The organism is Salmonella sp. NW884, assembly GCF_051700745.1.
GTDB lineage: Bacteria > Pseudomonadota > Gammaproteobacteria > Enterobacterales > Enterobacteriaceae > Salmonella > Salmonella enterica.
Genome location: NZ_JAMMDE010000002.1, coordinates 265,441 through 380,783 on the forward strand (window position 1 = coordinate 265,441; position 115,343 = coordinate 380,783).

Sequence of the window (115,343 nt, forward strand, 5' to 3'; positions counted from 1 at the left end):
GACGATATTGATGCCGATGTGGTGATCATTGGCGGTGGCTTTTCAGGCATCAATACCGCGCTGGAACTGGCGGAGCAGGGGATCACTAATGTTGTCGTTCTGGAAGCCCGCCATCTTGGGTATGGCGGCACCGGGCGAAACGGCGGTCAGGTGATGGCCGGTATAGGTCACGACATCGAAGCCGTTAAAAAATATGTAGGCGCAGCGGGAATGGAGACGCTGTTTAAAATCTCGAACCTCGGCGCAGGCATTATTCGGGAGCGAATTCGTAAATACCATATTGATGCTGATTTTGTCCCCGGATATGGTTATCTGGCCTACAACCAGCGGCAGTTAAAAACGCTGCAACAATGGGAAAAAGAATTCAAAGCCGCTACGCCGGAAGACGATATTGAACTCTATACCGGTAAAGACGTGCAGCAGGTTATCGGTTCCGACGTCTACTGCGGTGTTCTCAAGCATATGGGGGGAGGGCATGTCCACTCGCTGAATTTATTGCTGGGCTCCGCTCAGGCTGCGAATTCGCTGGGGGTGAAGATATTCGAATATTCACCTGTGGTTGAGGTCAGTTACGGTAAAACTGTGCGGGTACGTACTGCGATGGGCAGCGTAAAAGCGGCCAAATTGCTGTGGGCCTGTGATAGTTTTCTCAATAATCTGGAACCAGAAATTTATAAGAAAACGCTGGTTACTTATTCTTATCAGGTCTCTACAGAACCTCTCTCCAGCGAGCTTGTTGAGCGGATCAGTCCCTTGCGCGGGGCTTTTAGTGATATCCGCCCGGTGATAAATTACTACCGTCTCACAAAAGAAAACCGTCTGCTGTTTGGTAGCGCCACAAGGTTTCTTGAATATACCCCGCACGATTTTGCTGCCTGGAACCGCACTCTGTTGACGGAGGTCTTCCCTTATTTGAAAGACGTTAAAATCGATTTTGCCTGGGGCGGACCGATGGCCTGTAGCGCGAATCTGTTTCCGCAGATTGGCACGCTTCGTGAACACAATAATGTTTTTTATGTTCAGGGTTATTCCGGATTTGGCGTCACGCCTTCCCATATTGTATGCAAAATCCTGGCCGAAGGAATAAATGGCGGTTCCGAGCGGTATCGTCTGATGAGTAGCATTCCCCACGCGACAATTTATGGTCGCGACAGTCTACGTCTATTACTGGTCAGTGCGGGAAAACTGATACATCAAACAGCCGGTTTCTGGAAAGGCCGGAATTAACCAGGAGAACATTAATGCACGCTTTTAAACTCAATCAACCTGTTCCTGAATTACAGCCAGTCGGGAGTGTCAGCCTGTTGGGGGCGTTGCCAACAGAAGGCGATCCCCAGGTCGCCGTTGCGATGATTTACGGTAAACCTGAGGACGTATTTACCTGTGGACTGTTTTCATCGACCCGAGGCGGTTTCACGATGATTTATCCCTTTACCGAGCACGCAACCGTGCTGGAAGGGGAAGTGGAACTCACTGTTGCGGGTCAGGAACCGATACGTTTTTCCCCAGGCGATAGTTGGTTTGTTGAACAGGGAACCGAAGTGGCATGGAAAGTTTTAACGCCCCGTTTTGTAAAACATTATCTGGCAAAAGTTGAAAGCCATAAGCAGGGTTGAATCCTTTAATTGTTCGTCAGTAGCGTTGGCATCAGTGGGGGGAATAACACGCTCCCCACTTGCTATTAGCGCGTGCGGGGACGGCGTCACAAATTTATTTACCGTTATCCCTCTTCAGGACGATACCCGCTGGATGGGATGCCTGCCATAAATAAACGTTATTCCGGAGCGGTAATTTATTGTTGTAATAATAGTGAAGAGGTTGACCATGTTTAAAAACAGACTTGCCAGCCATCTTGAACGTGGCGTTATTGGTTTCCCCACGACGCTTGCCAGCTCCGTCGGGCTGATTATGGCAAGCCCGGTGATCCTGACCGTGACCAATGGTTTTGGCTCAGGGGGAGATACCTTTGCCCTTGCGGTATTACTGGCATTTATTATGATGCAAGCGCAGATTACCACCTTTGCCGAAGCGGCAACGCTTATTCCCACGACTGGCTCCGTCTACGACTATATTTCCTGCGGGATGGGGCGTTTTTTCGCTATCACCGGTGCGCTTTGCGCTTACCTGATCGTACACATTTTTGCCGGCACGGCAGAAACGATTCTCGCTGGCGTCATGGCGCTGGTGAACTTTGAGTCCGTTAGCGAACACGTGGCCATGCAGCACAATACCTGGATGGTTGGCGTCGGCATGGTAGTGGTTTTCGGGTTATTGAATGCCATTGGTGTTGAAGTATTTGGCAAGGTGGAAGTGTTTCTTACATTCGGTATGTGGACTACCCTGACCATCTTCGGTTTATGCGGGATCCTGTTATCCCCGGTCACTCATCATTCCGGGTGGTTTGGCGCACCGCTTGATGTCAGTAATCTTTCTGGTCTGTTTGGTTATATTGGCATGGCGATGTTTATGTTCGTCGGTTGTGAACTGGTCACGCCAATGGCGCCGGAAATTAAAAAAGCGCATCGTACGATTCCCAGAGCGATGGCGCTTGGCCTTTTAGCGGTGGCAGGTTGTATGTTCCTCTATGGCGCTGCGATTAACCGGCAGGTAAATAATGTGGTGGTCGATGCGGCAAACCATATCTTTTTACTGGATACGCCGATGGCTATTCCCGCCTTTGCCAATCGTGTCATGGGACATGCCGGGCAATACTGGCTGGGCGTGGGGTTGTTGTTAGCGGGATGTGCGACGATTAATACGCTAATGGCGGCAGTACCGCGTATTATATACGGCATGGCGCTGGACGGCGCTTTGCCGCGGTTTCTGACCTGGTTGCACCCCCGCTTTAAAACACCGGTCATCGCCATCGCATTCGGTGTTGCGATTCCCTGTTTACATGCCTGGTATCTGAACGGTGATATCGACCACATTGTTCCGCTGATCCTCGCTGCGGTCTGCGCCTGGGGAGTAGCTTATCTGCTGGTAACGTTATCGGTCGTTATCTTACGTATTCGGCGCCCCGATTTGCCCCGCGCTTACCGGGCCCCTTGGTTTCCCTTACCTCAGATTATTTCGAGCGTGGGTATTATTATCGCCATTATTAATATCGCGCCTCCAGGAATGAACAGTCGGGATGTACTTATACCATTCGGTATTATGCTTGGATTGACTGCCGCCTATGCCTTATTCTGGACATTATGTGTGCAACGGGTTAATCCTTTCCTCCCGCTTCCGGTAGAAGAGGTCGTGGAACGGGCGATGGGCAATTATGAAAAGCGAAACAATGAAGAGATGACGCCAGATGTCCTCCGTCCCCTGGTTTAAGAACGCATTAATGAATATGGTGTTACGTGATTTGAGCGGCTGGCGTTGTGAAAAATTGACCGAACATAGCGCCGTGCTGCATCTGAATGCATTTACCCAGGTTATCTGCCATGTTCAGCAAAAACGGTTATTCATGGCCAGTATTCACAGTTGTGAATTCAGGGTGAAAGGCACAATCAATTATCCTTTGCAGGGCAAAATTCGCGCTCATCAGCCCGGATGGCTGAAACGTTATCCCGTCATTTTTACTGGCAGTAAAAGTACCGCCGGGCTGATTAGCTATCTTAATCGTTTCCCCAATTTACAACAGGCTCTGAGTGAACTGGATTATCGTCGGTTTACTCTGGTTTTACATCATAAGGAATGGTATTGCGGCATTGAGCTATGGGCTGCTAGCGAAGTGGTTTGTAAAATGCCGCCGCTGCGCCGTTATCTGCGGCTTGAGCGGCACCAGCGTGTTCTTCTGCTTAGTGTGATAAATATGATCAATCAGGCCATGAATCAATGGCTGCAACAGGATGCCGACGCCAGATAATATGACATTTTATTGCGGCATCAGCTCAGAGGGTTGTATTAATTCAGGCATATATGACATATGGGGAAAAGACCCGCAATTGACGCGGGTTAAAAAGAACGCTTTCACATATTCAGTGAATCTTGTACCGAGGACATTCTGGTTCGGGAAACCAGTTCCGTGCGATTTATCACTTCTGTTTTAGCAAAAATATTACGTAAATGCGTTTTCACTGTTGAGAGAGAAATATTCAACTGACGGGCAATCAATTTGTTGCTGGCCCCTTCGCAGACCATTCCCACAATTTCACGCTCTTTGGCGGTCAATATTGACGTCAGATTGTTGTCTTCCTGAAGAGAATCATGAATTGCCAGTCCCAGTAATGGTTGTACTGCCTGGGCTCGCAAACGCTCTTCGCTGGAAAAAGGTATATCGCGCATTAATGAAATGCCCGCGATAATACGATGGCCCCGACGAATAAAGATCTCAATCATGTCGCACACATGATTAGGTAGCATAAATTCATGATAATAATGGCGATGACGGGCACAGATACCGGGCGTCATCGTCGCTACGGTAACAACCTGTTGGCCGAACCGGGAAGGCGATAGCGGGTCTAATGGTTGAAAATGCTCCAGATATTGTTGGTGTGTACTATTAGAAATGTTATGTAAAACATAGGCTTCTGGCTTTAAATAAGCATTAACACGATAAAAAACCGCCGACGACAGAGGAATGAGTTGCGCAATGCTCTGTAAGCAATGGAGAGTGATCCCGTCATTATGGCCAGTAGTTGATAAGGCTGACATGTTATCTCCTTCCATCCGGATGAGCGCGCCGGGACGCAGTAAAATAGTGGTATGTTGAAACATACAATTTACATTAAGTTAACACAATCATTCACATGTTAATAATGTGACGCGTGTTGCGGTATTTTTTATAACTATTTGAAATAAAACAATTTTAATTTAAATTATCTCTAGTTTTATAAAAAATAATTAAAAATTATTAATATAATTTTTTTTCTGTCGCGGTTGACTCATCTCCTGAAAATGCCGTGGGTTCTCGTCCTTCAGGACGATATTCTTTTGAGACGCCTGTTCTATGATTTTCTGTAATAGCGCAGGTTAACAGAGACTTAATTTCTGGTTCAGACAGGATTTGCTAAATAACGTTTCAATAGCGTCATGCGCTATGCAGAAAACCGGCGTTTTTACCCACAAAAAGCGGTGGCTGCCAGTATATTTTAATGAACAGTAGTGAACATGAATAGCGGAGTAACCTGTTGATTTTATAAATAAAAACGGACGACATAGGGCGTCCGCATCTGAATGGTTGGTGCCCGGACTCGGAGAAGTCCTTTGGGCTAATGGACTGTTAAAGCTATTTTTGACCGTTTATCAAGACCACCACAAAACTAACCCTTACAGAATTATCTACGTGATTTGCCTGGTGTGGGTTCGATTCCTGCTACTGTCTGATAATTGTTAAACCAGTTCTTCTATATAGGGTATCAGCAGAGCAGACTTTCGAAATTTGACACCCAGTGAGAATCGGTGTGAGGCACTCACGGTTTTTTCCTGCCGTCTATTCATCATTGAAAAATGATAGTATTTTTATGAGAATAAGAGCCAAAAATATAGAGGCGCCTATATAAATCCCTCGTTCTGTCCAGGTATCCAGACGAAATAACCAATAGACACATAAAAAAACAAGTAGCCCACCAATAATTGACGCGAGAGCGCCAATGATTTTTTTTGAGCATATATTTAAAAGTACCTTCATTATATTCCATGGTTTTTCTTTTTGTGTCGCCACTTAAAAAGTCTGATAATACGTTTCACCATTTGATAGAATACATATATAAATAGTAAAGGGCATAAAAATACAGAAAAACGCGCAATTATATTTCTAATGGGTTTTTCTGCTACCTGATAGCAAACCGGCTCTCTTAGGATAGTATCATTTTGGGGTGGCCGTTTTCTGTGACCAATGTTGAAAATGTAATCTCATTAGTGTTTAAACTATTGTGTATATTTTTTACTTCCCCAGATATAGGCAAGCACTGGAAACCATAATTATCATATGGTGGTTCACCATTAATAGCATCAATTCTATCATATACCATTAATCTTTTCCCGCATTAAGTGCGGGGGGATGGTAATCTGTGAACTCATCAAAAGTTCGATTTATTCAACAAAGCCGAAGATAACCCGTCTTTATCGATCATTACGTAGTAATGGAAACGGTGTGGAGGGACGCGACCTCTTTTTCATATCTAAGGGACGCCGCAGTGGCGCCCCTTAATTATTTACATAATCCCTTTTCTGACCAGAGGAGTATTAACCCACTCATGAGCTTCTTTACTTATCTCAACATCCGGAGCGCATTGTGCCAGTAGTCCGGAAAATGAATTACAGGGCTATTTCTGAGATTCGGTTTCTTCGATTTGTTGTAAACCAATGCCGAGGTGGCCTGCGAAAAATATGTATATGAATTTTCTCATCAATAATTAACGCATATTAAAACGATCATAATGAAAGGCTTTCTCTGATATCCCGTACTTTTGTAGTCCGGATAATAGACTTTTCGCAAAGCCTGCGGGTCCGCAAAACCAGACGTGAACGTTTTGGCTATTATCGCTTTCCATCATAATATGTTTGGCTTCCAGTTTCATCCCGGCATCGATACGGTGTAAAGTCACACCTGCCGCTGTACATAACAAATCGAGATTTACAGGGTACTGCAAATCATCATGCTGACCAACGCAATACCATAAATCAATAGGGCAGAGTGGGTGGCCTGAGTATTTTAAATATTCCAGCTGAGATATAAAAGGAGTGATACCGATCCCTCCCGCAACCCAGACCTGACGCTCAGATTGAATATTAAAGTCTAAATAACCCCAGGGGCCCTCAACAATCACGTCCTGTCCAATTTTTAATTCTTTCTTTAGTGAATGTGTATGATCCCCTAATGCTTTAATGGCAAAACGCAAGTGTTTTTTATCCTGGTAATAAGAGGCGATAGTGAATGGGTGTGCCTCTGCATCATGTTGAAATGTTAAAAATGAAAACTGCCCTGGTGTATGCAATAGAGGGGTGTCAGTATGTAGAGTTATTTCTATAATATCATTTGGGTAATAGTCGATGTTTGTGATGATCGCAACGCGTTTGTTTTTATAAGCAATCATATTAAATAGCGAAAGGCCGGCAGCATAAATACCAGGGATACTCACTATTACCAGCAGAATGCCCGCAGGTGAATTCCACCAATATGTTTTAAATAGAACGGTAAAAATATGGAAAGCAGTAGCCAGGTAAAAAACAGGAAACAGACGATGTATAAAATGGAAAATGTTATAAGGGATTTTTTTTACAAGAGAAACCAGCACCAACCCTATCATCAGGTATGCAGACCATTCAGCAGCTAACAATCCTGCATAGATCAGTTGAGATTGCCATGAGCTTATCTGAACACTTCCCAGTGATCCTGGATGAGCAAGCCAGCCATTTTGCACCAGCCAGTGAGGTATTTTTTCGTCCAGCCAGTGCGCCAGCGTAAAGACTGTTGCGATAATACCAGCTTGTTTGTGTAAACCCCATGATTTATCCAGACCTTTCAGGATTCGATTCAACCAGGGTGAACGCAAAATCAGACACATAGCTAATGTCATAAAACACCATGCGATGCACCCACTAAAAAAGAGAAAATTTTGCTGAAACAGCCAAAAGATTTTAGATGTTTCAGCGTGGAATATTTCACCTGATAAGACAAAAATAAGACTTGCTGTGAGTAATGTTAAGCTACTCACAAAATACGTTATTTTCATAATGGCCTGTTTTTTTAGCAGGCACGGGCAATTACCCGTGTCCTGGATAATAATTACGATTGATTGTAATTGTGATTATTTATAAAGAATAGCGGTGGCGTGTGATTGATTATCGATATGAAATGAAGTGATTCGATAATAATGAGCACCTGACGCTTCAGTTTTATTCTGAAGGAGTTGTATGATGCTTTCAGGATTTGTATTTATGGATGATACACTAACATGAGCAACTTCTTTCATGTCTGTTTCTGGATGACTAATTTCTGTTGCAGCAATGGATGTCTGCCCAAATAAAGAGAGTAAGAAAAAAGAGGTGACAATTTTTTTACTGATATTCATAAGAATTCCTTTCATATTAATAAACCTATCGATTAAAAGCATGAGCCAGCATATAGGGAATTTGCGCCAGCGAGTTTTTTTCTGCCAGAGATCTGCCTGGTACGGTTTTATCCACTCCTTCGGTGGGCAATATATGGACGTTAGTGATCCCCATCAAATTTAACGTTGACCGCAGATAGCTTTCCTGATGATCTAATTCCCGATGCCTGGTATCTGAATAAATTCCACCACGCGTGGAGACAATAAATGCTGGCCTGTCGGTCAGTAATCCCGTTGCACCCGCAGAGGTAAAACGAAATGTCAGACCAGCCTGGCAAACCTGATCTATCCAGGTTTTCAGACCCGAGGAGACAGAGTGGTTAATCATTGGTGCACCTATTACTAATATATCGCAGAGGCTCAACTCCGCGATCGCGTTTCTGATACCCTCCACTTCACTTTGCGTTTGTGCGTCTGTAGACATTAACTTTCCCCCAAGCACCAGAAATGTCTCTTCGCGTAAGTGGGGTGGCGGTGTCCGTCCGAGATCGCGGTATGTCACGCTGGCATTCGGAAAGCGCTGGCAGATAGCTTTTGTCAGCGCCAGGCTCAGCTTTCGTGAGCTGGAGTTGCAGAGCATAGGGCTGCTGTCAATGTGGAGGATCTTCATGGTGTTCGTCTCATTTAAAACGTGTGGCTAGTTTAACCGTTCTTAAAATGGTGTTTAAATAGACGAAATTGAACTTCATTGTTGCGATAAAAGAACAATCATGATTGACTGGAATGATTACTGGTATTTTGCCCTGATTGCAGAAGAAGGAAGCTACAGCCGGGCGGCAATACGTGCGCAAGTGTCCAAATCGGTGCTAAGTCGACGGATGTCGGCATTAGAGGAACAGCTTGGTGTACATCTGATTCAGCGGACAACCCGACGCCTTGCGCTGACCAAAGTCGGCGAGCAATTTGCGCAGGAGTGTCAGGCGCTGGTAAATCAAAGTGAGCGAGCCCGCGCTGTTGTTCAGGCGGTACAGGAGTATCCACAGGGGACATTACGGATCAGTGCCCCGGTATTCATGGCAGAAACGTGGCTGGGAGCACTCATCAACGAATTTATTGCCCGTTGGCCGCTGGCAAATGTGCAACTCCTTGCTGTCAATCGCCCGGTGGATATGATTGCAGAAGGTATTGATATTGCGCTATCAGTAAGTTCAGGGGCATTGCCTGATTCTTCATTGCACTACAAAAAAATCAATACGCTATACGATATTCTGGTTGCCAGCCCCCAGTGGGTCGAGCAACATCCTGATTTAAAGACCATTGGAGATCTTCACAGGGCTCCGGCAATGGTGAGACTGGCCGACGGTCGTATGCAATCGTGGCATTTAATCAATGGGAGTCAGGAAATCACCCTGTCACTTTCCCCCCGTTTGTATTCCAATAATCTGCGGGTTCTGTTACAGGCAGTCGCTGGCGGCAATGGTGTGGCTTTGTTACCGTTTCCGGCCTGCAAGGAAGAATTGCAAAACGGGGGACTGGTACAACTTTTCCCCGAGTGGTCTGGCCAGCCAAGACAGATTTATGCACTATTCCCAGCGAACAAAGGAATGCCCGCAGTTGCACGCTATTTTATGGACGAGTTAACCATGCGGCAGGAGAAACTAAATTCAGGACATCAAAAAGGTTAATTCACAGCGGCAGGAAACTGTCGCCGTGTTGATGTAACAAATGACCAGACATGACTGTGGCAGATAATCCCGGCTTAGACATTCTGCAATCAGTTCATAAGTCTTAAATATACGCTATGTTGCCGGGCATAAATATAGGGCGCAACGTCCCCATCGCGGCTCACGTCCAGATAATCTGACCAACACTGCATCATCTCCATACGCGCCTCCATGTACATACGCCGCCCGCACGCCGTTGCGCTCCTTGACGCTCACTGGCATCAGAGAAGGGCAGATACCCGATACCAGCAGCTTACGCGCGGCATCGTGCTTTTCGCGGGCTTTTGCCAGCGTAACCTGCGGATAGGGGCCGAAAGTCAGACGATTTTCTTTACCGCCGAAGCGATAGCGGAAATACCATAGCTTAGAGCCGTCAGGTACAGAATTTGTGAATCGGTGATTTTTGTAGGGTTTTTCGAGGGGCGCGGCGCAGATCTTGCTATCAGTTAATATGAGGGTCTCTTCGTTCATCGAACTGAATGAACCCTTAATCTGACCCACAATTTTCCGGATATGTAGGGATAAATCAAAACGCACCTGAAAAGATTTCCACGCTAACTCATTGAATTAAAAACACAAGGGGATTTATCAGGAAGCATAAAAAAAGAAAGGTGGTGCCCGGACTCGGAATCGAACCAAGGACACGGGGATTTTCAATCCCCTGCTCTACCGACTGAGCTATCCGGGCAACGAGGCGCATTAAACCGTAATCGCCTCGCTTCGTCAACGAAATTTCTTCAAATCAACGTAGACTGCACAATCTATCACCACTTTGTTGTTATTGCACGCAGAATCAGGCAAAAAACATCGCCCATGCGGCGGAGATCGGCATCGCCAGCAACAGCGCCGGAAGCATATTCACTACCGGAAACATTTTGATTCCACATACACGCAAGCCGGTTGCCACCAGCAGCAGTCCGCCCACAGCGCTAAAGTCGCCCATCATTGCCGGCGTGGTCAGCGGAAGAATGAGAGTGGCGCAGGCGGCAAGCGTTAACTGGATAATCAACATCGGTGCGCAAATCGCCGAAACGGCGATGCCAAGCGAACAGGCGAAAATAATGGCAGTGAAAAAATCCAGAAAAGATTTAGCGATCAAAATGTTTGGATCGCCGGTCATCCCTTCATGCATCGCGCCGAAAATACCGGTGCCGCTGGCGCAAAAAAGTACAATGATAGCGACGTAACTTTGAATAAATGAGTCGTGTGTTGGCTTCTTACCCGATGCCATAAATAATTGTTGGATTTTCGCAACTGCGCCATTAATGCCTTTTTCCAGCAAACAAAACTCGCCGATAAGCGCGCCGACCAGCGTCGCCAGCACCATCACCGGAAGATTAGCGCACTTCATCACCAGCAGAATGCCAATTCCCAGAGAGCACAGACCAAAAATAGACGTCATTGAGACGCGAATCCGTTCTGGCAGACGCTGACTTAACAGCGCGCCAATAACGCCGCCGAATAAAATTGCGCCAGCGTTAATAAAAGGTCCAATTACCACAATGACTCCTGTTATTTGTCTTTCAAATTGCCTTATTATCACGCGATTAAGCTGTTAATAGCTTGATTATCTGTGACGTATAGAGCGCTGATTTTACCTTGCGCCGTCTGGTGAAAGGTGCCATGATTGCGCGAAATTTCTCCTGCCAGCATGGGGCTCGCCGGGATGAACATAGCGCCTTTATATTGTCTTCACTGTCGCCTGACTGCGCGAGGTTTGCCCCTTTCTTTCCTTTTTTTTGTCATCCCCGCTATGCGGTGAGGGCAGCGCACGCTCACTGCAGGACAACAGTAAAATCAGAAACAGTCTGTTTTTACTGATGTCTGGCGGTCGGAGCTGGTATCCAGTTTGACCCGGCATCTCGTTGGGCAAGGCATCGGGCCTTGTCCGGGGTTACTCTACTCCCGAAACGGGTATTTGCGCTTATGAAATCAATGAATATTGCCGCCAGCGGTGAACTCATCCCCCGTCTATCCACCCACCGAAACGTAGTGGCGCTGGACAGTACCGACTTTACCGATGTGGCCGCAGTCGTCATTACCACTGCCGACAGCCGTAGCGGTATTCTGGCGTTGCTTAAACGCACCGGTTTTCACCTGCCGGTGTTTATGCTTGCGGATGAACCCGTCAGCGCGCCTGTCGGCGTTACGGCGGTAATAGTCGGGAACGCGCAGGAATGGCTGGAGTTGGAAAACGCCGCCAGTCGCTACGAAGCGGAACTTCTGCCGCCCTTTTATGACACCCTGACCCAATATGTCGACATGGGGAATAGTACCTTTGCTTGTCCGGGGCACCAGCATGGCGAGTTTTTTAGAAAACATCCCGCAGGCCGCCATTTTTATGACTTTTTTGGTGAAAACCTGTTTCGTGCGGATATGTGTAACGCCGATGTGAAACTTGGCGATCTGCTAATACATGAAGGTTCTGCCAAACACGCGCAGAAATTTGCGGCAAAAGTGTTTAATGCGGATAAAACCTACTTTGTGCTGAATGGAACTTCGGCGGCGAATAAAGTGGTCACCAACGCCCTGCTGACGCGCGGCGATCTGGTGCTGTTTGATCGTAATAATCACAAATCCAACCACCACGGCGCCCTGATTCAGGCCGGGGCGACGCCAGTCTATCTTGAAGCGGCGCGTAACCCGTTTGGTTTTATCGGTGGCATTGATGCGCACTGTTTTGATGAAACGTACCTGCGCGACCAGATTCGTGACGTGATGCCGGAAAGCGCCGATGCGCTGCGTCCGTTCCGCCTGGCGATCATTCAACTGGGTACCTATGACGGCACTATTTACAACGCCCGTCAGGTGGTGGATAAAATCGGGCATCTCTGCGATTACATTCTGTTTGACTCCGCGTGGGTAGGCTATGAGCAGTTTATCAATATGATGGCGGATACCTCGCCGTTGCGGCTGGAGCTTAATGAAAACGACCCTGGGATCTTTGTGACCCAATCGGTACATAAGCAACAGGCGGGGTTCTCACAAACCTCGCAGATCCACAAAAAAGATAACCATATTCGCGGCCAGGCGCGTTTTTGCCCGCACAAACGCCTGAACAACGCCTTCATGTTGCACGCCTCGACCAGTCCGTTCTACCCGCTGTTTGCGGCGCTGGATATCAATGCCAAAATCCACGAAGGGGAGAGCGGTCGCCGCCTGTGGGCGGAGTGCGTTGCGCTGGGTATTGACGCGCGTAAAGCCATTCTCGCCCGTTGCAAACTGCTTCAGCCCTTTATCCCACTGGTGGTTGACGGCAAGCCGTGGCAGGCATATCCGACGGAGACCATTGCCAGCAATCGTCGTTTCTTCAGTTTTGAGCCCGGGGCGAAATGGCATGGCTTTGAGGGCTATGCGGATGACCAGTATTTTGTCGACCCCTGTAAACTGTTACTGACCACGCCAGGTATTGATGCCGATAGTGGGCGATACACCGAATTCGGCATCCCGGCGACCATTCTCGCCCACTATCTGCGTGAGAACGGTATTGTGCCTGAGAAGTGCGATCTCAACTCGATTCTGTTCTTGCTGACACCCGCCGAGAGCGAAGAGAAACTGGCGCGGCTGGTCGCGATGCTGGCGCAATTTGAACGGCACATTGAAGACGATACGCCGCTTGCGGATGTATTGCCGACGGTTTTTCAGAAATACCCGGTGCGCTACCGCGATTACACCCTGCGTGAGCTATGTCAGGAGATGCACAACCTGTACGTTAGCTTTGACGTTAAGGATCTGCAAAAAGCGATGTTCCGCAAAGAAAGCCTGCCGCATGTGGCGATGAACCCACAGGACGCCAACAGCGCCTTTATTCGCGGCGATGTAGAGCTGGTGCGTATCAGCGAGGCGGACGGGCGTATTGCTGCCGAGGGGGCATTGCCATACCCGCCGGGCGTACTGTGCGTGGTGCCGGGGGAGATTTGGGGCGGCGCGGCGCAGCGTTATTTTTTGGCGCTGGAAGAGGGCATCAATCTGTTGCCCGGTTTTTCGCCGGAATTGCAGGGAGTGTATAGCGAGACCGATGCCGATGGAATTCAACGCTTGTATGGATATGTTTTAAAGTAACGTTGCCTGCAGGCCGGATAAGGCATTTACGCCTTATCCGGCCTGCGAAACAGGGCAAGGATTAATGTGCAACGGGTTGCGAACTTGCCGGAACGCGAACGTGTTTGTATTTGAACAAGGCTACGAACGCAAAGGCCAGCACCAGCGAGTAGCCTGCGAAGATGAGCCACACGGTCTGCCAGTCGGTAATGCCGTTTTGAGTGTAATACTCCACCACTTTACCGCTCACAATGCCGCCAAGGATACAGCCGAAGCCATTGGTCATCATCAGGAACATCCCCTGCGCGCTGGCGCGGATTTCCGGGCGTACTTCTTTTTCGACAAACACCGAGCCAGAAATATTGAAGAAGTCGAAGGCGCAGCCGTACACAATCATCGACAATACCAGCAGAACGGTACCGAACGGCGTCGGGTCGCCATAAGCGAACAGGCCGAAACGCAGCATCCACGCCACAATACTGATAAGCATAACGTTCTTAATACCATAACGGCTCAGGAAGAACGGAATGGTCAGGATGAATAACGTTTCAGAAATCTGCGAAATCGACATCATCACCGAGGCGTGCTGCACGATAAAGCTACTGGCGAATAGCGGATCTTTATCAAAGCTATGCAGGAAGGTGTTGCCAAACATGTTGGTGATCTGCAGTTCCGCGCCCAGCATCATGGAGAAGATGAAGAAAATCGCCATCCGCTTATTTTTAAACAGCGCAAAAGCGTCAAGGCCCAGCATTGATGTCCAGCTCTGGTTTTTCTGTTGGTTCGCCACCGGAATGTGCGGCAGGGTAAAGGTAAACAGTACCAGCAGAACGGAAAGCGTCGCGCCGATATAAAGCTGCATATGGCTCAGCTCGAAACCGGAGAAACTCACGCCCCACATCGCCAGAATAAAGCCAATGGTGCCCCAGATACGGATAGGCGGAAAGTCAGTCACAATATCCATGCCGGCAGACTGCAGGCGGTAATACGATATAGTATTGATCAAGCCCAACGTCGGCATATAGGCCAACGAGTTAAGCAGGATCACAAAGAACATCGCCCCAGGCGTAGTGACTTCCGCGGCCATGAATAGCGTGATGGCGCCGACGACATGACACAGGGCATAGACCCATTTCGCGCTCAGCCATTTGTCAGCCACAATGCCTAACAAGGTCGGCATAAAGACGGCGGCAATCCCCAGTGAACTATAAACTGCGCCAATAGATGCGCCGTCAAATTTTAAGGTGACGAACATATACGAGCCCAGGGTAGTGAGCCAGCTTCCCCACAGACAGAACTGCAGAAAAGAGAGTATTTTAAGCTGCAGCTTAAGATTCATGTTAATTTCCTCACACCTGAGAGCGGATGAATGTTTTAAAAGGCACATTTGCCGTTGTGATTTGGTGTGATTCTATCAATGAGAGGCGGGCTTTTTTTGTTACCTGTGACAAATATTTGCAAACAATTTCTGATTGCAAAGCAAAAGGGTGACGGAGTTAACACTTTTGCCTTTCCCGCCTCTGTCATTTGCCAGCCAGAGGCGGGATGCGATGGTTTATCGGCGGCGATACGATCGCTGGGCGGAATTCACCTTATACAGATAGCGGCGCGACTCCGCAGATGGATGTCGGGTGGTTAATATCTGGTACACATCCCCCGGTGACATGCGGTTAATCATATTCGCGGCCTGAATCTTATCGTTCGAGAATACGCGTAATACACTGCCTGCGCCGCCATTGTAGGCGGTAATGACCGCATAGCGCCGCGACGTCGGATTCTCAATACCGCTCAGATAGACATTATTCAACATCGCCAGATACGCTGTGCCGGTATCGATATTGCTGGCGGGGTCGAACAGGAAGTTACGGCTTGGCGTGCCGGACTTACCCTGAGAACGGAAAACATCTTTCCCGGCGCTGTGTTGCACCACCTGCATCAGGCCCAGCGCATCCGCATGGCTGACCGCATACGGGTTAAACGAGGACTCCGTTTGCATAATCGCCAGAATCAGCGACTCGTCAACGCCGTATTTACGGGAGGCCTGGCGTACCATGCCAATGTATTTATGCGCGCGTTTATCAAGGTGGTTCGGCACCAGATTAATGGTGACGCTGTAAATAATACGCAGGCCGTTACTGCGGCTTTTGAGCCGCGTTTTCAGCAAGTAATCCGCGAATGTCGTGGCGCGGCCTTCCCAGCGAATAGGCTGGCCGGTATTGTCGAGGACCTGACCATACAGAAAGGGTTCTTTAGAAATTTTTATGTCATCGACATCGGAGTAAAGATCGACGGAGGTTGGGTCGTCACCCATGAGCAACGTTTTAATAATGGCCCGGCGCAGATGTGCGGTAGGTTCCGTCCCGGCGATGGTTTCAACGGTAATGGTCCCATCATCAAAGTTGATGTGGCTACGGGTCTGGAACTGATCGGTATATTTGACGTAGTCTTTCGGCCCGGCGATCAGGACTTCCTTATATCCCCACAGATTTTCAATATTGTTGGCAAATTGCCCCATCAAAATATCAAAGCCGTTGGTATCCTTGACCCAGGCTTCATTATACGTCTCGCCTTTTTTGGTCGAACTGGAGCAGGAGATGAGCAACGGCGCAATAACAGCAAGCGCGAGTAATTTTTTCATCATTCCGGGAGTGCATGTTGTGTTGTCGTTATGCCATGTTGCCGGGCAGCGGCGCTAAGGGCTTATCCGGCATAACTCACAGGCCGAATAAGCGCAGCCTCATTCAGCAACGGGCCTATTTTTTATCTTCCGGCGTATAACCTTCGATATGAACGTCTTTGCCTTCGAACAGGAAGCTCACCATCTCCTGTTCCAGCAGCTTACGGTGCTCGGCGTTCATCATGTTGAGCTTTTTCTCGTTAATCAACATGGTCTGCTTATGCTGCCACTGCGCCCACGCGTCCTTAGAGATCTCGTTATAGATACGTTTTCCCAGTTCGCCAGGGTAGAGCTGAAAATCTTGCCCTTCAGCGTCGCGTTGCAGGTAAGTACAAAAAATCGTTCTGCTCATAAGTCATCCTCTTCATCGACCGGGGCGTTAAACTGGCGCTCCGGTACGTAACTGCTGTAACAAGCGCTCCACGGGGGCCGCCAGTCCGACTGACGGCGGTTGCGCTAAGTTATACCAGAGCGCGCTGCCTTCATCCATGCAGGCGTCCAGTGACGACACGGGAAGCCACATAGGCACAATATCCAGGTGGAAATGGCTAAATGTGTGGCGAAACGCGTTAAGCTGGGTCAAATTATCAGCGTTAACATGCCGTTGCGCCAGCCATTCACGTAATTCAGCTTCGCTGGCGAACTGCGGAAAGCAGTAGAGTCCGCCCCATAAACCGCTGGGAGGGCGCTGCGCCAGGAAAATCTCCTGATTATGCTGTAACAATAAAAAGTAACCCGTCCGCTCCGGCAACGTCTGTTTCGGTTTCTTGCCCGGATAGCGTGACCAGCTTTCATGCGCAGCGGCGATACAACCGTTTTGCAGCGGACACAGGGTGCACTTTGGCTTTGAACGCGTACAAACCATCGCGCCCAGATCCATCATCGCCTGATTAAAACGCTCCACGCCGCGTGCGGGCGTCACTTGCTCGCTCAGCGTCCACAGCGTATTCTCCACCTCTTTTTTTCCAGGCCAGCCGCTAACAGCATAACAGCGAGCCAGCACACGTTTAACGTTTCCATCAAGAATCGGATAATGTTTACCTAACGCGAGGGAGAGAATCGCGCCGGCGGTTGAACGCCCGACGCCGGGGAGCGCGGCGATTTCGGCAAAAGTTTGCGGGAATTCTCCACCGTGAAGCGTCGCCACCTGTTGCGCCGCTTTATGCAAATTACGCGCGCGGGCGTAATAGCCGAGCCCGGTCCATAAATGGAGTACTTCATCCAGCGGCGCATTCGCTAAATCCGTCACTGTGGGAAAGCGCGCCATAAATCGCTCAAAGTAAGGAATCACCGTCGTCACCTGCGTTTGTTGCAACATGACTTCCGAGAGCCATACTTTGTAAGGCGTCTTGTTAATTTGCCAGGGCAGCGTTTTCCGCCCGTATTTGTCGTACCAGTCCAGAACCTGGGCTGAAAATTGAGACGCTTGCATGGAAACTCATTCATTATTGCCGGGGGCAAGATTGCAGCACAGAGGCCGCAGGGTGTAAACCGGAACTTTCCGCAGTGCGCTTCATGCTTGCATCCGGCAACTAACTTTGGATAATGCCCGTTTTCAGAACTCAAACACAGCAGACTACACTTTTATGAAAAACGACGTCATTTCACCGGAATTTGATGAAAACGGTCGCCCGCTGCGCCGTATTCGTAGTTTTGTTCGTCGCCAGGGGCGACTGACAAAGGGGCAAGAGCACGCGCTGGAAAACTACTGGCCGGTGATGGGCGTCGAGTTCAGCGAAGCGCCGGTAGATTTCGCCACGTTGTTTGGTCGCGAAGCGCCGGTGACGCTGGAGATTGGTTTTGGCATGGGGGCGTCTCTCGTGGCGATGGCGAAAGCGCGCCCGGAGCAGAATTTCCTCGGCATTGAAGTGCATTCACCCGGTGTCGGCGCGTGTCTGGCGTCCGCTCATGAAGAGGGCGTTGAAAACCTGCGCGTCATGTGCCACGACGCGGTAGAAGTGTTGCATAAAATGATTCCTGACAATTCTTTATCGATGGTTCAGCTCTTTTTCCCTGACCCGTGGCATAAAGCGCGTCATAATAAACGCCGTATCGTTCAGGTGCCGTTTGCTGAACTGGTATTGAGCAAGCTGAAATTGGGCGGCGTTTTCCATATGGCGACCGACTGGGAAGCGTATGCGGAACACATGCTTGAAGTCATGTCTTCTATCGACGGGTACAAAAATCTGTCAGAGAGCAATGATTATGTACCGCGCCCGGAATCGCGCCCGGTAACGAAATTTGAACAACGTGGCCATCGTCTTGGTCATGGCGTATGGGACTTAATGTTCGAGAGGGTGAAATAATGGCAAAGAACCGTAGTCGTCGTCTGCGTAAAAAAATGCACATTGACGAATTCCAGGAATTAGGATTTTCGGTGGCATGGCGTTTTCCGGAAGGTACATCTGAAGAGCAGATCGATAAGACTGTTGATGACTTTATTAATGACGTTATTGAGCCTAATAAACTGGCGTTTGACGGCAGCGGCTACCTGGCCTGGGAAGGGCTGATTTGTATGCAGGAAATCGGTAAATGTACCGAAGAACATCAGGCGATTGTGCGTAAGTGGCTGGAAGCGCGCAACCTTGAAGAAGTCCGAACCAGCGAACTTTTCGACGTTTGGTGGGACTAATAAGTACAGGGTCGGCAAATGCCGGCCCGCTTTGTCTTGAGGGAAAGTTATGATGCGCAAAACGCTGCTGGCGGCAGTGCTAACGTTTACGGCGATGGCCGCTCATGCAGATTACAAATGCAGCGTCACGCCGCGTGACGATGTGATCCTGAGTCCACAAACGGTGCAGGTGAAAGGTGAAAACGGCAACCTGGTGATCACGCCGGACGGCAATGTGATGTACAACGGTAAGCAGTACACCCTTAGCGCCGCGCAGCGCGAGCAGGCGAAAGATTACCAGGCGGAACTGCGAAGCGCGCTGCCGTGGATTGATGAGGGCGCCCGATCGCGCGTCGAAAAAGGCCGCGTGGCGCTGGATAAAATCATCGCTAAAGAGGTGGGCGAAAGCAGCAACATGCGTAGCCGTCTGACGAAGCTTGATGCGCAATTAAAAGCGCAAATGAACCGCATTATCGAACATCGTACGGACGGCCTGACGTTCCACTATAAGGCTATCGACCAGGTGCGTGCCGACGGTCAGCAGTTGGTGAATCAGGCGATGGGCGGTATTTTGCAGGACAGCATTAACGAAATGGGCGCCAAAGCAGTGCTTAAAGGCGGCGGCAATCCTTTACAGGGTGTGATGGGCAGCCTCGGTGGTTTGCAAACCGCTATCCAGAACGAATGGAAAAATCAGGAGAAAGATTTCCAGCAGTTTGGCAAAGATGTCTGTAGCCGCGTAGTGACCTTAGAAGATAGCCGCAAAGCGCTGGTTGGCAGCCTGAAGTAATCTTTCCTTTTTAAACAATGGCGTAGATCGTATCTGCGCCTTTTTATTCTGTTTTTTCCTGCATTTTGTTATCCATCTCTAAAAAATACTCTCTGTTGGATATATATCGCTGGTTAATCGTATGACATCACATTATTCGTCTGCAATATAGAGATAATGCGACCAGTTGACATAACTGGAGATATAACATGGAGTTTTTCAGGAAAACGGCATTAGCTGCTCTGGTAATGGGTTTCAGCGGCGCAGCGTTCGCTTTACCGAATATCACCATCTTAGCGACCGGCGGAACGATCGCTGGCGGCGGTGATTCAGCAACAAAATCAAATTATACGGCAGGTAAAGTCGGCGTCGAAAATCTGGTGGATGCCGTTCCTCAATTGAAGGACATTGCGGTAGTGAAAGGCGAGCAGGTCGTTAACATTGGCTCGCAGGATATGAACGATGAAGTCTGGCTCACGCTGGCGAAAAAAATCAATACCGAGTGCGACAGCACCGACGGTTTCGTGATCACCCACGGTACTGATACGATGGAAGAAACCGCTTATTTCCTCGATCTGACCGTGAAATGCAATAAACCGGTGGTACTGGTCGGCGCGATGCGTCCCTCCACGTCAATGAGCGCAGATGGCCCGTTCAACCTCTATAATGCGGTAGTAACAGCGGCTGATAAACAGTCTGCCAACCGCGGCGTGCTGGTGGTAATGAATGATACCGTCATGGACGGACGCGACGTCACTAAGACCAATACGACTGACGTGGCGACGTTTAAAGCGGTTAACTACGGCCCGCTGGGTTATATCCACAACGGTAAAATTGACTACCAGCGTACGCCAGAGCGTAAACATACCACCTCCACCCCGTTCGACGTGTCGAAGCTGACCGCGTTGCCGAAAGTCGGTATCGTTTATAACTATGCGAATGCGTCCGATCTGCCGGCAAAAGCGCTGGTAGACGCGGGTTATGACGGGATCGTGAGCGCAGGCGTGGGTAACGGCAACCTGTATAAAACGGTCTTTGATACCCTGGCGACCGCCGCGCACAACGGTACGGTAGTGGTGCGTTCTTCACGTGTGCCGACTGGCGCAACCACGCAGGATGCGGAAGTTGACGATGCAAAATACGGCTTTGTCGCTTCCGGCACGCTGAACCCGCAAAAAGCGCGTGTCTTACTGCAACTGGCGTTAACCCAGACTAAAGATCCAAAACAGATCCAGACGATGTTCAATCAGTATTAAAGATAATGCCCCGGTCGGAAGGCCGGGGCCATCTTTGGAAGACCTCTCGCACAACCAAAACTATTATCTTGCTAATTATCATCCTGGTTATGATAATTGTGGGCGTCATGTCTCTGGACGGGAGGTCCACAAGTGGTTCGACAATGGATTGCTGGCGCAGCGCTGTTTGCCCTGATTTCAGGCTATAGTTGGGCAGAGGTTGCTCAACCCTCCGATAACATCTTAAAAGAACAGTTTAGTAAGCAGTACCACGGCATACTTAAACTGGATTCCATTACCTTAAAAAATCTTGATTCGACGGGCAATCAGGCCACCTGGTCTGCCGAAGGGGATATTTCTTCCCGTGAAGATATGTATACCGGCGTTGGTATGGCGGCAGATTATTATTTTGTTGAAAAAACCTGGACCAAAGATCATCCCGTTAAATTTTCTGCCATGTTAACCAGCAAAGGGACGCCAGCCTCTGGCTGGACGGTGAGCTATTACTCATTACAAATGGCAGCCAGCGATCAGGGCCGGGCTATTGACGACATTAAAACGAATGATAAATACCTGATCGTCAACAGTGATGACTTTAACTATCGGTTTGGCAACATTGAAGCCTCCTGGCGTGCGCAGAAAGCGTCGATCCCCGGTCTTGAAGAACAACTCTCTGCCCTGGATAAGAAAATAGCGGTAGCTAAAAAAGAAGCGGACGCATATTGGGGAAAAGGCGCTGATGGGAAACCGTTGACCCGCGCCGAGGCGTTTAAAAAGACGTTAAAAGAGCGCGATGATTATGTAAAAGCCAACGATAGCAGCGTATATGCCGAGAAATACGAAAAAGAGGTCTATCAACCGGCATTAGACGCGTGCCGTAAGCAGAGTGAGCCGTGCAATGAAGCGGCTATTCAGCAGAAAAGAGATTTAGACATACACGAGCAACGGCGGCAGGTATTTTTGAAATCAGAAGAGCTGCGTCGAAAAGCGCAGAATGACTGGATATCGTTAGAGAAAGGACAATATCCGCTGAATATAGCGGTACAGAAACTTCAGATGCAACAGAGTGATATCCGCATGAAAATCACGGATATTAATGACGGTTACGAGCGCTGGAAAAAAGATACCGACGATTTGCGTCGTAAAGGCGTTATTAAATAATGCGCTTGCCAGCGGCGCATTAACCGCCACAGGTCGGTAAGCGTCGCGCCATCAGGTATTTTACCCGCTGGCGCGACAGGCTTATCCTTGTTATTCCGCGAGAAACAACTCAAGAAGAGAGTTTAAAAACAGTTTACCGTGCCGGGTAATCTGCCAGTATTGCTCGCATTCGGTCAGGTAGCCCTGGGCAATAGCCTCGTCGATTGGCTGACGAATAACCGCTTCCGTAAGCCCGGTATAGTCGACAAATTCGGCGCGAGGCGCGCGCTCCAGCAACCGAAAACGGTTCATAAAGAACTCAAAGGGTTTATCGTCATCACTCACGTCACGCTGGCTTTCCAGGTAACGTCCCTGCATATAACCGCGTGGGTGACGGGTTTTGGTGGTGCGCAGGATCCTGCCGCCCGGGAAGGTGACTTTACCGTGGGCGCCGCAGCCAATACCCAGATAGTCGCCAAAGCGCCAGTAGTTCAGATTATGCTGGCACTGATAACCGGGTTTGGCATAGGCCGACGTTTCGTATTGCTGATAGCCAGCGGCGGTTAATAACTGGTGGCCCTGCTCAAAGATATCCCACAGAGCGTCATCGTCCGGTAAAACCGGCGGACGCGAACCGAACAGAGTGTTGGGTTCAATCGTCAATTGATACCATGAGAGATGCGGCGGATTAAGCGCAATCGCCTGTCGCAAATCATTCAGCGCCTCTTCCAGCGTTTGATCCGGCAATCCATGCATCAAGTCGAGGTTAAAGCTGCGTAGTCCAAGCCCATTTGCCAGTCTTGCTGCCCGCATCGCCTCTTGTGGACCGTGAATACGGCCAAGACGTTTCAGCTTAGGCTCACTAAAGCTCTGTACGCCAATGGAGATCCGGTTTACGCCGGCGCGCTGATAGTCGATGAAGCGGTCGGCTTCGACCGTGCCGGGGTTCGCTTCCATAGTAATTTCCGCATCCGCCGCCAGGTTCAGGCGCGTGCGCACGCCGTCCAGCAGCGTTTGCATCGCCGGCCCGGAAAGCAGGCTTGGCGTACCGCCGCCAATAAAGATGGTCTTTACTTCACGCCCTTGCGCCCAGGCGACGTCGGCATCCAGATCGCTTAACAGATGCTGGACGTAGTCGTCATGCGGCACCTCGCCCTTCAACGCATGGGAATTGAAGTCGCAATATGGACATTTTTGTACACACCAGGGAATATGAATATAAAGACTGAGCGGCGGTAGTTTAGCCATTGCGTAACGCATCCAGCAGCAGCTTGAGCGCTTGTCCACGGTGGGAAATCGCGCTTTTTTCTTCACGGGTCAGTTCTGCGGCGGTTTTGCCTTCAGACGGTACGAAGAAAATGGGATCATAGCCAAATCCGCCATTTCCGGCCGCCTGGCGAGTAATGACGCCAGGCCAGCTACCGTGACAGACTATCGGTGTGGGATCTTCGGCATGACGCAAATAAACCAGTACACAATGGAATCGCGCCTGGCGTTTGTCGTCCGGAACATCTCGTAGAGTATGCAGCAGTTTTTCCAGATTTTGCTGATCTGTCGCGTTTTCGCCAGAATAGCGCGCGGAATAGATACCCGGCGCGCCGCCTAAAACGTCAACGGCCAGACCGGAGTCATCGGCAATGGCGGGCAGACCGGTCATTTTGGCGGCATGGCGCGCTTTGAGAATCGCGTTTTCAATAAACGTCAGGCCGGTTTCTTCCGCGGAATCGACGCCCAGTTCCGTTTGCGCTACCACATCAAGCCCAAAATCGCTTAACAGCGACGCGAGCTCGCGCACTTTACCGGCATTGCCGGTTGCGAGAACAACTTTTTGCATGGAATACCTACTCAGTTAACGCCGCAATTTCCGGCGGGATCTGTTGCGGGTGAATAATTTTTACCTGTTTGTGACGGCCCAGCTCGCCTTTTTCGATGACGATCTGACTTTTCGCCACGCGAAACTGTTTACCAAGAAACTTGGTCAGATGGCTGTTTGCCTGACCATCAACCGGCGGGGCGGTAATGGCGACTTTCACCTCGTCGCCATGTAAGCCCACAATACTGTCGCGGCTGGCTTTCGGCTGAATATAAAGCCGTAACACCAGACCGTCTTCGCAGCGAGTCACAGCACTCATAACGCCATCCACAGCCCCGGCAGCAACATGTTGCCTGTCGCTTGTAAGACTTCAGCAATCCCCATATTAACGACATACAGCAGCAGTACCAGAACCATCGGCGAGAAGTCGATGCCGCCCATCGCAGGCAGTATACGGCGAATCGGGCTGAGCAGCGGCTCGGCAAGCTGAATCAATACATATTCAATCGGGCTACGACCCTGGCTCACCCAGCTCATGATAGCCATGACCAGCAACACCCAGAAGATCAGCAGGCCGATTGTTTTAAGCAAGATAAGCACCGCGGCAATCCAGATAATCGCCTGAAACGTAATTACCTTAAACAGCACTATCGCCTTAATCACGCTAAGAATAAACGCCACCAGCAGGGAAGCGCTGTCAATCGGCCCCATTGGCGGGATAATACGACGCAGCGGTCCGATGATGGGCTGCGTAATTTTCACCACGAACTGGGAAAAAGGGTTGTAAAAGTCACAGCGGGCCCACTGCATCCACACGCGCAATAATAGCACCATGGTATACAGCTCAATTACCGTTGAGAGCAGGAAGGTCAACGTATTCATGGCGTTCCTCAGTTTTCCTTAATTTTTTGTGTAATCACGAGCACCAAAGATAGCGGTGCCGATGCGCACCATTGTGCTACCTGCCGCAATCGCGGCTTCCATATCGTCGCTCATACCCAGAGATAGGGTATCAACGTCAGGGTAGCGCGCTTTCAGCCCGGCAAATGCTACAGCCATTTGACGTGCGACTTCAAACTGCCTTACATAATCTGACTCTGGCGCCGGGATCGCCATCAGTCCGCGAAGCCGCAGACGCGGCAGTGTAGCCACCGCCGCGGCCAGCTCATCCAGTTCCGCCAGCGGAATGCCTGATTTGCTGTTTTCATCGCTGATATTAATTTGGATCAGAACATTTAGCGCCGGCAGATTATCCGGGCGCTGTTCGCTCAGCCGCGAGGCGATACGCAGGCGATCGATGGTATGACACCAGTCAAAATGCTCGGCCACCAGCCGACTTTTGTTGGACTGTAAAGGGCCAATAAAGTGCCAGTGCAGGCCTTCCACTTTCGCTTCCTGAAAGTGGCGGATTTTTTCCACCCCCTCTTGTACATAATTTTCACCAAATGCCCGTTGTCCGGCGGCAATGGCTTCTGCGATGTCGCTCGCAGGTTTGGTTTTACTCACTGCAAGCAACGTAACTTCTTCTGAAGAGCGGCCACAACGTGTCGCCGCGGCGGAGATTTTGTCCCGGATGTATGCCAGGTTATGCGCGATATCGTTCATTTTCCGAGGATGTTTATATGAATATGGAAGAAATTGTGACGCTTAGTGTAAAGCATAACGTCTCGGATCTACACCTGTGTAACGCCTGGCCTGCGCGATGGCGCAAACAAGGACGCATGGAGAACGCGCCTTTTACCGCGCCTGATGTCGACAGGCTTCTGCTTGATTGGCTTAATGACGCGCAACAATATCAGTGGCGAAAGCACGGCCAGCTTGATTTCGCCGTCTCGCTGTCTGGCACGCGGCGCTTGCGCGCCAGTGCGTTCAAACATCAACAGGGAACGTCGCTGGCGCTACGGCTATTGCCCGAGCGTTGTCCTGATCTGGCGGAAATCCAGACGCCGCCGATAGTACCCGCACTGCTTGCCAGCGAGAACGGACTGATTCTGGTCACTGGCGCCACTGGCTGCGGGAAATCCACTACGCTGGCGGCGATGGTGGGACATCTTAATCAACATGCCGATAAACACATCCTGACGCTGGAAGATCCTATTGAGTACCGTTACACCAGCAAGCGTTGCCTGATACAGCAGCGGGAAATCGGCCAGCATTGCGCCACTTTTGCCGCCGGGCTGCGCGCGGCGTTGCGTGAAGATCCCGATGTCATTTTACTGGGAGAGCTGCGTGACAGCGAGACCATTCGCCTGGCGCTGACGGCGGCGGAAACGGGGCATCTGGTACTGGCAACCCTGCATACTCGTGGCGCGGCGCAGGCGGTGGAAAGATTAGTGGATAGTTTTCCGGCGCAGGAAAAAGAACCGGTACGCAGTCAACTGGCGGGTAGTCTGCGCGCTGTACTATCGCAAAAACTGGAGGTCGACAGACAAGATGGGCGCGTGGCGTTGTTTGAATTACTGATTAATACGCCAGCCACAGGGAATTTGATCCGTGAAGGCAAACTCCATCAGTTGGCCCACGTGATACAAACCGGGCAGCAGCAGGGGATGATGACATTCGCCCAGAGCGCGCAATGGCGTCAGGCGCAGGGACGACTGTAGCGAAGATGGCGGCGTAGGGGCGTTGTAAAGTGTTGGCTGGCGCGGTGGATTGAACGGCATGCAGGCTTGTATCCTGGCGAACCGGCGTTAAAATCGCAGCTTTGTTAAAACCACAGCGAAGCCATTTAACGATGTCATCACAACCGAATCAAAGCCTGATAGATGGCATTCGCTGTCTGCAATATCTGGTCTCCAGCGACCGTGCTATCGGATGTCGCGAGCTTGCCCGGCTGATGGATATTAATACCACGCGCGTTAATCGCCTGTTAATGACGATGGCCTCTATTGGACTCACGATGCAGGATGAGCACCGACGCTATTTACCCGGGCCAGGCATTCATGCTTTGGCGGCGCAGGCGATTCGCGGTTCAGCGCTGTTCTCCCATGCGTTGCCTATCCTTGAACGACATGCGCCCAAAGACATCGTGGTGGCATTAGGCGTGCTATGGGAAGACCAGATTATCTATATTTATCACTCTACGCCGGGTTCGCAGGGAAGTCAGGCGTTGGCGGGGTTTCGTATGTGCCCGGCCTGGCAGTCGGTAACAGGAGTGGCGTTACTGGCGGCAGAAAGCGACGAGGCGCTAATGCAGCGTTTTACTCCGGAGCAGTGGCGCAATCTGGCGCCGCATGTGGCGCAGCAGCGCCAGCGGGGATACGTGCTGTGGCATCACGCTGATGGTGAAGTTTCTATGGCGCAACCGCTAGGCAAGCACGCCGCAGCGCTGGCCTTTGCGGGAATGTGGCGGATTGATGAGGCGGAGGCGGCTGCGCGTTTACAGGCGTTGAAGGCATTAAACCAGCTTATTGCCCAGTAAGCCTGGCAACCATGACCGCGTTATCCGCCTGCTGACAAAAACGGCTTTAATACCCCTGTTCAAAATAGCTTTCGAGGATAATCACGGCGGAGGCCGAGTCCACTTTGCCTTTGTTCAGCGCGCGATACCCACCTCGTTCAAACAGACCGGAGCGTGCTTCAACGGTGCTGAGTCGTTCATCGTGCAGCGTGACAGTTACCCCGAAGCGCCCATGAATACGGTTGGCGAATTTACGTGCGCGCGCCGTCAGCGGTTGTTCAGTGCCATCCATGTTGAGCGGTAGCCCGACAATAATTTCGTCCGGCTGCCACTCTTTCAGCAAACGTTCAATGAGCGTCCAGTCGGGCGTGCCGTCCTGTGCTTTGATTGCCGGAAGCGGACGGGCGGTGCCGGTAATGCGTTGTCCTATTGCAACGCCGATGCTTTTTGTGCCGAAGTCAAAGGCCAGTAAGGTGTCGCTCATCAGGCGTGCCCCGCAACGCCAGGCATGGTCAGAATATCAATGCCAATAAGTTTTGCCGCTTCGCGCCAGCGCTCGGCAATGGGCGTTTTGAACAAAATATTGAGATCGGCGGGCGCGGTAAGCCAGGCGTTATCAAGCAACTCTTGTTCAAGCTGGCCTTTATCCCAGGAGGCGTAGCCCAGCGCGACCAGCACATCGGAAGGCTGTTGTTGGGTACCTAACGTTTCCAGCACATCGCGGGAGGTGGTAATCACGGTATTGTCTGAGATACGAATGCTGGAGGCGAAACGTGACGGCGGAGTATGGAGAATAAATCCGCGATCTTCCGCCAGCGGGCCGCCGAGCATCACGGCTTTATCAAGACGAATTGCCGAATCGCGCGGTTCCGGCGTAATTTTTAGTTTTTCCAGAATCCCTTCAATTTGCAGATTTTCCAAAGGCTTATTAACAATAATCCCCATAGCGCCGTCCTGGTTGTGCTCGCAAATATACACCACGGAACGGCGGAAAATCGGGTCCTGGAGCGCAGGCATGGCAATAAGAAAGTGATGCTGTAAATTCATTGTCAGAGGTTCTGTTTCCTGGTTCAAAAAAACGACAGCGTTCAGTATGTGGGGAAAGCGGACGGTTGTCACTCATATAAGCCGTCTTTTGCCAAAGGACGGCGGCCTTATCGGGCAATAGACTGCCGGATGGCGATGCTGATGCGCCGCCTTATCCGACCGGGGCGGCGTGATTGCTCAGGCCCGGTAAGCGCACGCCACCGGGCAATAAACGTTTACTTCGCCAGACGCGCTTCGATGGCATCCATCAACATCCCGGTGATAGAGATCGGGTATTCCGCTTCAATTTCACGCACGCAGGTTGGGCTGGTCACGTTAATTTCCGTTAAGCGGTCGCCGATAATATCCAGACCGACGAAAATAAGCCCTTTGGCTTTAAGCGTCGGCCCAACGCGGCGGGCAATTTCCCAGTCGCTTTCGCTCAACGGACGGGGTTCGCCGCGACCACCAGCCGCCAGGTTGCCGCGGGTTTCGCCGCCCTGCGGAATACGCGCCAGGCAGTAAGGCACCGGCTCGCCGTCGACGACCAGGACGCGCTTATCGCCATCTTTGATCGCGGGCAAATAGTTCTGCGCCATGCAGTAGCGGTTGCCCAGCTCGGTCAGCGTTTCGGCAATAACGCCTATGTTAGGATCGCCTTCCTTAACGCGGAAAATGGACGCGCCGCCCATACCGTCCAGCGGTTTCATAATGATATCGCCGTGCTTTTCCCAAAACGCTTTGAGCTGCGCTTTATTGCGCGTTACCAGCGTTTCCGGCGTCAGATCGGCAAACCAGGCGGTATACAGTTTTTCATTACAGTCGCGCAGGCTTTGCGGTTTGTTGACGATCAGCGTCCCTTCCTCTTCAGCGCGTTCCAGAATATAGGTCGCATAAATAAACTCGGTATCAAACGGCGGATCTTTACGCATCAAAATGACGTCCAGATCGGCGAGTTTAATCTCCTGCTCGCTGCCGAACTCGTACCATTTATCGTAATTTTGCTCCACGCTCAACGTTCGCGTGCGGGCGCGGGCTTCGCCGTTAATCAGATAAAGGTCGGCCATCTCCATATAATGAAGTTCATAACCACGACGTTGGGCTTCCAGCAGCATAGCGAAACTGGTGTCTTTCTTGATGTTGATGTGTGCGATGGGGTCCATCACGATGCCGAGCTTGATCATTATTTTCTCCGTTAACGCTTCATCCTAAGTCGCCAAAACGCACCTGTAGCGCGGTAATGGCGGTGAGCGCGGTTGTCTCAGTACGCAGAACGCGAGGTCCTAACAGAATATCAGTAAACTGATAGCGCGCGGTCATCGCGATTTCGTCCGCCGACAGCCCGCCTTCCGGGCCGATCAGCAGTCGGACGCGTTCAACCGGCAGCGGCAGAGTGTTGATGCTGGCATGGGCGCGCGGATGAAGATTGAGCTTCAGCCCGGAATCTTGCTCGGCGCACCAGGCTTCCAGCGCCATCGGCGGGCGAATTTCCGGCACCCGGTTACGCCCGCATTGTTCGCAGGCGGCGATGGCGATCTTTTGCCACTGCTGGCGCTTTTTGTTCAGACGTTCATTATCCAGTTTAACGCCGCAGCGCTCAGAGAACAGTGGCGTAATGAGGCTTACACCCAGTTCGATCGATTTCTGGATAGTAAATTCCATTTTTTCACCGCGCGACATCACCTGGCCCAGATGGATATGCAGCGGCGATTCACGATCGTCGATTTCGCCTTTCATCACTTGCACTTCAACGCTTTTCTTACTGGCGCTAATGATTTCAGCATCGAATACCTGATTACTGCCGTCAAACAGCTGTAACGCTTGTCCCGGTCCCATGCGCAGTACACGACCAATATGGTTGGCCGCATCTTCGCATAACGAAATCTGCGTACCGGACGTCAACAATTCAGGGTGATAAATGCGGGGAATACGCATAATAAAAAAATCCGCGTCATGGCCCCGGCGTTTGGCTATCCAGGGCATGGGTTAACAATAATCCCGCTAGTGTAGGTTAGCTCTTTCGCGCCTGGCAAGCGCGTTGCACATAGGGATTATGATTACCCTGGACCTTCGCGATACGCGCATCGCGCTCGCACTCCCAGGCGGTAACGGGGTACTGCTTATCCCAGACGTTAAAAAGCTGCGTTTGTTGGCGGGAAAGTTTCAGTTGGTATTGGTCGCGCATATAAAAATAAGTGCGGGCGATTGCGCCACGGGCGCGGGCGGGCGGCTCGGCGAGCTTCGCTTTGAAATCCACTTTCATGGCGCACTGCCCGTACTGACCTTCGCCGCCGTTCCACTGGCTATACATAAAGTTGCCGCGATCGCCATTCACTTCGCCAATCGCGGGTTGCAGGTTATGCATATCGCTTTCCATTTTGCGGTAGACCGGGTCTTTAGCGCAGTTTTTTCGCCCGCCGTCCTGCCAGCACTGGCGCTGATGACCGAATTGCCAGGCGGGGACAACGTGCTCCCACTCAATGCGTCTGGCGCGATTCTCGTTTTTACGCACCTTATAGCCGCAGGACTCCAGGTCTACGACGCCTTTTTTACCCTGCCAGCGGATTTGGCACCCGCAGTAAAAGCTGCCGGGCGCGTCGGCATTGACTTTGACGCTCGCCGCTTTGGCCTGAGAAAAATTGTTAATGCCATCGGCCAATGCATGGCCTGAAAACGCTGCGGCCAGCAACGCAGCGGCAAAAGAAAAATTACGGTACATTGCACACTCCATAGCAAAACGAGCCCGCAACGTAACGAAAGTTGTGTCTGTATGCAATCAGTCCGCTCAGGAAAGTTCCCGGACGTTTCGGGAACTACCCGGCGACCAGTGGTTCGCCGCAGTGAACGCAACGATAAACCGCTTCGCCGCGTACTACCCGATTATGACGGCGGACGGTGAGTTGATGTTGCTGGCATTGGCAATGGTAGGGAAAGGTATTGCGCCGTACGGATTGCAGCGCAAATTGATGAGTACGTCTGGCCGGAACGCCCAGCACGCTTTCCATCATCCACTTCCATTCCTTGCCATGCGGAGCCTTGCGTCCGAAGTGCTTCCACACCAACAGATGCGCCAGTTCATGCGGCACGACCTCTGCTATAAAGGTGTCGATGTTTTCCAGCAGTAACACCGGGTTGAGGCGGATTTCGTAGCTCTCCAGCCAGGCGGTGCCCGCCGAGGTGCCGCGTTGCGTATACACCAGTTTCGGCTCCGGATAATGTCTATCGAGCTTGAGGTTCGCCTGGGCGAGATTTTCCCGCAGACGGCGTATCACGGCCTGCTGGATAGCGATAGGGAGACGAGGGGTTTTCATAGCGGCAGAGAATAGTGCGACGGAAGAGGGACTGCAAGAAAAACGCTTCCTCCTGTGGCAGGAGGAAGCGTGGAGGGATTAGTCGTGGGCGCCGATTTCGCGCAGTTTACGACCTTTCATCAGGTTACGTTCAATGTGTTCCAGCGAAACGTGTTTGGTTTCCGGCACCAGCCACAGGGTCAGCAGGATAAACAGCACGTTCAGGCCAGCGTAGACCCAGAAGGTGTTGGCGTTACCCAGATTGTTCAGCATGGTCAGGAACGTTGCGCCGACGATCATATTGGCGATCCAGTTGGTCGCGGTGGAGCAGGTGATGCCGAAATCGCGGCCTTTGAGCGGCTGGATTTCGGAGCACAGTACCCAAATCAGCGGACCAGCGCTCATCGCAAATCCAATGATGAACATCAGCAGCATAGCGATAGCGAAGTATTGCGCAGACGGTGAATGGATGCCGATGTGCATCATCGTACCCAGAATCCCCATACCAATCGCCATGACCAGGAAGCCCAGCGTCAGGGTCGGCTTGCGGCCCCAGCGGTCAACCAGGCCGATAGCGATGAAGGTTGCCAGCACGTTAGTCAGACCAACAATAACGGTGCCCCACATCTGCTCCGTGGTATTCGTGTACCCCGCCAGTTCGAAGATTTTCGGCGCGTAATACATGATGACGTTCATCCCGGTAAATTGCTGCATGACCTGCAACAAAATGCCAAGAAACACGGCGCGGCGGAAGTTGCTGTTCTCTTTGAACAACGCCCAACCGCTCTGTTTAACCTGCAAACTTTCGCGAATTTCATCGAGCTCACGTTTTGCTTCCGCACTGGTGTCACGCAGGCGCAACAGGACGCGTTCAGCATCATGGAAACGGCGTTTCGCCGCAAACCAGCGCGGGCTGTCCGGCAGGAAGAAGACGCCGATCAGCAGCAGAATGGCCGGGATGATGATCACGCCGAGCATCCAGCGCCATGCGCCGCTGTAGCTGAACGCGGTGTCGGACAGATAAGCGCCCAGAATCCCGATGGTGATCATGAGTTGGTACATTGAGATCATACTGCCGCGAATTTTTTCCGGCGCGATCTCGGACAGGTACAACGGTGCAGTGTAGGAAGCGACGCCGACGGCCAGACCCAGCAGCACGCGAGAAATAATCAGGACTTCAACGTTAGGCGCCGCAGCGGAGAACAGCGAACCGGCGACGAACAGGATAGCGCCGATCATCAGGCTTTTTTTACGACCCAGCTTAAAGGAGAGCCAGCCGCTGCCGACAGCGCCGACGGCCGCGCCAAACATCATGGAGCTGACCACCCATTCCTGAGTGTGTGCGGTAATCTGAAACTCGTCGGTAATGAAGGGTAAAGCACCGGCGATAACGCCGATATCCAGGCCAAAAAGTAATCCTGCCAGGGCTGCAAGAAAGCAGACAAAAAATGTCATGGCCTTGTTGGAACGCCCTTGTTTTTTATTGTCAGGCATTATGCCCTCCGGTTGGGTTAGCAATTTTATCGATGTTAAGAGTAGGTGAGTACGCCGTAAAAAGATGTGAGGCTAATCACAATGGTGTAATCGTTTACACTACTATTTATCTCGGTGATTATTTAATTATCTGAAAAATAATAGTTTTAATAATCTTATAACCCTATCAATCGCCTGGTATTCAGACAAAGCTGAAAAACTATGTAACATTTTCATCGCAGAGTTAGCATACCGACAGTGAGGTGGTCAGTTCTCAATGAAAATGAATGTAACCGCTTTCATAGCTGCTGAAACTGAATGATGAAAAGTGTAGTCGAAGAAACGAAAGGGGAGAGCGGATTGTGCTGCGCATCACAAAAAGGTCAGTATAAATACACGCTGGAACATCTGATAACGTTGCGTGTATCAGCAATGATAAAGGCCAGCAGGGCGCTGGCCTTGATAAGTACGGTATGGTTTACCTGACTGAAAAACAGCGTCAGGCGCGGGCGATTATTTCAGACCGGCAGCATCGCGCAGCAGTTGCGCTTTGTCGGTTTTTTCCCATGGGAAGTTTTCGCGACCGAAGTGGCCGTAAGCCGCAGTTTCTTTGTAGATCGGGTGCAGCAGATCCAGCATCTGAATCAAGCCGTACGGGCGCAGGTCGAAGAATTCGCGCACCAGCAGAATCAACTGTTCAGCAGGCACTTTTTCAGTACCGAACGTTTCCACCATGATGGACGTCGGCTCCGCTACGCCGATAGCGTAGGAGACCTGGATTTCACAGCGATCCGCCAGACCTGCCGCCACGATGTTTTTCGCGACATAACGCGCAGCGTAAGCTGCAGAACGGTCAACTTTAGACGGATCTTTACCGGAGAAGGCGCCGCCGCCGTGACGCGCCATACCGCCGTAGGTATCAACGATGATCTTACGACCGGTCAGACCACAATCGCCCATCGGGCCGCCGATAACAAAACGCCCGGTTGGGTTGATAAAAAACTTAGTGGACGTATTTAACCATTCAGACGGCAGAATGGGTTTGATGATCTCTTCCATCACCGCTTCTTGCAGCGATTTTTGGTCGATATCTTCTGCGTGCTGCGTAGAGAGAACCACGGCGTCGATACCGACGATTTTGCCGTCGTCATACTGGAAAGTGACCTGGCTTTTTGCATCCGGACGCAACCATGGCAGGGTGTCATTTTTACGCACTTCAGCCTGACGCTGTACCAGACGGTGCGCGTAGGTGATTGGCGCAGGCATCAGTACGTCGGTTTCATTTGTCGCGTAGCCAAACATCAGGCCCTGGTCGCCCGCGCCTTGTTCCAGCGGGTCTGCGCGGTCAACGCCCTGGTTGATATCCGGAGACTGTTTGCCAATTGCGCTCAGTACCGCGCAAGAGTTGGCGTCAAAGCCCATGTCGGAATGCACATAGCCAATTTCGCGCACCGTATTACGGGTAATCTCTTCGATATCGACCCAGGCGCTGGTGGTGATCTCACCGCCAACTAAAACCATGCCGGTTTTAACGTAGGTTTCACAGGCGACGCGTGCTTTCGGATCCTGTTGCAGGATTGCGTCCAACACGGCATCAGAGATTTGGTCTGCGATTTTGTCAGGATGCCCTTCTGATACGGACTCAGACGTAAAAAGGTGTTTTGCCATATTTAATTTCACCTAAGGAGAATTTAGTTAGCTCAAACTGTTGTGCGGAATAGTCATGACAGAAGATTCTACCATGAGTCTGAAGGTCGCTGACACTGGCAGTCTGAGTGTTAATCAGTATGGATGGATTAACATCTGGACGGCTATTTTAGGTCACTTCTTCGCCCAATTTCCAGCTTTTTTTGAAGGCCGTCGCAATGTCGGTCAAAATCAGGCGGTAAACGTTTCTGATAATGCTGACATTATGCGCATTTATGCTTTGCTTTTTTTCTGCGTTCTGGGTATAAAACGCGACGCGCGGCTCATACAAAAGCACACGACGTTTTCTTCGTGTCGCCACTTCCAGCCGGGTTAAAACGTTGCTTTGGCTTGTGGGTTCGTCTTACGAGGCGGCCGTGGAGGTGATACGAGATAATGAACCGTTGTATTCTGCTGAATCTGTCGCATCGTTCTGGTGCGCGCATGTCCCCCGCAATCTGCATCTCTGCTTTGCATACCTGCCGATGTTATACCCATCTCGGCGCTTCTCAGGATTCCAGAGCCGGCAATGGCGCTGAAGACTGAACAAGGGCGCTCTTGTTAACGCAAGAGTTTTCTCGTGGTTTCGCCGAACCGTTATCTGTGAGTTCGGTTACGTGTTTACAATGATATGAAAAAGAAACCGGTCGCGCAGGCGGAGCATCAGCGCTATCTGCTGGAAAATCCGCTTGTCTATGGGTTGTTATCGCGTCTTCGGATTGCGATAGTAGTCAACTGTTTTACACTTGCTAATAAAAATTGAGGTTCGCTATGTCTGACGACATGTCTATGGGTTCGCCTTCGTCAGCAGGCGAACAGGGTGTACTACGCTCCATGCAGGAGGTTGCAATGAGCTCCCAGGAAGCCAGCAAGATGCTGCGCACTTACAATATTGCCTGGTGGGGCAATAACTACTACGACGTCAACGAGCTGGGCCATATTAGCGTATGCCCCGATCCCGACGTACCGGAAGCGCGTGTCGATCTTGCCAAACTGGTGAAAGCGCGCGAAGCGCAAGGCCAGCGTCTGCCGGCGCTGTTCTGCTTCCCGCAGATCCTGCAACACCGTTTGCGTTCAATTAACGCGGCGTTTAAGCGTGCGCGTGAATCTTACGGTTATAACGGCGACTACTTCCTCGTTTATCCGATTAAGGTCAATCAGCATCGCCGCGTGATCGAGTCCCTTATCCATTCCGGTGAACCGTTGGGGCTGGAAGCGGGGTCGAAAGCGGAATTGATGGCGGTGCTGGCGCATGCCGGCATGACCCGTAGCGTGATCGTCTGTAATGGTTATAAAGACCGTGAATATATTCGGCTGGCGCTGATTGGCGAGAAGATGGGCCATAAGGTTTATCTGGTCATCGAAAAGATGTCTGAAATCGCGATTGTGCTGGAAGAGGCCGAGCGCCTGAACGTGGTTCCTCGCCTGGGCGTGCGTGCGCGTCTGGCCTCTCAGGGGTCCGGTAAGTGGCAATCCTCCGGCGGCGAAAAATCAAAATTCGGCCTGGCGGCGACGCAGGTGCTGCAACTGGTGGAGACCCTGCGTGACGCTGGGCGTCTGGACAGTCTGCAACTGTTGCACTTCCACCTGGGATCGCAGATGGCGAACATTCGCGATATCGCGACCGGCGTGCGCGAGTCCGCGCGTTTCTATGTTGAGCTGCATAAGCTGGGCGTGAATATTCAGTGTTTCGACGTGGGCGGCGGTCTGGGCGTGGATTATGAAGGTACCCGCTCGCAGTCCGACTGTTCGGTGAACTATGGCCTGAACGAATATGCCAATAACATCATCTGGGCGATTGGCGATGCCTGCGAAGAGCATGGTTTACCGCATCCGACGGTGATTACCGAGTCTGGCCGCGCCGTCACTGCGCACCATACGGTACTGGTCTCTAACATTATCGGCGTGGAGCGTAACGAATACACGGATCCGACTGCCCCTGCTGAAGATGCGCCGCGCGCGCTGCAAAATCTGTGGGAAACCTGGCAGGAGATGCATAAGCCTGGCACTCGCCGCTCGCTGCGTGAGTGGTTGCATGATAGCCAAATGGATCTGCACGATATTCATATCGGCTACTCTTCCGGCGCGTTTAGTTTGCAGGAGCGCGCCTGGGCGGAGCAACTTTATCTCAGCATGTGCCATGAAGTGCAGAAGCAACTGGACCCGCAAAACCGTGCGCATCGTCCGATTATCGACGAACTGCAAGAGCGGATGGCGGACAAAATGTACGTCAACTTCTCGCTGTTCCAGTCAATGCCGGACGCGTGGGGAATCGATCAGCTCTTCCCGGTGCTGCCGCTGGAAGGGTTAGATCAGGTACCGGAACGTCGCGCCGTGCTGCTGGATATTACCTGTGATTCCGATGGCGCTATCGACCACTATATCGATGGCGACGGTATCGCCACGACGATGCCGATGCCGGAATACGATCCAGAGAATCCGCCGATGCTCGGCTTCTTTATGGTCGGCGCCTATCAGGAGATCCTCGGTAACATGCACAACCTGTTTGGCGATACTGAAGCGGTTGACGTGTTTGTCTTCCCGGATGGTAGCGTCGAGGTTGAGCTGTCGGACGAAGGCGATACCGTTGCGGATATGCTGCAATATGTGCAACTGGATCCAAAAACGCTGTTAACGCATTTCCGCGACCAGGTAAAACAGACGGATCTGGACGATGCGTTGCAGCAGCAGTTCCTTGAGGAATTTGAAGCGGGACTGTACGGTTATACTTATCTTGAAGATGAGTAGCCGTTGATGCCCGGTGGCGCTGTGCTTACCGGGCCTACGAATGCAGGCTGGATAAGGTAAAGCCGCCACCCGGCAGAATGCTATACTCACTTGAACCCGTATGAATTAACGGCGATAATTCGCCGCAATAGCGATTTACAAATCAATCCCTTCCTCGTCGGGTTTAACGACGCGGAGGGGATTTTTTTTCATCTGTTTTAATGCAACGACTCTAAAAGAGGTCAGGACATGAGCACCTTAGGTCATCAGTACGATAACTCACTGGTTTCTAATGCGTTTGGTTTTTTACGTCTGCCAATGAACTTCCAGCCGTATGACAGCGATGCCGACTGGGTGATCACTGGCGTACCGTTTGATATGGCAACGTCCGGTCGCGCTGGCGGCCGTCATGGCCCGGCGGCGATCCGTCAGGTGTCGACCAACCTCGCCTGGGAACATCACCGTTTCCCGTGGAATTTTGACATGCGCGAGCGCCTGAACGTCGTGGACTGCGGCGATTTGGTGTATGCGTTTGGCGATGCCCGTGAAATGAGCGAAAAATTACAGGCGCACGCTGAAAAACTGCTGTCTGCAGGCAAGCGTATGCTCTCTTTCGGCGGCGACCACTTCGTCACGCTGCCGCTGCTGCGCGCCCACGCGAAACATTTTGGCAAAATGGCGCTGGTACATTTTGACGCGCATACCGATACCTACGCTAACGGCTGCGAATTCGATCACGGCACGATGTTCTACACCGCGCCGAAAGAAGGCCTGATCGATCCGCATCATTCGGTACAGATCGGTATTCGCACTGAGTTTGACAAAGACAATGGCTTTACCGTGCTGGATGCCTGCCAGGTCAACGATCGTGGCGTGGATGATATTCTCGCTCAGGTGAAACAGATCGTCGGCGATATGCCGGTCTATCTGACCTTTGATATCGACTGTCTGGACCCGGCGTTTGCGCCTGGCACCGGTACGCCGGTGATCGGCGGTTTGACCTCCGATCGCGCCATTAAACTGGTACGCGGTCTGAAAGATCTGAACATTGTCGGTATGGATGTAGTGGAAGTCGCGCCGGCTTACGATCAGTCGGAGATCACCGCTCTGGCGGCCGCGACGCTGGCATTAGAAATGCTCTATATCCAGGCGGCGAAGAAGGGCGAGTAAGTTGTTTTGCCGGATGGCACTGCGCTTATCCGGCCTACGCTTACCGGGCCTGTGTAGGCCGGATAAGGCGTTCACGCCGCCATCCGGCACTGTTCGGGGATTATTTGATCCCGTCCGCGCTCATACGATCGCGCACATGCTGTGCGCGTGCGGCGGACGCCGGGTGATCGTCGAACATTGAGCTTTGACGACCCGCTTCCAGTTTTGCCAGTTTCTCAAAGCTGGTGGCGAGTCCTGCCGGACTGATACCGCGTTTGCGCAACAGATCGTAAGAATAATCATCCGCTTCGGACTCCTGACGCTGAGAGAACTGCGAGTTCACCAGTTTTTCGCCAAGATCGCCAAGCTGTGATTGCGACAGGCTGCCGACAACGCCTCCTGCCGATGCCGCCGCAACTCGCACGGCGTTAGTGCCCAGCGCGACCTGCATCCCTTTCTTTACATGACCCAGAGCGACATGGCCCATTTCATGACCGATCACGGCTTCAACTTCGTTGTCGGTCATCATATCCATCAGTCCGCTGTAGACGCGGATACAACCGTTCGCCATGGCAAACGCGTTGACGTCTTTCGTCTCGTAAACCTTATAGTTCACCGGCTGGCCGTTAATGTTATCCCCCAGCGCGGCGGCAATTTTTGTCAGTCGTTTAGCGTATTCGCTGCTCGCCGGCGCGATTTTCGCTTTGCTGTCGAGCTCTTGACAGGATTGATCGCTCAACGCTTTTACCTGCGCATCGCTTAACGTATAGGCCTGAAAAGCTTCAGCGCCCGAAGAAAGCAGTCCATTAGAGTCCATATTCTGGCAACCGGTCAGCACCGTCGCCATGCCCAAAGCAAGCAGTAAAGCGCGAATTTTCATTTTTCTCTTCCATACGAATTAATATTATTTTGAAATGCGCCCGTTGCAGATGAATTAGCGCCTGGGTTAAGTATAAAGAAAAGCGTGGCAGGCAAGTTAGCTAATTGCGCAACATGCGAGCACGATCCGGAGATTTCTGAAGCGGTAAAAGGATGTTCCATGTACATGACGCGCGGCTTGGGGTAAATTGTTGGCAAATTTTCCGGCGTAGCCCAAAACGCGCTGTCGTCAAGTCGTTACGGGCATGGCCTTTCAACATCCGATCTGGAGTCAAAATGTCCTCACGTAAAGAGCTTGCCAATGCTATTCGTGCGCTGAGCATGGACGCAGTACAGAAAGCCAAATCCGGTCACCCGGGTGCCCCGATGGGTATGGCTGACATTGCCGAAGTCCTGTGGCGTGATTTCCTGAACCACAACCCGACCAACCCGTCCTGGGCCGACCGCGACCGCTTTGTGCTGTCCAATGGCCACGGCTCAATGCTGATTTACAGCCTGCTGCACCTCACCGGCTATGACCTGCCGATGTCCGAACTGCAGAATTTCCGTCAGCTACATTCAAAAACCCCGGGTCATCCGGAAGTGGGCTACACCGCTGGTGTTGAAACCACTACTGGCCCGCTGGGGCAGGGTATTGCCAACGCCGTCGGGATGGCGATTGCCGAGAAAACTCTGGCGGCGCAGTTTAACCGTCCTGGCCACGACATCGTTGACCACTTCACCTACGTCTTTATGGGCGACGGCTGCATGATGGAAGGCATTTCTCACGAAGTGTGCTCTCTGGCTGGTACTCTGAAACTGGGCAAACTGATCGCGTTCTATGATGACAACGGTATCTCTATCGATGGTCATGTTGAAGGCTGGTTCACCGATGACACCGCGAAACGTTTTGAAGCCTACGGCTGGCATGTTATCCGTGGCATTGACGGTCACGATGCCGACGCCATTAAACGCGCCACGGAAGAAGCTCGCGCCGTGACTGACAAACCGTCCCTGCTGATGTGCAAAACCATCATCGGTTTCGGTTCGCCGAACAAACAGGGGACCCACGATTCCCACGGCGCGCCGCTGGGCGACGCGGAAATCGCGCTGACCCGCGAACAGTTGGGCTGGAAATACGCGCCGTTCGAAATCCCGTCTGAAATCTACGCCCAGTGGGATGCGAAAGAAGCTGGCCAGGCGAAAGAGTCTGCATGGAATGAGAAATTCGCGGCTTATGAGAAAGCCTTCCCGCAGGAAGCTGCTGAATTCACTCGTCGTATGAAAGGCGACATGCCGGCTGACTTCGATGCGAAAGCGAATGAGTTCATCGCTAAACTGCAGGCGAATCCATCCAAAATCGCCAGCCGTAAAGCGTCCCAGAATGCCATCGAAGCCTTCGGTCCGCTGTTGCCGGAATTCCTCGGCGGCTCCGCTGACCTGGCACCGTCTAACCTGACCCTGTGGTCCGGTTCGAAAGCGATTAACGAAGATGCCGCAGGTAACTACATTCATTACGGTGTGCGCGAATTCGGTATGACCGCTATCGCCAACGGTATCGCCCTGCACGGCGGTTTCCTGCCGTACACCTCCACCTTCCTGATGTTCGTCGAATATGCCCGTAACGCAGTGCGTATGGCAGCGTTGATGAAACAACGTCAGGTGATGGTGTACACCCACGACTCCATCGGTCTGGGCGAAGATGGCCCGACGCACCAGCCGGTCGAGCAGGTGGCAAGCCTGCGCGTAACGCCGAACATGTCCACATGGCGTCCGTGCGACCAGGTGGAATCCGCGGTGGCGTGGAAATATGGCGTAGAGCGTCAGGATGGCCCAACCGCGCTGATCCTCTCCCGTCAGAACCTGGCGCAGCAGGAACGTACTGAAGAGCAACTGGCGAATATCGCCCGCGGTGGTTACGTACTGAAAGATTGTGCGGGCCAGCCGCAGATTATCTTCATTGCGACCGGTTCAGAGGTTGAGCTGGCGGTTGCCGCTTACGAAAAACTGACTGCCGAAGGCGTGAAGGCGCGCGTGGTTTCCATGCCGTCCACCGACGCGTTCGACAAGCAGGATGCGGCTTACCGTGAATCCGTGCTGCCGAAAGCGGTCTCTGCGCGTGTGGCGATTGAAGCGGGTATCGCTGACTACTGGTTCAAATACGTCGGCCTGAACGGCGCTATTGTCGGGATGACCACCTTCGGTGAGTCTGCTCCGGCAGAGCTGCTGTTTGAAGAGTTTGGCTTCACGGTGGACAACGTGATCGCCAAAGCGAAAGCGCTGCTGTAATCCTTAATACGGCATAAAACGGGTCGCTTCGGCGACCCGTTTTTATTTTTAGATACATTTATTTTTAGCTAACAAGGTTTTATTTGGGATTTTTATCACAATTTTGATATTTTTTTATTTATTGAATTTGCAATGTATATCACAAAATGAAACTTGCTTTTTATTTTTATAACTATAACAGGTTGTTTTATAGATAAATTATAATCATGTCATTTTAAGCGCTCGCTTTTTCGCTTGGATTGATTTCATTTTGCCGCCCGCGTATTTTATTTTTAACGACAGGTTGTACCCTAAAAATAAAATAAGGATAGTTTATGCGGTTAATAGATTATTTTCCTGAAGCATCTATTACAATAAGACCATTGGCACAAAATTGGCAGGAAGCTGTTGATTTTTCCATGTCATCCCTTTTGGCTAATCGTTATATAAATGAAAATTATATTCAGGCTATCAAAGATTCAACAATCAGTAATGGTCCTTACTATATTCTGGCACCTGGTGTCGCGATGCCTCATGCTCGCCCCGAATGCGGCGCGTTAAAAACCGGGATGTCATTAACATTGCTCAGGCAGGATGTGCAGTTTACCGACGAGGATGACGGCATAAAATTATTAATCGGCCTGTCAGCAGCAGATTCAGATTCACATATTGGCGCTATCCAGGCGTTAAGCGAACTATTATGTGAAGAGGATGTTTTAGCGGCGTTATTAGCTGCGAAATCAGAAAAAGAGCTGGCGGATATTATAGCTCGCGCATAATTATTCTCTCCTTTACAGGATATTAATATGGAACACAAGTCTGCTCGTGCAAAGGTCCAGGCTTTTGGGGGCTTTTTGACCGCGATGGTCATTCCCAATATCGGCGCTTTTATTGCCTGGGGTTTTATCACTGCATTATTTATTCCAACCGGGTGGATGCCAAATGAGCATTTCGCCAAAATTGTCGGCCCAATGATTACTTATTTACTGCCGGTAATGATTGGTTCTACCGGTGGACATCTGGTCGGTGGAAAGCGTGGCGCCGTGATGGGGGGAATTGGCACCATTGGCGTTATCATCGGCGCTGATATCCCCATGTTTCTTGGCTCAATGATTATGGGGCCTCTCGGCGGTCTGGTCATTAAATATATTGATCGATTGCTGGAAAAGCGGATTCCCGCCGGTTTTGAGATGGTGATTAATAACTTCTCGCTGGGTATCGCCGGGATGATTTTGTGCCTGCTGGGTTTTGAAGTGATTGGTCCGGCGGTACTTATTGCCAATAACTTTGTGAAGGAGTGTATTGAATCATTGGTACATGCGGGCTATCTGCCGCTGTTGTCTTTAATCAATGAACCGGCAAAAATCCTCTTTTTGAACAATGCCATCGATCAGGGCGTTTATTATCCGTTGGGAATGCAACAGGCGTCGGAAACCGGAAAGTCCATTTTCTTTATGGTGGCCTCTAACCCGGGGCCTGGCTTAGGTTTGCTGCTTGCCTTTACGCTATTCGGCAAAGGAATGGCAAAGAAATCTGCGCCTGGCGCCATGATTATCCATTTCCTCGGTGGGATTCATGAGCTCTATTTCCCCTATGTGCTGATGAAGCCATTAACACTCATCGCCATGATTGCCGGCGGGATGAGCGGAACATGGGTGTTTAACCTGCTGGATGGCGGCCTGGTTGCAGGGCCAAGCCCGGGTTCAATTTTCGCTTACCTGGCGCTGACGCCGAAAGGTTCTTTCCTTGCTACGATTGCTGGCGTAACGGCGGGAACGGCAGTGACCTTTATTATTACCGCTTTCATTTTGAAAATGGAAAAAAGTAGCGAAGCCGACAGCGAAGATACTTTTAGCGATTCCGCTAAAGCGGTGAAAGCCATGAAGCAAGAAGGCAAATTTTCATATCGCGACGTGAAACGCATCGCCTTTGTCTGCGATGCGGGGATGGGCTCCAGCGCAATGGGCGCCACAACGTTCCGCCGACGTCTGGAAAAGGCGGGCCTGACTATCGACGTTAAACATTATGCTATCGAAAATGTACCGGATGATGCCGATATTATCGTTACCCACGCCAGCCTTGAAGGACGGGTTAAGCGAGTCAGCGATAAACCCTTAATACTTATTAAAAACTATATTGGCGATCCGTGCCTTGATGATTTATTTAACCATTTGACATCGAATTAATATTTCAGGTTTCTGGAGTAAATATGAAAACGAAAGTAGCTGCTATATATGGCAAGCGGGATGTCCGTATCCGTGAGTTTGAATTACCCGACATTACGGAGAATGAACTGCTCGTAAGCGTAATTTCCGACAGCGTATGTCTCTCTACCTGGAAAGCCGCTTTATTAGGCAGTGAACATAAACGAGTGCCAGATGACCTGGAAAATCATCCAGTCATTACGGGTCATGAATGTGCTGGAATTATCGTCGAAGTAGGAAAAAATCTGACTGATAAATATAAAAAAGGACAGCGTTTTGTTTTACAACCGGCGATGGGCCTGCCGAGCGGTTATTCTGCTGGCTACAGTTACGAATATTTTGGCGGTAACGCCACGTACATGATAATCCCGGAAGTAGCGATTAATCTGGGCTGTGTTTTACCGTATCACGGCTCATATTTTGCCGCGGCATCGCTGGCGGAACCGATGTGCTGCATTATTGGCGCTTATAACGCCAATTACCATACAACACCTTATGTTTATGAACATCGGATGGGAGTCAAACCCGGCGGTAATATCGCGCTTTTGGCCTGTGCCGGACCGATGGGCATTGGCGCGATTGATTATGCCATTAACGGCGGGATCCAGCCGGCGCGAATTGTGGTGGTAGATATCGATGAAGCCCGCCTGGCGCAGGCGAAAAAACTGCTGCCGGTCAAACAGGCCGCCGAGAAAGGCATTGAGCTTATCTATGTGAATACCGCGGGCATGGCTGATCCTGCTGCGCAACTTCGGACATTAACCGATGGCGCAGGATTTGATGATGTCTTTGTTTATGCCGCCGTTCCGTCCGTCGTTGAAATGGCTGACGATCTTCTCGCCGAAGACGGTTGCCTGAATTTCTTTGCCGGGCCGACAGATAGCCAGTTCAAGGTACCGTTTAATTTTTACAATGTGCATTACAACAGTACCCATGTCGTAGGGACATCCGGCGGCTCCACAGATGATATGAAAGAGGCTATTACGTTAAGCGCAACAGGACAGCTTCAACCTTCATTCATGGTGACGCATATTGGTGGGCTGGATGCAGTACCGGACACCGTACTCAACCTGCCGGATATTCCCGGCGGTAAAAAGCTTATCTATAACGGCGTCACCATGCCGCTGACGGCGATTACTGATTTCGCCGAAAAAGGAAAAACGGATCCGTTGTTCAGGGAGCTGGCGCGTCTGGTTGAAGAGACGCACGGCATCTGGAACGAAAAAGCGGAAAGATACCTGCTGGCGCAATTTGGCGTGGATATCGGGGAGGCGGCATGATGTCTCTGGCATGGCCGCTATTTCGCATTACGGAGCAGGCAGCACTGGCTGCCTGGCCGCAAACCGGATGCGGCGATAAGAACAGAATTGATGGGCTGGCTGTTACCGCGATGCGACAGGCATTGAATGATATCGCCATCCGTGGGCGGATCGTCATCGGCGAGGGGGAAATCGATCATGCGCCCATGCTGTGGATTGGCGAGGAGGTGGGTAACGGCGAGGGGCCTGAGGTGGATATCGCCGTCGATCCTATAGAAGGCACCCGAATGGTCGCGATGGGACAAAGTAATGCGCTGGCCGTCATGGCGTTTGCGCCCCGGGGCAGCTTGTTACATGCGCCCGATATGTATATGAAAAAGCTGGTTGTAAATCGGCAGGCGAAAGGCGTGATCAATCTGGCGTTATCGTTAACCGATAATCTGCGAAATGTCGCCAGGGCGCTAAATAAGCCGCTGGAGGATCTGCGTATGGTCACGTTAGATAAACCGCGGCTGAAACCGGCCATTACACAGGCGACGCAACTTGGGGTTAAGGTATTCGCTCTCCCCGATGGTGATGTGGCGGCCAGCGTCCTGACCTGTTTGCAGGATAACCCTTATGATCTGATGTATACCATTGGCGGCGCGCCTGAAGGCGTAATTTCCGCCTGTGCGGTAAAAGCGCTGGGCGGTGATATGCAGGCGGAGCTGCTCGACTTTTGTGAAGCGAAAGGGGACAACGCTGACAACCGCCTGGTGGCGCAACAGGAGCGTCAACGCTGCGAAGAAATGGGCGTTGCGGTTAACCGCGTCTACTCCCTTGACGAGCTGGCTGCCGGTAACGACATTTTCTTTAGCGCGACGGGCGTTACGGGCGGCGATCTGGTTAACGGGATCCAACGGGTTGCGAACGGTGTGCGCACGCAAACTTTACTGATCGGTAGCGCAGATCGAACGTGTAATATTATAGACTCTCTGCATTCATGGTGACTTATCCCCGTCATTCTTCACGTTGCAAGTACGTTGGCGACGCGCGTTCACACCAGTCACTTACTCATGTAAGCTCCTGGTGGTTCTCTCTCTTGCCGCTTGTCTGCAACTCGAATTATTTAGGGTATATACTCTGGGCTTTTCAGGATAAAGGACGGTGGCAAGTCCACGTCCACCTGTAGCTTGAAAGACGATGAGTATATCGGGACACAAATGACGACGCTGACAGAAGACGATGTGCTTGAGCAACTGGATGCTCAAAATAATTTACTTTCGTTTATGACGACGGCACATAACATTTTGCTCCAGGGCATTAAGCGCTTTCTGCCGTCGCTATTTGTCGATAATGATGAAGAAATTGTGGAATATGCAGTGAAGCCGTTACTCGCCCAAAGCGGGCCGCTTGACGATATCGACGTTGCATTACGTCTGATTTATGCGCTGGGGAAAATGGATAAATGGCTCTACGCTGACATCACCCATTTTTCTCAGTTTTATCAGTACCTGCATGAACAAGACGCGATTCCCGGTTTTGCCGACGACATTACCTGGGACTTCATCAGTAACGTTAACTGTATTACCCGTAATGCGCCCTTATATGGCGCGCTGGAGTCGATGAAGTTTGCCGACTTCGCCGCGTGGTCTGAGGTGCGCTTTACCGGTATGGTCAAAACGGCGATGGCGCTGGCGGTAACGACAATTTTAAAGGAATTAACGCCGTGAAAATCGCATTAACGGTTAATGGGCTGCACGTTGAAGCACATTATCATGATGATGAAATAGAGAAGGTTCACAAGCCCTTACTGCAACAACTGGCTAAAATACATGCCGCTAAACCTGAGCGCCGTACCATCGTTTTTCTTAGCGCGCCGCCCGGCACAGGCAAATCCACGCTGACCACCTTCTGGGAATATCTCTCTCGTCAGGATGCTGGCCTGCCGGAAATTCAAACGCTTCCCATGGATGGCTTTCATTACTATAACCGCTGGCTGGAGGCGCATCATTTACGTGCCTGTAAAGGCGCGCCGGAAACCTTTGACGTCGATAAGCTGGCGGAAAATCTGCGTCTGGTGCGGGCTGGCGAAGCGACCTGGCCGCAGTACGACCGACAGCGGCACGACCCGGTGGAACACGCTGTTGTGGTCACGGCGCCGATCGTGATTGTGGAAGGAAACTGGCTCCTGCAGGATGACGAGAGATGGCGCGCGTTAGCGGCGTTTTGCGATTTCTCATTATTTATTCGCGCCCCGGCGGAAACCTTACGCGCCCGGTTGATTGGACGTAAACTGGCGGGAGGATTATCACAGGCGGAGGCGGAAACCTTTTATGAACGCACCGACGGCCCAAATGTGCGCCGGGTGCTGGAAAGTAGCCTGCCAGCCGATCTCATGCTGGAAATGACCTCTACGGGCGAATATCGGATGGCGTGTCCTTAATGATGTTACGCGGCGTTATCGCGCCATTATGCAGCCGTACCACCCGTGAAAAATGACGCCGGGTAAACGCAGCGTCATGGCTAATCGCCACGACGCTGGTTCCCCGTGCCCGGCATGTCGCCAGCCAGTGTTCAAATACGGTTAGCCAGTGGGCGTCAAAATCCCGGCTGGGTTCATCCAGCAATAACACAGGCGGCGCCATCGCCTCCAGACTGGCGACCGCCACCATCCGGCGCTGCGCGGCGTGCAGATCAAGCGGGTGCGCCTCGGCGACGTCCGTTAGCTGGCATAACCGCAGCGCGGCCTGCGTGCGCCGTGAAATTTCCTCCGCCGATAAGCGTTGTAGTTTCAGCCCAAAAGCGACCTCTTGTGCGACATTGCTGTGGAAAATCTGGTTTTCCGCTTCCTGAAAGAGTACGCCGATAGCGGCGGCGCGTTGACGATTTTTAAGCTGCGCAATCGGCTCTCCATTAAGCGTTACCGAGCCGGAAGTGGGGGAAAGCAGGCCGGCCATAATCCGTAACAGTGTTGATTTTCCCGCGCCGTTATCGCCGGTCAACGCCAGCCATTCGCCGTCACGAAGTTCAAGCGAGATGGCGTGCAGACAGTCTGCTGCGGCATCCGGCCAGCGATAAGCGACCTGATTTAACGTCAACATAATGGGGTTAGCGCTCCGTCGCGCAATTGCCATACCCGCTGGCATCGCGTCAGAAAGGGGAAATGATTACGCTCAAAAAGCACAATAAGAGAATGACGTTCCAGCGCCCACTGTTGTAGCCGTTCCAGCAGTGTCCCGGTGGCCGCTGAGGTCAGTCGACTGAAGGCTTCATCAAGAACTAATAGCCTGGGCTGCATGGCAAGCGCGCTGGCAATCACTACCCGCTGCGTTTCGCCGCCGGAGAGCGTGCCGGGATGGCGATGGCGTAACGACTGGCAGTTTGTCAGAGTCAGCGCCTCGTCAATGCGCCGTAGAATTTCTGCTTCATGGAGGCCGAGATTCTCCGGGCCAAACGCCACCTCTTCCTCTACGCTAAAGGTACAGCCGGAAAGCTGTAAATATGGCGATTGCTGCACCAACTGGATGGTGGGCGACTGTTCTACCAGCGGGAGCCGCCCGATAGGGACGCCAAGCAGTAAGCCTGTGCCGTTAATATCGCCGGGGAGATAATCCGGATACCAGCCAGCCATCAGTTGCGCCAGCGTACTTTTTCCGCTGCCGTTATCGCCGACTATCGCCACTATTCCGGGTGTTGAATAGTGGAAATCAAAACATGCCGGCGGGCGTGTCGCATCGGACGGAAGATAACGAAACTGCTCTAACGTAACCATATCCATACTCCCGCTTCCGCCACTATTAGCAGTACCATGCCATACCGCGCAACCCGTTGTAACATGCTATCTTTCGGCGCCCACAGCGTGGTTCGGGCTCGATGCAGCCGAAACCCCCGCATATCCAACGCCGCGCCGCGTATTGTCAGATCGTTAAGCGCATTTTGCGTAAGCGGCACGATCAGCGCAGGCATAGCCCGTAGCCGCTGATACCAGCCTTCATCCAGCGGTACGCCGCGCGCGCGCTGGGCTTCATGAACGATCGTCAGTTGTCGTTTGAGCTGTTCGACGACCAGCAGCGGGCCAGCGAACAGGTAAGCGATGCCGGGCGGCAGACGTGAAGCGAACAGGGCGCGAATAAACCGCTGAACCGGCACATACTGCATCCATAGCTGCGACGTCGACACGATCGCCAGCAGACGTAGCCATAGCGTAACGGCATATACCCAGCGCTGCGGATCGCGAGGCTGCCCGCTTATCCATTCTGTTAGCCAACCGCCATGTACCAGCCATAGCCCAAACCCTAAAGACAGCATCAGCCAGGCGACATACTTCGCCCGCCGCCGCGTTGATTTCAGCGCCAGCAGACAGAGGAAGGCCGCCGCGCTATAAATCGGGAGCACGGTCTGCGCAGGGAGTAGCAGCGTGGTGCAGGCCGCCAGCGCCCATAAGGTTAACGAGGTAAACGGATGCATTTAGCGTACAGCTGACATCGCAGGAAAATGCCGTGTCGTACGTAACGGTAGCTGACGCAACAGCACCCAAACGATGATCGCCGTCAGAATTTTATCGACCAGATTAGCGCCTATGACGGTAATCGCGACCGACTCCACCAGGTTTTGGCCCATTGAATGCATCCAGGCGACGAATAAATCAGCGCCGCTGCCGGTAACGCCGCCAAAAAGCGCGGTACGAAGCGGTACAGCGACCAGCGTCACCGCTAACGTAATGACGACCCCGCTGACGATCACTTTGGGCAGGGTACGAAACCAGCCTGCGCGCGCCAGCCACCCGGCGACCAGACCGATAACCATCGCTACCGGGGCAAACGCGGCAGCGATAGGATCGGTAAGCAGCCCCCACAGCAAGTTGGTCAGAAGCCCAGTCAACATGCCGATGAACGGCCCTAACAGTACCGCGCTAATTAAGGTGCCGATCGAGTCGAGAAAAATAGGCAGCTTCAACATGCTAATAAGCTGTCCGCCAATCATATTGATGGCAATAGCGATGACAATCAGCACCAGAGACTGGCTGGAAAACGGGCGACGCGCCATAAAGTACCTCTTAAAGAGTCGTCAATTAACGGGAAGAAATATGCAGTTCGTCATAACCGGAAATGGCGCACGGTTGACGGCTGAACGTCAGCGCTGGCAGCTCGCCGATAACCAGCTCCAGCGTGGTACGCACGGTACACCCTGGCATCATATGGCCGCCGAGCATGGCCCCGTAGGGATCCGATACCGCGAGATGCAGATGCTCGCCGGTCAATTCAAGCGTGCCGTTTAGCGAGATAACTTCAAACGTGCCGGTGAGCGATGTGGTCGCCTCTTGCCCGGCATAACGCAGCGCAACGTCGGTCAGACTGCCAGTACACCCTGCAATCCAGGCAGCATGTAATTGGTTCTGTTGCACAAAGGCGTGTAATTGGGAAAACACTTCCTGGCCGGGAAGCAGACGAAGCGCGTAAAAGCGCGCTGTAGAGGCGTTGTGGTGAGATACAGTCATCGTTACAGGACTCCGAGACTCGGACGTGGCGCTGATAATATAGACGCTGGCGGCAGCGCTTTCTGATATAAATCAGTATTTGTGACGCGACGATGAAAAGATCTGACGGATGTACTGGTGATTCTTAAATATGGAATAAATTGCAGCGTAAGCGGCCATGAAATGTGATGCAGGTCAGATAACTGTCTTCTTCGACTGGACAAACATTCCTTTTATTCCCCGTTTCGCTTATTCTAGCTGAAGCGTTTCAGTTAATTAAATGTTCGACAATTAACCAATCAGTCGCAGTTTGCGACAGGTGAGGTTTTACTCGACGATGAGCTGCATTACTCTGTCAGCCTCATCTGAATCGGGATAGCCTTGCAGGAGACCTATGACCGTACGCATAGCGATTAATGGCTTTGGTCGCATCGGACGTAACGTGGTTCGTGCTTTGTATGAATCCGGACGTCGGGCGGAAATTACCGTGGTGGCCATCAACGAGCTGGCGGATGCCGCAGGCATGGCGCATTTGTTGAAATACGATACCAGCCACGGGCGTTTTGCATGGGAGGTTCGCCACGAGCGCGAGCAGCTTTTTGTCGGCGACGATGTCATTCGTATTCTGCATGAACGAACGCTGGCGGATCTGCCGTGGCGCGAACTGGGCGTGGATGTCGTGTTGGATTGTACGGGCGTATATGGCAACCGGGAGCATGGCGAGGCGCATATTGCCGCTGGCGCGAAGAAAGTGCTCTTTTCTCATCCGGGCAGCAACGATCTTGACGCCACCGTCGTTTTTGGCGTGAACCAGAATCAACTGCGTGCGGAACATCGTATTGTCTCAAACGCATCCTGTACCACGAATTGCATAATTCCCGTCATTAAATTGTTGGATGATGCTTACGGCATCGAGTCTGGTACCGTCACGACGATCCACTCCGCGATGAACGATCAGCAGGTGATCGACGCGTATCACTCCGATCTGCGGCGCACGCGCGCGGCCAGCCAGTCGATTATCCCGGTAGATACAAAACTGGCGGCAGGCATTACGCGTATATTCCCGCAGTTTAACGACCGTTTTGAGGCGATTGCCGTGCGCGTTCCAACCATTAATGTGACGGCGATCGATTTAAGCGTGACGGTGAAAAAACCAGTAAAAGCCAGTGAAGTCAACCAGTTGCTGCAAAAAGCAGCACAAGGTGCATTTCATGGTATAGTTGACTATACGGAATCACCGTTGGTCTCGATAGATTTTAACCACGACCCGCACAGCGCCATTGTTGATGGCACGCAAACCCGGGTCAGTGGCGCCCACCTGATCAAGACGCTGGTCTGGTGCGATAATGAATGGGGCTTTGCTAACCGGATGCTCGACACCACGTTAGCGATGGCCGCAGTTGGTTTCAGGCTCGACGCGTCAGCGTCGACAAAACTTTAAGCATCATTGAGAGGATTCACCATGTCTGTAATTAAGATGACCGATCTGGATCTGGCCGGGAAACGCGTTTTTATCCGTGCGGATCTGAACGTACCTGTTAAAGAAGGGAAAGTGACCAGCGACGCGCGTATCCGCGCCTCTCTGCCGACCATCGAACTGGCTCTGAAACAGGGCGCGAAAGTGATGGTAACTTCCCACCTGGGTCGTCCTACCGAAGGCGAGTACAACGAAGAATTCTCTCTGCTGCCGGTTGTTAACTACCTGAAAGACAAACTGTCTAACCCGGTTCGCCTGGTCAAAGATTACCTGGACGGCGTTGACGTGGCCGAAGGTGAGCTGGTGGTTCTGGAAAACGTTCGCTTTAACAAAGGCGAAAAGAAAGACGACGAAGCGCTGTCTAAAAAATATGCCGCCCTGTGTGACGTATTCGTGATGGACGCCTTTGGTACTGCGCACCGCGCGCAGGCTTCTACCCACGGTATCGGCAAATTTGCTGACGTCGCGTGCGCAGGCCCGCTGCTGGCCGCTGAACTGGATGCGCTGGGTAAAGCGCTGAAAGAGCCGGCTCGTCCGATGGTGGCTATCGTTGGTGGTTCTAAAGTATCTACCAAACTGACTGTTCTGGATTCCCTGTCTAAAATCGCTGACCAGCTGATTGTCGGCGGCGGTATCGCCAACACCTTCGTTGCCGCTCAGGGCCACAGCGTCGGTAAATCCCTGTACGAAGCTGACCTGGTTGACGAAGCAAAACGTCTGCTGACCACTTGCGATATCCCGGTTCCGACCGATGTTCGCGTTGCCACCGAGTTCTCCGAAACCGCACCAGCGACTCTGAAATCCGTTAACGACGTGAAAGAAGACGAGCAGATCCTGGATATCGGCGATGCTTCCGCTCAGCAGCTGGCTGAAATCCTCAAGAATGCCAAAACCATTCTGTGGAACGGCCCGGTTGGCGTGTTTGAGTTCCCGAACTTCCGTAAAGGGACTGAAATCGTGGCGAATGCCATCGCTGATAGCGAAGCGTTTTCCATCGCTGGCGGCGGCGACACCCTGGCGGCAATCGACCTGTTCGGCATTGCTGACAAAATCTCCTACATTTCTACTGGCGGCGGCGCATTCCTCGAATTCGTGGAAGGTAAAGTTCTGCCAGCCGTAGCGATGCTCGAAGAGCGCGCTAAGAAGTAATCGTTACGGGCAGGGATTCCTGCCCGTTGATTTATCGCCGATCTGACATTCAGGGCGGCCCGTGTTTTTTCCCAAAGCCCGACGATACAGGACAACGAAACATGTCTAAAATTTTTGATTTCGTAAAACCAGGCGTGATCACTGGTGATGACGTACAGAAAGTGTTCCAGGTAGCAAAAGAAAACAATTTTGCTCTGCCGGCAGTTAACTGCGTGGGCACTGATTCCATCAACGCTGTTCTGGAAACCGCTGCAAAAGTTAAAGCGCCGGTCATCGTTCAGTTCTCCAACGGCGGCGCGTCCTTCATCGCGGGTAAAGGCGTGAAAACTGACGTACCTCAGGGCGCGGCAATCCTGGGCGCTATCTCTGGCGCGCATCACGTTCACCAGATGGCTGAACATTATGGCGTTCCGGTTATCCTGCACACTGACCACTGCGCCAAGAAACTGCTGCCGTGGATCGACGGTCTGCTGGACGCGGGTGAAAAACACTTCGCAGCGACCGGTAAACCGCTGTTCTCTTCTCACATGATCGACCTGTCTGAAGAGTCTCTGCACGAAAACATCGAAATCTGCTCCAAATACCTGGCGCGCATGTCCAAAATTGGCATGACTCTGGAAATCGAACTGGGTTGCACCGGTGGCGAAGAAGACGGCGTGGACAACAGCCACATGGACGCTTCTGCCCTGTACACCCAGCCGGAAGACGTTGATTACGCGTACACTGAGCTGAGCAAAATCAGCCCGCGTTTCACTATTGCCGCTTCCTTCGGTAACGTACACGGCGTTTACAAGCCGGGTAACGTGGTTCTGACCCCGACCATTCTGCGTGATTCTCAGGACTATGTTTCTAAGAAACACAACCTGCCGCACAACAGCCTGAACTTCGTTTTCCACGGCGGTTCCGGTTCTACTGCTCAGGAAATCAAAGACTCCGTAAGCTACGGCGTAGTGAAAATGAACATCGATACCGATACCCAATGGGCAACCTGGGAAGGTGTTCTGAACTACTACAAAGAAAACGAAGCGTATCTGCAAGGTCAGCTGGGCAACCCGAAAGGCGAAGATCAGCCGAACAAGAAATACTATGACCCGCGCGTATGGCTGCGTGCTGGCCAGACTTCGATGATCGCTCGTCTGGAAAAAGCATTTAAAGAACTGAACGCGATTGACGTTCTGTAATATAGTCTGCTGATTGAAATGGCTTCCCTCGGGAAGCCATTTTTTTATCGTTATTTCCGGAGAGCGGCGTTAGTTAGCGCTTTCATCCGGCCAACTCACAGTGTACCTGCCTTTTTTGGTTTTGGGATGATGCCGAAAAATGGCATATTCCTCTGTTTTTGTTTACCTTTAAAAAGTTCTTTTCGTGAGAATGATCTCATTTGCTTGTTTTGCTATGACCAAGGAATATTGAATGGAAGATTTGAATGTTGTCGACAGCATAAATGGTGCGGGCACCTGGCTGGTACGCAACCAGGCGTTATTGCTCAGCTATGCTGTGAATATTGTTGCGGCTATCGCTATTATCATCATCGGCTTGATTGTAGCGCGCGTGATTTCCAATACGGTAAATCGTCTGATGCGTGCGCGTCATATTGATGCGACAGTGGCCGACTTTCTTTCTGCGCTGGTGCGCTATGGGGTTATCGCTTTTACGCTGATTGCGGCTCTGGGTCGCGTGGGGGTTCAAACCGCCTCGGTTATTGCCGTACTGGGCGCCGCTGGTTTAGCCGTTGGCCTGGCATTACAGGGATCGCTTTCTAACCTTGCGGCTGGGGTATTGCTGGTTATGTTCCGTCCGTTCCGCGCCGGTGAGTATGTCGATTTGGGCGGCGTTGCCGGTACGGTACTGAACGTGCAAATCTTTTCCACGACAATGCGCGCGGTAGACGGCAAAATTATTGTGATTCCGAATGGCAAAATTATCGCGGGAAATATCATCAACTATTCTCGTGAGCCGGTTCGCCGTAACGAATTCATTATTGGTGTGGCCTACGATTCGGATATCGATCAGGTGAAACAGCTGCTAACGACGATTATCGAGTCCGACGATCGTATTTTAAAAGATCGCGAAATGACGGTGCGTTTGAATGAGCTGGGCGCCTCATCGATTAATTTTGTGGTGCGTGTCTGGAGTAAAAGCAGCGACCTGCAAAATGTCTACTGGGACGTGCTGGAACGTATTAAACGTGAATTTGACGCCGCTGGTATTAGCTTCCCGTACCCGCAGATGGACGTCAATTTTAAACGCGTGAAAGATAACGCCGCGGAGTAATTTTCCTCCCGTGCTGCCTGCCGGTGCTGCGCTTATCCGCCTCCAGTATTCTCTGGTTATTGAGCGGATAAGCGTAGCCGCCATCCGTTATTCAGTCTCTTTATTAGCTTTTCTTATTAGTGATTAAAATTATCAATTTCCGCTAATAATATTCCCGCGCTATAGTCTGCCTTTAAGAAAAACAGCTCAGGGTAGTTAACGTGATATCTTATTATTTTCAAGGGTTTGCCCTTGGCGCCGCCATGATCCTTCCGCTTGGCCCGCAAAATGCGTTTGTGATGAATCAGGGAATTCGTCGCCAGTACCACCTCATGATAGCGCTGCTTTGCGCGTTAAGTGATTTAGTCCTGATTAGCGCCGGTATTTTTGGCGGTAGCGCGTTGCTGATGCAGTCGCCGTGGCTGCTGGCGCTGGTCACATGGGGCGGGGTTGCGTTCTTGTTATGGTACGGTTTTGGCGCGCTGAAAACGGCAATGAGCAGTAATCTGGAGCTGGCCAGCGCCGAGGTTATGAAGCAGGGGCGCTGGAAAATTATTGCTACGATGCTGGCGGTAACGTGGCTGAATCCGCACGTTTATCTGGATACGTTTGTCGTGTTGGGCAGTCTCGGCGGGCAACTGGCTATGGAGCCAAAGCGCTGGTTCGCCCTCGGCACGATTAGCGCGTCGTTCTTGTGGTTTTTTGGGTTAGCGCTACTGGCGGCCTGGCTTGCGCCTCGACTGCGTACGGCGAAAGCTCAACGTATTATCAACATTCTGGTTGGGGTGGTGATGTGGCTTATCGCTTTCCAACTGGCGCGGGAAGGCGTCGCGCATATGCACGCGCTTTTCAACTAAGCGTTGTCTGATGGACAACAGGCCGATATCCGCTAAGCTTGCCTGCATGCGCCCTGTATATCAGGGCAATGACTGCAATATGGAGGAGAGACTGTGAAGTTCAAAGTGATGGCCCTGGCGGCATTAGTGGGTTTAAGTGCAATGTCGGCGCAGGCAAGCGAATTGCCGGAAGGCCCGCACATCGTGACTTCCGGTACGGCAAGCGTCGATGCTGTGCCTGATATCGCCACCTTAGCGATTGAAGTGAACGTCGCGGCGAAGGATGCGGCGACGGCGAAGAAGCAGGCCGATGAGCGCGTGGCGCAATATCTTTCCTTCCTTGAGCAAAATCAGATTGCGAAAAAAGACATTAGCGCGGCGAATCTGCGCACGCAGCCGGATTATGATTACCAAAACGGTAAAAGCATTCTGAAAGGGTATCGTGCGGTGCGAACCGTTGAGGTGACGCTGCGTCAGTTAGATAAACTTAATTCTCTGCTGGACGGCGCGCTGAAGGCGGGTCTGAACGAGATTCGTTCGGTATCGCTGGGCGTGGCGCAACCGGACGCCTATAAAGACAAGGCCCGCAAAGCCGCCATCGATGACGCGATTCATCAGGCGCAAGCGCTGGCAGCCGGTTTTAACAGCAAATTGGGGCCGGTTTACAGCATTCGTTACCATGTCTCTAATTATCAGCCGAGTCCGGTGGTGCGAATGATGAAAGCCGCGGATGCTGCGCCGGTATCTGCGCAGGAAACTTACGAGCAGCCGACCATTCAGTTCGACGATCAGGTCGATGTGGTCTTCCAGCTTGAACCTGGAACAGGGCAGACGTCGACAACGGCCGCCAGCACGCAGTAATCTCGCCCGGCCTGGGCGCTTCCAGGCCGCGTTTTCTCCCGGTGTTCTCATTTTTTGCTCCGTATTACGCAATGAAATGAAGATTTGCTAATACGGTGTGAGCGTTTTGAATCGTCTTGTCGCCAGCAAAAAATAGCCAATGGCGCGTCGTTTTTTGCCGCCTGAACGCAATGATTTTGTGATCAATTTCAAAGAAACGATGGGGGAATAATGGGTCATGCAGGCCGGATAAGACGTTCACGCCGCCATCCGGCATTCATAGAGAGGCTAATCCTGACGCAGCACCTTGTGCCCGTACTCCAGCAGCGCGTCGGTCACTTTGCGCATCATCCGGCTTTCCGGGGCAAAGCGGTGCCAGTAAAGCATCCGGCGCTGTAGCAAACCAGGCGTTAAGTTGATCAACTCGCCGCTTTCCAGCTCTTTCTCAATCTGCAGGTGAGGGATCATGCAGCAGGTCGTGCCCTGACGCGCAAGCTGTACAAACGCTTCGGATGAATTAACGATATGGCACGGCACGCTGCCGGGCGGTAGATCGAAATTCTGTTGCAAAAAGGCCTGATGCATATCATCCAGATGGTCGAACGCGACGGCGGGCGCTTTCAGCAGCGACGACCGGGTAACGCCATTGGGGAAATAGCGCTCGGCAAACGGCTTTGACGCGACAAACAGATAGTCGAGCGCGCCAAGTTTGTCTACCAGGCAACTGGGCAGCGCCTGATGCTGGATACTCACCGCGCCCACCACCTCGCCGCGACGCAGACGTTCTTGCGTGCGCGTTTCATCTTCCACCTGTAAATTGAGACGGATAGGGGAGTCCGCCAGCACCGGCGCCAGCGCCGGAAGCAGCCAGGTCGCCAGACTGTCGGCGTTAACCGCCAGCGACAGCAGCAGCGGCGTAGAGCCGGTTTGTTCATCGCCCAGCCACTCTTCTTCCAGCAGTTCAACCTGACGCAGCAGAGCCAGTAATTTTTGCCCTTGCTCCGTGGGGCGAGGAGGAACGGTACGCACCAACAAAGGTTGTCCGAACATATTCTCAAGCTGTTTTATGCGCTGTGAGACGGCGGATTGCGTGATGCACAGCTTCTGGGCGGCGCGCTCGAATCCTCGTTCACGTATAACGGCATCCAGCGCCTGTAGTGTTCTGTAGTCCGGACGTTTCATTGTTGTGTCATGCTCCTGTTATTTTTTTCCGCACTATGACATAAATTTGCCGTCGGTACAGATGAAATCCGTAGCCTGTGTACGGACACGGAGATTTTTCCCGACAATGTTCTATAATGCGGCTGTATTTTCACACCACAGGCGAAACGATCTATGACGCAGGATGAACTGAAAAAAGCGGTAGGATGGGCGGCACTTCAGTATGTACAGCCCGGCACCATTGTGGGCGTTGGTACAGGCTCAACGGCCGCACACTTTATTGATGCGCTGGGCACAATGAAAGGCCAGATTGAAGGCGCGGTCTCCAGCTCGGACGCCTCGACTGAAAAACTCAAAGGCCTCGGTATTCATGTGTTTGATCTCAACGAAGTGGATAGCCTGGGTATCTATGTCGATGGCGCGGACGAAATCAACGGTCATATGCAGATGATCAAAGGCGGCGGCGCGGCACTAACCCGTGAGAAAATTATTGCTTCCGTGGCGGAGAAATTTATCTGTATTGCGGATGCCTCTAAACAGGTGGATATTCTTGGCAAATTCCCGTTGCCGGTCGAAGTGATTCCGATGGCGCGCAGCGCGGTCGCTCGTCAACTGGTGAAGCTGGGCGGGCGTCCGGAGTACCGTCAGAACGTGGTCACGGATAACGGCAACGTGATTCTGGATGTTTATGGGATGGAAATCCTTGATCCCATCGCGCTGGAAAACGCCATTAACGCGATTCCGGGCGTCGTGACCGTAGGGTTGTTCGCCAACCGTGGCGCCGATGTCGCACTGATCGGCACGCCGGACGGGGTGAAAACCATCGTAAAATGATCCCGCCAGGCGAATTTCCTGCCGCGTAAAAAATTCGGTCAGGGCAAATTTGGTGACATGTATCACGTTTAATCGTTTGCCCTGCCGATCCCTCCAAAGAAAAAGTTATTCCCGGTATTTTCATCTGCTATTTCCCGCTGTATGCGATTCCTTCACGACGCTGGCGCAAACGTTCATATTGCCGTGATAATTTTTTTTGATATGTTGAAGGACGGATGCAAATCCACACACAACATCAGATGGCAAAAAAAGACAGGATCGGGGAAATGGCAAAGGTATCGCTGGAGAAAGATAAAATTAAATTTCTGCTGGTTGAAGGGGTGCATCAAAAGGCGCTGGAAAGCCTTCGTGCGGCAGGTTACACCAACATTGAATATCACAAGGGCGCGCTGGACGCTGAACAGTTGAAAGCGTCCATCCGCGATGCCCACTTCATCGGTCTGCGATCCCGTACTCATCTGACAGAAGAAGTGATTAACGCCGCAGAGAAGCTGGTGGCGATTGGCTGTTTTTGCATCGGCACCAACCAGGTGGATTTAAATGCGGCGGCAAAACGCGGTATTCCGGTCTTTAACGCGCCATTCTCGAATACCCGTTCCGTGGCGGAGCTGGTGATTGGCGAGCTATTGCTGCTGCTGCGCGGCGTGCCGGAAGCGAACGCCAAAGCGCACCGCGGCGTATGGAATAAACTGGCGGCGGGATCGTTCGAAGCGCGCGGTAAAAAGCTTGGCATTATCGGTTACGGCCATATCGGAACGCAGTTGGGCATTCTGGCGGAATCGCTGGGGATGCATGTCTATTTCTATGATATTGAAAATAAACTGCCGCTCGGTAATGCAACTCAGGTGCAGCATCTGTCTGAATTGCTGAATATGAGCGATGTGGTCAGTCTGCACGTACCTGAAAACGCCTCCACCAAAAACATGATGGGCGCAAAAGAGATTGCCCTGATGAAGCCGGGTTCGCTGCTGATTAACGCCGCGCGCGGTACGGTAGTGGATATCCCGGCTTTGTGCGACGCGCTGGCGACGAAACATCTGGCGGGGGCGGCTATCGACGTCTTCCCGACGGAACCGGCCACTAATAGCGATCCGTTTACCTCTCCGCTGTGCGAATTCGATAACGTGATCCTGACGCCGCATATCGGCGGCTCGACGCAGGAGGCGCAAGAAAACATCGGTCTGGAAGTCGCAGGAAAACTGATTAAGTACTCGGATAACGGCTCGACGCTGTCCGCCGTGAACTTCCCGGAAGTGTCGCTGCCGCTGCACGGCGGTCGTCGCCTGATGCACATCCACGAAAACCGCCCGGGCGTATTGACCGCGCTTAACCAGATCTTTGCCGAGCAGGGCGTTAACATTGCCGCACAGTATTTGCAAACCTCCGCCCGAATGGGGTATGTGGTAATTGATATAGAAGCCGATGGCGATGTGGCGGAGAAAGCGCTGCTGGCGATGAAGGCGATTCCGGGCACCATTCGCGCCCGTCTGCTGTACTGATCGCCCGGAGTGCCCGGTGGCGCTAACGCTTACCGGGCCTACACGAATTTTGAACCGTAGGCGGGTAAGGCGTTAATTCACCATTCCCACACTTTTGACGGCGTCACCACCGCAGGCAGAGGGATATCCCACTCTTCAACCGGCAGCTTTTCTACTAACTGGCAATCATGCGCGTAGCCCACAGGCTGGATCTTATGCTGCTGCCAGTTTTGCAACGTACGGTCATAAAATCCGCCGCCCATCCCCAGGCGCTGCCCGTCTTCGTCAAACGCGACTAACGGCGTTACCAGCACATCCAGCTTTGCCAGCGGTAATACGTCGCGGACATCAAGCCGTGGCTCCTGGATCTTTAAGCGGTTGGTCACCAGCGCACTCTGCGGATGATAGTGCAGGAACAGGAGGTTGCCAGGGCTAAAGGGATGAAGAACCGGAAGGTAGACGCGCTTGCCCGCTTGCCATAGCTGTTCTATCAGCGGCTGGGTGTCGAGTTCGCCATCAAAGGAGAGAAACACGGCGACAGTGTGCGCCATCACGACGGGAGGAAAGCTGAGCATTCGGGCGGCGGCCTGTTGACCAAAGCGGCTTTGCTGCTCTGGCGTCAGCGCACGGCGACGTTGCCGAATCATTCGGCGGATTTCTTGTCGTGATAAAGAGAGTTCGGGAAGTTGCGTCATGGCTGTCGCCAGTCAGAAGGGGAATCTCCGAGATGCCGCCGCAGGCTGTAACCCTTGAACCCTTGGTTCAAGGTGAATGTGTCGTCACAGTTTTAAGGCTTCTCGGACGAACCGAGCATGCTCACCAACCGCGGAGCGCCACATTCTTGTGGTATGAAATATCGGCTCAGGGGACTGGCCCGCTTGCAAACATCTCAGAGAAATTCTGTTTTCACAATCACTTTACCATAGTAAAGCGAAAAGTGTTATTCAAAGTTTTGGCCCGTTTTTTCGGTTATGCGACCTTGATCAAGCAACGCCTGTTCGATGGTCTGTTGTAGCATCCGAATACGTTGTTCCATGCTCGCCGCGTAATCGCGGGTCTTCGCTTTTTCCTGAGTTAACTCATAGCTGATATTCAATGCGGCAATGAAAACCAACTGCTCAGTATTTGTGACTCTAGTGCGAACTTTCAGATCTTGCAACCGCTGATTCAGATCGTCCGCAGCCTGATTCAACGCATCCCTTTGGTCAGGCGGGCAATTCACTCGCAGTGAACGGCCAAATATTTGGATATCGACGGGTTGTGCAGACATGCCACCTTCCTGCTGATTGACTGCGCTGCCTTCGTCTCCAGACCCAGGGTCCGCGAAGGGGCGACACTATAGCTACCCTGGTGTGAAGATACAAGCCCTTTTCTGGTTCACCAGGGTCCAAAGTGGTAGCATATCATGAATATCCTCCCTTTGATGACGAATGCTTATGTCTATACAGAACGAAATGCCTGGTTACAACGAAATGAACCGGTTTTTGAATCAACAAGGGGCCGGTCTGACCCCGGCTGAAATGCATGGTTTAATCAGCGGGATGATTTGCGGCGGCAACAACGACAGCTCATGGCAGCCGCTGTTGCACGACCTGACGAACGAAGGTCTGGCCTTCGGGCATGAGCTTGCTCAGGCGCTGCGCAAAATGCACGCGGCGACCAGCGACGCGCTGGAAGACGACGGCTTTCTTTTTCAGCTTTATCTGCCTGAAGGCGACGATGTCAGCGTATTCGATCGCGCAGATGCCTTAGCCGGGTGGGTTAACCACTTTTTGCTTGGCCTCGGCGTAACGCAGCCTAAACTTGATAAAGTCACCGGCGAAACGGGTGAAGCGATTGACGACCTGCGTAATATTGCGCAGCTTGGTTATGATGAGAGCGAAGATCAGGAAGAGCTGGAGATGTCGCTCGAAGAGATCATCGAATATGTCCGTGTTGCGGCGCTGTTATGTCATGACACTTTCACGCGCCAACAGCCGACCGCGCCGGAAGTGCGTAAACCGACGCTACACTAAGAAAAAACGAAATGGAGGCCATGTCATGACTCAGCAGGAATACCAACGCCGTCGCCAGGCATTACTGGCGCAAATGCAGCCCGGCAGCGCCGCGCTGATCTTTGCCGCGCCGGAGGCGACGCGCAGCGCAGACAGTGAATATCCGTATCGCCAGAGTAGCGACTTCTGGTATTTCACCGGTTTTAACGAACCGGAAGCCGTGCTGGTACTGATTAAGAGTGATGACACCCACAACCACAGCGTTTTGTTCAACCGCGTTCGCGACCTGACGGCGGAAATCTGGTTTGGTCGCCGTTTGGGACAGGATGCCGCGCCGGAAAAACTGGGCGTTGACCGGGCGCTGGCGTTTAGCGAAATCAACCAGCAACTCTTTCAGTTGCTTAATGGTCTGGATGTGGTGTACCACGCGCAGGGCGAATATGCGTATGCCGACGAGATTGTTCTGGCTGCGCTGGAGAAGCTGCGTAAAGGCTCCCGCCAGAATCTGACCGCGCCGGCCACCATGACTGACTGGCGACCGATCGTCCATGAGATGCGCCTGTTCAAATCGCCGGAAGAGATTGCGGTCATGCGCCGCGCCGGGGAAATTAGCGCTCTGGCGCATATCCGCGCGATGGAAAAATGCCGTCCGGGGATGTTTGAGTATCAACTGGAGGGTGAAATTCACCACGAATTTAATCGCCATGGCGCGCGCTATCCCTCCTATAACACCATTGTCGGCAGCGGCGAAAATGGCTGTATCCTGCATTACACTGAAAACGAAAGTGAAATGCGCGACGGCGATTTAGTGCTTATCGACGCGGGCTGTGAATATAAAGGTTACGCGGGCGACATCACGCGTACTTTCCCGGTGAACGGGAAATTCACGCCAGCTCAGCGTGAAATTTATGACATCGTTCTGGAATCGCTGGAGACCAGCCTGCGACTGTTCCGTCCTGGTACCTCTATTCAGCAGGTGACCGGCGAAGTCGTGCGCATCATGATAACCGGGCTGGTGAAGTTGGGGATTTTGCAAGGAGAGGTTGATCAACTGATTGCCGAGAATGCGCATCGTCCTTTCTTTATGCATGGCTTGAGCCACTGGCTGGGGCTGGATGTTCATGATGTCGGCGTTTATGGGCCGGATCGCTCCCGCATCCTGGAGCCGGGCATGGTGCTGACCGTAGAGCCAGGCCTCTATATCGCGCCGGATGCAGACGTGCCGGAAGCGTATCGTGGCATTGGCGTTCGAATTGAAGATGACATTGTCATTACCGAAACCGGTAATGAAAACCTGACCGCTGGCGTTGTGAAGAAGGCGGATGACATTGAAGCATTAATGGCGGCGGCGCGGCAGCAATGAGCGTCATTATCGTTGGCGGCGGCATGGCAGGCGCGACGCTGGCGCTGGCCATCTCTCAGTTCAGTCATGGGACGTTGCCGGTACACCTGATTGAAGCGAAAGCGCCTGAAGCCGACGGTCATCCCGGCTTTGACGCCAGAGCGATTGCGCTGGCGGCGGGCACTTGCCAGCAACTGGCGCGAATTGGCGTCTGGCAGGCGATTTCCGATTGCGCAACGGCAATCAACACCGTACACGTCAGCGATCGCGGTCATGCCGGATTTGTGACTCTCGACGCGCAGGATTACAGTCTGGCAGCGTTGGGTCACGTTGCGGAGCTGCATGATATCGGGCTGCGTCTGTTTGCGCTCTTGCGTAAAGCGCCAGGCGTTACGCTGCACTGCCCGGAGCGCGTAGCCAGCGTGTCGCGTACCCAACAGCAGGTTAACGTCACTCTGGAAAACGGCAATGTGATAGCTGGCAGCGTGCTGGTGGCGGCTAACGGTACCCACTCCGCGCTGGCATCAGCCTGCGGCGTTGACTGGCATCAGGAGCCTTACGAACAGTTAGCGGTGATAGCGAATGTCGCGACCGCTATCCCGCATCAGGGACGCGCCTTTGAACGTTTTACTCCCAATGGCCCGCTGGCGATGTTGCCGATGTCGCATGGCCGATGTTCGCTGGTTTGGTGTCACCCGCTCGACCAGCGTGATGAGGTGCTGAGCTGGTCCGACGCGCAGTTCTGTCATGCGTTGCAGGCCGCGTTCGGCTGGCGGCTGGGGCGAATTACTCAGGCGGGTAAGCGCAGCGCGTATCCGCTTGCCCTGACTACGGCGGCGAAAGTGTTTACTCACCGGACTGTCGTGGTCGGCAATGCGGCGCAGACGTTGCATCCTATCGCCGGACAAGGGTTTAATCTCGGTCTGCGCGATGTCATGAGCCTGGCGGAAACGCTGGTCGCGGCACAGGACGCGGGCGAGGATATTGGCGCCTGGCACGTGTTATCGCGCTATCAGCAGCGTCGTCAGGTTGACCGGGATACGACGATTGGCGTAACGAACGGTCTGGTCCATCTGTTTGCAAATCGTTGGGCGCCGCTGGTTATTGGGCGCAATATCGGTTTAATGGCGATGGAATTATTACCGCCTGCGCGCGATGCGCTGGCACAGCGGACCTTAGGTTGGGTTGCGCGTTAAGCAGATCTGTAGGCCGGATAAGGCATTTACGCCGCCATCCGGCATCGTGTTCGTAAAAATGCCGGATGGCGGCTTCGCCTTATCCGGCCTACGGTTTTGATTGTTCCGGTTTCCAGGAGTAAATAGTGCAAAGTGTTGATGTAGCAATAGTTGGCGGAGGCATGGTGGGGCTGGCTGTCGCCTGCGGCTTGCAGGGGAGCGGTTTGCGCGTTGCGGTACTGGATCACGTTGTTCCCCAGCAGTTGGCGAACGATGCGCCGCCTCAGCTTCGGGTGTCGGCGATTAATGCCGCCAGCGAAAAACTGCTTACCCGTCTTGGCGTATGGTCAAACATTGTGGCGCGACGGGCAAGTTGCTACCACGGTATGGAAGTCTGGGATAAAGACAGCTTTGGCCGTATTACGTTTGATGACGCAAGCATGGGATATAGCCATCTGGGGCATATTGTTGAAAACAGCGTCATTCACTATGCACTGTGGCAAAAAGCGCAGCAAGCGGCGGATATCACCTTAATGGCGCCAGCGGAGTTACAGCAGGTCGCCTGGGGAGAGAACGACGCCTTCCTGACTTTAAAAGACGGCGCGATGTTAACCGCGCGTCTGGTGATTGCCGCGGATGGCGCCAACTCCTGGCTGCGTAACAAAGCGGATATTCCCTTAACTTTCTGGGACTACCGTCACCATGCGCTGGTAGCGACTATCCGCACCGAAGAGCCGCACGGCGCGGTTGCTCGCCAGGTGTTTCATGGTGAAGGTATTCTGGCGTTTTTGCCGTTAAGCGATCCGCATCTGTGTTCCATTGTCTGGTCTCTTTCTCCGCAGGATGCGGAGCGTATGCAACAGAGCGGCGACGAGGCGTTTAACCAGGCGTTGACTATCGCCTTCGATAATCGGCTGGGCTTATGCCGCCTGGAAAGCGAACGGCAGGTTTTTCCGCTGACGGGCCGCTATGCTCGCCAGTTTGCCGCGCATCGTCTGGCGTTGGTCGGCGATGCCGCGCACACCATCCATCCGCTGGCAGGGCAAGGCGTCAACCTCGGTTTTATGGACGCGGCCGAACTGGTGGACGATCTGCGCCGGCTTCAGCGCCAGGGCAAAGACATTGGTCAACATCTTTATCTTCGTCGTTATGAGCGTAGTCGTAAACATAGCGCGGCGATGATGCTTGCCGGGATGCAAGGTTTTCGTGACCTGTTTGCCGGCGAAAACCCGGCAAAAAAATTGCTGCGCGACATCGGACTGAAACTGGCGGACACGCTCCCCGGCGTCAAACCCCAACTGCTTCGCCAGGCAATGGGGCTAAACGACCTTCCGCAATGGCTTCGTTAAGCGTCTGACTGCACGCCAGCAAGAGTTTGAAACCCGTCACACTTTGCTTTCCCGGCTATCGCGCCGGGGGGCTTTCCTCGTTTGAAATAATCTAATTTCACCGCCTATTTCGCATTATATTTTCTAATGCCACTATTTTTGGCGAACGCGATTTTCGACATTTTTTCCGCATTTAATATTAATTTATGTTGTGATAAATCGTATCAGCTTCATTTTTATGGAAGTTATTTAGCGTAATAGTGGTTTTTTGTGCTAATGGGGTTTTGGCGTTTTTTAGTCATAAGCTAATGTGATGGTAAATTCAGCCTTATGGTTTAGCGCCTGGTTCGGTGGTAAGTTCAGGAGCAAGAGAACGTTTGCGTCGGCGCAGGAAAAAGGGCGTCGATGCCAGGTTTCGTGGCGAAGATTTCCCATGAAAATGGTTGTTAGCCCCCGCTAATTCAACGAGGAAAAGATGGCCCAACAGACGCCTTTGTACGAACAACACACGCTATGCGGCGCCCGCATGGTCGATTTTCATGGCTGGATGATGCCCCTGCATTACGGCTCTCAGCTTGATGAACACCACGCTGTGCGCACCGATGCCGGGATGTTTGATGTATCGCATATGACCATTGTCGATCTTCATGGTAGCCGCACACGAGAGTTTCTACGTTATCTGCTGGCCAACGACGTCGCGAAGCTAACGAAGACGGGTAAAGCCCTCTACTCCGGTATGCTTAACGCATCGGGCGGCGTGATTGATGACCTTATCGTCTACTACTTCACTGAAGATTTCTTCCGTCTCGTTGTTAACTCCGCCACCCGCGAAAAAGACCTCTCCTGGATTACCCAACACGCTGAACCTTATGCCATAGACATTACCGTTCGTGACGACCTGTCGCTGATTGCGGTACAGGGGCCGAATGCGCAGGAAAAAGCGGCGACTCTGTTTACTGACCAACAGCGCCATGCAGTAGAAGGTATGAAGCCGTTCTTCGGCGTTCAGGCGGGCGATCTGTTTATCGCCACCACCGGTTATACCGGCGAAGCGGGATATGAAATCGCCATGCCGAATGAAAAAGCGGCGGATTTCTGGCGTGCGCTGGTGGAGGCGGGCGTGAAGCCGTGCGGTCTTGGCGCGCGCGACACGCTGCGTCTGGAAGCAGGCATGAACCTGTACGGTCAGGAGATGGATGAAGGTATCTCTCCGCTGGCGGCTAATATGGGATGGACTATCGCCTGGGAACCTGCTGACCGCGACTTTATTGGCCGTGAGGCGCTGGAGATGCAGCGTGAAAAAGGCCATGAGCAGCTTGTCGGTCTGGTGATGACCGAGAAAGGCGTATTGCGTAATGAACTGCCGGTGCGTTTTACCGATGCGCAGGGCAACCAGCAAGAAGGCATTATCACCAGCGGGACGTTTTCCCCAACGTTGGGCTACAGCATTGCGCTGGCGCGCGTTCCGGCGGGCATCGGCGAGACGGCGATTGTACAAATTCGTAACCGTGAAATGCCGGTAAAAGTGACTAAACCTGTTTTTGTGCGTAACGGCAAAGCCGTCGCGTGATTCATCCTTTTTTGGAGATTAATTGATGAGCAACGTACCCGCAGAACTGAAATACAGCAAAGAACACGAATGGCTGCGTAAAGAAGCGGATGGCACTTACACCGTTGGCATTACTGAACACGCTCAGGAGCTGTTGGGCGATATGGTTTTTGTTGATCTGCCGGAAGTCGGCGCGACCGTAAGCGCGGGCGACGACTGCGCCGTGGCGGAGTCCGTAAAAGCGGCGTCCGACATTTATGCGCCGGTAAGCGGCGAGATCGTAGCGGTAAACGATGCGCTGAGCGACTCCCCGGAGCTGGTGAACAGCGAACCGTATGCCAGTGGCTGGATCTTTAAAATCAAAGCCAGCGATGAAAGCGAACTTGAATCGCTGCTGGATGCCACCGCGTATGAGGCATTGTTAGAAGACGAATAATGTTGTGCCGGATGGCGCTAATGCTTATCCGGCCTACTCACTGCAACGCGAATGATTTTGCGTATTCGTTTTCGCACGCGTAGGTCCGGTAAGCGTCAGCGCCACCGGGCAATTGAGTTAGAGACAATCACGATTCACTGCACGTTTCAGGAACCATCGCCCATGACACAGACGTTAAGCCAGCTTGAAAACCGCGGCGCTTTCATTGAACGCCACATCGGACCGGACGCCGCGCAGCAGCAAGAGATGCTGAATGCGGTTGGCGCCGAGTCGTTAAACGCGCTGACAGGTCAGATTGTGCCGAAAGACATTCAGCTCGCGACTCCGCCGCAGGTTGGCGAGGCGGCAACCGAATATGCCGCACTGGCGGAATTAAAAGCCATCGCCGGGCGTAACAAGCGCTTCACGTCGTACATTGGCATGGGCTACACCGCCGTGCAGCTACCGCCGGTTATCCTGCGCAACATGCTGGAAAATCCGGGCTGGTACACCGCCTACACCCCTTATCAGCCGGAAGTCTCTCAGGGGCGCCTGGAAGCGCTGCTCAACTTCCAACAGGTCACGCTGGATCTGACCGGACTGGATATGGCTTCGGCTTCTCTTCTTGACGAAGCCACCGCTGCCGCCGAAGCAATGGCGATGGCAAAGCGCGTCAGCAAACTGAAAAATGCCAACCGTTTCTTTGTCGCCTCTGATGTCCATCCGCAAACTCTGGACGTCGTGCGTACTCGCGCCGAAACCTTTGGCTTTGACGTCATTGTGGATGACGCGGCGAAAGCATTGGATCACCAGGATGTGTTTGGCGTGCTGTTACAACAGGTAGGCACCACGGGCGAAATTCACGACTACAGCGCACTGATTACTGAGCTGAAATCCCGTAAAGTTGTGGTCAGCGTCGCCGCCGATTTTATGGCGCTGGTGCTGCTGACGGCTCCGGGCAAACAGGGCGCGGACATTGTTTTCGGCTCTGCGCAACGCTTCGGCGTACCGATGGGGTACGGTGGCCCGCATGCGGCGTTCTTTGCCGCCAAAGACGAATTTAAACGCTCCATGCCAGGCCGTATTATCGGCGTCTCAAAAGATGCGGCGGGCAATACCGCACTGCGCATGGCGATGCAGACTCGCGAGCAGCATATCCGTCGTGAGAAAGCGAACTCCAACATTTGTACCTCGCAGGTACTGCTGGCTAACATCGCCAGTCTGTATGCCGTTTACCATGGTCCGGTCGGTCTGAAGCGCATTGCTCAGCGCATTCACCGCCTGACCGATATTCTGGCGGCTGGTCTGCAACAAAAAGGACTGAAGCTGCGTCATGCGCACTACTTCGACACCCTGTGCGTGGAAGTGGTCGATAAAGCTGCGGTACTGGCGCGTGCGGAAGCGGCAGAGATCAATCTGCGCAGCGATATTCATAACGCGGTTGGTATTACCCTTGATGAAACCACCACCCGTGAGAATGTGGCACAGTTGTTCAATGTTTTGCTGGGCGACAGTCACGGTCTGAACATTGAAACACTGGATAAAGACGTGGCGCTTGATAGCCGTTCTATTCAGCAAAGTATGCTGCGCGACGATGCGATTCTGACGCATCCGGTATTTAACCGTTACCACAGCGAAACCGAGATGATGCGCTATATGCACTCGCTGGAGCGTAAAGATCTGGCGCTGAACCAGGCGATGATCCCGCTGGGTTCCTGCACCATGAAGCTGAACGCCGCCGCCGAGATGATTCCTATCACCTGGCCGGAATTCGCTGAACTGCATCCGTTCTGCCCGCCGGAACAGGCGGAAGGATATCATCAGATGATTAGCCAGCTTTCGGACTGGTTGGTGAAACTCACCGGGTACGACGCCGTCTGTATGCAGCCGAACTCCGGAGCACAGGGGGAATACGCGGGGCTGCTGGCGATTCGTCACTATCACGAAAGCCGCAACGAAGGGCATCGCGATATCTGCCTGATCCCGGCTTCTGCTCACGGCACTAACCCTGCTTCTGCACATATGGCAGGAATGCAGGTGGTGGTTGTGGCGTGTGATAAAAATGGCAACATTGATCTGACTGATCTGCGCGCGAAAGCCGAACAGGCGGGTGATAATCTCTCCTGCATCATGGTGACCTATCCGTCCACCCACGGCGTCTATGAAGAAACGATCCGCGAAGTGTGTGAAGTTGTGCACCAGTTCGGCGGTCAGGTTTACCTTGATGGCGCGAACATGAACGCCCAGGTCGGCATCACCTCACCGGGCTTTATTGGCGCGGACGTTTCGCACCTCAATTTGCATAAAACTTTTTGCATTCCGCACGGCGGCGGCGGCCCAGGCATGGGACCGATCGGCGTGAAAGCGCATCTGGCACCGTTTGTACCGGGTCATAGCGTGGTGCAAATCGAAGGCATGTTAACCCGTCAGGGCGCGGTGTCTGCGGCGCCGTTCGGCAGCGCATCCATTCTACCAATCAGCTGGATGTACATCCGCATGATGGGCGCAGAAGGCCTGAAGCAGGCAAGCCAGGTCGCGATTCTTAACGCTAACTACATTGCCAGCCGTCTGAAAGACGCGTACCCGGTACTGTATACCGGTCGCGATGGCCGTGTGGCGCACGAATGTATTCTTGATATTCGCCCATTGAAAGAAGAAACCGGCATCAGCGAGCTGGATATTGCCAAGCGTCTGATCGACTACGGTTTCCATGCGCCAACCATGTCGTTCCCGGTGGCGGGCACGCTGATGGTTGAACCGACGGAATCTGAAGGTAAGGCTGAGCTGGATCGCTTTATCGATGCGATGCTGGCTATTCGCGCAGAGATTGACCAGGTGAAAGCCGGTGTCTGGCCGCTGGAAGATAACCCGCTGGTGAACGCGCCGCACATTCAGAGCGAACTGGTCGCCGAGTGGGCGCATCCGTACAGCCGTGAAGTTGCCGTATTCCCGGCAGGCGTGGCAGACAAATACTGGCCGACGGTGAAACGTCTGGATGATGTTTATGGCGACCGCAACCTGTTCTGCTCCTGCGTACCGATTAGCGACTACCAGTAATTTACTGATTCGACTGTTTTCTAAAGGCGCTTCGGCGCCTTTTCAGCTTGTTAATAAAGTGCGTTTTGTTTATGTCGGATGCAGTGTGAGCACCTTATTCAGGCTACAAAGTGTTACTAATTCAATATATTACAGTAAATCGTTGGCTCCTGGCAGGCAACCTGGCGTTTGTATCAGTGTATTAGCCAGAATTAAATTACCGGTTTTTTAGAGCCTAATGATTCATTGTGCATCATTTTTACCTTGCTGTTATTTAATCAAAACAACACAGTATATTTACATATAGTTACAAATAGTTTCTCTCCGGAATCGTTATTTACCTCTCAATATAGTTACAAAAATTTCCGTATATTAAATTCATCAAGCTATTAATTTAAATTATAAATTAAAAATAAGCATAAATAACGTAAATATTTATTAACTTAGCGCTTTGTTTTTTATACCTGGAGGGAATAATGAAACGATTTATATTTCTGCCATTAATGACATATTTTCTATTAATGAATGCAATGGCAGCTAACGGAGAAAATAATCCCAGTAATCTATTAGGTGCACCAGTTAATACCGCTATTTCTGGTGGTTCAGTATTGCCGGAAGGAAAGTTATTAACCGCCGTGAATAGCTCATTTCGCGATAAAGATCATCAAATCGAGGGGCACGGAAGTCCGGATGTTTACTCCCAGATATGGTTATTGAAGATTCGTTACGGTTTGACCGACAGACTGGAATTATCAACAGTGGGTTCCTATATCAATAACAAACGAGACAATCTGTCTCCTGAGCACATAGAGGGAATGGGCGACCAATCGGTGGGGGTCAATTATGCTTTAATGAGCCAGCGAAGAGGTGATCCGTTTTGGGTTACGGTAGGTGGGGCATTATTACTACCCACCGGGCAAGATGGAGATAATCATTTGCCTGGGAATAGCGCCTGGGGAGGAAGAGTAACACTCACTTTAACAAAATTATTCACTCCTAACATTAAAGGGGATATGGGTTTTGTATATCAGGGACCATTTGAGCGCGGTAACCAGGACGTGAAACGAGGTAACGAATTCCAGTGGAATACCCAGGTGCGGTATATGTTTAGCGATTTACCGCTGGATCTTGGTCTGGAAAGTGCCTACAGCAATAATGCCTCTGGAACGAAAAAACTGTCTAATGGCAGCGTAATTAATAACCATTCTGGAACTACCGAATGGGTTGTTGGTCCGTCATTTAATATTGCCGTCGATTCACTGAAATTATGGTTTGGTGCCGGAGCCTTCTTCCCGGTAATGCAGGAAGCGAAGTCGCCAACCAAAATGGAAGATGTACGCTGGGAATTTAAAATAGGTAAGACCTGGTAAGACTCGTTCAAAGTGTTACCCGCCGACTGGCGGGTAACGTGCAGGAGTTAAAGCTTCTCGCCGTTGCTGGCAATCACCTCTTTGTACCAGTTAAAGCTCTTCTTACGTGAACGCGACATATCGCCAGTACCGTCGTCATGTTTATTCACATAGATAAAGCCGTAGCGTTTGCTGTACTGCCCGGTGGTGAACGACACGCAGTCGATGCAGCCCCACGGCGTGTAGCCCATCAGGTCGACACCATCGTAAGTCACCGCTTTTTTCATCTCTTCAATATGGGCGCGCAGGTAGTCAATTCGGTAGTCGTCGTTGATGCTGCCATCTTCTTCTACTTTGTCGTAAGCACCAAAACCGTTTTCGACAATAAACAGCGGCTTTTGATAGCGTTCGTACAGTTCACACAATGAATAACGCAGGCCCACCGGGTCAATCTGCCAGCCCCAGTCAGAGGCTTTAACATAGGGGTTCGGTACGCTGCCTTCAAAACCGGAAATCGCATCGCCGCTACCGCCTTCGGCTTTGACCGCGTTGGTCATGTAATAACTGAAACCAAGATAATCGCAGGTGCCTTCGCGCAGCACTTCAAGATCGCCATCGTCCATTTTGATGTTAAATCCGCGGCGCTCCCACTCGTTCAACACATAGGACGGGTAGTAGCCGCGCAACTGCACATCAGTAAAGACATAGCGTTCACGCATCGACTCCTGAGCAAACATCACATCTTCTGGTTTACAGGAGAAAGGATACAGCGCGACCATCGCCAGCATACAACCAACTTTCATCTGCGGGTTAATGCGACGTGCCGCTTTTACCGCCAGCGCGCTGGCGACAAACTGATGATGTAAGACCTGATACATGGTTTCTTCTGGATTCTCATGCTCGGTATACACTACGCCGGAACAGCAGTAGCCAAACAGCGGCGCGCGCCAGTTTCGCTGATTGTTGATTTCATTGAAGGTCATCCAGTATTTGACCTTATGTTTGTAGCGTTCAAACACGACTTCAGCAAAACGGACAAAGAAATCAACGACCTTACGATTGGTCCAGCCGCCGTAGTGCTGTACCAGATGTAATGGCATTTCAAAGTGAGAAAGGGTAATGACCGGTTCGATGTTGTATTTGAGTAACTCATCAAACATGTCGTCGTAGAATTTCAGACCGGCCTCGTTTGGCTGGGATTCGTCGCCATTCGGGAAGATACGCGTCCAGGCAATAGAGGTACGGAAGCATTTGAACCCCATTTCGGCGAAAAGACGGATGTCTTCTTTGTAATGTCCGTAAAAATCCACCGCCTCGTGGTTCGGATAGTATTTGCCAGCAACGACATTCTGGGTGATTTCGCGTGGCACGCCGTGTGCGCCGCCGGTTAGCACGTCGCAGATGCTGGGGCCTTTACCGTCTTTATTCCAGCCGCCTTCAACCTGGTGTGCAGCAACCGCGCCGCCCCATAAAAAATCTTTTGGCAGGGTGAGTTTTCTCATTGTTGCATAATCTCAATTTATTTAGTCTGTTATCATTCATTCTGCACCAAATGGCATGTAAAGCGTACGCAAAATTCCAGGATGCTCGCGTGTCGGGACAAGAACACATTCAGATCGTAACATCCACTTCAAGGGGCCATATTCAGGGGATAACCACATGCAGCCAAACGACATTACTTTCTTTCAACGTTTCCAGAATGACATTCTGGCAGGGCGTAAAACCATCACTATTCGTGATGCCTCCGAGTCCCACTTTAAAGCAGGCGATGTGCTACGCGTGGGACGGTTCGAAGATGATGGCTATTTTTGCACAATCGAAGTGACAGGAACGTCAACTGTGACGCTGGATACGCTGAACGAAAAACATGCGCAACAGGAAAATATGTCGCTTGATGAGCTGAAACGGGTCATTGCTGAAATCTATCCCAACCAGACGCAATTTTATGTGATTGATTTTAAATGCCTTTGATAAATATGAACGCGTGTTAGTTGAGTTTTTGTAATTAACTTATTGAATGATAAAGAAAATTTAATTTTGCGAATTTATTTTAGCTAACATGTGTTCACTGGAACCATTCTCAGTTACGCTAGAGGCGCAGTTCATCGTTATGAACGTTTCTCCGGAGTAAGTTATGGTGCAAAAACCATTAATGACGCAGGGATATTCGCTGGCTGAGGAAATCGCCAACAGTATTAGCCACGGCATTGGATTGGTATTTGGTATTGTCGGCCTGGTGCTGTTGTTGGTTCAGGCGGTAGAGGCGAATGCGGGTATGACGGCTATCGCCAGCTACAGTTTATATGGCGGGAGCATGATCCTGCTTTTTCTTGCCTCAACGCTTTATCATGCCATTCCTCATCAGCGGGCAAAAATCTGGTTAAAGAAATTTGATCACTGCGCTATCTATCTGCTCATTGCCGGAACCTATACGCCATTTCTGCTGGTAGGTCTGGATTCGCCGCTGGCGCGCGGACTAATGATTGTGATCTGGAGCCTGGCGCTATTCGGTATCCTCTTCAAGTTGACGATTGCGCACCGATTTAAAGTGCTTTCACTGGTTACGTATCTGGCAATGGGCTGGCTGTCGCTGATAGTGGTTTATCAGTTGGCGATTAAGCTGGCGATAGGCGGCGTGACGCTGCTGGCGGTAGGTGGCGTCGTTTACTCGCTGGGCGTAATTTTCTATGTTTGCAAACGCATACCTTATAACCACGCCATCTGGCATGGCTTTGTGCTGGGCGGCAGCGTGTGCCACTTCCTGGCTATCTATTTGTATGTGGGACAGGCGTAATTCCCGGATGCCCGTGCCGGATGGCGGCGCTGTCGTACCTTATCCGGCCTACGAGAGCAGCACGTGCGAGCCTGATGGCGTTGCGCTATCAGGCTATCCGGATTTTAACGTGATATCACTCTTCCAGCGAGTAAGGCAGCGGGACGATATGCAGGGTGTTGGCATCGTCGCGAACGCGGAAGACGCTTTCGGCTTCTAAATCGTTATTCATGACGGCCTGAACCAGTAACTGACCATCGTCCAACTGCGTCGCCGCCAGAATAGCGCCGGTACGACGCCAGTTCTCGCCCATCTGTAGCTCCAGATCTTCTCCTGCTTCCGGTACCCGGCTGGCTTTGCCCGCCAGCAACCAAAGCGCGCGTTTATTGGCGCCGCGGAATTTTGCCCGTGCGACCATCTCCTGCCCGGTGTAGCAGCCTTTCTTGAAGCTGATGCCGCCCAGCGCCTGTAGGTTAGTCGCCTGGGGGATAAACTGACCGCTGTTCGCCGCGTCAATCACCGGAATGCCTGCTTCAATATCCAACGCCAGCCACTGTTGGCTGTTATTCAGTTCGGCTTCGCCATGTAACTTCTCCGTTAACATGTTGGCCGTCGCGACATCGGTGACAAGCAGGAATCGTTCCGCAGGATGTTCAAACCATAGCAGCGTGGAGGCGCCGTCTCTGACCACCTGATTTTCGCTATTGGGCAGTTCGCTAAAGACATTAGCCAGCGCCGCGCGGGCCTGAAAACCGGCCACGCCAAGCAATACGCGTTCGTCATCTGGCGCGATGACCACTTTGGAAAATACGGCGTACTTTTTCAGCTCCGTTAATTGTGCTTCACGCACGCTACGGCGTTCAATCCAGGCGAAACCGTCGCGCTCACGGAACAGGCGCAGAGTGCTCCACATCTTACCTTTAGCATCGCAGTGGGCGGCGAGAAGGTGTTGCTGTTCAGTCATCTGGCTTACGTCAGCGGTGACCTGGCCCTGAATATACTTTTCACTGTCTACGCCGGTAATGGTCGACAGCGCCCAGTCGTCAAGCGCGATCAGCGTCAGCGGCAGGCGGGCTGACGATGAAGGATGACGCGGTGGAAAGGAGATAAAAGCCATAAATAATGTCCTGGTTAGCTGCAACAATAATGGTTAATGGTAAAAGAGCCATCGGTCATTGCAAGTGCTTTAAATAGCCCATTGAGAGCGGATTGATCGTTTTGCGAGGCGGTATCCAAAATGGATGAACATATTGATTCCCAGCCTTTTATTTCGCGATCGCGTTCCAGATTACTGAGATTCCCGTAAAACAACGCCAAAAACACGTTACAATAGCCCGGTACTTCATTTTCGCGAGGCAGGAAGAACATGGATATTCACAATAAAGCACGTATTCACTGGGCATGTCGTCGCGGTATGCGCGAACTTGATATTTCCATCATGCCGTTTTTTGAACATGAGTACGATAGTTTAAGTGATGAAGAAAAGCGTATTTTTGTCCGTTTGTTGCAGAGTGATGACCCGGATTTATTTAACTGGTTAATGAATCACGGTAAACCGGCTGACGCTGAACTGGAACAGATGGTCCGACTCATTCAGACACGGAATCGGGAACGTGGTCCTGTGGCAATCTGATTTACGCGTCTCATGGCGCGCTCAGTGGATCTCATTGCTCATTCATGGGCTGGTTGCCGCGGTGATTTTATTGATGCCCTGGCCGCTGAGTTATACCCCGTTATGGATGATACTACTGTCGCTGGTCGTGTTTGACTGTGTACGTAGCCAGCGCAGGATTAATACCTGCCAGGGAGAGATCAAGCTACTCATGGACGGGCGCTTACGCTGGCAGGGGCAGGACTGGACGCTCTTGCGTCCGCCCTGGTTACTGAAGAGCGGGATGGTGTTGCGTTTACGCGCAGAGTCTGGACGTCATCAGCATTTATGGCTGGCGGCGGATAGCATGGAAGAAGCGGAATGGCGTGAGTTGCGTCGGATACTGTTACAGCAGCCGATATCGCGCCAACACTGACGGAACGGCATAAACGCGGTTCCGTCGAGAGGGAAATACAGCGAGTAAGGCTTCAGGCGTAGTGTTCGGCCATTTCGCCGAGAATTTGTTCACACCAGGTCTGTATACGCTCATCGCTGAGATCGTACTGGTTCGTTTCATCCAGCGCCAGGCCGACAAACAGTTGCCCATCCGCAATGACCGGTTTATTGCTGGTAAATTCGTAGCCTTCTGTGGGCCAGTAGCCGACAAATTTAACGCCTTTGAGGGCAAGTTTGTCATGCAACATACCCAGCGCATCAAGGAACCACTCACCGTAGCCGAGCTGGTCGCCCATACCGTAAAGCGCAACGATTTTGCCTTCCAGATTAAGATCGTCCAGTTGCTCCCAGACGGCTTCCCAGTCCTCCTGAATTTCGCCAAAATCCCAGGTGGGGATGCCTAAAATGAGCACGTCGTACTGCTCCATTAAGGCGGGGGCGTCATCCTTGAGGTTATGTAATGTCACCAGCTCCGGGCCGAGGATATCGCGAATTTTCTCTGCGGCCATCTCGGTGTAGCACGTGCTGGAACCGTAAAAAAGACCCATGTTCATTACGTTACATCTCGATTCTGCTATAGCGTTGCGGGTAGTGTAACAGAATCGCTGCATTCACGGCACAATGAGGCATAATGCACCCAAAGTCAGCGTGAAGTGGGGAGCGCGAATGGAACAGGATTTAGCGCGTATTGAGCAGTTTCTGGATGCCCTGTGGCTGGAACGAAATCTGGCGGAAAATACATTAAGCGCGTATCGTCGCGATTTATCGATGGTCGTTGCGTGGTTGCATCATCGCGGAAAAACGCTTGCGACGGTGCAGGCTGATGATTTACAAACGCTGCTGGCTGAACGGGTGGAGGGCGGATACAAAGCGACCAGTTCCGCACGCCTGTTAAGCGCTATGCGGCGCTTCTTCCAGCATCTGTACCGTGAAAAGTATCGTGAGGATGATCCGAGCGCGCAGCTGGCCTCGCCTAAGCTTCCGCAGCGTTTACCGAAAGACCTTAGCGAGGCGCAGGTTGAGCGGCTCTTGCAGGCGCCGCTTATTGATCAACCTTTGGAGTTGCGCGATAAAGCTATGTTGGAAGTGCTGTATGCCACCGGTTTGCGCGTGTCGGAACTGGTGGGGCTGACAATGAGCGATATCAGTCTGCGGCAGGGCGTGGTGCGGGTTATCGGTAAAGGCAATAAAGAGCGGTTGGTGCCGTTAGGCGAAGAGGCGGTATATTGGCTGGAAACGTATCTGGAGCATGGGCGTCCCTGGTTACTCAATGGCGTATCGATTGACGTATTGTTCCCCAGCCAGCGTGCGCAGCAGATGACGCGGCAGACCTTCTGGCACCGTATTAAACATTATGCGGTACTGGCTGGAATCGATAGCGAAAAACTATCGCCGCATGTTTTACGTCACGCTTTCGCCACGCATTTGCTGAATCACGGCGCCGACTTGCGCGTTGTACAAATGCTACTTGGGCATAGCGATCTTTCGACGACACAAATTTATACGCATGTCGCAACGGAGCGTTTGCGTCAACTTCATCAACAGCACCATCCGCGGGCATGAGTGCTGACAGGAAAGGATAGTTTATGAAAAAGCGTTTTATGATGTTCACTTTACTGGCGGCGGCGTTTTCAGGCGTGGCCCATGCGGATGATGCGGCTATCCGTCAGTCGCTGGCTAAGCTGGGCGTTCAGAGTACGGAAATTCAGGCCTCGCCAGTGGCAGGGATGAAAACCGTCCTCACTCACAGCGGCGTACTGTACGTCACTGATGACGGCAAACATATTATTCAAGGGCCGATGTATGACGTGAGCGGCGCGCATCCGGTAAACGTGACGAACAAACTGCTGATGAGCCAGCTAAATGCGCTGGAAAAAGAGATGATCGTCTATAAAGCGCCGGATGAGAAACATGTCATTACTGTTTTTACCGATATCACCTGCGGCTATTGTCATAAGCTACATGAAGAGATGAAAGATTATAACGCGCTGGGGATCACGGTTCGTTATCTGGCTTTTCCGCGCCAGGGGCTGGAAAGCCAGGCGGAGCAGGATATGAAATCTATCTGGTGCGCCAAAGACAAAAACAAAGCGTTTGATGACGCCATGGCAGGCAAGGGCGTGAAACCGGCAAGCTGTGACGTGAACATTGCTGATCATTATGCGTTGGGCGTGCAGTTGGGTGTTAGCGGTACGCCAGCCATTGTATTGAGTAACGGCTATGTGGTGCCTGGCTATCAGGGACCGAAAGAGATGAAAGCGTTTCTTGATGAGCATCAAAAACAGACCAGTGGTAAATAATACGCGTGAAACAACAGAGACAACTTCGTCGGCGCGAGGCTGATGAGACGGCGGAACTCCCCGCCGATCTTCCTCCATTACTACGACGTCTATATGCCAGCCGGGGCGTTCGTAGCGCCCGCGAACTGGAGCGCAGCGTGAAAGGAATGCTGCCCTGGCAACAGCTTAGCGGCATAGATAACGCGGTGGAGATCCTCTACAACGCCTTTCGCGAAGGTACCCGCATTATTGTTGTTGGCGATTTTGACGCCGACGGCGCGACCAGTACTGCGCTAAGCGTATTGGGAATGCGTGCGTTGGGATGTGACAACATCAGTTATCTGGTGCCTAATCGCTTTGAGGACGGCTACGGTTTAAGCCCGGAAGTGGTCGATCAGGCGAAGGCGCGCGGCGCGCAGCTTATCGTCACCGTAGACAACGGCATTTCATCCCACGCCGGCGTAGCGCATGCAAAGACGTTGGGGATTCCGGTGATCGTGACCGATCACCACCTGCCAGGCGACACGTTGCCGGATGCCGAAGCGATTATTAATCCCAATCTGCGCGACTGCGAATTCCCGTCTAAGTCGCTGGCAGGCGTCGGCGTGGCGTTTTACCTGATGCTGGCGTTGCGAACATTTTTGCGCGACAAAGGATGGTTCGACGAGCGCAACATTGCGCCGCCGAATTTGGCGGAGCTGCTGGATTTAGTGGCGTTGGGAACGGTAGCAGACGTTGTGCCGCTGGACGCTAACAACCGTATTCTGACCTGGCAAGGGCTAAGTCGTATTCGTGCCGGGAAATGCCGTCCGGGAATTAAAGCGTTGCTGGAGATATCGAATCGCGATCCGCAGCAGCTTGCCGCCAGTGATTTAGGCTTCGCGTTGGGGCCTCGCCTGAATGCCGCCGGCAGGCTGGATGATATGTCCGTTGGTGTGGCGTTACTGTTGTGCGATAACCTCGGCGAAGCGCGTGTTCTGGCCAGCGAGCTGGATGCGCTTAACCAGACGCGCAAAGAAATAGAGCAGGGGATGCAGGCGGAAGCGCTTATCCTGTGCGAAAAGCTTGAGCGCAGTAGTGAAACGCTTCCGGGCGGTCTGGCGATGTATCATCCTGAATGGCACCAGGGCGTGGTCGGAATTCTGGCGTCGCGCATTAAAGAGCGTTTTCACCGCCCGGTGATCGCCTTTGCGCCTGCGGGCGACGGCACGCTAAAAGGCTCAGGCCGTTCGATTCAGGGGTTGCATATGCGCGATGCGCTGGAAAGGCTGGATACGCTTTACCCTGATCTGATGATCAAGTTCGGCGGTCATGCGATGGCGGCGGGATTGTCGCTGGAAGAGCATAAATTCGAGCAGTTTCAGCAACGTTTTGGCGAGCTGGTGACGGAATGGCTCGATCCTGCCCTGTTGCAAGGCGAGGTGATCTCCGATGGTCCATTAAGCGCGGCGGAGATGTCTATGGAAGTGGCGCAACTGTTGCGGGATGCCGGACCGTGGGGGCAAATGTTCCCGGAACCGTTATTCGATGGTCGTTTCCGTCTGCTACAGCAGCGTCTGGTGGGCGAGCGTCACCTCAAGGTGATGGTGGAGCCTGTCGGCGGCGGCCCGCTGTTGGATGGCATCGCATTTAATATTGATACGACCTGTTGGCCGGATAACGGCGTGCGGGAGGTAGAACTGGCTTATAAACTGGACATTAACGAGTTTCGCGGCAACCGTAGTTTACAGATTATTATCGATGATATTTGGCCGCTATGATCGGGGCGATTTAACAACACTTTCGCTGTAATTAAGGGGCGAAATCCGCTAATATTTCGCCCTTATAACCGCATTTTGACAAGTCAAATAAAAGAAATCAGACCATGTTTGAAATTAACCCGGTGAATAACCGCATTCAGGACCTCACGGAACGCACCAACGTTCTTAGGGGGTATCTTTGACTACGATGCTAAGAAAGAGCGTCTGGAAGAAGTAAACGCCGAGCTGGAACAGCCGGATGTCTGGAACGAACCTGAGCGCGCGCAGGCGCTGGGAAAAGAGCGTTCATCGCTCGAAGCGATCGTCGATACGCTTGATCAAATGACTCAGGGGCTGGACGACGTTTCCGGGCTGCTGGAACTGGCGGTAGAAGCTGACGACGAAGAGACGTTTAACGAAGCCGTCGCGGAGCTGAATACGCTGGAAGAGAAGCTGGCGCAGTTAGAATTCCGCCGGATGTTCTCCGGCGAGTACGATAGCGCCGATTGCTATCTCGATATTCAGGCCGGTTCTGGTGGTACTGAAGCGCAGGACTGGGCCAGCATGTTGCTGCGTATGTATCTGCGTTGGGCGGAAGCGCGCGGCTTCAAGACGGAAGTCATTGAAGAGTCGGAAGGGGAAGTCGCCGGCATTAAGTCCGCGACTATCAAAATCTCCGGCGAATATGCCTATGGCTGGCTGCGCACTGAAACCGGCGTACATCGTCTGGTGCGTAAAAGTCCGTTTGACTCCGGCGGTCGCCGTCATACCTCGTTTAGCTCCGCGTTTGTGTACCCGGAAGTGGACGACGATATCGATATCGACATTAACCCGGCGGATCTGCGTATCGACGTCTATCGCGCGTCTGGCGCAGGCGGTCAGCACGTTAACCGTACGGAATCCGCCGTGCGTATCACCCATATTCCAACCGGAATCGTGACGCAGTGCCAGAACGACCGTTCGCAGCACAAAAACAAAGACCAGGCCATGAAGCAGATGAAAGCGAAGCTTTATGAACTGGAGATGCAGAAAAAGAACGCTGAAAAACAGGCGATGGAAGACACTAAGTCCGATATCGGCTGGGGAAGCCAGATTCGTTCCTATGTCCTGGACGATTCCCGCATTAAAGACCTGCGTACTGGGGTGGAAACCCGCAATACACAGGCGGTACTGGACGGTAGTCTGGATCAATTTATCGAAGCAAGTTTGAAAGCAGGGCTATGAGGAATCAACATGTCTGAACAAAACGCACAGGGCGCTGACGAGGTAGTCGATCTTAACAATGAAATGAAGGCACGTCGCGAGAAGCTGGCTGCACTGCGTGAGCAGGGTATCCCGTTCCCGAACGATTTCCGTCGTGACCGTACCTCAGACCAACTGCACGCAGAGTTTGACGCGAAAGAAGCTGAAGAACTGGAAGCGCTGAATATTGAAGTGTCCGTCGCGGGCCGTATGATGACTCGCCGTATTATGGGTAAAGCCTCTTTTGTTACCCTGCAAGACGTAGGCGGCCGCATTCAGCTGTATGTGGCGCGCGATGATCTGCCGGAAGGCGTTTACAACGAGCAGTTCAAAAAGTGGGATCTTGGCGATATCCTCGGCGCGAAAGGTAAGCTGTTCAAAACCAAAACCGGCGAGCTGTCTATCCACTGCACCGAACTGCGCCTGCTGACGAAAGCGCTGCGTCCGTTGCCGGATAAATTCCACGGCCTGCAGGACCAGGAAGCGCGCTATCGCCAGCGTTATCTGGATCTCATCTCTAACGATGAATCCCGTAACACCTTCAAAACCCGTTCGAAGATCCTGGCCGGTATTCGCCAGTTTATGGTTGCTCGCGGCTTTATGGAAGTCGAAACCCCGATGATGCAGGTGATCCCAGGCGGCGCGTCTGCCCGTCCGTTTATCACCCATCACAACGCGCTGGATCTGGACATGTATCTGCGTATCGCTCCGGAACTGTACCTCAAGCGTCTGGTGGTTGGCGGCTTCGAACGCGTATTCGAAATTAACCGTAACTTCCGTAACGAAGGCATCTCCGTGCGCCATAATCCTGAGTTCACCATGATGGAACTCTATATGGCGTATGCGGACTACAAAGACCTGATCGAGCTGACGGAGTCTCTGTTCCGTACGCTGGCGCAGGATGTTCTGGGCACCACCCAGGTTCCGTACGGTGATGAAGTGTTTGACTTCGGTAAGCCGTTCGAAAAACTGACCATGCGTGAAGCGATCAAGAAATATCGCCCGGAAACGGATATGGCTGATCTGGACAACTTCGATTCCGCGAAGGCGATTGCTGAAAGCATCGGCATTCACGTCGAGAAGAGCTGGGGTCTGGGCCGTATTGTCACCGAGATCTTTGACGAAGTCGCTGAAGCGCATCTGATTCAGCCGACCTTCATCACCGAATATCCGGCTGAAGTGTCTCCGCTGGCGCGTCGTAATGATGTGAACCCGGAAATCACTGACCGCTTCGAGTTCTTTATCGGCGGTCGTGAAATCGGTAATGGCTTTAGCGAGTTGAACGATGCGGAAGACCAGGCGCAGCGTTTCCTGGATCAGGTTAATGCAAAAGCGGCGGGCGACGACGAAGCCATGTTCTACGACGAAGACTACGTGACGGCGCTGGAACACGGTTTACCGCCGACAGCGGGTCTGGGAATTGGTATCGACCGTATGGTGATGCTGTTTACTAACAGCCACACGATTCGCGACGTTATTCTGTTCCCGGCGATGCGTCCGGTGAAATAAGATGTAAATTGCCGGATGGGGCATTAGCCGCCATCCGGCATCTCTTTGTTCAGGCGTAGCGCCATCAGGCAATCTTTAACGCTGGCAGTAATCGAGCAGTCGTTCACGCGCTTGTTCGTCTGACGCTTGCATGACCATCCACGGGCTAAATGCCCACGGCGTAGCGAGAAGGCTTTTCCATACGCTTTTAAATTCGCTCCACTGATAGTCCATCACCTCTTCGCTGTTAACCTGTAACACACTGGTTGTCCGCGCGGCAAATACCGGACAGACTTCATTTTCTACAATACCGTTTGGATCTGTCGCCCGATAGCTGAAGTGCGGATAGACGGGGGTGAGATCGGTAATTTCCACGCCGAGTTCGAACCGACAACGGCGGATGATCGCCTCTTCGGTGGTTTCGCCTTGTTGCGGATGACCGCAAACCGAATTCGTCCACACGCCTGGCCAGGCTTTCTTACTCAGCGACCGTCGTGTTACCAGCAACTGGCCATCTTCGTTAAATAGCCAGCAGGAGAAAGCCAGATGCAAAGGCGTATTAAGCGTATGAGCCGCATACTTTTCCAGTGTGCCGGAAGGCTTATCCTGCTCATCCAATAAAACGACATGTTCCTCAGTCATGAAAGCTCCTGAAAATTAAAATGACCCGGCAGCATGGCCAGGCCATGTACTCAGACGATCAGCGTAGCGCATAACAGAAAGAAAGGCATTACCAAAACAGGCCCTGACAGAACGCAGACGAGCGCCATTGTGCCGTGAGTCGATATTATGCTGGCATATCGGATATTCGCGGCATCATCATCCGCGCGGACCCTTTCCGGCGTCAATGGATTGGGCATACGGCATTTGGCTGCTATCATAAGGCGTCTGTCAATAGAGTGAGGAATGGTTTTGAGCGCAGGACGCCTGAACAAAAATAGCCTGGGTATTGCGGTGCTGTTATGCACAGGGCTGCTGCTGGCGGGATGTTCCAGTAATTCCGGCTCAGGAACGTATTCCGGCTCCGTCTATACCGTTAAGCGCGGCGATACGTTGTATCGTATATCGCGCGCTACGGGAACCAGCGTGAAAGAACTGGCCCGACTGAATGGCATTTCTCCGCCTTATACTATTGAGGTGGGGCAGCGAATTAAAGTGCGCGGCAGCGCAAAGAGTAGCAGTTCAACACGCAAAACCAGCAATAAAACAGCAACAAAAACTGCCGCGGTCAGACCGTCATCTTCGGTGCCAAAATCCTCCTGGCCGCCGGTGGGGCAGCGTTGTTGGGTATGGCCTGCCAACGGTAAAGTGATTTTACCTTATTCCACCGCGGAGGGCGGAAATAAGGGGATCGATATTGCGGGCGCGCGCGGAACGCCTGTTTATGCGGCGGGAGCGGGTAAAGTTGTCTATGTCGGGAATCAGCTGCGCGGTTACGGCAATCTCATCATGATTAAGCACAATGAAGATTACATTACGGCTTACGCTCATAATGACACCATGCTGGTTAATAATGGGCAAAGCGTTAAAGCGGGGCAAAAAATCGCTACGATGGGCAGCACGGATGCCGCATCCGTAAGACTACACTTCCAGATTCGCTACCGGGCGACGGCCATCGATCCGCTGCGTTATCTGCCGCCGCAGGGGAGTAAACCGAAGTGCTGACGGCGAATTAATCGCCAGTCAGCCAGTAAGTCTCTTGCCAACCAGAGCGTAAGGTTTATAATGCCTTACGCATCTCAAAGCGGGCGTAGTTCAATGGTAGAACGAGAGCTTCCCAAGCTCTATACGAGGGTTCGATTCCCTTCGCCCGCTCCAGACAAATATCTTCTAGTATTTACTAAATCCACGAATTTACAGCAATTTTCCGTGTCGGCCCCACAGTACACAGGGTTTCAATACCTATGTCGGACGGCTATTATCAGCTGGCGACTCCGGTAATGACTTTATCATTCAGCCCGCAGCACAACGATGCCCGGTCTGGAATGCATGTATTCCATAAACGGTGTGTCCACCACTTTTCTGTTTGCGGCCAATGAGGAGGCGTTCCTGAACCACACCTGTTCATCATGGCGAACTACGATACCCACATGTGAAACGTCCAGCCCGTCAAGCGGGGAGTAGACACCGATATAATCCCCGTTTTTTAGGTGGTTCATGACCTGCTGGTTGATGGCTCTTCCGGGAATATAATTTATTTTACGAGGATGGATGCCCAGACCAGGAATGTACTCGCCGCCATCAGGTTTATGGTTAAGCTGCTTGTCAACAACGACATAATCAGGGCTGATATCCGGCGTTACATCCCGTGCATTACGCGGTGCTGCGGCGAACCAGTCAGAGAAGAAGTGCCGGCGGCTGAGATAAGCAACTTTGCCCGCGGCGTAGCGAGTCCTGGCAAGATTATGCAGAAACGATTTCTGATTATCGCTGCGGGCCAGGGCTTCAACGTAATCAGCCAGGGTAAAGCAGTCCACGCCGTTGAAATTCGCTACAAGGACTTCGGGGATGCCGGGCCCACCGATGAGCGTATCCGCCTGATAAGGTGTTCCGAGAAAAGCAGACGATACGCGGCTGATAACTTCTCCATGGTTTTCGCCTTTATAAGGAATGACATCCGACTGGATAATCCGGCTTATTTTTTCTGCCGTAACGCTGTCCATGCTGGTCTGATATTTTTCTGTGCCAGGGACGGCACAGGCCGTCAGATGCGCCGACATAAGCAAAATTGTCCATGCATTTACCTTCATTATCATCTCCGGAAAGGTTCAAATCCCTTTTTTACCTTTACCGGAAATGGTTGTGATGGATACAGAAAAACGCCAGAGGTTGATTACAGGTTGAGTAATATGAACGCTGATGATGATAAATGTGAAGATCATCATACGACTTTATTCGCCGTTGTTTTTTGCCTGATCGTCAAAGCCAACATGCCCCTTCAGGCTGGCGATACATACCGGTCAAATCCGTGCCGAACTGGCCCGCAAGGGAACACCTGTCGGGCCTTATGACCAGATGATTGCTGGCCATGCCCGTAGCCGCGGACTGGTCGTTGTCACAAACAATCTCCGCGAGTTTGAACGCATTCCGGGTATCCGAATCGAAGACTGGTGCTAATTTCTGCATCAGATGTTATCCCCGGATTCAAACTCTTTTCCGGATTTAGTGGCACAGTCAATTTGGTTACCTGCTTAATGGTGGTTTGCATCACATTTTTAGCTGGTGGTATTTTTTTATGTTGACTGGAGATATCTGCCAACAGCATAACTTTTACGGCCAGATAATAAATAAAAGAGTACCAAAATGTCGTATTCTGACATGTTTACGAAGGGAGTACCGCTCCCTTCTTTTTTTGTTTCCTGGATACTCACTGAACAATGCCGTTACTGCCCGATAACTGCCGCCCCCCCCTCACCATAGCCGTTTCCTGCAACTTAAATCACAGACGTTGATTTACCAGGCCGATATGCCTTCTTTCCCGTTATATACCCTTCATACTTCAAGTGGCTTATGTGTTGGCTACGGATTACCCGGCCCATCCATGGGCCTCGCCCTGACGGGCCGTCGCACGCGACGTTCAAATCTGCTCCCGGCAGATTTGTCGCTTACCCCAGTCACATCGTTATCTATGCTCCAGGGGACTCACTCCCTTGCCGCCTTTAAGCAACTCAAATTATTTTGGGTATATATCAGTGAACTTCTATTTTTGTCAGTTTTTATTTTTCAGTTTATTTATTATTAAATACTGTTTCTGGCCTGGATATATTTTCGTGAATAGCCTCCCGACAGCCGGAGATAAAGGTATTTGCTGGCGTAACAGCGCTCATAAATTAAAAGATTTATTTATAGTTTGTTATCACGGAAAGATTTTAACTTAATACATGCCAGTAAGGCATCAGGTAAAAATAACCGGAGAGAAGAAGATGAACAAAATGCTATTAGCCGGAAGTGCCGGTATTGTTCTGCTGTCTGCTGCAGCCAGTCCGGTATGGGCAGACGATAATGCCAGTACATTTTCACTTGGATACGCCCAGTCCCATACTAATCACGCCGGGACGTTGCGTGGGGTACGGCTGGCAAACAACTATGAAATGTCACCGGACTGGGGGCTGACAACCTCATTTGCCTGGCTAAATGGAAGCCAGCGCTATTCCGATGAAAGCAGTAATGGTCGTGTAACAACCCGTTATTACTCCCTGCTTACAGGCCCCTCATGGAAAATAAATAACCAGTTAAGTCTGTATAGTCAAGTGGGCCCCGTATTATTGCATCAGCGTGATCACGGGATAAATGAGTCTGATAGTAAGGTCGGATATGGTTATTCTGCTGGCGTGGCTTATACCCCGGTCAGTAATGTCGCTATAACTCTGGGTTATGAGGGAGCGGATTTTGATGCTACCCATAACAGCGGAAGCCTTAATAGCAATGGTTTTAATCTTGGCGTGGGTTACCGGTTCTGAATAGGATAATCCGATAAAAAATGTTACTTTGTGGAGATGATGGATTATGAAAAGCCATATTATGCCAGGCGTTGCGCTGATGGTTATCCTGTTTTCAGGAAATCTTATGGCCGCAACAAACATGACTGATAACGTTACTCTGAATAATGACAAGATATCCGGACAGGCCTGGCAGGCCATGCGTGATATCGGAATGTCGCGATTCGAGTTGTTTAATGGTCGCACCCAAAAGGCGGAACAACTGGCTGCGCAAGCAGAAAAACTCCTGAACGATGACAGCACTGACTGGAATCTGTATGTCAAATCAGATAAAAAAGCCCCAGTTGAAGGAGACCACTATATTCGGATAAATTCATCGATTACGGTAGCAGAAGATTATCTCCCTGCGGGCCAGAAAAATGATGCTATTAATAAAGCAAACCAGAAAATGAAAGAAGGAGATAAAAAAGGGACTATAGAGGCCCTGAAACTAGCAGGCGTCAGTGTTATTGAAAATCAGGAACTCATTCCTCTTCAGCAAACCCGTAAGGATGTGACCACAGCGCTTTCCTTGATGAACGAAGGAAAATACTATCAGGCAGGTCTATTACTGAAATCAGCTCAGGATGGCATAGTTGTAGACTCTCAGTCAGTTCAGGAATCACCCACGCACTCCGTGCAGCACGACGCCGCGCATTAATATCCCCCAGCCTGCTGTATACATTACAGCAGGCAGCATTATGTCTGACAGCTATTACCAGTTTGTTCTTTGCTGTCGGCATTGTTTTTAAATTTCATCCGCGAAGTTCAGAAATGTCAGGGTACCTGCATTTATATCTATTGTGATGCCCATCACAAATACAGAAGAATATCATTTCATTTATTATTTTTTATTCCTTCCACTTATGATGGTTCATAATGATTTATTAAGTTAATGTTTTGGAATTAAATGCCTTTTACTTGCGTTATATCTAGTTTTTTATGCTACCAGTAATTTCATTGTTATATATGATTAGTATTATGTTTTGTAAATATCCAGTGTAATGGAAAAGCAAAACATACATTCCAGATAACATATTACAAAATATTTCATGTCCGCTGCGAATATCTGTCTGTTAGGTATTCACCCGCTTATAATTACATTAAAAAGTATTTCTTTGATGATTATTCTTAAATTACGATCATAATCATCGATCGTATCGATCTATTTTTATTGTTTTAATTTGAATAAGAATTTTCTTACAACTGATTAGGCATTAGCTGAAATCAATATTTTTCGATGGAAAGTTCAGGTGCTTCGTTTAACACCAGGCGTTTATTATTCATACGAATCTTTTCTGAACGCTTTCATTAATACCCTCAGACTTGTTTTCAGCCTTTGCAAAATAATTCTCATTCATCCAAAGGACATATTATCTATGCGTAATAAAATAATACTTGCCATGGCGGCTGCCGGTATGATGTATGGCGCTTCTGTATTTGCCGCCGATACTACACCCACAACAGCAGGCCCGTTCGGCTCAGGTAAAATTCTTTTCACTGGTACCATCACCAACTCACCCTGTAATATCGCACCGGGCGACGATGCGATCACCGTTCCGTTTGGACAGATTTCTTACCGTAAACTGAATACCGCCGACGCAACCACGGAATCCAAACCGTTCACCATTCATCTACAGAACTGTGCATTTGATACGGATGATGCACAGCCCAATCCGAACCCGGTTGGGAAAATGTCCAAAGTGACCGTCTCTTTCTCTGGCGGAGCCGATGTAGCGAAAAAGGCTTACACCACCAACGGCGCAGCCAAACATGTTGGTGTCCAGTTACTGAAGAGTGACAACACCACAATTATCGAGCCCAACACCCCGATGCCGGATGGCGACGCTCAACAACTGCAGGCCGGAAACAACGAACTCAACTTCTTTGCCCGGCTAATAGCACTGGATAATGGCGTCACTCCCGGTGACTTCAACGCCTCCGTCACCTACACCCTGAAATACCTGTGATTTTACGCGGTAAATAACGACAGGGAGAAGCCGTCCACGGAGGGGATCGGACGGCTTTTATATCTGACTGTGCCTGCGGGCTGTCTGTTACACGGACGACAACACGAAAGCGCCATGCCATGAAAATTACCCGGCTTGCCATTCTGATTACCCTGACATTTTCCGTCCTGAAGTCGCAGGCCACGGAGTTCAATGCCAGCCTGCTGGACAGCGGGAACCTGTCTAACGTGGACCTCACGGCCTTCAGCCGCGAGGGGTATGTGGCGCCCGGTAACTATATTCTCGATATCTGGCTCAATGACCAGCCGGTACGGGAACAGTATCCGGTCAGGGTTGTACCGGTTGCCGGACTCGACGCGGCCGTCATCTGTGTGACAACAGACATGGTGGCCATGCTGGGTCTTAAGGATAAGATTATTCATGGCCTGAAACCCGTTACCGGTATCCCGGACGGGCAATGCCTTGAGCTGCGCTCCGCTGACAGTCAGGTACGGTACAGCGCTGAAAATCAGCGTCTGACCTTCATTATTCCCCAGGCCTGGATGCGTTATCAGGACCCGGACTGGGTGCCCCCTTCACGCTGGAGCGACGGCGTCACCGCTGGCCTGCTTGATTACAGCCTGATGGTCAACCGCTATATGCCGCAGCAGGGGGAAACCTCTACCAGCTACAGCCTCTACGGCACCGCCGGGTTTAATCTCGGCGCCTGGCGATTGCGGAGCGATTACCAGTACAGCCGTTTTGACAGTGGGCAGGGCGCATCACAGTCCGATTTTTATCTGCCGCAGACGTATCTGTTCCGTGCCTTGCCAGCACTGCGCTCAAAACTGACGCTCGGACAGACGTACCTCAGCTCCGCTATTTTTGACTCCTTCCGCTTTGCCGGGCTCACTTTGGCCAGCGATGAGCGCATGCTGCCGCCCTCTCTTCAGGGGTATGCCCCGAAAATTAGCGGCATTGCGAACAGTAATGCACAGGTTACCGTCAGCCAGAATGGACGCATTCTGTACCAGACCCGGGTGTCGCCGGGGCCTTTTGAGCTTCCCGACCTGAGCCAGAATATCAGCGGCAACCTGGATGTCAGCGTCCGGGAAAGCGACGGCAGCGTCCGGACCTGGCAGGTCAACACGGCCAGCGTCCCCTTTATGGCACGCCAGGGACAGGTTCGCTATAAGGTGGCCGCCGGACGTCCGCTGTACGGCGGGACGCATAACAACAGCACGGTCAGCCCTGACTTTCTGCTCGGGGAGGCCACCTGGGGAGCATTTAACAACACGTCGCTGTATGGCGGCCTCATTGCCTCCACCGGCGACTACCAGTCCGCGGCGCTCGGGATCGGCCAGAATATGGGGCTGCTGGGCGCTCTGTCTGCGGACGTCACCCGCTCAGATGCGCGGTTGCCGCATGGGAAGAAGCAGTCCGGTTACAGCTACCGTATCAACTATGCCAAAACGTTTGATAAAACCGGCAGTACCCTGGCGTTCGTCGGATACCGCTTCTCGGACCGCCATTTTCTGTCCATGCCGGAGTACCTGCAGCGTCGGGCCACCGACGGCGGCGATGCATGGCATGAAAAACAGAGCTACACCGTGACTTACAGCCAGTCCGTTCCGGTACTCAATATGAGCGCGGCCCTCTCGGTAAGCCGGCTCAATTACTGGAATGCGCAGTCCAACAATAACTACATGCTCAGCTTCAACAAGGTGTTCAGTCTCGGCGACCTTCAGGGGCTCTCGGCCTCGGTGTCGTTTGCCCGTAACCAGTACACCGGCGGGGGGAGCCAGAACCAGGTCTACGCCACCATCAGTATCCCGTGGGGAGACAGCCGCCAGGTGAGTTACAGCGTACAGAAAGATAACCGGGGCGGCCTGCAGCAGACCGTGAATTACAGCGATTTCCATAACCCGGACACCACATGGAACATCAGCGCCGGTCATAACCGCTATGACACCGGCAGCAACAGCAGCTTCAGCGGCAGCGTGCAGAGCCGTCTGCCGTGGGGCCAGGCGGCAGCGGACGCCACCCTGCAGCCCGGACAGTACCGCAGCCTGGGCCTGAGCTGGTACGGCTCGGTGACCGCCACCGCCCACGGCGCCGCCTTCAGCCAGTCGATGGCCGGGAATGAGCCTCGCATGATGATAGATACCGGAGACGTGGCCGGTGTGCCGGTGAACGGCAACAGCGGGGTGACCAACCGCTTCGGGGTGGGCGTGGTGAGCGCCGGCAGCAGCTACCGCCGCAGCGATATTTCGGTTGATGTGGCCGCCCTGCCGGAGGACGTGGACGTCAGCAGCTCCGTCATCAGCCAGGTGCTGACGGAGGGCGCGGTGGGCTACCGGAAGATTGACGCCAGCCAGGGGGAGCAGGTGCTCGGTCATATCCGGCTGGCTGATGGCGCCAGTCCACCGTTTGGCGCCCTGGTGGTGTCCGGAAAAACCGGCAGAACCGCGGGGATGGTCGGAGATGACGGTCTGGCCTACCTGACAGGCCTCAGCGGGGAAGACCGCCGGACCCTGAACGTGTCCTGGGATGGCCGGGTGCAGTGCAGGCTCACCCTACCGGAAACGGTGACACTCAGCCGGGGGCCGCTGTTACTGCCCTGCAGATAAAAATATCCCTGTCACAGAGCAGGACTAACGGAGAAAACAGGTGAAAAACAGCAGAAGAAGCCGTGTGATTTTACTCGCGCTGGCGGCAGCATGGAGCCAGTGCAGCCCGGCGGCCGTCAATGTCGACCGGACCCGTATTATCATGGATGCGCCACAGAAAACGGTGGCCATCACGCTGAATAACGATGACAAAACCACGCCGTTCCTGGCGCAGTCCTGGGTGACGGATGCTGACGGGGTGAGAACCGATGCGCTGATGGCGCTGCCGCCGCTGCAGCGTATTGATGCCGGACAGAAATCCCAGGTCCGCATTACCCAGGTTCGTGGGCTGACAGATAAGCTCCCTCAGGACAGAGAAACACTGTTCTGGTTTAACGTGCGGGGCGTTCCCCCGAAGCCGGAAGACGACAACGTCCTGCAGCTGGCCATGCAGAGCCAGTTGAAACTGTTTTACCGTCCGAAAGCCATTATCAGAAGCAGCAGTGACCAGCCGGAAAGAAAGCTGACCGCTGAGCGGAATGCGGGACACCTGACCCTCAGAAACCCGACGCCGTACTACATCACTGTGGCGTGGCTGGGAGCAGACCGTAGCCACAGGCTCAGCGGTTTCCGCGAGGGCGTGATGGTGCCGCCCCTGGGGAACCTGCCTTTAAAGGCTGTTCTGCCGGCAGAAACCCGGACGCTGTGGGTGGGGTATATTGATGATTATGGTGGACTGCAGATGAACCGCTACGCCTGCGATGCCCTGAACTGCGCGTTTAAGGACGCAGGGGCGACATCATGACAGGACGATTATTCGATATGAAATCACTGATACTGTCAGGTGTGTTTCTTTTCTTTGCTGTCTGTGATTCTGCGCGGGCAAACTACGACTGGTCAAAATGTGATGCCAATGGAAATATAAATATTCATAATATCAATCTGAGGGGAGGACAATATTTACAGGGGCAGGAACTGCAGAAGATTACTGTTCCCATAAGTTATACCTGTACTACAACATGGAGCAGTATTGGTTCACTTGTTTACTCTACAGCAGTTTCGCTTTCCAATATGAAACAGGTAGCCACTGCGCTAAAAGATCGTGGTCTTGGAATGGATATCGTTATTCAGGAAGGGAACGGGACTCCCGCGCTATTTTCATGGAAGGATATACAGGCAGGGTTTTCCGGTTGGTCCAGTTCAAAAGCATTCGGAGAACGTATGGAAGCGCAAAAAACATATAACCGGAGCGGAACGATTACAGTACGTATTTTTGTTGAACAGGTTTTCAGTAATAATTTTGTGGACATAAATATTCCGGAAAGTAAAATTAATATATATCCCTATAGCCCGTCACAACCCTCAATATCTGTTGGGCCACCAACTGTTCCATTCAGACCTTTAACTGTTTCTGCGTTTAATCTCAGGTTTATTCCTGACAACTCAGGCACGGTTATTATCTCTCCTTCTAATACTATCAAAATGGGGCATTTTTATACGGAATATAAGGAAACTATGGTGCCCAGGGAAGTACCTTTCACCGTTACAGCACAACAGAATGTCGGAACGCAGATCCCGTTCGACGCCCCACTGGCTATAGAGTTCAGGACCAACGGTCTGACACTGGCAGATGCTGACAGCACCGTGATTCTTAAGAATAATAAACAAGAAAACAATGGATTCAGACTGTCGGTAATTGATGTGGATAATAACACACCAGTTAAATTTAATATGAAAACAGATATGGGATCTATCCATCTTGATAACGGTGCCGGTGGCAAAATTATAAAACAGTATAAAGCAAAGGCCGAAGCTATACCCGGTGCGGTAATTAAAACAGGTGCTTTTTCAGCCGCAATGACAGTGATTGTTACTTACAATTAGCAGAATTAAATACCATTTACTGATAGTTAATTAAAAATAGATATAAATTTATCTTTATGATTATTTTTTTCTTCTCGGTCTTTTTCACTAAAAAACGGAGAGTCTGCATGTCTTCTGATAAATCAAAAGAGAAGATAGTTTTTTCAGGTAACGATATTCATTATCCCGGACAGACCAACCATGATGCCTGTTTTATTCCGGTAAGTGTCCGCCAGTATGCCAGCGAGCCCCTGTATATCATCGTGGCACACTGGTGCCTGTTGCAGCAGAACTGGGTTCAGCGTAACCAGATAGCAGAGGCGTTTCACATCACGGCCAGACGGGCCAGCTACCTGATTGCCTATCTGCGAAGCAAAACATCACGAGTGGTCAGCATCTGCCGTCACCAGACCCTGCCCAATAAAGCACGACGCTATGAGATTTATGTTATCCGGGTTCTTGACAGTCCCACCCCGTCCACGCGCCGTGAAAAAGCCGGACCGCCGCCGGTATCAAAACGCCGGGTCGGTAATGGTGACAGGTCGATGGCAAATGAACTGTGGAACCGGCTGTGCAGTAACAGAAATGCGGGAAAGATCCTGAAAAAGAGGGAGGATGAGGATGACAGAACATAACCGGATACCGGCCCGGCAGATTATCGTTTACGGTGACTGCTGGCCGGTGACGATCGCCGTGGCACACCTGGTCCGAAGATTTCTGCCGGGCTGCAACTGTGAAACCGCATACAGGCTGCCTGTTCTGTTGCAGCAATTACGTCGGAAACCGGAGGCCATACTGATACTGTGTCTGCGTCCCCGTGAACATCTCTTTTTGTTCTATTCCCTGAGACAGATACTGCCGGACTACCCGGTTATGATTATCAGCGATGAGCTGTTTTTCAGCGACCGGGTGGTACTGAAGGTATACGGCGGCATCCCGGCGCTGCTGGAGCAGGAACTGGCGGAGATACTTATTCGGTGGCGGCGGGATGAACAGTGGGCCGGGGGCGCACGCCTGCGCAGGACAGGAGCGCTGGACGCCTTTTTGTTATCTCCGGATCCGGTGACGGGCTTTCTGGAAGTGCCACCGATATTTAACAATCCGAAGCGGTTGATGAACTATATGGATCAGTTGATGCACCGGGAGATACTGGCATGCGGAGTGAGCCTGGCCCAGTTACGCTTGCTTCAGGAAGTTTACCGTGGACGAGGAAGGTTGTCAGCGTTGTGTGGAAGGCTGAATACACAGGAGAAGCAAATCTGGCAGGACAAATACCGGTTACTGGTGAAGCTGGGAATGCGGAACCGATTACGGGAACTGCTGTTTGGTACCCGGTTTTGTAAATCACTGCAGCGAACTCCGTTTATCGCTCCGCAATAACCCGCCTCCGGCGACCCTATCCAGAAACACTGACACGCCGGCTAAACCCGGTGGCGGTGGGGTATTTTTTGCCTGTGGTGTAGTGGAGTAAAATACAGAATTCAGGCGGGACGCTGAGTGTATGGCCTTTCATACCGTTTGATAAGTAAAAACGCTTCTGGAATGAAACCCGACGTGAATGATACGGCCTGAGCAGAAGCGTTACATATTTACTGTATGATCCCGGTATAGCCATGAATTCCCATATACACGCCGACCAGACCAATCAGAATGCTCGAAAAATAGGGCGCCCGCCGGGCAAGCGTCGAAAAACCACTCCAGCGCTTTGCTGCCTGTTGAACGCTTATCGCCGCGCCAACGCCTACCGTCACCAGTGTTAATGCCAGGCCAAGACTAAAGCTCAGCACCATCGTGGCGCCCAGCGTAAACGCTTTAAGCTGGATACAAATCAGTAAAACGGTGATCGCAGCCGGACAGGGGATAAGCCCTCCGGTCAGGCCGAACAGTAGGATCTGTCCATTAGTCACTGTTTGACCATCAAAACGGCGTTGAATATCGGCAGCATGGGCGCGTTCATGGGCATCCTGATACGCTTTTGACGTTGCGCCTTCCGGATGTATGTGACCATGATGGTCATGGTCATGGTCATGGTCATGGTCATGGTCATGGCCGTGGTCGTGGTCGTGGTCGTGGTCGTGGTGGTGGTTTCCCGCCAGCCACTGCTGCTCGCCTCGCCATGTCCGCCAGAACATCCAGCACGCGGTGCTCAGAATAATAATCGCAGAAATTAACTGCAGCCATGGTTCCACTGATTGTGCGGTGAATGCCCGGCTAAGATACATCCCACCCAGAGCGATTAACCAGACGATCGCGGTATGAGAAAGCGTTGCTGCCAGACCGAGCATGACAGCCTGTTTAACCGTACCTTTAATGGCAATGATAAAAGCCGCCATCATGGTTTTGGAGTGCCCTGGTTCAAGCCCGTGCAAAATACCTAATAAAATGGCGCTGGGAATGAAGAACCAGCCGTTTCCTTGCTGAAGAAGTGTCGAAAATTCACCCATGAGAATGATTCTTAGTTGTTTTATGTGGGCGTCATTCTACTCCCCCCCAGTATGGAATACTACCCCCCAGTAGCATCGTAATGCTATAATTTGTATTCGTTAATGTTAGTGAGGTGTTGTAATGTCACATACCATCCGGGACAAACAAAAGCTTAAAGCCAGAACCAGCAAGATTCAGGGACAGGTGATAGCGCTAAAAAAAATGCTGGATGAACCGCATGAATGCGCGGCCGTGTTACAACAGATCGCGGCGATTCGCGGCGCGGTAAATGGCTTAATGCGCGAGGTGATTAAAGGGCATCTGACCGAGCATATCGTTCATCAGAGTGATGAAGCCAGACGTGAAGAAGATCTGGACGTAATATTAAAGGTGCTGGATTCTTATATAAAATAGCCGGGAGTTATATCCCGGCTATCTTTTACTTTAGCCGAAAAACATCACCGATACGCAAAGTAAACCGACGACCAACGTAATGAAATTACCTACTGAACGGTAGGGTTTCAATGCCGGTATCAGGTACGTTGACAACGTGGGCATAATAAACAGAATCATCGCAATGAGCGGGCCGCTAATGGCATAAATCATAGAGATGGCATTCGGGTTAATACAGCAAATAATAAACGTAATCCCGGAAACCAGCATGATAGATAGTGCGCGATTGAACGCCCGGCTTTTTTTCACGCCAACCTGCTGTAGAGTGGTTCTTACCATTTCGGTTGCGCCCTCAATGACGCCGAAATAGGTGCCGAGGAAAGATTTCGACATGGCCACGACGGCAACGATAATACCGGAAATAGAGAGCCAGGCCGGCGCATTGGGCATCATCGAGAGCGCGGAAAGGATGGTAACGCCTTCGTTGCGCGCGTCTTCAATGTATGACGGCGGAATGGAGAGCAGGCAGCTAAAGACAAAGAACAGCACGCTCAGGCAGATAATCAGATAGGCGACCTTCATGATCTTTTTGCATTTATCCATGGCCTGATCGCCAAAATTTTCCCGTCTGTCGATGGCAAACGTCGAAATAATGGGCGTATGGCTAAAAGCAAAAACCATCACCGGAATAGAAATCCATACCTGATGCAACGTGTGACTATCCAAAGACATCTGCCCGGTCAGTAACGAGGGTTGCCAGCTTCCGGTTAAGTAGAGCGAAAGGAACAAGAAGTAAGCGATAAGTGGAAAGACTAAAAAGCCCATTACGCGAAGAGTGGCATGTCTTCCCATTAAGAAAATCATATTCAGGATAAGTACTACGCCGAAGCTAACTGCCATCCGGATGCGAATATCTATCTGAATATGCTTCGCTAATTGCTCTGTCAGGGAATTGGTAATCGCCACAGCATAAATTAATACCACGACAAAAAACGCAATGAAATAAAGCGTGGTAATAATACTGCCGATTTTCTTGCCGTAATAATGAGTAACGGCGCCAGTAATTCCCTCACCTGCAGAAGTCTTTGAGGAAAGAATAAACTGACACAGCGCCTTATGCGGCCAGTATGTCAGAGGCCAGGCGACCAGCGCGGTAATAAATAGCACGATTGCGCCTGCCGATCCCAACTGGATGGGAAGGAAAAGAGTGCCTGCGCCTACAGCCGTTCCGTATAATGCAAAACTCCAGAGAGTCTCATCTTTTGACCAAATTTTAGACATTATTTGAATTTATCAACTATAAAACACACAAAAAGAAGCGCAATTTACCATAAATAGCGTCAGTTGGGGGCGTTTTAAGCAGATGGATGTCGTGGAGGAGGAGGGCCGGGAGCGTTGCGATCCCGGCAAAAAAGAGCAATATCATGCACTAACGCGCTGTTGGCGGCGGGTCACTATTCGCTGGCGTAAAACATCGTATGCCCAGTTGTACAGCATCGTGTACGGCAAAAAGAACAGGAAGAAACCAATTTCCAGGGTGAATGCTTGTAGCAGGCTGACATTCAGTACCCAGGCGACAATACTCACGCCAATGACAATAAACCCACTTTCAAATCCTAACGCATGGAGTGCGCGCACTTTGGCGGTTCGTCTCACCTGATGCGCGGGCCACAGTCGATCAAACAGAGCGTTATAAATGATATTCCAGATCATGGCCGTCGTTGCCAGCAATATCGTCAGGCCGCCCATCTCCAGCACCGAGCGCTGCATTAGCCAGGCGGTCGTTGGCGCCAGTATCGCAGTCGCAATACCTTCAAAACAGACAGCATGAAAAATACGCTCCGGCAGCGAGCGACGTTGTATGGCGTCATGTTGCATAAACGAAAAAACCTTACTCTTAATCAAACTAAAGAAATTTCCGCTATTTTATCGTTTAATGTGATACCTAAAAGATAACATCCATCGATAAAGTAGATAGGTTATGCGTTACTCACCTGAAGCGTTAATGGCATTTGTTGAGACCGTCTCTTGCGGTTCGTTTTCTGCGGCGGCGCGCCGCCTGCGTAAAAGCCAGTCCACCATTAGTACCGCCATTGCGCATCTGGAGGCGGATCTGGGATTTTCATTATTTGATCGATCATCGCGCCAGCCCGTTCTGACCGAAGAAGGAAAACGGGTGCTTAGCTATGTTCAGGCTATTTTATCGGCGAGCGACCGTCTGGATGAGGTGGCGCTGACGTTATCCGGCGAGACGGAGGCAAGACTCACGTTTGTCCTCTCTGATACCCTGCATCCTGACAGTCTGGAAGAGTTAATGGCGCAGTTTGATCGTCAATTTCCGCATACCGAGTTTGAATGTTTGATCGGAGAAAATGATGATGTCATCGACCTGCTGCAAAAAGGGCGCGCCCAGATAGGTCTGATTGAAGCGCGTGATGACTATCCCACAGACATTGGCGCGACGCGTCTGCCTGTTCAAAGCTGGATGGGGGTTTATGTGGCGACCACGCATCCGTTGGCGTCGCAGACGAACCTGCAATGGGAACAACTGCATACCTGGCGCGAGCTGCGTCTGAATACCTACCTTGAATCTAACGCCAACATTACGCACGGCCCGGCCTGGTCAGCGCCAAACTATTTATTACTGTTGAGCATGGCGGTTCAGGGATTTGGCTGGTGCGTATTGCCCTGCGCGCTGGTGGAAGAGTTTGCGGCGGAAAAACCGCTGGCGCAACTGGATGTTCCTGGCTGGCCGAGGGCGATTGCTATTGATTTGTTGTGGAACAAGAAGACGCCGCCCGGAACGGCGGGGAACTGGCTTCGCTACCATTTGCAGCAGAAATAAGCTGCGCCACCGTCAAATCAGCGTCATTTCCTTTGTGATAAAACTCACTTTTTTTAAACAATCAAGATAACTAATTTTAACAATGCTCTACTATGGCGGTGTCATTTTGCGCTGAGGTGGTAATGAAAGAGGTTGTGATAGTGGGGGCTTTACGGACACCCATCGGCTGTTTTCAGGGAACGCTGGCCCGTCATTCCGCCGTCGAGCTGGGGAGTATGGTCGTAAAAGCGTTAATTGAGCGCACCGGCGTGGACGCTAATGCTATCGATGAGGTCATCCTCGGTCAGGTACTGACGGCTGGCGCCGGGCAGAATCCGGCGCGCCAGTCAGCCATCAAAGGAGGGCTGCCGACTACCGTTTCCGCTATTACCATTAATGACGTTTGTGGTTCCGGTTTAAAAGCGTTGCACCTGGCGACGCAGGCTATTCAGTGCGGCGAAGCGGACATTGTTATTGCGGGCGGGCAGGAGAATATGAGCCGTGCGCCGCATGTCCTCAATGACAGCCGTACCGGCGCGTTGCCTGATGCCGACAATCTGGTGGATAGTCTGGTACATGATGGCTTATGGGATGCCTTCAACGATTATCACATTGGCGTGACGGCAGAAAACCTGGCGCGGGAATATGGCATCAGCCGCGAGTTACAGGATGCTTATGCGCTCAGTTCGCAACAAAAAGCCAGGGCCGCGATTGATACCGGACGTTTTAAAGATGAGATTGTCCCCATCGTCACGCAACGTAATGGGCAGACCGCAATTGTCGATACGGATGAACAACCGCGGGCCGACGCCAGTGCGGAGGGGTTAGCCCTGCTGCATCCGGCGTTTGATAGTTTAGGTTCGGTGACGGCGGGTAATGCCTCCTCAATCAACGATGGCGCCGCCGCGGTGATGATGATGAGCGAGGCGAAAGCCCAGGCGCTGGGGCTGCCGGTGCTGGCGCGCATCCGCGCGTTTGCCAGCGTCGGCGTCGATCCTGCGCTAATGGGGATTGCGCCGGTATATGCTACCCGGCGCTGTCTGGAGCGTGCCGGCTGGCAACTGACGGAGGTCGACCTTATCGAAGCCAACGAAGCGTTTGCCGCCCAGGCGTTGTCGGTAGGAAAAATGCTGGAATGGGATGAGCGACGGGTAAACGTTAATGGCGGCGCGATTGCGCTGGGGCATCCCATTGGCGCTTCCGGCTGTCGAATTCTGGTTTCACTGGTGCACGAAATGGTTAAACGCGACGCGCGAAAAGGCCTGGCGACGCTGTGTATTGGTGGCGGCCAGGGCGTTGCTTTAACCATTGAACGCGATTGATCCTGCGCCAGCCATCCTTTTTCTGCTTCATTATTCCGTCATAAAAAGCCCTCTATCACGAGGGCAAAGCCAGTGACAGAACCCCCTTTTTCGTTATAGCGCAGAACGTCTTGCCGCGTCGGGCATTGCAGACGCATACCGCTTTTAATTCAATTCGCACATCAGACCCCGTTCCAAAACAAGCTCCAATTTTTATCTGAGTAACCGCATACAGCACTTGGCGCACATGTCTGAAAATCAGACAAGTGTGTAAGTTTTAGCGCCGATCGTGATCGCTACAGCAGTTTTAAAAATAACCAACCATATAAATGAAACGTTGTTTTATTTATTGTTGAAAACCTTTATCCAGGCGACTATGATGCCGTTAAATAAATCAAAACAGTGTTTTGATTTTATGCCGTTGCGATCGATTTATCATTGGAGGGAAAAGTGGACGTAAGGCAAAGTATCCATAGCGAGCACGCTAAAACGCTGGACACCCAGGCGCTGCGACGCGAGTTTTTAATAGAAAATATTTTTGTCGCTGATGAATATACGATGGTCTACAGCCATATCGACCGTATTATTGTCGGCGGCATTATGCCCGTCAGCCATCCCGTTGAAATCGGCGGAGAAGTAGGTAAACAGCTTGGCGTTTCCCGATTACTGGACCGCCGCGAGCTGGGCGTCATTAATATTGGCGGCGCGGGCGCCATTATCGTTGACGGGCAGCGCCATGACATTGGTCATCGTGATGCTCTGTATATTGGTAAAGGGGCGAAAGAGCTGGTCTTCGTCAGCAATGAGGCGAGCAGACCGGCGAAGTTTTATTACAACTGCGCGCCAGCGCATACCGCTTATCCGACGAAAAAAGTGTCGCCTGCCGACGTTGCGCCCGTCACCTTAGGCGATAACCTCACCAGTAACCGTCGCACCATCAATAAATACTTCGTACCGGATGTACTGGAAACCTGTCAGCTCAGTATGGGACTCACCGAACTGGCGCCCGGCAATCTATGGAACACCATGCCATGCCATACCCATGAGCGCCGTATGGAAGTGTACCTCTATTTCAATATGGAAGAGGACAGTTGCGTTTTCCATATGATGGGGCAGCCTCAGGAAACCCGTCATATTGTGATGCGTAATGAACAGGCGGTTATTTCCCCAAGCTGGTCAATACATTCTGGCGTTGGCACCAAAGCCTGTACGTTTATTTGGGGCATGGTGGGAGAAAATCAGGTCTTCGATGACATGGATCACGTTGCGGTACAAGATCTGCGCTAGTCGCGACCGGTGATAACGCCTGTGCGTGACAGGCATGACAAAAATAAGGATTAACAATGATTTTGAATGCATTTTCTCTTGAAGGTAAAGTCGCGGTTGTGACGGGGTGCGATACCGGATTGGGGCAGGGGATGGCGTTAGGGCTGGCGGAAGCGGGCTGTGACATTGTTGGTATTAACATTGTTGAACCGACGGAAACTATTGCGCGCGTCACCGCTCTGGGACGTCGTTTTTTAAGCCTGACAGCCGATCTGCGTCAAATCGATGGCATTCCGGCATTACTGGAACGGGCGGTGGCAGAATACGGTCATATTGATATTCTGGTGAATAACGCGGGTTTGATCCGTCGTGAAGATGCGATTGATTTCACGGAAAAAGACTGGGATGACGTCATGAACCTGAACATCAAGAGCGTGTTCTTTATGTCTCAGGCGGCGGCAAAACATTTTATTGCCCAGGGCAACGGCGGCAAAATTATTAATATCGCGTCTATGCTTTCCTTCCAGGGCGGCATTCGCGTTCCGTCTTATACCGCGTCGAAAAGCGGCGTAATGGGAATAACGCGTCTGATGGCGAACGAGTGGGCGAAACACAATATCAATGTAAACGCCATCGCGCCGGGCTATATGTCCACGAATAATACCCAGCAATTGCGCGCTGATGCACAACGTAGCGCCGAAATTCTCGACCGTATTCCGGCTGGACGTTGGGGACTACCGGGCGATTTAATGGGGCCGGTAGTCTTCCTGGCATCCAGCGCTGCTGATTATATTAACGGCTATACCATAGCGGTAGATGGCGGTTGGCTGGCGCGTTAATCCGCTACTGACAAATGCGTTTCTGGGAAAATCGACGCTTTGGCCGAAAAACTGATAAAGCCCTGTCCTGGTACAGGGTTTTTTTATGATCTCATTAGCATAGTCCATATTGTGGGTTTAACTTAATCCATATATTGTTAAATAATAGCTATGATCAATGCTTTAACTTATTGAAATATTGGTGGTTTGAAAAAATACCCGGCAACGGCGTTAAATTTAAAAAGTGTAATATCCATCACATATCGCTATAGCGTAGCCATTTAATCCATATTTATGCCGTTTCCAGCCTGACACTTGAGGAAGAGTATCCCGTACTTTCAGGCTATGTCTTACTCTGTTGTGGCAGGAAAATATGGTCTCTATTAATCATGACTCTGCTTTAACGCCGCGTTCGCTTCGCGACACACGACGTATGAATATGTTTGTTTCGGTTTCTGCAGCGGTAGCGGGACTGTTATTTGGTCTGGATATCGGCGTTATCGCCGGGGCGCTGCCTTTTATTACCGACCATTTCGTACTGACCAGCCGGCTGCAGGAGTGGGTCGTCAGCAGTATGATGCTTGGCGCGGCAATTGGCGCATTATTTAACGGCTGGCTTTCATTCCGGCTGGGGCGTAAGTATAGCCTGATGGCTGGCGCGATTTTGTTCGTGCTCGGCTCGCTGGGGTCGGCGTTTGCTTCCAGCGTGGAAGTATTGATTGGCGCCCGCGTGATACTGGGCGTAGCAGTAGGGATTGCGTCCTATACCGCGCCGCTTTATCTCTCTGAAATGGCAAGTGAAAATGTTCGCGGCAAAATGATCAGTATGTATCAACTGATGGTGACGTTAGGCATTGTGCTGGCTTTTTTATCCGATACGGCATTCAGCTACAGCGGCAACTGGCGCGCGATGTTGGGCGTGCTGGCGCTGCCTGCGGTGTTGCTCATTATTCTGGTGGTATTCCTGCCGAATAGTCCGCGTTGGCTGGCGCAAAAAGGTCGCCATATTGAAGCGGAAGAGGTGCTGCGTATGCTGCGCGATACCTCGGAAAAAGCCCGTGATGAACTGAATGAGATTCGGGAAAGCCTCAAACTCAAGCAGGGAGGGTGGGCATTATTTAAAGCTAACCGCAATGTTCGCCGCGCCGTGTTCCTCGGTATGCTGCTACAGGCAATGCAGCAGTTCACCGGCATGAACATCATTATGTACTATGCGCCGCGCATTTTTAAAATGGCCGGCTTTACCACCACGGAACAGCAAATGATCGCCACGCTGGTGGTTGGACTGACTTTTATGTTCGCGACGTTTATCGCCGTCTTTACGGTCGATAAGGCCGGGCGTAAACCGGCGTTAAAAATCGGTTTCAGCGTAATGGCGTTAGGGACATTGGTGTTGGGCTACTGCCTGATGCAGTTTGATAACGGTACGGCATCAAGCGGTCTCTCCTGGCTTTCCGTTGGGATGACGATGATGTGTATCGCCGGTTACGCGATGAGCGCCGCTCCGGTGGTGTGGATACTGTGTTCGGAAATCCAGCCGCTGAAATGCCGTGATTTTGGCATTACCTGTTCAACCACGACAAACTGGGTATCGAACATGATCATCGGCGCGACATTCCTGACACTGTTGGACAGCATTGGCGCGGCAGGTACATTCTGGCTCTACACCGCGCTGAATATCGCTTTTATCGGCATCACTTTCTGGCTGATTCCGGAAACCAAAAATGTCACCCTGGAGCATATCGAACGCAAGCTAATGGCGGGCGAGAAGCTAAGAAATATTGGCGTGTAATCCCCCCTCCCATGCCGGATGACGCCTGTTATCCGGCATGATGAAAAATAGACTGGAAACGGATGTGTAAGTTTGCTTCACTGCCATAATGCTTTAAAAAAAGGAGAGCGCAGTGAAAACGATCGGACTGTTGGGGGGGATGAGCTGGGAATCGACTATCCCTTATTACCGTTTAATCAATGAAGGCATTAAACAGCAGCTGGGAGGCCTGCACTCGGCGAGCTTACTGCTGCATAGCGTAGATTTCCACGATATTGAAGTATGTCAACGCCGCGGCGAGTGGGATAAAGCGGGCGATATCCTGGCGCAGGCCGCCCAGGGGTTACAGCAGGCGGGCGCAGAAGGCATTGTGCTGTGTACCAACACCATGCATAAAATCGCGCACATTATTGAATCTCGTTGTTCTCTGCCTTTCCTGCACATCGCGGATGCTACCGGGCGAGCTATCGCCCGTCAGGGGTTGCATCGCGTGGCGCTATTAGGGACTCGCTATACGATGGAGCAAGATTTTTATCGCGGGCGGCTGGAACAGCAATTTGCGATTGAGACCATCGTGCCGGAGGCGGACGATCGGGCGCGTATCAATCAGGTCATTTTTGACGAGCTCTGTCAGGGGACATTCACCGACGCGTCGCGCCACTATTATTTACAGGTTATCGAACAACTGGCTGCGCAAGGCGCGCAGGGCGTTATTTTTGGCTGCACTGAAATAGGTTTGCTTGTTCCCCAGACGCAAAGCGCGCTACCGGTTTTCGATACCACGGCAATTCATGCCGCAGATGCCGTGAGCTTTATGCTTTCGTCATCGGCCTCAGAATAACCTCCAGCGGTTCGACCAGGCGCGAAAGATGCGTTTGTAAATGCTTACTGAAGGCGTCAACCAGCGCGGAGGCGGGGCGGTGTAGCGGGCGAATCAGGCTGACGGTAAAGGGCACGTCAATGCTGAAGCGGCGAACGGTGACGCCGCTGGCGGCATAGTCCAGCGCGGTCAGCGGGTTAACGATCGAAACGCCCGCCCCGGCGCGCACCATCGCGCAGACGGAGGCCGCGCTATGCGTTTCCACCACCATTCTGCGCTTCACCTGATGTTCGGCAAATAACGTATCCAACAACTGTCGATAGCTGTCCAGGCGGGAGAGGCTGATAAAGTTTTCCCCCTGAAAATCGTCTGGCGTCAGTACCGTTTTGGCGGCAAGCGGATGGTCGCAGGGCAGTACGCACACTTCATTTAGCGTTAGTAACTCGGTGCGGGTTGTTCCTGCCGGGGCATGAAGCGTCTCCGTCAGCCCTAAGTCGTGGCGCTGGGCGGAGAGCCACTCTTCCAGCAACGGCGACTCCTGCGGCACAATATTCAGGCTGACATCCGGATAACGCGCCAGAAAAGGCGGTAGTAACGGCGGCAAAAAGGATTGTGAAAAGACCGGCAGGCAGGCGATAGAGAGCTCGCCCTGACGGAACTCGCGCAGACTTTCCGCCGCGCTGACGATGCGATCCAACCCATACCAGGAGCGTTGTACCTCTTCGAACAGGCGTAGCCCTTGCACCGTCGGATGTAAGCGCCCACGTGTGCGCTCAAACAGCGTTAATCCCAGCACTTTCTCAAAACGCGCCAGCTCGCGACTGACGGTAGGCTGCGAGGTATGCAGCAGCCGCGCCGCTTCGGTGAGGTTTCCGGCGGTCATTACGGCATGAAAAATTTCAATGTGACGTAAATTAACGGCAGCCATACGTTTCCCTGAATCATTTATCCCATATCATTTTTGCATAGACTGACAATAAAACGATATTTTTTATTCTTTCTAAGGTATGGCGTAATCGTTAAAAAGCCTGTTCCGGAGTTTGTTATGTCATTGCCGCATTATCACGCTGAAACTGACCTTAACGCTGAAAATTTGCTCAGATTGCCTGCTGAATTCGGCTGTCCGGTCTGGGTCTATGACGCGCACATTATTCGCCGTCAGATAGCCGCCCTGCAGCAGTTTGACGTCGTGCGTTTTGCGCAAAAAGCCTGTTCGAACATTCATATCCTGCGCTTAATGCGCGCGCAGGGCGTCAAGGTGGATTCTGTTTCATTGGGAGAGATCGAACGTGCGCTGGCGGCGGGCTACGATCCGCAAACGTGCCCTGATGATATCGTTTTTACCGCCGATGTGATTGACGCCGCCACGCTGGCGCGCGTCAGCGAACTGCATATTCCGGTCAATGCCGGCTCGGTAGATATGCTGACGCAGCTTGGTCAGGTTTCGCCTGGGCATCGCGTCTGGTTGCGCGTGAATCCTGGCTTTGGTCACGGCCACAGCCAGAAAACCAACACCGGGGGCGAAAACAGCAAACACGGCATCTGGCATAGCGATCTTCCGGCGGCGCTGGCGGTAATGCAGAAATACCGACTGAAACTTGTCGGTATCCATATGCACATTGGTTCCGGCGTCGATTATGGCCATCTGGAGCAGGTTTGCGGCGCGATGGTACGCCAGGTGCTGGAATGCGGTCAGGATTTGGACGCGATTTCGGCAGGCGGCGGACTCTCGATACCTTATCGTGAGGGAGAAGAGCCCGTTGATACGCGCCATTACTATGGTCTGTGGAACGCGGCGCGCGAGCAAATCGCCCGCCATCTGGGACATGCGGTCAAACTTGAGATCGAACCCGGACGTTATCTGGTGGCGCAATCGGGCGTGCTGGTAACGCAGGTGCGTAGCGTAAAACAGATGGGAAGCCGCCATTTCGTGCTGGTAGATGCGGGTTTTAACGATCTGATGCGCCCGGCGATGTACGGTAGCTATCACCGTATTTCGGCGCTGGCGGCGGATGGTCGCGCGCTTGAAAATGGCCCGTGGGTCGAGACGGTGGTCGCCGGGCCGCTATGCGAATCAGGCGATGTTTTTACGCAGCAGGAAGGGGGAATGGTTGAAACACGCGCCTTACCTGCGGTCATCCCCGGCGATTACCTCGTATTGCACGATACCGGCGCGTACGGCGCGTCTATGTCATCGAATTACAACAGCCGCCCGCTCCTGCCGGAAGTACTGTTTGACAATGGACAGGCGCGGCTGATCCGCCGTCGTCAGACCATTGAAGAGCTGTTAGCGCTGGAGATGCTCTGAAGCGCATCATTAGGCCGGACGTTGAAAAAACGGGCCTGCGGCGACGGACTCGCGCAGAATCAGCGTGCCGGTAAAGGGTGGGATCGGGGCGACCGGCTCGCTGTTCGCCAGACGAACGGCCTGATCGATCGCGGTGGCTATCATATCCTCGATGGGTAAATAGACTGTTGAAAGCCCCGGTTCAAGCCAGGTTGCGCCCGGCGCATCGTCAAAACCAAACAGCGACACATCCTGCGGGATGCGTAATCCGGCCTGGCGCAGCGCTTTTGCCGCGCCCAGCGCCGTGTCATCATTACAGGCGAATAGCGCGCTAAACGTGACGCCTTCCTCCAGTAATTCCCGGCAGGCGTCATAGCCGCGCGTCAGCGTGTAATCGCCGTATTTCACTTTTGCCGGTTGCCAGGGGATGCCATATTTTTCCAGCGCCTTGCGATAACCCGCTACGCGTGATGTGCCGGTGGGAGTATGAACAGGCAGCGTAATACAGGCGATATCGCGATGGCCCTGCGTAATCAGATATTCCACCGCCTGGAATGCCGCCGTCTCCTGCTCGAAGAAAATAGCGCGATCGCGGGCCTGAGTGACGTTGCGATTAATAATCACCAGCGGCATTTCCGTGGCGTCAATCAACGACAAAATCGCCAGCTCATCCATATAGCGAGTGTAAAGAATAATAGCGTCGCACTGTCTGTCGGCCAATATTTGTACGGCTTTCTGCTCTCGTTCCGGCGTATCGTGACCATCGGTGACGATCAACTGCTTGTTATGCAACTCCGCCTGGCGCGACGCCCGGCGCAACAAACTGCCAAAATAGAAGCCGTCAAACGTAGAGACGACCAGACCGATGCTGTTGCTGGTGCGATTCGCCAGCGAGCGTGCCAGCAGGTTAGGGCGATAGTCCAGAGCCTGCATCGCCGTAAACACTTTCTGGCGCGTACTTTCTTTTACCTGCCCCGTTCCATTTAGCACCCGTGAGACGGTGGCCTTTGATACGCCCGCATGGCGGGAAACATCCAGCATTGTCGCCATCATGCTACCCTGATTAATCGGTTGTCGACAGGTGTCCGGTATCCGTCGGCGTGGATACCGAATGTCGGCGTACCAGTGTCGGACTAAATACATGAGTTACTTCTGGCGTAGGGCATTTCCCTGCCAGCGCTAACGCCAGCTCCGCCGCCTGTGTCGCCATGGTGACGATCGGATACCGAATGGTAGTCAGTCGGGGACGCACATAGCGTGAGACCAGTACATCATCAAAACCGATGAGCGATACTTCGCCCGGCACCCCCACGCCATTATCATTTAATACTCCCATTGCGCCGGCCGCCATCGAGTCGTTATAGCAGGCCACCGCGGTAAAATTTCTGCCGCGACCTAATAACTCAGTCATCGCCTGCTCGCCGCCGCTTTCATCCGGTTCGCCGAACGTCACCAGCCGATCGTTAGCCGGGATATGGCTTTCCGCCAGCGCATCGTAATAGCCCCTCAGGCGATCTTCGGCATCAGAGATGGTGTGGTTGGAACAGATATACCCAATACGCGTATGACCTTGCTGGATCAGATGTCGGGTCGCCAGCCATGCCCCGTAACGGTCATCCAGCGCGACACAGCGGTGTTCTAACCCCGGTAAAATGCGGTTAATCAGCACCATGCCGGGGATTTGCTTCATTAATGAGGCCAGGTCCGCATCCGGAATCATTTTGGCGTGTACCACTAACGCTGCGCAACGATGACGAATCAACTGTTCAATAGCCTGACGCTCTTTTTGTTCGTTATGATACCCGTTGCCAATCAGTAAAAAATTGCCGGTGTGATACGCCACCTGTTCAACGGCTTTCACCATCGCGCCGAAAAAAGGATCGGAAACGTCGCCGACCACCAGACCGAGGGTTTCCGTTGCCTGCTGTGCCAGCGCGCGCGCGTTGGCGTTAGGGTGATAGCTCAGGGACTCCATTGCGCTGGTCACCGCCAGCCGGGACGCTTCGCTGGCTTTTGGCGAATCGTTAATAACGCGAGAAACGGTGGCGACTGAAACACCGGCCAGTCGGGCTACATCTTTTATGGTCGCCATGATAATACCTATAGTGGGTAAACGCTTACATTACGCCAGTTTTACGGAAAATGAACGTCTGTTCAAGCCTCTTGCCCCGCCGTGTCGGGCAAATGTGACCTGCACGGGAGAAATGCGTCTGTAAAGTGACAATACAAATCTTTCGTTACAGTTTGCGAAGCGCTGTTGCGATTGTCTGCTGGCAGGCCAGCGAGTCAGGTTGATAGAGTGGTGATCCCAGAGGTATTGATAGGTGGAATCAACGTCATTGTTGATCACACGAATTACACCAACCTGCGTAGAGATGCGCAGGTTTTTTTTTGTTTCGCCTGAACCTGTAACAGTAACGGATAATTTACACAACTCGTTGCATTTCCGTTTATTCCTTTGCGTTTTCGGACTGGCGATGCAGACGCGCGAAGCCCACAATCAAGATCCCAGAGGTATTGATTGGTGAGATTATTCGGTACGCTCTTCGTACCTGTCTCTTGCACCAACCTGCGCGGATGCGCAGGTTTTTTTTCGAACCTATTTTGCTATCGCTCCTGTTACGCAACTCGTGTAATCTGCCACAATTCATGTTTTAGCGAATTGTCGGCCAAAGGGAGTTGAAATGCTGTTTGGATTTTTCCGTAACCTGTTTCGCGTGCTTTATCGTGTGCGCGTCACTGGCGATGTCCGGGCGCTACAGGGGAACCGGGTCTTAATTACCCCCAATCACGTTTCATTTATCGATGGTATGCTACTGGCGCTGTTTTTGCCGGTACGGCCTGTCTTTGCGGTATATACCTCCATCAGCCAGCAATGGTATATGCGCTGGTTAACGCCGCTGATCGATTTTGTACCGCTCGATCCCACTAAACCCATGTCCATTAAACACCTGGTGCGCCTGGTGGAGCAGGGGCGTCCAGTGGTGATTTTCCCGGAAGGGCGGATTTCCGTGACCGGCTCGCTGATGAAAATTTATGACGGCGCAGGCTTTGTGGCGGCAAAATCGGGCGCAACCGTCATTCCGCTCCGTATTGACGGCGCGGAGCTTACGCCTTTCAGTCGCCTTAAAGGTCTGGTTAAACGGCGCTTATTCCCCCGCATTCAGCTTCATATTTTACCGCCGACGCAAATACCGATGCCGGAAGCGCCGCGCGCGCGCGACAGACGTAAGATAGCGGGTGAGATGCTGCACCAGATCATGATGGAAGCGCGTATGGCGGTGCGCCCGCGCGAGACGTTATACGAATCGTTGCTGGCGGCGCAATATCGTTACGGCGCAGGTAAAAACTGTATTGAGGACATTAACTTTACGCCGGATACGTATCGTAAGTTACTGACCAAGACGCTTTTTGTTGGCCGGATTCTGGAAAAGTACAGCGTTGAGGGCGAGAAAATCGGTTTAATGCTGCCGAATGCCGCCATCAGCGCGGCGGTGATTTTCGGCGCGGTTTCTCGTCGCCGCATTCCGGCCATGATGAACTACACGGCGGGGGTAAAAGGGCTGACCAGCGCGATTACCGCGGCGGAAATTAAAACGATTTTTACCTCCCGCCAGTTCCTCGATAAAGGTAAATTATGGCACCTGCCGGAACAGCTAACGCAGGTTCGCTGGGTTTACCTGGAAGATTTAAAAGCGGACGTCACGCCCTCCGACAAGCTGTGGATTTTTGCCCACCTCCTGGCGCCGCGACTGGCGCAGGTAAAACAGCAGCCGGAAGACGCGGCGATTATTCTTTTTACTTCCGGCTCGGAAGGGCACCCGAAAGGGGTGGTGCACAGCCATAAAAGCATTCTGGCGAACGTCGAGCAGATAAAAACGATTGCGGATTTCACCGCCAATGACCGTTTTATGTCGGCGCTGCCGCTCTTTCACTCGTTCGGTTTGACGGTGGGCCTGTTTACGCCGTTGTTGACCGGCGCGGAAGTGTTTCTTTATCCAAGTCCGCTGCACTACCGCATTGTGCCGGAACTGGTCTATGACCGTAACTGTACCGTGCTGTTTGGTACGTCAACCTTCCTCGGCAACTATGCGCGCTTTGCCAATCCGTATGATTTTTATCGCCTGCGCTATGTGGTGGCCGGTGCGGAAAAACTTCAGGAGAGTACCAAACAACTGTGGCAGGATAAATTCGGTCTGCGCATTCTTGAGGGCTACGGGGTAACGGAATGCGCGCCAGTAGTCTCGATTAACGTGCCGATGGCGGCTAAGCCTGGCACTGTTGGCCGCATTCTGCCTGGCATGGACGCGCGTCTGCTGGCGGTGCCCGGTATTGAAAACGGCGGTCGGCTACAGCTGAAAGGGCCGAATATCATGAATGGCTATCTGCGCGTGGAAAAACCGGGCGTGCTGGAGGTGCCGTCGGCGGAAAACGCCAGAGGCGAAACTGAGCGCGGCTGGTACGACACGGGCGATATTGTACGCTTCGATGAAAATGGTTTTGTGCAGATTCAGGGGCGCGCGAAACGCTTTGCAAAAATTGCTGGCGAAATGGTCTCGCTGGAGATGGTCGAGCAACTGGCGCTTGGCGTTTCGGCGGAGAAAATGCACGCTACCGCCATTAAAAGCGATGCCAGCAAAGGTGAAGCGCTGGTACTGTTTACGACTGACAGCGAACTCACCCGAGAAAAGTTACAGCACTATGCCCGTGAACACGGTATTCCGGAACTGGCCGTCCCGCGTGATATCCGTTATCTGAAGCAGCTTCCCTTGCTTGGCAGCGGGAAACCCGATTTTGTGACGCTGAAAAGTTGGGTGGATGCGCCGGAACAACATCATGAGTGAGTCAGTACGTACTAACACCTCCATCTGGTCGAAAGGGATGCTGTCGGTTATTGTCGCGCAGTTTCTCTCGGCTTTTGGCGATAATGCGCTGCTGTTTGCGACGCTGGCACTGCTGAAAGCTCAGTTTTACCCGGACTGGAGCCAGCCTGTTTTGCAAATGGTGTTTGTGGGCGCTTACATTCTTTTTGCGCCGTTTGTCGGCCAGATAGCGGACAGCTTTGCCAAAGGCCGGGTGATGATGGTCGCCAATGGTCTTAAACTGGCGGGAGCGGCAGGTATCTGCCTCGGCGTAAATCCTTTTGTCGGTTATACGTTGGTCGGGATCGGCGCGGCGGCTTATTCTCCGGCGAAATACGGTATTCTGGGTGAACTGACGACGGGCGATAAGCTGGTGAAAGCCAATGGCATGATGGAAGCCTCTACGATTGCGGCGATTTTGCTCGGTTCCGTCGCGGGCGGCGTATTGGCCGACTGGCATGTCATCGCCGCGCTGGTTGCCTGCGCGTTGGCCTACGCTGGCGCAGTGGCGGCTAACCTGTTTATCCCGAAGCTTGTGGCGGCGCGTCCAGGACAATCCTGGCGGTTGTCGGCGATGACGCGTAGTTTCTTCAGCGCTTGCGTTGTCCTTTGGCGTAACGGTGAAACGCGTTTTTCGCTGGTGGGGACCGGGCTATTCTGGGGCGCAGGCGTGACGCTGCGTTTTCTGCTGGTGCTGTGGGTGCCAGTGGCGCTGGGCATTACGGATAACGCCACGCCGACTTACCTGAACGCCATGGTGGCGGTAGGCATTGTGGTCGGCGCGGGCGCGGCGGCAAAACTGGTGACGCTGGAGACCGTATCGCGCTGTATGCCCGCCGGGATTTTGATTGGCGTTGTGGTTGCGATCTTCTCATTACAGCACGCCTTGCTGCCTGCTTATGCCTTGTTGCTGTTGATAGGTATGCTGGGCGGCTTTTTTGTGGTGCCGCTCAACGCCTTGCTCCAGGAGCGCGGTAAGAAGAGCGTTGGCGCCGGGAATGCCATTGCCGTACAAAATCTGGGCGAGAATAGCGCCATGCTATTAATGCTGGGACTGTACTCGCTGGCGGTGCTGGTTGGCGTTCCTGCGGTGGCGAT

The 115,343-nt window shown here is 52.2% G+C and carries 112 protein-coding genes, 2 tRNA genes, 1 other RNA gene and 2 pseudogenes (2 of these 117 only partly in view); 71 read left to right on the top strand and 46 right to left on the bottom strand.

The window, feature by feature from the left end; translation table 11 throughout:
* The 4 genes from NA197_RS05760 to NA197_RS05775 form a co-directional block, all read left to right on the top strand.
* Positions 1-1,227: the 3' portion of an NAD(P)/FAD-dependent oxidoreductase gene (locus tag NA197_RS05760; RefSeq protein ID WP_001092814.1), read on the top strand. 75 nt of this gene lie to the left of the window's left edge; only the last 1,227 of its 1,302 coding nucleotides appear in the window; the start codon falls outside the window, past its left edge; it ends in the stop codon at positions 1,225-1,227.
* A gap of 14 nt (positions 1,228-1,241) precedes the next feature.
* A complete protein-coding gene (locus NA197_RS05765) occupies positions 1,242-1,616 on the top strand; it encodes a cupin domain-containing protein (RefSeq protein WP_000542982.1) in 375 nt (124 codons plus the stop codon).
* Between the two features lie 208 nt (positions 1,617-1,824).
* Positions 1,825-3,324, top strand: coding sequence for an APC family permease (locus NA197_RS05770; RefSeq protein ID WP_064043148.1), 1,500 nt, complete (start codon positions 1,825-1,827; stop codon positions 3,322-3,324).
* Positions 3,302-3,859 (top strand): DUF3156 family protein, encoded by a 558-nt coding sequence (locus NA197_RS05775; protein WP_023233781.1) that lies wholly within the window; start codon positions 3,302-3,304, stop codon positions 3,857-3,859. Before NA197_RS05770 ends, NA197_RS05775 begins: the two co-directional genes overlap by 23 nt.
* 104 nt (positions 3,860-3,963) lie before the next feature.
* Here NA197_RS05775 and NA197_RS05780 read toward each other — a convergent pair whose 3' ends face one another.
* The 4 genes from NA197_RS05780 to NA197_RS05795 form a co-directional block, all read right to left on the bottom strand.
* The gene (locus NA197_RS05780; RefSeq protein ID WP_023233782.1) at positions 3,964-4,647 is read right to left on the bottom strand and encodes a helix-turn-helix transcriptional regulator; all 684 of its coding nucleotides are present in this window, start codon (positions 4,645-4,647) and stop codon (positions 3,964-3,966) included.
* A gap of 1,703 nt (positions 4,648-6,350) precedes the next feature.
* Positions 6,351-7,670, bottom strand: a complete 1,320-nt coding sequence (locus tag NA197_RS05785; protein ID WP_064043147.1) for a ferredoxin reductase family protein — start codon at positions 7,668-7,670, stop codon at positions 6,351-6,353.
* A gap of 75 nt (positions 7,671-7,745) precedes the next feature.
* Positions 7,746-8,009: a YdgH/BhsA/McbA-like domain containing protein gene (locus NA197_RS05790; protein ID WP_001027081.1), complete on the bottom strand. Its 264-nt coding sequence runs from the start codon at positions 8,007-8,009 to the stop codon at positions 7,746-7,748.
* A gap of 25 nt (positions 8,010-8,034) precedes the next feature.
* Positions 8,035-8,658, bottom strand: a complete 624-nt coding sequence (locus NA197_RS05795; RefSeq protein ID WP_064043146.1) for an FMN-dependent NADH-azoreductase — start codon at positions 8,656-8,658, stop codon at positions 8,035-8,037.
* 100 nt (positions 8,659-8,758) lie between these two features.
* Here NA197_RS05795 and NA197_RS05800 point away from each other — a divergent pair, with 100 nt between their 5' ends.
* Positions 8,759-9,673, top strand: coding sequence for a LysR family transcriptional regulator (locus tag NA197_RS05800; protein WP_023233786.1), 915 nt, complete (start codon positions 8,759-8,761; stop codon positions 9,671-9,673).
* 264 nt (positions 9,674-9,937) lie between these two features.
* On the opposite strand, the pseudogene NA197_RS05805 reads toward NA197_RS05800, so the two are convergent.
* From NA197_RS05805 to NA197_RS05815, 3 genes and pseudogenes are all read right to left on the bottom strand, one after another.
* Positions 9,938-10,165 (bottom strand): annotated as a pseudogene (locus tag NA197_RS05805) (Arm DNA-binding domain-containing protein); the annotation flags it as partial.
* 159 nt (positions 10,166-10,324) lie between these two features.
* Positions 10,325-10,400, bottom strand: a tRNA-Phe gene (locus NA197_RS05810).
* 105 nt (positions 10,401-10,505) lie between these two features.
* On the bottom strand, positions 10,506-11,213 hold the full coding sequence (locus tag NA197_RS05815; protein WP_000234466.1) for a DUF554 domain-containing protein: 708 nt from the start codon (positions 11,211-11,213) through the stop codon (positions 10,506-10,508).
* Positions 11,214-11,638: 425 nt separating this feature from the next.
* Between NA197_RS05815 and NA197_RS05820 the strand changes: the two genes are divergently transcribed.
* Positions 11,639-13,774, top strand: coding sequence for an ornithine decarboxylase (locus NA197_RS05820; RefSeq protein ID WP_064043145.1), 2,136 nt, complete (start codon positions 11,639-11,641; stop codon positions 13,772-13,774).
* Positions 13,775-13,835: 61 nt separating this feature from the next.
* On the opposite strand, the gene NA197_RS05825 is transcribed toward NA197_RS05820, so the two are convergent.
* From NA197_RS05825 to mutY, 4 genes are all read right to left on the bottom strand, one after another.
* Positions 13,836-15,092 carry a nucleoside permease gene (locus NA197_RS05825; RefSeq protein WP_001049804.1) on the bottom strand — a complete coding sequence of 419 codons (1,257 nt, stop codon included), beginning with the start codon at positions 15,090-15,092 and terminating at the stop codon, positions 13,836-13,838.
* A gap of 216 nt (positions 15,093-15,308) precedes the next feature.
* On the bottom strand, positions 15,309-16,394 hold the full coding sequence (gene mltC / locus NA197_RS05830; protein WP_000976289.1) for a membrane-bound lytic murein transglycosylase MltC: 1,086 nt from the start codon (positions 16,392-16,394) through the stop codon (positions 15,309-15,311).
* Between the two features lie 112 nt (positions 16,395-16,506).
* On the bottom strand, positions 16,507-16,782 hold the full coding sequence (locus NA197_RS05835) for an oxidative damage protection protein (RefSeq protein WP_000091706.1): 276 nt from the start codon (positions 16,780-16,782) through the stop codon (positions 16,507-16,509).
* Positions 16,783-16,809: 27 nt separating this feature from the next.
* Positions 16,810-17,862, bottom strand: coding sequence for an A/G-specific adenine glycosylase (gene mutY, locus NA197_RS05840; protein ID WP_001148957.1), 1,053 nt, complete (start codon positions 17,860-17,862; stop codon positions 16,810-16,812).
* A gap of 154 nt (positions 17,863-18,016) precedes the next feature.
* Here mutY and trmB point away from each other — a divergent pair, with 154 nt between their 5' ends.
* The 5 genes from trmB to NA197_RS05865 all read left to right on the top strand — a co-directional run bounded on the left by trmB (position 18,017) and on the right by NA197_RS05865 (position 22,206).
* Positions 18,017-18,736, top strand: a complete 720-nt coding sequence (trmB, locus tag NA197_RS05845; RefSeq protein WP_000786890.1) for a tRNA (guanosine(46)-N7)-methyltransferase TrmB — start codon at positions 18,017-18,019, stop codon at positions 18,734-18,736.
* Complete coding sequence (locus tag NA197_RS05850; RefSeq protein ID WP_001107559.1) at positions 18,736-19,062, top strand: YggL family protein; 327 nt, start codon at positions 18,736-18,738, stop codon at positions 19,060-19,062. Before trmB ends, NA197_RS05850 begins: the two co-directional genes overlap by 1 nt.
* A gap of 49 nt (positions 19,063-19,111) precedes the next feature.
* Positions 19,112-19,831, top strand: a complete 720-nt coding sequence (locus NA197_RS05855) for a DUF2884 domain-containing protein (RefSeq protein ID WP_000984827.1) — start codon at positions 19,112-19,114, stop codon at positions 19,829-19,831.
* A 188-nt stretch (positions 19,832-20,019) separates the two neighbouring features.
* Entirely contained in the window at positions 20,020-21,066 is a 1,047-nt protein-coding gene (gene ansB, locus NA197_RS05860) for an L-asparaginase 2 (RefSeq protein WP_000394189.1), read from the top strand.
* Between the two features lie 132 nt (positions 21,067-21,198).
* Complete coding sequence (locus NA197_RS05865) at positions 21,199-22,206, top strand: DUF1202 family protein (RefSeq protein ID WP_052931751.1); 1,008 nt, start codon at positions 21,199-21,201, stop codon at positions 22,204-22,206.
* A gap of 90 nt (positions 22,207-22,296) precedes the next feature.
* On the opposite strand, the gene hemW is transcribed toward NA197_RS05865, so the two are convergent.
* The 5 genes from hemW to NA197_RS05890 are packed head-to-tail and all read right to left on the bottom strand — an operon-like array spanning position 22,297 to position 25,603.
* Entirely contained in the window at positions 22,297-23,433 is a 1,137-nt protein-coding gene (gene hemW, locus NA197_RS05870) for a radical SAM family heme chaperone HemW (RefSeq protein ID WP_064043143.1), read from the bottom strand.
* Entirely contained in the window at positions 23,426-24,019 is a 594-nt protein-coding gene (locus tag NA197_RS05875; RefSeq protein WP_001174769.1) for an XTP/dITP diphosphatase, read from the bottom strand. Before NA197_RS05875 ends, hemW begins: the two co-directional genes overlap by 8 nt.
* Before the next feature lie 7 nt (positions 24,020-24,026).
* A complete protein-coding gene (gene yggU, locus NA197_RS05880; protein ID WP_001277205.1) occupies positions 24,027-24,317 on the bottom strand; it encodes a DUF167 family protein YggU in 291 nt (96 codons plus the stop codon).
* Positions 24,314-24,880, bottom strand: coding sequence for a YggT family protein (locus tag NA197_RS05885; RefSeq protein ID WP_001094848.1), 567 nt, complete (start codon positions 24,878-24,880; stop codon positions 24,314-24,316). Before NA197_RS05885 ends, yggU begins: the two co-directional genes overlap by 4 nt.
* Positions 24,881-24,898: 18 nt before the next feature.
* Positions 24,899-25,603 (bottom strand): YggS family pyridoxal phosphate-dependent enzyme, encoded by a 705-nt coding sequence (locus tag NA197_RS05890; RefSeq protein ID WP_000997812.1) that lies wholly within the window; start codon positions 25,601-25,603, stop codon positions 24,899-24,901.
* Positions 25,604-25,620: 17 nt separating this feature from the next.
* On the opposite strand from NA197_RS05890, the gene NA197_RS05895 reads away from it, so the two are divergent.
* Positions 25,621-26,601, top strand: a complete 981-nt coding sequence (locus NA197_RS05895; protein ID WP_064043142.1) for a type IV pilus twitching motility protein PilT — start codon at positions 25,621-25,623, stop codon at positions 26,599-26,601.
* A 131-nt stretch (positions 26,602-26,732) separates the two neighbouring features.
* On the top strand, positions 26,733-27,419 hold the full coding sequence (locus tag NA197_RS05900) for an IclR family transcriptional regulator domain-containing protein (RefSeq protein ID WP_000098325.1): 687 nt from the start codon (positions 26,733-26,735) through the stop codon (positions 27,417-27,419).
* A gap of 46 nt (positions 27,420-27,465) precedes the next feature.
* Here NA197_RS05900 and ruvX read toward each other — a convergent pair whose 3' ends face one another.
* From ruvX to metK, 8 genes are all read right to left on the bottom strand, one after another.
* Positions 27,466-27,882: a Holliday junction resolvase RuvX gene (ruvX, locus tag NA197_RS05905; protein WP_001285491.1), complete on the bottom strand. Its 417-nt coding sequence runs from the start codon at positions 27,880-27,882 to the stop codon at positions 27,466-27,468.
* A complete protein-coding gene (locus NA197_RS05910; protein ID WP_001053171.1) occupies positions 27,882-28,445 on the bottom strand; it encodes a YqgE/AlgH family protein in 564 nt (187 codons plus the stop codon). Before NA197_RS05910 ends, ruvX begins: the two co-directional genes overlap by 1 nt.
* Positions 28,446-28,660: 215 nt before the next feature.
* On the bottom strand, positions 28,661-29,608 hold the full coding sequence (gene gshB / locus NA197_RS05915) for a glutathione synthase (RefSeq protein WP_000593248.1): 948 nt from the start codon (positions 29,606-29,608) through the stop codon (positions 28,661-28,663).
* 19 nt (positions 29,609-29,627) lie between these two features.
* Positions 29,628-30,359, bottom strand: coding sequence for a 16S rRNA (uracil(1498)-N(3))-methyltransferase (gene rsmE, locus NA197_RS05920; RefSeq protein WP_001222488.1), 732 nt, complete (start codon positions 30,357-30,359; stop codon positions 29,628-29,630).
* Between the two features lie 76 nt (positions 30,360-30,435).
* Positions 30,436-31,143 (bottom strand): deoxyribonuclease I, encoded by a 708-nt coding sequence (endA, locus tag NA197_RS05925; protein ID WP_001650639.1) that lies wholly within the window; start codon positions 31,141-31,143, stop codon positions 30,436-30,438.
* Positions 31,144-31,237: 94 nt separating this feature from the next.
* Positions 31,238-31,735, bottom strand: a complete 498-nt coding sequence (locus NA197_RS05930; protein WP_064043141.1) for a SprT family zinc-dependent metalloprotease — start codon at positions 31,733-31,735, stop codon at positions 31,238-31,240.
* Between the two features lie 78 nt (positions 31,736-31,813).
* Positions 31,814-33,208: a galactose/proton symporter gene (gene galP, locus NA197_RS05935; protein WP_001113171.1), complete on the bottom strand. Its 1,395-nt coding sequence runs from the start codon at positions 33,206-33,208 to the stop codon at positions 31,814-31,816.
* Positions 33,209-33,700: 492 nt separating this feature from the next.
* Positions 33,701-34,855, bottom strand: a complete 1,155-nt coding sequence (metK, locus tag NA197_RS05940; protein ID WP_058144905.1) for a methionine adenosyltransferase — start codon at positions 34,853-34,855, stop codon at positions 33,701-33,703.
* A gap of 55 nt (positions 34,856-34,910) precedes the next feature.
* Between metK and NA197_RS05945 the strand changes: the two genes are divergently transcribed.
* The 5 genes from NA197_RS05945 to speB all read left to right on the top strand — a co-directional run bounded on the left by NA197_RS05945 (position 34,911) and on the right by speB (position 38,770).
* Positions 34,911-35,210 carry a hypothetical protein gene (locus NA197_RS05945; protein WP_001540882.1) on the top strand — a complete coding sequence of 100 codons (300 nt, stop codon included), beginning with the start codon at positions 34,911-34,913 and terminating at the stop codon, positions 35,208-35,210.
* 59 nt (positions 35,211-35,269) lie between these two features.
* Positions 35,270-35,419 carry a hypothetical protein gene (locus NA197_RS05950; RefSeq protein ID WP_001751809.1) on the top strand — a complete coding sequence of 50 codons (150 nt, stop codon included), beginning with the start codon at positions 35,270-35,272 and terminating at the stop codon, positions 35,417-35,419.
* Positions 35,420-35,504: 85 nt separating this feature from the next.
* The gene (gene yqgB / locus NA197_RS05955) at positions 35,505-35,636 is read left to right on the top strand and encodes an acid stress response protein YqgB (RefSeq protein WP_000729109.1); all 132 of its coding nucleotides are present in this window, start codon (positions 35,505-35,507) and stop codon (positions 35,634-35,636) included.
* Between the two features lie 8 nt (positions 35,637-35,644).
* The gene (speA, locus tag NA197_RS05960) at positions 35,645-37,621 is read left to right on the top strand and encodes a biosynthetic arginine decarboxylase (protein WP_001278580.1); all 1,977 of its coding nucleotides are present in this window, start codon (positions 35,645-35,647) and stop codon (positions 37,619-37,621) included.
* Positions 37,622-37,849: 228 nt separating this feature from the next.
* Positions 37,850-38,770, top strand: a complete 921-nt coding sequence (speB, locus tag NA197_RS05965) for an agmatinase (protein WP_000105550.1) — start codon at positions 37,850-37,852, stop codon at positions 38,768-38,770.
* Positions 38,771-38,870: 100 nt separating this feature from the next.
* Here the strand turns inward: speB and NA197_RS05970 are convergent, their stop codons facing one another.
* Entirely contained in the window at positions 38,871-39,629 is a 759-nt protein-coding gene (locus NA197_RS05970) for a M48 family metallopeptidase (RefSeq protein WP_000701825.1), read from the bottom strand.
* Between the two features lie 275 nt (positions 39,630-39,904).
* On the opposite strand from NA197_RS05970, the gene tkt reads away from it, so the two are divergent.
* From tkt to NA197_RS06005, 7 genes are all read left to right on the top strand, one after another.
* On the top strand, positions 39,905-41,896 hold the full coding sequence (gene tkt, locus NA197_RS05975) for a transketolase (protein ID WP_000098651.1): 1,992 nt from the start codon (positions 39,905-39,907) through the stop codon (positions 41,894-41,896).
* Positions 41,897-42,210: 314 nt separating this feature from the next.
* Complete coding sequence (gene cmtB / locus NA197_RS05980; RefSeq protein WP_001518319.1) at positions 42,211-42,654, top strand: PTS mannitol transporter subunit IIA; 444 nt, start codon at positions 42,211-42,213, stop codon at positions 42,652-42,654.
* Between the two features lie 27 nt (positions 42,655-42,681).
* Positions 42,682-44,061 carry a PTS mannitol transporter subunit IICB gene (locus NA197_RS05985; RefSeq protein ID WP_000400411.1) on the top strand — a complete coding sequence of 460 codons (1,380 nt, stop codon included), beginning with the start codon at positions 42,682-42,684 and terminating at the stop codon, positions 44,059-44,061.
* Between the two features lie 23 nt (positions 44,062-44,084).
* Positions 44,085-45,359: a zinc-binding dehydrogenase gene (locus NA197_RS05990; RefSeq protein ID WP_064043087.1), complete on the top strand. Its 1,275-nt coding sequence runs from the start codon at positions 44,085-44,087 to the stop codon at positions 45,357-45,359.
* Complete coding sequence (gene glpX, locus NA197_RS05995) at positions 45,356-46,327, top strand: class II fructose-bisphosphatase (protein ID WP_064043086.1); 972 nt, start codon at positions 45,356-45,358, stop codon at positions 46,325-46,327. Before NA197_RS05990 ends, glpX begins: the two co-directional genes overlap by 4 nt.
* A gap of 213 nt (positions 46,328-46,540) precedes the next feature.
* Positions 46,541-47,050: an MltR family transcriptional regulator gene (locus NA197_RS06000; protein WP_000209974.1), complete on the top strand. Its 510-nt coding sequence runs from the start codon at positions 46,541-46,543 to the stop codon at positions 47,048-47,050.
* Positions 47,047-47,763 (top strand): nucleoside/nucleotide kinase family protein, encoded by a 717-nt coding sequence (locus NA197_RS06005; protein WP_064043085.1) that lies wholly within the window; start codon positions 47,047-47,049, stop codon positions 47,761-47,763. The genes NA197_RS06000 and NA197_RS06005 overlap by 4 nt, the downstream gene beginning before the upstream one ends.
* Here the strand turns inward: NA197_RS06005 and NA197_RS06010 are convergent.
* From NA197_RS06010 to NA197_RS06030, 5 genes are read right to left on the bottom strand one after another with little or no spacing between them, the layout of a single operon-like run.
* Positions 47,732-48,421: an energy-coupling factor ABC transporter ATP-binding protein gene (locus tag NA197_RS06010; protein ID WP_000956926.1), complete on the bottom strand. Its 690-nt coding sequence runs from the start codon at positions 48,419-48,421 to the stop codon at positions 47,732-47,734. The genes NA197_RS06005 and NA197_RS06010 overlap by 32 nt on opposite strands.
* A complete protein-coding gene (locus NA197_RS06015) occupies positions 48,415-49,092 on the bottom strand; it encodes an ABC transporter ATP-binding protein (protein ID WP_064043088.1) in 678 nt (225 codons plus the stop codon). The genes NA197_RS06010 and NA197_RS06015 overlap by 7 nt, the downstream gene beginning before the upstream one ends.
* Positions 49,080-49,787 (bottom strand): energy-coupling factor transporter transmembrane component T, encoded by a 708-nt coding sequence (locus NA197_RS06020; protein WP_064043084.1) that lies wholly within the window; start codon positions 49,785-49,787, stop codon positions 49,080-49,082. Before NA197_RS06020 ends, NA197_RS06015 begins: the two co-directional genes overlap by 13 nt.
* The gene (locus NA197_RS06025; protein ID WP_000124001.1) at positions 49,788-50,366 is read right to left on the bottom strand and encodes an ECF transporter S component; all 579 of its coding nucleotides are present in this window, start codon (positions 50,364-50,366) and stop codon (positions 49,788-49,790) included.
* Positions 50,367-50,391: 25 nt separating this feature from the next.
* Positions 50,392-50,817: a PPC domain-containing DNA-binding protein gene (locus NA197_RS06030; protein WP_000218564.1), complete on the bottom strand. Its 426-nt coding sequence runs from the start codon at positions 50,815-50,817 to the stop codon at positions 50,392-50,394.
* A 373-nt stretch (positions 50,818-51,190) separates the two neighbouring features.
* On the opposite strand from NA197_RS06030, the gene epd reads away from it, so the two are divergent.
* From epd to NA197_RS06060, 6 genes are all read left to right on the top strand, one after another.
* Complete coding sequence (gene epd / locus NA197_RS06035; RefSeq protein ID WP_000218338.1) at positions 51,191-52,237, top strand: erythrose-4-phosphate dehydrogenase; 1,047 nt, start codon at positions 51,191-51,193, stop codon at positions 52,235-52,237.
* Positions 52,238-52,258: 21 nt separating this feature from the next.
* Entirely contained in the window at positions 52,259-53,422 is a 1,164-nt protein-coding gene (gene pgk / locus NA197_RS06040; protein ID WP_000111274.1) for a phosphoglycerate kinase, read from the top strand.
* 101 nt (positions 53,423-53,523) lie between these two features.
* The gene (gene fbaA, locus NA197_RS06045) at positions 53,524-54,603 is read left to right on the top strand and encodes a class II fructose-bisphosphate aldolase (RefSeq protein ID WP_000034386.1); all 1,080 of its coding nucleotides are present in this window, start codon (positions 53,524-53,526) and stop codon (positions 54,601-54,603) included.
* A gap of 232 nt (positions 54,604-54,835) precedes the next feature.
* Positions 54,836-55,696 carry a small-conductance mechanosensitive channel MscS gene (locus NA197_RS06050; RefSeq protein ID WP_000389833.1) on the top strand — a complete coding sequence of 287 codons (861 nt, stop codon included), beginning with the start codon at positions 54,836-54,838 and terminating at the stop codon, positions 55,694-55,696.
* A gap of 200 nt (positions 55,697-55,896) precedes the next feature.
* Positions 55,897-56,532, top strand: a complete 636-nt coding sequence (gene argO, locus NA197_RS06055; protein ID WP_000626863.1) for an arginine exporter ArgO — start codon at positions 55,897-55,899, stop codon at positions 56,530-56,532.
* 93 nt (positions 56,533-56,625) lie between these two features.
* Positions 56,626-57,372 carry an oxidative stress defense protein gene (locus NA197_RS06060; protein ID WP_023203995.1) on the top strand — a complete coding sequence of 249 codons (747 nt, stop codon included), beginning with the start codon at positions 56,626-56,628 and terminating at the stop codon, positions 57,370-57,372.
* 64 nt (positions 57,373-57,436) lie between these two features.
* On the opposite strand, the gene NA197_RS06065 is transcribed toward NA197_RS06060, so the two are convergent.
* Together NA197_RS06065 and argP are read right to left on the bottom strand one after the other, a co-directional pair.
* The gene (locus NA197_RS06065) at positions 57,437-57,628 is read right to left on the bottom strand and encodes a hypothetical protein (RefSeq protein WP_023203996.1); all 192 of its coding nucleotides are present in this window, start codon (positions 57,626-57,628) and stop codon (positions 57,437-57,439) included.
* Between the two features lie 11 nt (positions 57,629-57,639).
* Positions 57,640-58,533 (bottom strand): DNA-binding transcriptional regulator ArgP, encoded by an 894-nt coding sequence (argP, locus tag NA197_RS06070; RefSeq protein ID WP_000828345.1) that lies wholly within the window; start codon positions 58,531-58,533, stop codon positions 57,640-57,642.
* 153 nt (positions 58,534-58,686) lie between these two features.
* Between argP and rpiA the strand changes: the two genes are divergently transcribed.
* Positions 58,687-59,346, top strand: a complete 660-nt coding sequence (gene rpiA / locus NA197_RS06075) for a ribose-5-phosphate isomerase RpiA (RefSeq protein ID WP_000189741.1) — start codon at positions 58,687-58,689, stop codon at positions 59,344-59,346.
* Between the two features lie 266 nt (positions 59,347-59,612).
* On the top strand, positions 59,613-60,845 hold the full coding sequence (serA, locus tag NA197_RS06080) for a phosphoglycerate dehydrogenase (RefSeq protein ID WP_001151627.1): 1,233 nt from the start codon (positions 59,613-59,615) through the stop codon (positions 60,843-60,845).
* Positions 60,846-60,922: 77 nt separating this feature from the next.
* Here the strand turns inward: serA and NA197_RS06085 are convergent, their stop codons facing one another.
* The 3 genes from NA197_RS06085 to zapA form a co-directional block, all read right to left on the bottom strand.
* A complete protein-coding gene (locus tag NA197_RS06085) occupies positions 60,923-61,519 on the bottom strand; it encodes a 5-formyltetrahydrofolate cyclo-ligase (RefSeq protein ID WP_031221199.1) in 597 nt (198 codons plus the stop codon).
* A gap of 20 nt (positions 61,520-61,539) precedes the next feature.
* Positions 61,540-61,723, bottom strand: a non-coding RNA gene (gene ssrS / locus NA197_RS06090) — 6S RNA.
* A 41-nt stretch (positions 61,724-61,764) separates the two neighbouring features.
* Positions 61,765-62,094 carry a cell division protein ZapA gene (gene zapA, locus NA197_RS06095; protein ID WP_001276011.1) on the bottom strand — a complete coding sequence of 110 codons (330 nt, stop codon included), beginning with the start codon at positions 62,092-62,094 and terminating at the stop codon, positions 61,765-61,767.
* A gap of 166 nt (positions 62,095-62,260) precedes the next feature.
* Here zapA and NA197_RS06100 point away from each other — a divergent pair, with 166 nt between their 5' ends.
* The 8 genes from NA197_RS06100 (at position 62,261) to NA197_RS06135 (ending at position 73,033) form a co-directional block, all read left to right on the top strand.
* Positions 62,261-62,839, top strand: a complete 579-nt coding sequence (locus NA197_RS06100; RefSeq protein ID WP_000027236.1) for a YecA family protein — start codon at positions 62,261-62,263, stop codon at positions 62,837-62,839.
* A gap of 25 nt (positions 62,840-62,864) precedes the next feature.
* Positions 62,865-64,181: a Xaa-Pro aminopeptidase gene (gene pepP, locus NA197_RS06105; protein WP_000193688.1), complete on the top strand. Its 1,317-nt coding sequence runs from the start codon at positions 62,865-62,867 to the stop codon at positions 64,179-64,181.
* Positions 64,178-65,356, top strand: a complete 1,179-nt coding sequence (ubiH, locus tag NA197_RS06110) for a 2-octaprenyl-6-methoxyphenyl hydroxylase (protein ID WP_000111142.1) — start codon at positions 64,178-64,180, stop codon at positions 65,354-65,356. The genes pepP and ubiH overlap by 4 nt, the downstream gene beginning before the upstream one ends.
* 125 nt (positions 65,357-65,481) lie before the next feature.
* Positions 65,482-66,684 carry an FAD-dependent 2-octaprenylphenol hydroxylase gene (ubiI, locus tag NA197_RS06115; RefSeq protein WP_017441088.1) on the top strand — a complete coding sequence of 401 codons (1,203 nt, stop codon included), beginning with the start codon at positions 65,482-65,484 and terminating at the stop codon, positions 66,682-66,684.
* A gap of 454 nt (positions 66,685-67,138) precedes the next feature.
* A complete protein-coding gene (gcvT, locus tag NA197_RS06120; RefSeq protein ID WP_000068738.1) occupies positions 67,139-68,233 on the top strand; it encodes a glycine cleavage system aminomethyltransferase GcvT in 1,095 nt (364 codons plus the stop codon).
* A gap of 25 nt (positions 68,234-68,258) precedes the next feature.
* Entirely contained in the window at positions 68,259-68,648 is a 390-nt protein-coding gene (gcvH, locus tag NA197_RS06125; RefSeq protein WP_001638897.1) for a glycine cleavage system protein GcvH, read from the top strand.
* Positions 68,649-68,810: 162 nt separating this feature from the next.
* Complete coding sequence (gene gcvP / locus NA197_RS06130; RefSeq protein ID WP_064043082.1) at positions 68,811-71,684, top strand: aminomethyl-transferring glycine dehydrogenase; 2,874 nt, start codon at positions 68,811-68,813, stop codon at positions 71,682-71,684.
* Positions 71,685-72,139: 455 nt separating this feature from the next.
* Entirely contained in the window at positions 72,140-73,033 is an 894-nt protein-coding gene (locus tag NA197_RS06135) for a transporter (protein WP_000819373.1), read from the top strand.
* Positions 73,034-73,080: 47 nt separating this feature from the next.
* On the opposite strand, the gene bglA is transcribed toward NA197_RS06135, so the two are convergent.
* Positions 73,081-74,514: a 6-phospho-beta-glucosidase BglA gene (bglA, locus tag NA197_RS06140; protein WP_001230140.1), complete on the bottom strand. Its 1,434-nt coding sequence runs from the start codon at positions 74,512-74,514 to the stop codon at positions 73,081-73,083.
* A 157-nt stretch (positions 74,515-74,671) separates the two neighbouring features.
* Here bglA and yqfB point away from each other — a divergent pair, with 157 nt between their 5' ends.
* Together yqfB and trhA are read left to right on the top strand one after the other, a co-directional pair.
* Positions 74,672-74,983 (top strand): N(4)-acetylcytidine aminohydrolase, encoded by a 312-nt coding sequence (yqfB, locus tag NA197_RS06145; RefSeq protein WP_001182976.1) that lies wholly within the window; start codon positions 74,672-74,674, stop codon positions 74,981-74,983.
* 163 nt (positions 74,984-75,146) lie between these two features.
* On the top strand, positions 75,147-75,806 hold the full coding sequence (gene trhA / locus NA197_RS06150; RefSeq protein WP_000250289.1) for a PAQR family membrane homeostasis protein TrhA: 660 nt from the start codon (positions 75,147-75,149) through the stop codon (positions 75,804-75,806).
* Between the two features lie 115 nt (positions 75,807-75,921).
* Here trhA and ygfZ read toward each other — a convergent pair whose 3' ends face one another.
* Complete coding sequence (gene ygfZ / locus NA197_RS06155; protein WP_000874176.1) at positions 75,922-76,902, bottom strand: tRNA-modifying protein YgfZ; 981 nt, start codon at positions 76,900-76,902, stop codon at positions 75,922-75,924.
* A 249-nt stretch (positions 76,903-77,151) separates the two neighbouring features.
* Between ygfZ and sdhE the strand changes: the two genes are divergently transcribed.
* Positions 77,152-77,418, top strand: a complete 267-nt coding sequence (gene sdhE, locus NA197_RS06160) for an FAD assembly factor SdhE (RefSeq protein ID WP_000351186.1) — start codon at positions 77,152-77,154, stop codon at positions 77,416-77,418.
* Entirely contained in the window at positions 77,399-77,812 is a 414-nt protein-coding gene (locus tag NA197_RS06165; RefSeq protein ID WP_000244757.1) for a protein YgfX, read from the top strand. Before sdhE ends, NA197_RS06165 begins: the two co-directional genes overlap by 20 nt.
* Before the next feature lie 52 nt (positions 77,813-77,864).
* Here NA197_RS06165 and fldB read toward each other — a convergent pair whose 3' ends face one another.
* The gene (gene fldB / locus NA197_RS06170; RefSeq protein ID WP_001055885.1) at positions 77,865-78,386 is read right to left on the bottom strand and encodes a flavodoxin FldB; all 522 of its coding nucleotides are present in this window, start codon (positions 78,384-78,386) and stop codon (positions 77,865-77,867) included.
* Positions 78,387-78,498: 112 nt separating this feature from the next.
* On the opposite strand from fldB, the gene xerD reads away from it, so the two are divergent.
* The 5 genes from xerD to lysS all read left to right on the top strand — a co-directional run bounded on the left by xerD (position 78,499) and on the right by lysS (position 84,601).
* On the top strand, positions 78,499-79,395 hold the full coding sequence (gene xerD / locus NA197_RS06175; protein ID WP_001582281.1) for a site-specific tyrosine recombinase XerD: 897 nt from the start codon (positions 78,499-78,501) through the stop codon (positions 79,393-79,395).
* A 23-nt stretch (positions 79,396-79,418) separates the two neighbouring features.
* The gene (gene dsbC / locus NA197_RS06180) at positions 79,419-80,132 is read left to right on the top strand and encodes a bifunctional protein-disulfide isomerase/oxidoreductase DsbC (protein WP_000745614.1); all 714 of its coding nucleotides are present in this window, start codon (positions 79,419-79,421) and stop codon (positions 80,130-80,132) included.
* A gap of 5 nt (positions 80,133-80,137) precedes the next feature.
* The gene (gene recJ, locus NA197_RS06185) at positions 80,138-81,871 is read left to right on the top strand and encodes a single-stranded-DNA-specific exonuclease RecJ (protein WP_000813394.1); all 1,734 of its coding nucleotides are present in this window, start codon (positions 80,138-80,140) and stop codon (positions 81,869-81,871) included.
* Between the two features lie 104 nt (positions 81,872-81,975).
* Positions 81,976-83,074, top strand: a protein-coding gene (gene prfB, locus NA197_RS06190; protein WP_010989230.1) for a peptide chain release factor 2 whose coding sequence is annotated in 2 segments (ribosomal slippage) — positions 81,976-82,050 and positions 82,052-83,074 — 1,098 coding nt in all. Because the reading frame shifts where the segments join, the coding sequence is not laid out codon by codon here.
* Positions 83,075-83,083: 9 nt separating this feature from the next.
* The gene (gene lysS, locus NA197_RS06195) at positions 83,084-84,601 is read left to right on the top strand and encodes a lysine--tRNA ligase (RefSeq protein WP_000003339.1); all 1,518 of its coding nucleotides are present in this window, start codon (positions 83,084-83,086) and stop codon (positions 84,599-84,601) included.
* 75 nt (positions 84,602-84,676) lie between these two features.
* Here the strand turns inward: lysS and idi are convergent, their stop codons facing one another.
* Entirely contained in the window at positions 84,677-85,222 is a 546-nt protein-coding gene (gene idi, locus NA197_RS06200) for an isopentenyl-diphosphate Delta-isomerase (RefSeq protein WP_058111053.1), read from the bottom strand.
* A 264-nt stretch (positions 85,223-85,486) separates the two neighbouring features.
* Between idi and actS the strand changes: the two genes are divergently transcribed.
* Positions 85,487-86,245 carry an amidase activator ActS gene (gene actS / locus NA197_RS06205; protein ID WP_000244328.1) on the top strand — a complete coding sequence of 253 codons (759 nt, stop codon included), beginning with the start codon at positions 85,487-85,489 and terminating at the stop codon, positions 86,243-86,245.
* Positions 86,246-86,324: 79 nt separating this feature from the next.
* Positions 86,325-86,398, top strand: a tRNA-Gly gene (locus NA197_RS06210).
* Positions 86,399-86,529: 131 nt separating this feature from the next.
* On the opposite strand, the gene NA197_RS06215 is transcribed toward NA197_RS06210, so the two are convergent.
* A complete protein-coding gene (locus NA197_RS06215; RefSeq protein WP_010989071.1) occupies positions 86,530-87,336 on the bottom strand; it encodes a DUF1460 domain-containing protein in 807 nt (268 codons plus the stop codon).
* A gap of 190 nt (positions 87,337-87,526) precedes the next feature.
* Here NA197_RS06215 and vapC point away from each other — a divergent pair.
* The 9 genes and pseudogenes from vapC to NA197_RS06260 form a co-directional block, all read left to right on the top strand.
* A pseudogene (vapC, locus tag NA197_RS06220) lies at positions 87,527-87,697 on the top strand (tRNA(fMet)-specific endonuclease VapC); the annotation flags it as partial.
* Between the two features lie 806 nt (positions 87,698-88,503).
* Positions 88,504-89,040: an STM3031 family outer membrane protein gene (locus NA197_RS06225; protein WP_064000874.1), complete on the top strand. Its 537-nt coding sequence runs from the start codon at positions 88,504-88,506 to the stop codon at positions 89,038-89,040.
* Positions 89,041-89,086: 46 nt separating this feature from the next.
* Positions 89,087-89,719 (top strand): YfdX family protein, encoded by a 633-nt coding sequence (locus tag NA197_RS06230; RefSeq protein WP_001522936.1) that lies wholly within the window; start codon positions 89,087-89,089, stop codon positions 89,717-89,719.
* A 718-nt stretch (positions 89,720-90,437) separates the two neighbouring features.
* Positions 90,438-91,028, top strand: a complete 591-nt coding sequence (locus NA197_RS06235) for a fimbrial protein (protein ID WP_001244642.1) — start codon at positions 90,438-90,440, stop codon at positions 91,026-91,028.
* A gap of 119 nt (positions 91,029-91,147) precedes the next feature.
* Complete coding sequence (gene stdB / locus NA197_RS06240; RefSeq protein WP_064043518.1) at positions 91,148-93,637, top strand: fimbrial outer membrane usher protein StdB; 2,490 nt, start codon at positions 91,148-91,150, stop codon at positions 93,635-93,637.
* Between the two features lie 40 nt (positions 93,638-93,677).
* Entirely contained in the window at positions 93,678-94,421 is a 744-nt protein-coding gene (stdC, locus tag NA197_RS06245) for a fimbrial biogenesis chaperone StdC (protein WP_064043517.1), read from the top strand.
* Positions 94,418-95,500 (top strand): hypothetical protein, encoded by a 1,083-nt coding sequence (locus NA197_RS06250; RefSeq protein ID WP_064043516.1) that lies wholly within the window; start codon positions 94,418-94,420, stop codon positions 95,498-95,500. The genes stdC and NA197_RS06250 overlap by 4 nt, the downstream gene beginning before the upstream one ends.
* Before the next feature lie 107 nt (positions 95,501-95,607).
* Complete coding sequence (locus tag NA197_RS06255; RefSeq protein WP_064043515.1) at positions 95,608-96,114, top strand: CaiF/GrlA family transcriptional regulator; 507 nt, start codon at positions 95,608-95,610, stop codon at positions 96,112-96,114.
* Entirely contained in the window at positions 96,101-96,859 is a 759-nt protein-coding gene (locus NA197_RS06260; RefSeq protein WP_023232680.1) for a hypothetical protein, read from the top strand. Before NA197_RS06255 ends, NA197_RS06260 begins: the two co-directional genes overlap by 14 nt.
* Positions 96,860-97,068: 209 nt before the next feature.
* On the opposite strand, the gene NA197_RS06265 is transcribed toward NA197_RS06260, so the two are convergent.
* A complete protein-coding gene (locus tag NA197_RS06265) occupies positions 97,069-97,923 on the bottom strand; it encodes a nickel/cobalt efflux protein RcnA (protein WP_079849404.1) in 855 nt (284 codons plus the stop codon).
* A 121-nt stretch (positions 97,924-98,044) separates the two neighbouring features.
* Between NA197_RS06265 and rcnR the strand changes: the two genes are divergently transcribed.
* Positions 98,045-98,317: a Ni(II)/Co(II)-binding transcriptional repressor RcnR gene (gene rcnR / locus NA197_RS06270; protein WP_000019953.1), complete on the top strand. Its 273-nt coding sequence runs from the start codon at positions 98,045-98,047 to the stop codon at positions 98,315-98,317.
* A gap of 30 nt (positions 98,318-98,347) precedes the next feature.
* Here the strand turns inward: rcnR and NA197_RS06275 are convergent, their stop codons facing one another.
* Positions 98,348-99,577 carry an amino acid permease gene (locus tag NA197_RS06275; protein WP_000036837.1) on the bottom strand — a complete coding sequence of 410 codons (1,230 nt, stop codon included), beginning with the start codon at positions 99,575-99,577 and terminating at the stop codon, positions 98,348-98,350.
* Between the two features lie 141 nt (positions 99,578-99,718).
* Positions 99,719-100,174: a multidrug/biocide efflux PACE transporter gene (locus NA197_RS06280; RefSeq protein WP_001519547.1), complete on the bottom strand. Its 456-nt coding sequence runs from the start codon at positions 100,172-100,174 to the stop codon at positions 99,719-99,721.
* A gap of 103 nt (positions 100,175-100,277) precedes the next feature.
* Here NA197_RS06280 and NA197_RS06285 point away from each other — a divergent pair, with 103 nt between their 5' ends.
* From NA197_RS06285 to NA197_RS06310, 6 genes are all read left to right on the top strand, one after another.
* Positions 100,278-101,141, top strand: a complete 864-nt coding sequence (locus NA197_RS06285) for a LysR family transcriptional regulator (RefSeq protein WP_001270772.1) — start codon at positions 100,278-100,280, stop codon at positions 101,139-101,141.
* Positions 101,142-101,263: 122 nt separating this feature from the next.
* Entirely contained in the window at positions 101,264-102,442 is a 1,179-nt protein-coding gene (locus NA197_RS06290; RefSeq protein WP_000665980.1) for an acetyl-CoA C-acetyltransferase, read from the top strand.
* A 429-nt stretch (positions 102,443-102,871) separates the two neighbouring features.
* On the top strand, positions 102,872-103,708 hold the full coding sequence (kduI, locus tag NA197_RS06295; RefSeq protein ID WP_064043413.1) for a 5-dehydro-4-deoxy-D-glucuronate isomerase: 837 nt from the start codon (positions 102,872-102,874) through the stop codon (positions 103,706-103,708).
* Positions 103,709-103,764: 56 nt separating this feature from the next.
* Entirely contained in the window at positions 103,765-104,526 is a 762-nt protein-coding gene (gene kduD / locus NA197_RS06300; protein ID WP_000602490.1) for a 2-dehydro-3-deoxy-D-gluconate 5-dehydrogenase KduD, read from the top strand.
* 352 nt (positions 104,527-104,878) lie between these two features.
* Positions 104,879-106,297: an arabinose-proton symporter AraE gene (araE, locus tag NA197_RS06305; protein ID WP_000253650.1), complete on the top strand. Its 1,419-nt coding sequence runs from the start codon at positions 104,879-104,881 to the stop codon at positions 106,295-106,297.
* Between the two features lie 112 nt (positions 106,298-106,409).
* Entirely contained in the window at positions 106,410-107,117 is a 708-nt protein-coding gene (locus NA197_RS06310; protein ID WP_064043412.1) for an aspartate/glutamate racemase, read from the top strand.
* Here NA197_RS06310 and NA197_RS06315 read toward each other — a convergent pair.
* Positions 107,089-108,024 carry a LysR family transcriptional regulator gene (locus tag NA197_RS06315; protein WP_064043411.1) on the bottom strand — a complete coding sequence of 312 codons (936 nt, stop codon included), beginning with the start codon at positions 108,022-108,024 and terminating at the stop codon, positions 107,089-107,091. The genes NA197_RS06310 and NA197_RS06315 overlap by 29 nt on opposite strands.
* Positions 108,025-108,141: 117 nt before the next feature.
* On the opposite strand from NA197_RS06315, the gene lysA reads away from it, so the two are divergent.
* Positions 108,142-109,404, top strand: coding sequence for a diaminopimelate decarboxylase (lysA, locus tag NA197_RS06320; protein ID WP_064043410.1), 1,263 nt, complete (start codon positions 108,142-108,144; stop codon positions 109,402-109,404).
* Between the two features lie 9 nt (positions 109,405-109,413).
* Here lysA and NA197_RS06325 read toward each other — a convergent pair whose 3' ends face one another.
* Entirely contained in the window at positions 109,414-110,436 is a 1,023-nt protein-coding gene (locus NA197_RS06325; protein ID WP_074181622.1) for a LacI family DNA-binding transcriptional regulator, read from the bottom strand.
* A gap of 10 nt (positions 110,437-110,446) precedes the next feature.
* A complete protein-coding gene (gene galR / locus NA197_RS06330) occupies positions 110,447-111,475 on the bottom strand; it encodes an HTH-type transcriptional regulator GalR (protein ID WP_000201030.1) in 1,029 nt (342 codons plus the stop codon).
* Positions 111,476-112,067: 592 nt separating this feature from the next.
* Here galR and aas point away from each other — a divergent pair.
* Both aas and lplT read left to right on the top strand, forming a co-directional pair.
* Complete coding sequence (gene aas / locus NA197_RS06335; protein ID WP_064043408.1) at positions 112,068-114,227, top strand: bifunctional acyl-ACP--phospholipid O-acyltransferase/long-chain-fatty-acid--ACP ligase; 2,160 nt, start codon at positions 112,068-112,070, stop codon at positions 114,225-114,227.
* Positions 114,220-115,343 carry the 5' portion of a lysophospholipid transporter LplT gene (lplT, locus tag NA197_RS06340; protein ID WP_000004689.1) on the top strand. The gene runs 79 nt beyond the window's last position, so the window shows 1,124 of its 1,203 coding nt (coding positions 1-1,124); its start codon is at positions 114,220-114,222; its stop codon lies beyond the right edge, outside the window. The genes aas and lplT overlap by 8 nt, the downstream gene beginning before the upstream one ends.

What these genes read in the sequence shown, in the direction of transcription:
- NA197_RS05765 (WP_000542982.1), top strand. Translation starts at nt 1,242, where the DNA reads ATGCACGCTTTTAAACTCAATCAACCTGTTCCTGAATTACAGCCAGTC.
- NA197_RS05770 (WP_064043148.1), top strand. Translation starts at nt 1,825, where the DNA reads ATGTTTAAAAACAGACTTGCCAGCCATCTTGAACGTGGCGTTATTGGT.
- NA197_RS05775 (WP_023233781.1), top strand. Translation starts at nt 3,302, where the DNA reads ATGTCCTCCGTCCCCTGGTTTAAGAACGCATTAATGAATATGGTGTTA.
- NA197_RS05780 (WP_023233782.1), bottom strand. Translation starts at nt 4,647, where the DNA reads ATGTCAGCCTTATCAACTACTGGCCATAATGACGGGATCACTCTCCAT.
- NA197_RS05785 (WP_064043147.1), bottom strand. Translation starts at nt 7,670, where the DNA reads ATGAAAATAACGTATTTTGTGAGTAGCTTAACATTACTCACAGCAAGT.
- NA197_RS05790 (WP_001027081.1), bottom strand. Translation starts at nt 8,009, where the DNA reads ATGAATATCAGTAAAAAAATTGTCACCTCTTTTTTCTTACTCTCTTTA.
- NA197_RS05795 (WP_064043146.1), bottom strand. Translation starts at nt 8,658, where the DNA reads ATGAAGATCCTCCACATTGACAGCAGCCCTATGCTCTGCAACTCCAGC.
- NA197_RS05800 (WP_023233786.1), top strand. Translation starts at nt 8,759, where the DNA reads ATGATTGACTGGAATGATTACTGGTATTTTGCCCTGATTGCAGAAGAA.
- NA197_RS05820 (WP_064043145.1), top strand. Translation starts at nt 11,639, where the DNA reads ATGAAATCAATGAATATTGCCGCCAGCGGTGAACTCATCCCCCGTCTA.
- NA197_RS05825 (WP_001049804.1), bottom strand. Translation starts at nt 15,092, where the DNA reads ATGAATCTTAAGCTGCAGCTTAAAATACTCTCTTTTCTGCAGTTCTGT.
- mltC (WP_000976289.1), bottom strand. Translation starts at nt 16,394, where the DNA reads ATGATGAAAAAATTACTCGCGCTTGCTGTTATTGCGCCGTTGCTCATC.
- NA197_RS05835 (WP_000091706.1), bottom strand. Translation starts at nt 16,782, where the DNA reads ATGAGCAGAACGATTTTTTGTACTTACCTGCAACGCGACGCTGAAGGG.
- mutY (WP_001148957.1), bottom strand. Translation starts at nt 17,862, where the DNA reads ATGCAAGCGTCTCAATTTTCAGCCCAGGTTCTGGACTGGTACGACAAA.
- trmB (WP_000786890.1), top strand. Translation starts at nt 18,017, where the DNA reads ATGAAAAACGACGTCATTTCACCGGAATTTGATGAAAACGGTCGCCCG.
- NA197_RS05850 (WP_001107559.1), top strand. Translation starts at nt 18,736, where the DNA reads ATGGCAAAGAACCGTAGTCGTCGTCTGCGTAAAAAAATGCACATTGAC.
- NA197_RS05855 (WP_000984827.1), top strand. Translation starts at nt 19,112, where the DNA reads ATGATGCGCAAAACGCTGCTGGCGGCAGTGCTAACGTTTACGGCGATG.
- ansB (WP_000394189.1), top strand. Translation starts at nt 20,020, where the DNA reads ATGGAGTTTTTCAGGAAAACGGCATTAGCTGCTCTGGTAATGGGTTTC.
- hemW (WP_064043143.1), bottom strand. Translation starts at nt 23,433, where the DNA reads ATGGCTAAACTACCGCCGCTCAGTCTTTATATTCATATTCCCTGGTGT.
- NA197_RS05875 (WP_001174769.1), bottom strand. Translation starts at nt 24,019, where the DNA reads ATGCAAAAAGTTGTTCTCGCAACCGGCAATGCCGGTAAAGTGCGCGAG.
- yggU (WP_001277205.1), bottom strand. Translation starts at nt 24,317, where the DNA reads ATGAGTGCTGTGACTCGCTGCGAAGACGGTCTGGTGTTACGGCTTTAT.
- NA197_RS05885 (WP_001094848.1), bottom strand. Translation starts at nt 24,880, where the DNA reads ATGAATACGTTGACCTTCCTGCTCTCAACGGTAATTGAGCTGTATACC.
- NA197_RS05890 (WP_000997812.1), bottom strand. Translation starts at nt 25,603, where the DNA reads ATGAACGATATCGCGCATAACCTGGCATACATCCGGGACAAAATCTCC.
- NA197_RS05895 (WP_064043142.1), top strand. Translation starts at nt 25,621, where the DNA reads ATGAATATGGAAGAAATTGTGACGCTTAGTGTAAAGCATAACGTCTCG.
- NA197_RS05900 (WP_000098325.1), top strand. Translation starts at nt 26,733, where the DNA reads ATGTCATCACAACCGAATCAAAGCCTGATAGATGGCATTCGCTGTCTG.
- ruvX (WP_001285491.1), bottom strand. Translation starts at nt 27,882, where the DNA reads ATGAGCGACACCTTACTGGCCTTTGACTTCGGCACAAAAAGCATCGGC.
- NA197_RS05910 (WP_001053171.1), bottom strand. Translation starts at nt 28,445, where the DNA reads ATGAATTTACAGCATCACTTTCTTATTGCCATGCCTGCGCTCCAGGAC.
- gshB (WP_000593248.1), bottom strand. Translation starts at nt 29,608, where the DNA reads ATGATCAAGCTCGGCATCGTGATGGACCCCATCGCACACATCAACATC.
- rsmE (WP_001222488.1), bottom strand. Translation starts at nt 30,359, where the DNA reads ATGCGTATTCCCCGCATTTATCACCCTGAATTGTTGACGTCCGGTACG.
- endA (WP_001650639.1), bottom strand. Translation starts at nt 31,143, where the DNA reads ATGTACCGTAATTTTTCTTTTGCCGCTGCGTTGCTGGCCGCAGCGTTT.
- NA197_RS05930 (WP_064043141.1), bottom strand. Translation starts at nt 31,735, where the DNA reads ATGAAAACCCCTCGTCTCCCTATCGCTATCCAGCAGGCCGTGATACGC.
- galP (WP_001113171.1), bottom strand. Translation starts at nt 33,208, where the DNA reads ATGCCTGACAATAAAAAACAAGGGCGTTCCAACAAGGCCATGACATTT.
- metK (WP_058144905.1), bottom strand. Translation starts at nt 34,855, where the DNA reads ATGGCAAAACACCTTTTTACGTCTGAGTCCGTATCAGAAGGGCATCCT.
- NA197_RS05945 (WP_001540882.1), top strand. Translation starts at nt 34,911, where the DNA reads ATGACAGAAGATTCTACCATGAGTCTGAAGGTCGCTGACACTGGCAGT.
- NA197_RS05950 (WP_001751809.1), top strand. Translation starts at nt 35,270, where the DNA reads ATGAACCGTTGTATTCTGCTGAATCTGTCGCATCGTTCTGGTGCGCGC.
- yqgB (WP_000729109.1), top strand. Translation starts at nt 35,505, where the DNA reads ATGAAAAAGAAACCGGTCGCGCAGGCGGAGCATCAGCGCTATCTGCTG.
- speA (WP_001278580.1), top strand. Translation starts at nt 35,645, where the DNA reads ATGTCTGACGACATGTCTATGGGTTCGCCTTCGTCAGCAGGCGAACAG.
- speB (WP_000105550.1), top strand. Translation starts at nt 37,850, where the DNA reads ATGAGCACCTTAGGTCATCAGTACGATAACTCACTGGTTTCTAATGCG.
- NA197_RS05970 (WP_000701825.1), bottom strand. Translation starts at nt 39,629, where the DNA reads ATGAAAATTCGCGCTTTACTGCTTGCTTTGGGCATGGCGACGGTGCTG.
- tkt (WP_000098651.1), top strand. Translation starts at nt 39,905, where the DNA reads ATGTCCTCACGTAAAGAGCTTGCCAATGCTATTCGTGCGCTGAGCATG.
- cmtB (WP_001518319.1), top strand. Translation starts at nt 42,211, where the DNA reads ATGCGGTTAATAGATTATTTTCCTGAAGCATCTATTACAATAAGACCA.
- NA197_RS05985 (WP_000400411.1), top strand. Translation starts at nt 42,682, where the DNA reads ATGGAACACAAGTCTGCTCGTGCAAAGGTCCAGGCTTTTGGGGGCTTT.
- NA197_RS05990 (WP_064043087.1), top strand. Translation starts at nt 44,085, where the DNA reads ATGAAAACGAAAGTAGCTGCTATATATGGCAAGCGGGATGTCCGTATC.
- glpX (WP_064043086.1), top strand. Translation starts at nt 45,356, where the DNA reads ATGATGTCTCTGGCATGGCCGCTATTTCGCATTACGGAGCAGGCAGCA.
- NA197_RS06000 (WP_000209974.1), top strand. Translation starts at nt 46,541, where the DNA reads ATGACGACGCTGACAGAAGACGATGTGCTTGAGCAACTGGATGCTCAA.
- NA197_RS06010 (WP_000956926.1), bottom strand. Translation starts at nt 48,421, where the DNA reads ATGTTGACGTTAAATCAGGTCGCTTATCGCTGGCCGGATGCCGCAGCA.
- NA197_RS06015 (WP_064043088.1), bottom strand. Translation starts at nt 49,092, where the DNA reads ATGGTTACGTTAGAGCAGTTTCGTTATCTTCCGTCCGATGCGACACGC.
- NA197_RS06020 (WP_064043084.1), bottom strand. Translation starts at nt 49,787, where the DNA reads ATGCATCCGTTTACCTCGTTAACCTTATGGGCGCTGGCGGCCTGCACC.
- NA197_RS06025 (WP_000124001.1), bottom strand. Translation starts at nt 50,366, where the DNA reads ATGGCGCGTCGCCCGTTTTCCAGCCAGTCTCTGGTGCTGATTGTCATC.
- NA197_RS06030 (WP_000218564.1), bottom strand. Translation starts at nt 50,817, where the DNA reads ATGACTGTATCTCACCACAACGCCTCTACAGCGCGCTTTTACGCGCTT.
- epd (WP_000218338.1), top strand. Translation starts at nt 51,191, where the DNA reads ATGACCGTACGCATAGCGATTAATGGCTTTGGTCGCATCGGACGTAAC.
- pgk (WP_000111274.1), top strand. Translation starts at nt 52,259, where the DNA reads ATGTCTGTAATTAAGATGACCGATCTGGATCTGGCCGGGAAACGCGTT.
- fbaA (WP_000034386.1), top strand. Translation starts at nt 53,524, where the DNA reads ATGTCTAAAATTTTTGATTTCGTAAAACCAGGCGTGATCACTGGTGAT.
- NA197_RS06050 (WP_000389833.1), top strand. Translation starts at nt 54,836, where the DNA reads ATGGAAGATTTGAATGTTGTCGACAGCATAAATGGTGCGGGCACCTGG.
- NA197_RS06065 (WP_023203996.1), bottom strand. Translation starts at nt 57,628, where the DNA reads ATGCCGGATGGCGGCGTGAACGTCTTATCCGGCCTGCATGACCCATTA.
- argP (WP_000828345.1), bottom strand. Translation starts at nt 58,533, where the DNA reads ATGAAACGTCCGGACTACAGAACACTACAGGCGCTGGATGCCGTTATA.
- rpiA (WP_000189741.1), top strand. Translation starts at nt 58,687, where the DNA reads ATGACGCAGGATGAACTGAAAAAAGCGGTAGGATGGGCGGCACTTCAG.
- serA (WP_001151627.1), top strand. Translation starts at nt 59,613, where the DNA reads ATGGCAAAGGTATCGCTGGAGAAAGATAAAATTAAATTTCTGCTGGTT.
- NA197_RS06085 (WP_031221199.1), bottom strand. Translation starts at nt 61,519, where the DNA reads ATGACGCAACTTCCCGAACTCTCTTTATCACGACAAGAAATCCGCCGA.
- zapA (WP_001276011.1), bottom strand. Translation starts at nt 62,094, where the DNA reads ATGTCTGCACAACCCGTCGATATCCAAATATTTGGCCGTTCACTGCGA.
- NA197_RS06100 (WP_000027236.1), top strand. Translation starts at nt 62,261, where the DNA reads ATGTCTATACAGAACGAAATGCCTGGTTACAACGAAATGAACCGGTTT.
- pepP (WP_000193688.1), top strand. Translation starts at nt 62,865, where the DNA reads ATGACTCAGCAGGAATACCAACGCCGTCGCCAGGCATTACTGGCGCAA.
- ubiH (WP_000111142.1), top strand. Translation starts at nt 64,178, where the DNA reads ATGAGCGTCATTATCGTTGGCGGCGGCATGGCAGGCGCGACGCTGGCG.
- gcvT (WP_000068738.1), top strand. Translation starts at nt 67,139, where the DNA reads ATGGCCCAACAGACGCCTTTGTACGAACAACACACGCTATGCGGCGCC.
- gcvH (WP_001638897.1), top strand. Translation starts at nt 68,259, where the DNA reads ATGAGCAACGTACCCGCAGAACTGAAATACAGCAAAGAACACGAATGG.
- gcvP (WP_064043082.1), top strand. Translation starts at nt 68,811, where the DNA reads ATGACACAGACGTTAAGCCAGCTTGAAAACCGCGGCGCTTTCATTGAA.
- NA197_RS06135 (WP_000819373.1), top strand. Translation starts at nt 72,140, where the DNA reads ATGAAACGATTTATATTTCTGCCATTAATGACATATTTTCTATTAATG.
- bglA (WP_001230140.1), bottom strand. Translation starts at nt 74,514, where the DNA reads ATGAGAAAACTCACCCTGCCAAAAGATTTTTTATGGGGCGGCGCGGTT.
- yqfB (WP_001182976.1), top strand. Translation starts at nt 74,672, where the DNA reads ATGCAGCCAAACGACATTACTTTCTTTCAACGTTTCCAGAATGACATT.
- trhA (WP_000250289.1), top strand. Translation starts at nt 75,147, where the DNA reads ATGGTGCAAAAACCATTAATGACGCAGGGATATTCGCTGGCTGAGGAA.
- ygfZ (WP_000874176.1), bottom strand. Translation starts at nt 76,902, where the DNA reads ATGGCTTTTATCTCCTTTCCACCGCGTCATCCTTCATCGTCAGCCCGC.
- sdhE (WP_000351186.1), top strand. Translation starts at nt 77,152, where the DNA reads ATGGATATTCACAATAAAGCACGTATTCACTGGGCATGTCGTCGCGGT.
- fldB (WP_001055885.1), bottom strand. Translation starts at nt 78,386, where the DNA reads ATGAACATGGGTCTTTTTTACGGTTCCAGCACGTGCTACACCGAGATG.
- xerD (WP_001582281.1), top strand. Translation starts at nt 78,499, where the DNA reads ATGGAACAGGATTTAGCGCGTATTGAGCAGTTTCTGGATGCCCTGTGG.
- dsbC (WP_000745614.1), top strand. Translation starts at nt 79,419, where the DNA reads ATGAAAAAGCGTTTTATGATGTTCACTTTACTGGCGGCGGCGTTTTCA.
- lysS (WP_000003339.1), top strand. Translation starts at nt 83,084, where the DNA reads ATGTCTGAACAAAACGCACAGGGCGCTGACGAGGTAGTCGATCTTAAC.
- idi (WP_058111053.1), bottom strand. Translation starts at nt 85,222, where the DNA reads ATGACTGAGGAACATGTCGTTTTATTGGATGAGCAGGATAAGCCTTCC.
- actS (WP_000244328.1), top strand. Translation starts at nt 85,487, where the DNA reads ATGGTTTTGAGCGCAGGACGCCTGAACAAAAATAGCCTGGGTATTGCG.
- NA197_RS06215 (WP_010989071.1), bottom strand. Translation starts at nt 87,336, where the DNA reads ATGATAATGAAGGTAAATGCATGGACAATTTTGCTTATGTCGGCGCAT.
- NA197_RS06225 (WP_064000874.1), top strand. Translation starts at nt 88,504, where the DNA reads ATGAACAAAATGCTATTAGCCGGAAGTGCCGGTATTGTTCTGCTGTCT.
- NA197_RS06230 (WP_001522936.1), top strand. Translation starts at nt 89,087, where the DNA reads ATGAAAAGCCATATTATGCCAGGCGTTGCGCTGATGGTTATCCTGTTT.
- NA197_RS06235 (WP_001244642.1), top strand. Translation starts at nt 90,438, where the DNA reads ATGCGTAATAAAATAATACTTGCCATGGCGGCTGCCGGTATGATGTAT.
- stdB (WP_064043518.1), top strand. Translation starts at nt 91,148, where the DNA reads ATGAAAATTACCCGGCTTGCCATTCTGATTACCCTGACATTTTCCGTC.
- NA197_RS06250 (WP_064043516.1), top strand. Translation starts at nt 94,418, where the DNA reads ATGACAGGACGATTATTCGATATGAAATCACTGATACTGTCAGGTGTG.
- NA197_RS06255 (WP_064043515.1), top strand. Translation starts at nt 95,608, where the DNA reads ATGTCTTCTGATAAATCAAAAGAGAAGATAGTTTTTTCAGGTAACGAT.
- NA197_RS06260 (WP_023232680.1), top strand. Translation starts at nt 96,101, where the DNA reads ATGACAGAACATAACCGGATACCGGCCCGGCAGATTATCGTTTACGGT.
- NA197_RS06265 (WP_079849404.1), bottom strand. Translation starts at nt 97,923, where the DNA reads ATGGGTGAATTTTCGACACTTCTTCAGCAAGGAAACGGCTGGTTCTTC.
- rcnR (WP_000019953.1), top strand. Translation starts at nt 98,045, where the DNA reads ATGTCACATACCATCCGGGACAAACAAAAGCTTAAAGCCAGAACCAGC.
- NA197_RS06275 (WP_000036837.1), bottom strand. Translation starts at nt 99,577, where the DNA reads ATGTCTAAAATTTGGTCAAAAGATGAGACTCTCTGGAGTTTTGCATTA.
- NA197_RS06280 (WP_001519547.1), bottom strand. Translation starts at nt 100,174, where the DNA reads ATGCAACATGACGCCATACAACGTCGCTCGCTGCCGGAGCGTATTTTT.
- NA197_RS06285 (WP_001270772.1), top strand. Translation starts at nt 100,278, where the DNA reads ATGCGTTACTCACCTGAAGCGTTAATGGCATTTGTTGAGACCGTCTCT.
- NA197_RS06290 (WP_000665980.1), top strand. Translation starts at nt 101,264, where the DNA reads ATGAAAGAGGTTGTGATAGTGGGGGCTTTACGGACACCCATCGGCTGT.
- kduD (WP_000602490.1), top strand. Translation starts at nt 103,765, where the DNA reads ATGATTTTGAATGCATTTTCTCTTGAAGGTAAAGTCGCGGTTGTGACG.
- araE (WP_000253650.1), top strand. Translation starts at nt 104,879, where the DNA reads ATGGTCTCTATTAATCATGACTCTGCTTTAACGCCGCGTTCGCTTCGC.
- NA197_RS06315 (WP_064043411.1), bottom strand. Translation starts at nt 108,024, where the DNA reads ATGGCTGCCGTTAATTTACGTCACATTGAAATTTTTCATGCCGTAATG.
- lysA (WP_064043410.1), top strand. Translation starts at nt 108,142, where the DNA reads ATGTCATTGCCGCATTATCACGCTGAAACTGACCTTAACGCTGAAAAT.
- NA197_RS06325 (WP_074181622.1), bottom strand. Translation starts at nt 110,436, where the DNA reads ATGATGGCGACAATGCTGGATGTTTCCCGCCATGCGGGCGTATCAAAG.
- galR (WP_000201030.1), bottom strand. Translation starts at nt 111,475, where the DNA reads ATGGCGACCATAAAAGATGTAGCCCGACTGGCCGGTGTTTCAGTCGCC.
- aas (WP_064043408.1), top strand. Translation starts at nt 112,068, where the DNA reads ATGCTGTTTGGATTTTTCCGTAACCTGTTTCGCGTGCTTTATCGTGTG.